The 115343-nt window shown below is 70.0% G+C and carries 99 protein-coding genes and 15 pseudogenes; 55 read left to right on the plus strand and 59 right to left on the minus strand.

The genetic code is table 11. From position 1 onward, the window contains the following. The coding region (locus ASD48_RS17175; RefSeq protein WP_057602534.1) for a hypothetical protein at positions 1-555 on the plus strand (555 nt) is incomplete at its 5' end. 454 nt (positions 556-1009) lie between these two features. Here ASD48_RS17175 and ASD48_RS17180 read toward each other — a convergent pair. The 4 genes and pseudogenes from ASD48_RS17180 to ASD48_RS17195 form a co-directional block, all read right to left on the minus strand. Continuing rightward, positions 1010-1474 (minus strand): hypothetical protein, encoded by a 465-nt coding sequence (locus ASD48_RS17180; protein WP_157880638.1) that lies wholly within the window; start codon positions 1472-1474, stop codon positions 1010-1012. A gap of 216 nt (positions 1475-1690) precedes the next feature. Further along, positions 1691-1993, minus strand: a pseudogene (locus ASD48_RS17185) (helix-turn-helix domain-containing protein); the annotation flags it as partial. Between the two features lie 297 nt (positions 1994-2290). Further along, positions 2291-3348, minus strand: a pseudogene (locus ASD48_RS41940) (transposase); the annotation flags it as partial. Positions 3349-3400: 52 nt separating this feature from the next. After that, on the minus strand, positions 3401-3835 hold the full coding sequence (locus tag ASD48_RS17195; protein ID WP_079073810.1) for a helix-turn-helix domain-containing protein: 435 nt from the start codon (positions 3833-3835) through the stop codon (positions 3401-3403). 92 nt (positions 3836-3927) lie between these two features. On the opposite strand from ASD48_RS17195, the gene ASD48_RS17200 reads away from it, so the two are divergent. Then, complete coding sequence (locus ASD48_RS17200) at positions 3928-4767, plus strand: NAD(P)H-binding protein (RefSeq protein ID WP_057602537.1); 840 nt, start codon at positions 3928-3930, stop codon at positions 4765-4767. A 121-nt stretch (positions 4768-4888) separates the two neighbouring features. Here ASD48_RS17200 and ASD48_RS17205 read toward each other — a convergent pair whose 3' ends face one another. The 6 genes from ASD48_RS17205 to ASD48_RS45205 form a co-directional block, all read right to left on the minus strand. Beyond that, positions 4889-5383: a hypothetical protein gene (locus ASD48_RS17205; RefSeq protein WP_057602538.1), complete on the minus strand. Its 495-nt coding sequence runs from the start codon at positions 5381-5383 to the stop codon at positions 4889-4891. Between the two features lie 454 nt (positions 5384-5837). Beyond that, entirely contained in the window at positions 5838-6515 is a 678-nt protein-coding gene (locus ASD48_RS44220; protein WP_057602539.1) for a hypothetical protein, read from the minus strand. 80 nt (positions 6516-6595) lie between these two features. Further along, positions 6596-7648 carry an alcohol dehydrogenase catalytic domain-containing protein gene (locus tag ASD48_RS17215; protein WP_057602540.1) on the minus strand — a complete coding sequence of 351 codons (1053 nt, stop codon included), beginning with the start codon at positions 7646-7648 and terminating at the stop codon, positions 6596-6598. Between the two features lie 25 nt (positions 7649-7673). Further along, on the minus strand, positions 7674-7820 hold the full coding sequence (locus tag ASD48_RS44225; RefSeq protein ID WP_157880639.1) for a hypothetical protein: 147 nt from the start codon (positions 7818-7820) through the stop codon (positions 7674-7676). A gap of 342 nt (positions 7821-8162) precedes the next feature. Then, positions 8163-9023 (minus strand): transposase, encoded by an 861-nt coding sequence (locus tag ASD48_RS17220; protein WP_348983218.1) that lies wholly within the window; start codon positions 9021-9023, stop codon positions 8163-8165. Positions 9024-9044: 21 nt separating this feature from the next. Next, entirely contained in the window at positions 9045-9242 is a 198-nt protein-coding gene (locus ASD48_RS45205; RefSeq protein ID WP_242432626.1) for a hypothetical protein, read from the minus strand. 503 nt (positions 9243-9745) lie between these two features. On the opposite strand from ASD48_RS45205, the pseudogene ASD48_RS17225 reads away from it, so the two are divergent. Beyond that, positions 9746-10940, plus strand: a pseudogene (locus ASD48_RS17225) (IS110 family transposase). A 12-nt stretch (positions 10941-10952) separates the two neighbouring features. On the opposite strand, the gene ASD48_RS17230 reads toward ASD48_RS17225, so the two are convergent. Further along, complete coding sequence (locus ASD48_RS17230; RefSeq protein WP_063887462.1) at positions 10953-11282, minus strand: ankyrin repeat domain-containing protein; 330 nt, start codon at positions 11280-11282, stop codon at positions 10953-10955. A 369-nt stretch (positions 11283-11651) separates the two neighbouring features. Between ASD48_RS17230 and ASD48_RS17235 the strand changes: the two genes are divergently transcribed. The 6 genes and pseudogenes from ASD48_RS17235 to ASD48_RS45210 form a co-directional block, all read left to right on the plus strand. Then, on the plus strand, positions 11652-12038 hold the full coding sequence (locus ASD48_RS17235) for a hypothetical protein (protein WP_057602542.1): 387 nt from the start codon (positions 11652-11654) through the stop codon (positions 12036-12038). A gap of 794 nt (positions 12039-12832) precedes the next feature. Further along, positions 12833-14074 (plus strand): Ig-like domain-containing protein, encoded by a 1242-nt coding sequence (locus tag ASD48_RS17240; protein ID WP_057602543.1) that lies wholly within the window; start codon positions 12833-12835, stop codon positions 14072-14074. A 619-nt stretch (positions 14075-14693) separates the two neighbouring features. Beyond that, entirely contained in the window at positions 14694-15599 is a 906-nt protein-coding gene (locus ASD48_RS17245) for an NADP-dependent oxidoreductase (protein WP_057602544.1), read from the plus strand. Positions 15600-15690: 91 nt separating this feature from the next. Then, the gene (locus tag ASD48_RS17250; protein WP_057602545.1) at positions 15691-16752 is read left to right on the plus strand and encodes an alkene reductase; all 1062 of its coding nucleotides are present in this window, start codon (positions 15691-15693) and stop codon (positions 16750-16752) included. 11 nt (positions 16753-16763) lie between these two features. Next, positions 16764-17243 (plus strand): MarR family winged helix-turn-helix transcriptional regulator, encoded by a 480-nt coding sequence (locus tag ASD48_RS17255; protein WP_057602546.1) that lies wholly within the window; start codon positions 16764-16766, stop codon positions 17241-17243. A gap of 600 nt (positions 17244-17843) precedes the next feature. Continuing rightward, positions 17844-18300 (plus strand): annotated as a pseudogene (locus ASD48_RS45210) (protein kinase); the annotation flags it as partial. A gap of 293 nt (positions 18301-18593) precedes the next feature. Here the strand turns inward: ASD48_RS45210 and ASD48_RS17265 are convergent. Further along, positions 18594-19160 carry a TetR family transcriptional regulator gene (locus ASD48_RS17265; protein WP_057602547.1) on the minus strand — a complete coding sequence of 189 codons (567 nt, stop codon included), beginning with the start codon at positions 19158-19160 and terminating at the stop codon, positions 18594-18596. A 102-nt stretch (positions 19161-19262) separates the two neighbouring features. Between ASD48_RS17265 and ASD48_RS17270 the strand changes: the two genes are divergently transcribed. Continuing rightward, positions 19263-20480, plus strand: coding sequence for an MFS transporter (locus ASD48_RS17270; protein WP_057602548.1), 1218 nt, complete (start codon positions 19263-19265; stop codon positions 20478-20480). Between the two features lie 467 nt (positions 20481-20947). On the opposite strand, the gene ASD48_RS17275 is transcribed toward ASD48_RS17270, so the two are convergent. Both ASD48_RS17275 and ASD48_RS17280 read right to left on the minus strand, forming a co-directional pair. Beyond that, entirely contained in the window at positions 20948-21784 is an 837-nt protein-coding gene (locus ASD48_RS17275; RefSeq protein WP_057602549.1) for a maleylpyruvate isomerase family mycothiol-dependent enzyme, read from the minus strand. 463 nt (positions 21785-22247) lie between these two features. After that, entirely contained in the window at positions 22248-23654 is a 1407-nt protein-coding gene (locus ASD48_RS17280) for a condensation domain-containing protein (protein ID WP_242432627.1), read from the minus strand. A gap of 643 nt (positions 23655-24297) precedes the next feature. Here ASD48_RS17280 and ASD48_RS41955 point away from each other — a divergent pair. Then, positions 24298-24834, plus strand: coding sequence for a hypothetical protein (locus tag ASD48_RS41955; RefSeq protein ID WP_242432635.1), 537 nt, complete (start codon positions 24298-24300; stop codon positions 24832-24834). Between the two features lie 334 nt (positions 24835-25168). Here ASD48_RS41955 and ASD48_RS17295 read toward each other — a convergent pair whose 3' ends face one another. Then, positions 25169-26620: a 3-hydroxybutyrate oligomer hydrolase family protein gene (locus ASD48_RS17295; protein ID WP_057602553.1), complete on the minus strand. Its 1452-nt coding sequence runs from the start codon at positions 26618-26620 to the stop codon at positions 25169-25171. Between the two features lie 508 nt (positions 26621-27128). Between ASD48_RS17295 and ASD48_RS17300 the strand changes: the two genes are divergently transcribed. Continuing rightward, positions 27129-28607, plus strand: coding sequence for a PHB depolymerase family esterase (locus ASD48_RS17300; protein WP_199875841.1), 1479 nt, complete (start codon positions 27129-27131; stop codon positions 28605-28607). A gap of 257 nt (positions 28608-28864) precedes the next feature. Here the strand turns inward: ASD48_RS17300 and ASD48_RS17305 are convergent, their stop codons facing one another. Beyond that, entirely contained in the window at positions 28865-29770 is a 906-nt protein-coding gene (locus ASD48_RS17305) for an NADP-dependent oxidoreductase (RefSeq protein WP_057602555.1), read from the minus strand. A gap of 335 nt (positions 29771-30105) precedes the next feature. Between ASD48_RS17305 and ASD48_RS17310 the strand changes: the two genes are divergently transcribed. From ASD48_RS17310 to ASD48_RS17320, 3 genes are all read left to right on the plus strand, one after another. Further along, the gene (locus tag ASD48_RS17310; protein ID WP_057602556.1) at positions 30106-30855 is read left to right on the plus strand and encodes a glucose 1-dehydrogenase; all 750 of its coding nucleotides are present in this window, start codon (positions 30106-30108) and stop codon (positions 30853-30855) included. Between the two features lie 167 nt (positions 30856-31022). Then, the gene (locus ASD48_RS17315) at positions 31023-31883 is read left to right on the plus strand and encodes a TIGR03620 family F420-dependent LLM class oxidoreductase (RefSeq protein WP_057602557.1); all 861 of its coding nucleotides are present in this window, start codon (positions 31023-31025) and stop codon (positions 31881-31883) included. A gap of 228 nt (positions 31884-32111) precedes the next feature. Further along, complete coding sequence (locus ASD48_RS17320) at positions 32112-32510, plus strand: MarR family transcriptional regulator (protein ID WP_020131480.1); 399 nt, start codon at positions 32112-32114, stop codon at positions 32508-32510. A 272-nt stretch (positions 32511-32782) separates the two neighbouring features. Here ASD48_RS17320 and ASD48_RS17325 read toward each other — a convergent pair whose 3' ends face one another. After that, positions 32783-33181, minus strand: a complete 399-nt coding sequence (locus tag ASD48_RS17325) for a metalloregulator ArsR/SmtB family transcription factor (RefSeq protein WP_057602558.1) — start codon at positions 33179-33181, stop codon at positions 32783-32785. 94 nt (positions 33182-33275) lie between these two features. Between ASD48_RS17325 and ASD48_RS44235 the strand changes: the two genes are divergently transcribed. Then, complete coding sequence (locus tag ASD48_RS44235; RefSeq protein WP_157880640.1) at positions 33276-33428, plus strand: hypothetical protein; 153 nt, start codon at positions 33276-33278, stop codon at positions 33426-33428. A 58-nt stretch (positions 33429-33486) separates the two neighbouring features. Here the strand turns inward: ASD48_RS44235 and ASD48_RS45215 are convergent. From ASD48_RS45215 to ASD48_RS17340, 4 genes and pseudogenes are all read right to left on the minus strand, one after another. Next, positions 33487-33625 (minus strand): annotated as a pseudogene (locus ASD48_RS45215) (IS5/IS1182 family transposase); the annotation flags it as partial. Between the two features lie 184 nt (positions 33626-33809). Further along, positions 33810-34694: a hypothetical protein gene (locus tag ASD48_RS17330; RefSeq protein WP_242432628.1), complete on the minus strand. Its 885-nt coding sequence runs from the start codon at positions 34692-34694 to the stop codon at positions 33810-33812. Positions 34695-34842: 148 nt separating this feature from the next. Further along, positions 34843-35586, minus strand: coding sequence for a 2OG-Fe(II) oxygenase (locus ASD48_RS17335; RefSeq protein ID WP_242432629.1), 744 nt, complete (start codon positions 35584-35586; stop codon positions 34843-34845). Between the two features lie 2 nt (positions 35587-35588). Continuing rightward, complete coding sequence (locus ASD48_RS17340) at positions 35589-35786, minus strand: hypothetical protein (RefSeq protein ID WP_057602561.1); 198 nt, start codon at positions 35784-35786, stop codon at positions 35589-35591. 631 nt (positions 35787-36417) lie between these two features. Here ASD48_RS17340 and ASD48_RS44240 point away from each other — a divergent pair. Continuing rightward, positions 36418-36594, plus strand: coding sequence for a hypothetical protein (locus tag ASD48_RS44240; protein ID WP_157880641.1), 177 nt, complete (start codon positions 36418-36420; stop codon positions 36592-36594). Positions 36595-36892: 298 nt separating this feature from the next. Here ASD48_RS44240 and ASD48_RS41310 read toward each other — a convergent pair. Continuing rightward, positions 36893-37568, minus strand: a pseudogene (locus tag ASD48_RS41310) (hypothetical protein); the annotation flags it as partial. Between the two features lie 5 nt (positions 37569-37573). Between ASD48_RS41310 and ASD48_RS45220 the strand changes: the two are divergent. From ASD48_RS45220 to ASD48_RS17355, 3 genes and pseudogenes are all read left to right on the plus strand, one after another. After that, a pseudogene (locus tag ASD48_RS45220) lies at positions 37574-37740 on the plus strand (IS5/IS1182 family transposase); the annotation flags it as partial. A 95-nt stretch (positions 37741-37835) separates the two neighbouring features. Further along, entirely contained in the window at positions 37836-38357 is a 522-nt protein-coding gene (locus ASD48_RS17350) for a hypothetical protein (RefSeq protein WP_057602562.1), read from the plus strand. A gap of 393 nt (positions 38358-38750) precedes the next feature. Continuing rightward, positions 38751-39488, plus strand: a pseudogene (locus tag ASD48_RS17355) (endonuclease/exonuclease/phosphatase family protein); the annotation flags it as partial. An 82-nt stretch (positions 39489-39570) separates the two neighbouring features. On the opposite strand, the gene ASD48_RS17360 reads toward ASD48_RS17355, so the two are convergent. Continuing rightward, a complete protein-coding gene (locus tag ASD48_RS17360) occupies positions 39571-39927 on the minus strand; it encodes a hypothetical protein (protein WP_057602563.1) in 357 nt (118 codons plus the stop codon). Positions 39928-40193: 266 nt separating this feature from the next. Beyond that, positions 40194-41397, minus strand: a pseudogene (locus ASD48_RS41965) (IS110 family transposase). Between the two features lie 208 nt (positions 41398-41605). Between ASD48_RS41965 and ASD48_RS43350 the strand changes: the two are divergent. Next, positions 41606-41710 (plus strand): annotated as a pseudogene (locus ASD48_RS43350) (IS5/IS1182 family transposase); the annotation flags it as partial. 10 nt (positions 41711-41720) lie between these two features. Here ASD48_RS43350 and ASD48_RS17370 read toward each other — a convergent pair. Beyond that, positions 41721-42209: a hypothetical protein gene (locus ASD48_RS17370; RefSeq protein WP_199875845.1), complete on the minus strand. Its 489-nt coding sequence runs from the start codon at positions 42207-42209 to the stop codon at positions 41721-41723. A 106-nt stretch (positions 42210-42315) separates the two neighbouring features. Between ASD48_RS17370 and ASD48_RS17375 the strand changes: the two genes are divergently transcribed. Next, positions 42316-42723: a hypothetical protein gene (locus ASD48_RS17375; protein ID WP_057602565.1), complete on the plus strand. Its 408-nt coding sequence runs from the start codon at positions 42316-42318 to the stop codon at positions 42721-42723. Positions 42724-42821: 98 nt separating this feature from the next. Next, positions 42822-42908, plus strand: a pseudogene (locus ASD48_RS45225) (IS5/IS1182 family transposase); the annotation flags it as partial. 55 nt (positions 42909-42963) lie between these two features. On the opposite strand, the gene ASD48_RS17380 reads toward ASD48_RS45225, so the two are convergent. Beyond that, entirely contained in the window at positions 42964-43359 is a 396-nt protein-coding gene (locus ASD48_RS17380; RefSeq protein ID WP_057602566.1) for a hypothetical protein, read from the minus strand. Positions 43360-43645: 286 nt separating this feature from the next. On the opposite strand from ASD48_RS17380, the gene ASD48_RS17385 reads away from it, so the two are divergent. After that, a complete protein-coding gene (locus ASD48_RS17385; RefSeq protein ID WP_057602567.1) occupies positions 43646-44062 on the plus strand; it encodes a hypothetical protein in 417 nt (138 codons plus the stop codon). A 26-nt stretch (positions 44063-44088) separates the two neighbouring features. Here the strand turns inward: ASD48_RS17385 and ASD48_RS17390 are convergent, their stop codons facing one another. Beyond that, positions 44089-44673, minus strand: a complete 585-nt coding sequence (locus ASD48_RS17390; RefSeq protein WP_057602568.1) for a DinB family protein — start codon at positions 44671-44673, stop codon at positions 44089-44091. A gap of 518 nt (positions 44674-45191) precedes the next feature. Between ASD48_RS17390 and ASD48_RS17395 the strand changes: the two genes are divergently transcribed. From ASD48_RS17395 to ASD48_RS17410, 6 genes and pseudogenes are all read left to right on the plus strand, one after another. Further along, positions 45192-47633, plus strand: a complete 2442-nt coding sequence (locus ASD48_RS17395) for a hypothetical protein (RefSeq protein ID WP_157880642.1) — start codon at positions 45192-45194, stop codon at positions 47631-47633. Between the two features lie 544 nt (positions 47634-48177). Further along, positions 48178-49404: molecular chaperone DnaK (gene dnaK, locus ASD48_RS17400; protein ID WP_282438195.1), on the plus strand; the 1227-nt coding region annotated here is incomplete at its 3' end. 1 nt (position 49405) lies between these two features. Next, positions 49406-49696, plus strand: a pseudogene (locus ASD48_RS45230) (Hsp70 family protein); the annotation flags it as partial. 1 nt (position 49697) lies between these two features. Then, positions 49698-50276, plus strand: a pseudogene (locus tag ASD48_RS41980) (Hsp70 family protein); the annotation flags it as partial. A 226-nt stretch (positions 50277-50502) separates the two neighbouring features. Then, positions 50503-51291 carry an MEDS domain-containing protein gene (locus ASD48_RS17405; protein ID WP_242432630.1) on the plus strand — a complete coding sequence of 263 codons (789 nt, stop codon included), beginning with the start codon at positions 50503-50505 and terminating at the stop codon, positions 51289-51291. Then, on the plus strand, positions 51288-52256 hold the full coding sequence (locus tag ASD48_RS17410; protein WP_057602571.1) for a sensor histidine kinase: 969 nt from the start codon (positions 51288-51290) through the stop codon (positions 52254-52256). Before ASD48_RS17405 ends, ASD48_RS17410 begins: the two co-directional genes overlap by 4 nt. A 14-nt stretch (positions 52257-52270) precedes the next feature. Here the strand turns inward: ASD48_RS17410 and ASD48_RS17415 are convergent, their stop codons facing one another. Then, positions 52271-52729, minus strand: coding sequence for a MarR family transcriptional regulator (locus ASD48_RS17415; RefSeq protein WP_057602572.1), 459 nt, complete (start codon positions 52727-52729; stop codon positions 52271-52273). A gap of 63 nt (positions 52730-52792) precedes the next feature. Between ASD48_RS17415 and ASD48_RS17420 the strand changes: the two genes are divergently transcribed. Together ASD48_RS17420 and ASD48_RS17425 are read left to right on the plus strand one after the other, a co-directional pair. Beyond that, positions 52793-53161: a VOC family protein gene (locus tag ASD48_RS17420; protein ID WP_057602573.1), complete on the plus strand. Its 369-nt coding sequence runs from the start codon at positions 52793-52795 to the stop codon at positions 53159-53161. Between the two features lie 86 nt (positions 53162-53247). Next, entirely contained in the window at positions 53248-53898 is a 651-nt protein-coding gene (locus ASD48_RS17425) for a hypothetical protein (protein WP_157880643.1), read from the plus strand. Positions 53899-54034: 136 nt separating this feature from the next. Here ASD48_RS17425 and ASD48_RS17430 read toward each other — a convergent pair whose 3' ends face one another. Beyond that, entirely contained in the window at positions 54035-54523 is a 489-nt protein-coding gene (locus ASD48_RS17430; protein WP_057602575.1) for an ATP-binding protein, read from the minus strand. A gap of 159 nt (positions 54524-54682) precedes the next feature. On the opposite strand from ASD48_RS17430, the gene ASD48_RS17435 reads away from it, so the two are divergent. Further along, positions 54683-55051 carry an STAS domain-containing protein gene (locus tag ASD48_RS17435; RefSeq protein WP_057602576.1) on the plus strand — a complete coding sequence of 123 codons (369 nt, stop codon included), beginning with the start codon at positions 54683-54685 and terminating at the stop codon, positions 55049-55051. Between the two features lie 110 nt (positions 55052-55161). Here ASD48_RS17435 and ASD48_RS17440 read toward each other — a convergent pair whose 3' ends face one another. After that, positions 55162-56649 carry a dienelactone hydrolase family protein gene (locus tag ASD48_RS17440; protein ID WP_057602577.1) on the minus strand — a complete coding sequence of 496 codons (1488 nt, stop codon included), beginning with the start codon at positions 56647-56649 and terminating at the stop codon, positions 55162-55164. A gap of 360 nt (positions 56650-57009) precedes the next feature. On the opposite strand from ASD48_RS17440, the gene ASD48_RS17445 reads away from it, so the two are divergent. Both ASD48_RS17445 and ASD48_RS17450 read left to right on the plus strand, forming a co-directional pair. Then, complete coding sequence (locus tag ASD48_RS17445) at positions 57010-58299, plus strand: histidine kinase (protein WP_079073814.1); 1290 nt, start codon at positions 57010-57012, stop codon at positions 58297-58299. Continuing rightward, positions 58296-58958: a response regulator transcription factor gene (locus tag ASD48_RS17450; RefSeq protein ID WP_057602578.1), complete on the plus strand. Its 663-nt coding sequence runs from the start codon at positions 58296-58298 to the stop codon at positions 58956-58958. Before ASD48_RS17445 ends, ASD48_RS17450 begins: the two co-directional genes overlap by 4 nt. 77 nt (positions 58959-59035) lie before the next feature. Here the strand turns inward: ASD48_RS17450 and ASD48_RS17455 are convergent, their stop codons facing one another. The 3 genes from ASD48_RS17455 to ASD48_RS17465 all read right to left on the minus strand — a co-directional run bounded on the left by ASD48_RS17455 (position 59036) and on the right by ASD48_RS17465 (position 64631). Continuing rightward, a complete protein-coding gene (locus ASD48_RS17455; protein ID WP_242432631.1) occupies positions 59036-61123 on the minus strand; it encodes a SpoIIE family protein phosphatase in 2088 nt (695 codons plus the stop codon). Between the two features lie 177 nt (positions 61124-61300). Further along, positions 61301-62731 carry an MFS transporter gene (locus ASD48_RS17460; protein ID WP_057602626.1) on the minus strand — a complete coding sequence of 477 codons (1431 nt, stop codon included), beginning with the start codon at positions 62729-62731 and terminating at the stop codon, positions 61301-61303. Next, complete coding sequence (locus tag ASD48_RS17465; RefSeq protein ID WP_079073816.1) at positions 62718-64631, minus strand: glycoside hydrolase family 15 protein; 1914 nt, start codon at positions 64629-64631, stop codon at positions 62718-62720. Before ASD48_RS17465 ends, ASD48_RS17460 begins: the two co-directional genes overlap by 14 nt. A 339-nt stretch (positions 64632-64970) precedes the next feature. On the opposite strand from ASD48_RS17465, the gene ASD48_RS17470 reads away from it, so the two are divergent. The 3 genes from ASD48_RS17470 to ASD48_RS17480 all read left to right on the plus strand — a co-directional run bounded on the left by ASD48_RS17470 (position 64971) and on the right by ASD48_RS17480 (position 68343). Continuing rightward, positions 64971-65276 (plus strand): hypothetical protein, encoded by a 306-nt coding sequence (locus ASD48_RS17470; protein WP_157880644.1) that lies wholly within the window; start codon positions 64971-64973, stop codon positions 65274-65276. Between the two features lie 298 nt (positions 65277-65574). Beyond that, complete coding sequence (gene sulP, locus ASD48_RS17475; RefSeq protein ID WP_057602581.1) at positions 65575-67401, plus strand: sulfate permease; 1827 nt, start codon at positions 65575-65577, stop codon at positions 67399-67401. A 129-nt stretch (positions 67402-67530) separates the two neighbouring features. Then, a complete protein-coding gene (locus ASD48_RS17480) occupies positions 67531-68343 on the plus strand; it encodes a class I SAM-dependent methyltransferase (protein WP_057602582.1) in 813 nt (270 codons plus the stop codon). Between the two features lie 213 nt (positions 68344-68556). Here ASD48_RS17480 and ASD48_RS17485 read toward each other — a convergent pair whose 3' ends face one another. The 5 genes from ASD48_RS17485 to ASD48_RS17505 form a co-directional block, all read right to left on the minus strand. Further along, a complete protein-coding gene (locus ASD48_RS17485) occupies positions 68557-69216 on the minus strand; it encodes a fasciclin domain-containing protein (RefSeq protein WP_057602583.1) in 660 nt (219 codons plus the stop codon). A gap of 99 nt (positions 69217-69315) precedes the next feature. Then, a complete protein-coding gene (locus ASD48_RS17490; protein ID WP_057602584.1) occupies positions 69316-70962 on the minus strand; it encodes a molybdopterin-dependent oxidoreductase in 1647 nt (548 codons plus the stop codon). Between the two features lie 336 nt (positions 70963-71298). After that, entirely contained in the window at positions 71299-72051 is a 753-nt protein-coding gene (locus ASD48_RS17495) for an anti-sigma factor (protein WP_057602585.1), read from the minus strand. After that, positions 72048-72632 carry an ECF RNA polymerase sigma factor SigK gene (gene sigK / locus ASD48_RS17500; RefSeq protein WP_057602586.1) on the minus strand — a complete coding sequence of 195 codons (585 nt, stop codon included), beginning with the start codon at positions 72630-72632 and terminating at the stop codon, positions 72048-72050. The genes ASD48_RS17495 and sigK overlap by 4 nt, the downstream gene beginning before the upstream one ends. A gap of 219 nt (positions 72633-72851) precedes the next feature. After that, entirely contained in the window at positions 72852-73790 is a 939-nt protein-coding gene (locus ASD48_RS17505) for a LysR family transcriptional regulator (protein WP_057602587.1), read from the minus strand. Between the two features lie 108 nt (positions 73791-73898). Here ASD48_RS17505 and ASD48_RS17510 point away from each other — a divergent pair, with 108 nt between their 5' ends. Further along, a complete protein-coding gene (locus ASD48_RS17510) occupies positions 73899-74942 on the plus strand; it encodes a zinc-dependent alcohol dehydrogenase family protein (protein ID WP_057602588.1) in 1044 nt (347 codons plus the stop codon). A gap of 266 nt (positions 74943-75208) precedes the next feature. Here the strand turns inward: ASD48_RS17510 and ASD48_RS17515 are convergent, their stop codons facing one another. Beyond that, on the minus strand, positions 75209-75778 hold the full coding sequence (locus tag ASD48_RS17515; protein ID WP_063887460.1) for a VOC family protein: 570 nt from the start codon (positions 75776-75778) through the stop codon (positions 75209-75211). A gap of 270 nt (positions 75779-76048) precedes the next feature. Between ASD48_RS17515 and ASD48_RS17520 the strand changes: the two genes are divergently transcribed. The 4 genes from ASD48_RS17520 (at position 76049) to ASD48_RS17535 (ending at position 79155) form a co-directional block, all read left to right on the plus strand. Continuing rightward, positions 76049-76534, plus strand: coding sequence for a DUF427 domain-containing protein (locus tag ASD48_RS17520; protein WP_057602589.1), 486 nt, complete (start codon positions 76049-76051; stop codon positions 76532-76534). Positions 76535-76795: 261 nt separating this feature from the next. Next, positions 76796-77095, plus strand: coding sequence for a DUF1778 domain-containing protein (locus tag ASD48_RS17525; RefSeq protein WP_242432632.1), 300 nt, complete (start codon positions 76796-76798; stop codon positions 77093-77095). Beyond that, positions 77092-77478, plus strand: coding sequence for a hypothetical protein (locus ASD48_RS17530; RefSeq protein ID WP_057602591.1), 387 nt, complete (start codon positions 77092-77094; stop codon positions 77476-77478). The genes ASD48_RS17525 and ASD48_RS17530 overlap by 4 nt, the downstream gene beginning before the upstream one ends. A gap of 810 nt (positions 77479-78288) precedes the next feature. Continuing rightward, positions 78289-79155, plus strand: a complete 867-nt coding sequence (locus ASD48_RS17535; RefSeq protein ID WP_057602592.1) for an alpha/beta hydrolase — start codon at positions 78289-78291, stop codon at positions 79153-79155. A 111-nt stretch (positions 79156-79266) separates the two neighbouring features. Here ASD48_RS17535 and ASD48_RS17540 read toward each other — a convergent pair whose 3' ends face one another. Together ASD48_RS17540 and ASD48_RS17545 are read right to left on the minus strand one after the other, a co-directional pair. Then, positions 79267-80130, minus strand: coding sequence for a hypothetical protein (locus ASD48_RS17540; RefSeq protein ID WP_057602593.1), 864 nt, complete (start codon positions 80128-80130; stop codon positions 79267-79269). A gap of 58 nt (positions 80131-80188) precedes the next feature. Then, a complete protein-coding gene (locus tag ASD48_RS17545; RefSeq protein WP_057602594.1) occupies positions 80189-80893 on the minus strand; it encodes a GntR family transcriptional regulator in 705 nt (234 codons plus the stop codon). A gap of 536 nt (positions 80894-81429) precedes the next feature. On the opposite strand from ASD48_RS17545, the gene ASD48_RS17550 reads away from it, so the two are divergent. The 5 genes from ASD48_RS17550 to ASD48_RS17570 all read left to right on the plus strand — a co-directional run bounded on the left by ASD48_RS17550 (position 81430) and on the right by ASD48_RS17570 (position 86066). Then, complete coding sequence (locus ASD48_RS17550; RefSeq protein ID WP_107104343.1) at positions 81430-81711, plus strand: TauD/TfdA family dioxygenase; 282 nt, start codon at positions 81430-81432, stop codon at positions 81709-81711. Positions 81712-82007: 296 nt separating this feature from the next. Next, on the plus strand, positions 82008-83033 hold the full coding sequence (locus ASD48_RS17555; RefSeq protein ID WP_057602596.1) for a transporter substrate-binding domain-containing protein: 1026 nt from the start codon (positions 82008-82010) through the stop codon (positions 83031-83033). A 280-nt stretch (positions 83034-83313) separates the two neighbouring features. Then, complete coding sequence (locus ASD48_RS17560) at positions 83314-84549, plus strand: MFS transporter (protein ID WP_057602597.1); 1236 nt, start codon at positions 83314-83316, stop codon at positions 84547-84549. Between the two features lie 86 nt (positions 84550-84635). Next, positions 84636-85472 (plus strand): LLM class flavin-dependent oxidoreductase, encoded by an 837-nt coding sequence (locus ASD48_RS17565; protein WP_057602598.1) that lies wholly within the window; start codon positions 84636-84638, stop codon positions 85470-85472. Positions 85473-85517: 45 nt separating this feature from the next. Beyond that, complete coding sequence (locus ASD48_RS17570) at positions 85518-86066, plus strand: nucleoside deaminase (protein ID WP_057602599.1); 549 nt, start codon at positions 85518-85520, stop codon at positions 86064-86066. A gap of 73 nt (positions 86067-86139) precedes the next feature. Here ASD48_RS17570 and ASD48_RS17575 read toward each other — a convergent pair whose 3' ends face one another. From ASD48_RS17575 to ASD48_RS17620, 10 genes and pseudogenes are all read right to left on the minus strand, one after another. Continuing rightward, the gene (locus ASD48_RS17575; protein ID WP_057602600.1) at positions 86140-86592 is read right to left on the minus strand and encodes a cupin domain-containing protein; all 453 of its coding nucleotides are present in this window, start codon (positions 86590-86592) and stop codon (positions 86140-86142) included. A gap of 61 nt (positions 86593-86653) precedes the next feature. After that, positions 86654-87919 (minus strand): MFS transporter, encoded by a 1266-nt coding sequence (locus tag ASD48_RS17580; RefSeq protein WP_079073817.1) that lies wholly within the window; start codon positions 87917-87919, stop codon positions 86654-86656. A gap of 8 nt (positions 87920-87927) precedes the next feature. Next, positions 87928-89184, minus strand: a complete 1257-nt coding sequence (locus ASD48_RS17585; protein WP_063887464.1) for an ATP-grasp domain-containing protein — start codon at positions 89182-89184, stop codon at positions 87928-87930. Positions 89185-89265: 81 nt separating this feature from the next. Beyond that, a complete protein-coding gene (locus ASD48_RS17590; RefSeq protein WP_057602603.1) occupies positions 89266-90540 on the minus strand; it encodes an ATP-grasp domain-containing protein in 1275 nt (424 codons plus the stop codon). Next, positions 90537-91547: a cysteine synthase family protein gene (locus ASD48_RS45235; RefSeq protein WP_057602627.1), complete on the minus strand. Its 1011-nt coding sequence runs from the start codon at positions 91545-91547 to the stop codon at positions 90537-90539. Before ASD48_RS45235 ends, ASD48_RS17590 begins: the two co-directional genes overlap by 4 nt. Beyond that, positions 91542-92795 (minus strand): annotated as a pseudogene (locus tag ASD48_RS45240) (ATP-grasp domain-containing protein); the annotation flags it as partial. The gene ASD48_RS45235 and the pseudogene ASD48_RS45240, both read right to left, overlap by 6 nt. A gap of 65 nt (positions 92796-92860) precedes the next feature. Beyond that, positions 92861-93469, minus strand: coding sequence for a serine O-acetyltransferase EpsC (gene epsC / locus ASD48_RS17605; protein WP_107104344.1), 609 nt, complete (start codon positions 93467-93469; stop codon positions 92861-92863). Positions 93470-93532: 63 nt separating this feature from the next. Further along, positions 93533-97594 carry an amino acid adenylation domain-containing protein gene (locus ASD48_RS17610; RefSeq protein ID WP_057602605.1) on the minus strand — a complete coding sequence of 1354 codons (4062 nt, stop codon included), beginning with the start codon at positions 97592-97594 and terminating at the stop codon, positions 93533-93535. 951 nt (positions 97595-98545) lie between these two features. Further along, complete coding sequence (locus tag ASD48_RS17615) at positions 98546-99169, minus strand: DUF4383 domain-containing protein (protein WP_057602606.1); 624 nt, start codon at positions 99167-99169, stop codon at positions 98546-98548. A 201-nt stretch (positions 99170-99370) separates the two neighbouring features. Next, complete coding sequence (locus ASD48_RS17620) at positions 99371-100297, minus strand: hypothetical protein (RefSeq protein ID WP_057602607.1); 927 nt, start codon at positions 100295-100297, stop codon at positions 99371-99373. Positions 100298-100785: 488 nt separating this feature from the next. On the opposite strand from ASD48_RS17620, the gene ASD48_RS17625 reads away from it, so the two are divergent. Continuing rightward, positions 100786-101859 (plus strand): MerR family transcriptional regulator, encoded by a 1074-nt coding sequence (locus tag ASD48_RS17625; RefSeq protein ID WP_057602608.1) that lies wholly within the window; start codon positions 100786-100788, stop codon positions 101857-101859. Positions 101860-102057: 198 nt separating this feature from the next. Here ASD48_RS17625 and ASD48_RS17630 read toward each other — a convergent pair whose 3' ends face one another. Continuing rightward, positions 102058-103263 carry an FAD-dependent monooxygenase gene (locus ASD48_RS17630; protein WP_057602609.1) on the minus strand — a complete coding sequence of 402 codons (1206 nt, stop codon included), beginning with the start codon at positions 103261-103263 and terminating at the stop codon, positions 102058-102060. An 81-nt stretch (positions 103264-103344) separates the two neighbouring features. Here ASD48_RS17630 and ASD48_RS17635 point away from each other — a divergent pair, with 81 nt between their 5' ends. Continuing rightward, positions 103345-103944 (plus strand): TetR/AcrR family transcriptional regulator, encoded by a 600-nt coding sequence (locus tag ASD48_RS17635; protein WP_057602610.1) that lies wholly within the window; start codon positions 103345-103347, stop codon positions 103942-103944. Positions 103945-104250: 306 nt separating this feature from the next. On the opposite strand, the gene ASD48_RS17640 is transcribed toward ASD48_RS17635, so the two are convergent. Then, on the minus strand, positions 104251-105138 hold the full coding sequence (locus ASD48_RS17640) for a hypothetical protein (protein ID WP_057602611.1): 888 nt from the start codon (positions 105136-105138) through the stop codon (positions 104251-104253). A 390-nt stretch (positions 105139-105528) separates the two neighbouring features. On the opposite strand from ASD48_RS17640, the gene ASD48_RS17645 reads away from it, so the two are divergent. The 3 genes from ASD48_RS17645 to ASD48_RS17655 all read left to right on the plus strand — a co-directional run bounded on the left by ASD48_RS17645 (position 105529) and on the right by ASD48_RS17655 (position 108628). Continuing rightward, positions 105529-106560 carry a beta-ketoacyl-ACP synthase 3 gene (locus ASD48_RS17645; RefSeq protein ID WP_057602612.1) on the plus strand — a complete coding sequence of 344 codons (1032 nt, stop codon included), beginning with the start codon at positions 105529-105531 and terminating at the stop codon, positions 106558-106560. Between the two features lie 245 nt (positions 106561-106805). Next, complete coding sequence (locus ASD48_RS17650) at positions 106806-107345, plus strand: winged helix-turn-helix domain-containing protein (RefSeq protein ID WP_057602613.1); 540 nt, start codon at positions 106806-106808, stop codon at positions 107343-107345. Further along, positions 107342-108628 carry an MFS transporter gene (locus tag ASD48_RS17655; RefSeq protein WP_057602614.1) on the plus strand — a complete coding sequence of 429 codons (1287 nt, stop codon included), beginning with the start codon at positions 107342-107344 and terminating at the stop codon, positions 108626-108628. The genes ASD48_RS17650 and ASD48_RS17655 overlap by 4 nt, the downstream gene beginning before the upstream one ends. Positions 108629-108707: 79 nt before the next feature. Here ASD48_RS17655 and ASD48_RS17660 read toward each other — a convergent pair whose 3' ends face one another. Further along, positions 108708-108923, minus strand: a complete 216-nt coding sequence (locus tag ASD48_RS17660) for a hypothetical protein (RefSeq protein ID WP_057602615.1) — start codon at positions 108921-108923, stop codon at positions 108708-108710. Positions 108924-109260: 337 nt separating this feature from the next. Next, entirely contained in the window at positions 109261-109992 is a 732-nt protein-coding gene (locus ASD48_RS17665) for an alpha/beta hydrolase family protein (protein ID WP_057602616.1), read from the minus strand. A 157-nt stretch (positions 109993-110149) separates the two neighbouring features. Here ASD48_RS17665 and ASD48_RS17670 point away from each other — a divergent pair, with 157 nt between their 5' ends. After that, the gene (locus ASD48_RS17670; protein ID WP_057602617.1) at positions 110150-110545 is read left to right on the plus strand and encodes a helix-turn-helix domain-containing protein; all 396 of its coding nucleotides are present in this window, start codon (positions 110150-110152) and stop codon (positions 110543-110545) included. Positions 110546-110670: 125 nt separating this feature from the next. Here the strand turns inward: ASD48_RS17670 and ASD48_RS17675 are convergent, their stop codons facing one another. Continuing rightward, complete coding sequence (locus tag ASD48_RS17675) at positions 110671-111483, minus strand: hypothetical protein (RefSeq protein ID WP_057602618.1); 813 nt, start codon at positions 111481-111483, stop codon at positions 110671-110673. Beyond that, positions 111480-113069, minus strand: a complete 1590-nt coding sequence (locus ASD48_RS17680) for a serine/threonine-protein kinase (protein WP_057602619.1) — start codon at positions 113067-113069, stop codon at positions 111480-111482. The genes ASD48_RS17675 and ASD48_RS17680 overlap by 4 nt, the downstream gene beginning before the upstream one ends. A gap of 546 nt (positions 113070-113615) precedes the next feature. Here ASD48_RS17680 and ASD48_RS17685 point away from each other — a divergent pair. Next, complete coding sequence (locus tag ASD48_RS17685; RefSeq protein ID WP_242432633.1) at positions 113616-114275, plus strand: ATP/GTP-binding protein; 660 nt, start codon at positions 113616-113618, stop codon at positions 114273-114275. Positions 114276-114652: 377 nt separating this feature from the next. On the opposite strand, the gene ASD48_RS46160 is transcribed toward ASD48_RS17685, so the two are convergent. Continuing rightward, the gene (locus ASD48_RS46160; RefSeq protein WP_348983217.1) at positions 114653-115123 is read right to left on the minus strand and encodes a hypothetical protein; all 471 of its coding nucleotides are present in this window, start codon (positions 115121-115123) and stop codon (positions 114653-114655) included. Beyond that, positions 115120-115218, minus strand: a pseudogene (locus ASD48_RS42005) (DUF397 domain-containing protein); the annotation flags it as partial. The gene ASD48_RS46160 and the pseudogene ASD48_RS42005, both read right to left, overlap by 4 nt. Positions 115219-115343 lie beyond the last annotated feature (125 nt).

Below are 115343 nucleotides of genomic sequence, written 5' to 3' on the forward strand. Positions count from 1 at the left end.
GCGGGGCCGGCGCTGTTCACTCCGCTCGCCCTGGGCGTGCCGACCCTGCTCGTCGCCTTCTGGATGGCGCTGGCCGGGGCGCGGGCGTCGACCGTGTTCGTGGTGGTGGGGGTGATCGCCGGGCTGGAGTACATGATCGGCTGGCCGGCGCTGGCCTTTTCCCGGGCCCGGGACATCCTGCGGGTGGAGTTCGCGCCGGCCGGGGTGCCCGCGTCCCTGCGGTTGGTCCGGGCCGCCGGGCCGGACGACTGGCTGCCCGTCAAGACCCTGCGCGAGGTGCGGCTGACGCACAAGGTGGTGGAGCCGTACCAGGGGGACTACAAGCCGGCCGTCTCCACGCTCGCGCTGGAACTCGTCCTGCGGGGCGTCCGGGAGCGGCTCGCGCTCCCGTTCGGCGGCGACCCGCAGCGGCTCGCCGACGCGCTGGAGGCCCTGCTCGGCCCGGCTGGGGTCGTGGTGGAGCTGCGCACCGAGCGCAGTACACGCGATCGGCCGCAGCCCAACTCCGGCTGGACTTCCGGCGGTTCGGCCTCGGCCGGCTCGGGTGGCGGCTGACCCCGGGCTGCCCGTGGCGCTCCCCGGTTGGGCGCGTTGAGCCGCCGGGTGGGCTCAGCCGCAGCCGGGTCCTCCGGCCACGGGTGGGGATCGTCTTGAGCTGCCACCTGACGTCGCGCGGGTCGATGCCGCCGTAGTCGTACACAAAGGCGGCATTGTCGCCGTGGTCGAAGAGGAACTGTTCAAGGACGTCGTCCGGCCACTGCAGCGAGGCCAGCGCCTGGTCCACGCGGAATCGGCCATAACCTAGCTGCACACCGCCAGATGTACCGCGGATTTCCGGCAGCGCCTGACACAGTGCGGCCGCGCCTGGGCCGGGGCAGTCTGAGGTTCCGGCTGCCGCACCCCAGAAGCACGGTCCCTCCCGTTCGCCGGCCGGGTTTCGCCACTCGGCCACCTGCCGCCCCAGGCAGACGCGTCCTGCGGGGCGACAGGGCTTCGGTGCGCCGGGAGGTCAGCCGAAGTTGTACACGGTGACGGTCACGGATCCGCCTTCGGCGCTGATGGTGTACTCGCCGGGGCCCGTGTACGGCACGCAGCCGTCGGCGAGGATGTCGTCGTCGTTGATGCCAGTGTCGTCCTCGCCCACGAAGGCGCACACCTCGGTGACGGGGTGGGGGACGTAGCGGTGCTCGGCACCGCCGAACAGCGGATAGCGGGGCAGGGTGGGGGTGTTGATGTCGCGGTCCGGGTGCTCCCACAAGGCGGTCTGCTGGCCCCACGGTGCCCTCACCACGACTTCACCGTAGGGCTCGGGCAGGTCGTTGTCGTCGCTCTCCCGCGGGTTGGAGAACGCGATCGAGTACGTGATGGGCCCGATATTCGCCTGGGCCTGGGCCGCCCCGACGCTAACCCCGCCGACCAGCATCAGGACTGTTGAGGCAAGGACCGTCAGCCGGCCCGCAGACTTGGAACGCATCCCAAACTCCCTTTCACTCAGTGTAGTTGAGCGACTACGACTAGTAGGTTATGGGGGTGCGGGGTCGCCCCGGACCGCTCCTCTGGGTAAACCCCCCGCAGGGATGGGACCGAAGCTCACGCGGTCATTGCGCGGGCGCACACACAGTTGACTGCCTTCCAACAGCTCCCCTGCGCGGTTGGCCGCCCTGCGCTCGCCACCGACTACGCAGGTGATGGCCGTCTGGATGACGAAGTCTTCGTCATCAGGACCGAGTTGGCGGGGACGGCCTCCCGCCCACCTAGTTGGGTTCAGGCAGGCCAGGCCGATCTCGTTGAACCGGTGGATCACGTCCCGGACAGGATCCTCGTCGGCCTGCACCAGCTGGGCGATCACGGGCACCCGGTTCCCGCCGGCCGAGGCCAGCAAAATCATCGCACGCCGATAGCGCACCGAGCCGGTGCTGCCCCGACACACGATCTGCTGCAGCTTCTGCCCCTGCTGGTCGGGCAGTCTGCGCACACGGACAGGCTCGGCCACCGCATCTCCAGCCGATGGATCGGACGTCACCACCCATCCAACCGCCACGATCACCAAACCGGCCAACCTATGCGGTCAGAGCACTAGAGGGGCCATCGCGGACCCTGTGGCCGAGATGAGAGTGGCCTGCGGGCCACGGGTGACTCGCTGCGCCGCTGGGGCGCCTTCGCGGGTGGGGTGAGGTCATGGCGGTGCCGTCTTCCGGCCGACCCCACGATCCGGCGCCTGTCGGGCGGCCGGGGCCGCACGGCGGGGCGCTGTGAGTGACGCGGCGCGTCTGGTGGAGTGCATCGATGATCTGGTAGAGGGTGAGGCCGCCGGACTGGGTGCTTTTGGGGCCAGGCGTTGTTCGGTGAGGAAGGCGTGGGCGGCGGTCACGAGGGTGACGTGGTGGTGCCAGCCGGGCCAGGATCGGCCTTCGAAGTGGTCCAGGCCCAGGCCGTGCTTGAGTTCGCGGTAGTCGTGCTCGATGCGCCAGCGGACCTTCGGCAGACGGACCAGGTCGGCGATCGCCATGTCAGCCGGCAAGTTGGACAGCCAGTAGTCGGTGGGAGTCTCGGCCCCCTCGGGCCACTCGACCAGCAGCCAGCAGTCCGGCAGGACCCCGTCCCACCAGCCCTGCTCGGCCGAAGCAGCGGTTCGGATCGGACGCTCGACGGCCTTGCCCGCAGGGCGGATGCGCACGGCGCCGAAGCGGGACCGCAACTCTCCTCGCGAGCCGTTCCGCCAGGCGACGGTGGTGAACGCGTCCTAGGCGGCCTCGACCACGACGGCCGGCCGCCTCATGCCTCAGCCGACCAGGGTGTCGAGCATGTCCAGAGCCAGCCCCGTCACTTCTCCCGGTGCGTGACCTCGGGCGGGACGCGGGTGACGGTCCTGCGGCCGGTGTCCGACGCCCACTCCTTCGGCAGGAACAGCCACCATTGCAGCGGACAGGAGGCAGTGTCGGTGGCGGCGTGGACGCTGACCGCGACCTGGCAGTTGGCGCGCTTTCCCAAGGCCCCGCAGTACTGCGGGGCCACCGCGACCGACATTCTTCCGTCCTTGGGTACCGACACGTCGTCGATCACCCAGGCCGTCGGTGCGATGAGCGGCAGCATCCGTTCGCAGATCCGCCGCTGCACCGGCATCGGATCCCAGGTGGACTGGTTCACGAACTGCTGAAGGTTCTGTTCGTCGCCGGCCGGCAGCCGCGAGGCCATGGCCTGGATCGACTTGCGGCAGCCGTCCAGCATCAGTCCCCGCATGTAGCAGCCGCCCTTGGCCCGCTGGTCCTTGCGCGGCACCGAGGCAAACACATCCGCCACGTACAACGCCAACGTAGCCCGGACACGGCTTACTTCATGTGCGTCCACCCATCCAACATGCCCAGGAACAGCCCAAACCGGAAGACCTAACGGAGTCCTACTAGCCGGGGCCTGCGCTCCCGTCATGTACAGCAGCACCTACCTCCGGCCGTTGACCGGCGAGGCCGACCGTCCTCGATCGTGGCAGCCGCTGTGTGATCCGGTCGAACAAGTCCGTCAGCGGCTCGCCGACGTCCTGACCAAACTCGGTCAGCCCGTAGGTGACTTGGGGCGGCGTCGTCGGCTCGACCTCCCGCCAGACCAGGCCGTCCTGGACCAGTGCGCGCAGTGTCTGAGCGAGCATCTTCTCGCTGATGCCCTGGATGCTGTCACGCAGCTCGTAAAACCGAAGGTCGTTGCTCCGCAAGGAGATCAGCACCCAGATACCCCACCTGCTGGTCACGTGGTCGACCACGTCGCGCGCGGGGCAGTCGGTGTGAAACACCTCATACCGATTGCCCGCCTCGGCCTGCGTCAGCTGCGCGCCTTCCCCCATGTCCGGAGCTTACCTCTGGGTACGTTCTTACGGAAAGTAAGCCCGACTCCTAGCGTCAATTGCCGCAGTGCACAACGGACTAGGAGCTGAACATGATCGTGGTGACCGGGGCTACCGGGAATGTGGGCCGGCCTTTGACGCAGACCTTGGCCGAGGCGGGCGAGCAGGTGACAGCGGTGTCGCGGCACGCGGCGGCGGTGCCGGACGGGGTCCGGCACGTGCCGGCTGACTTGACTCAGCCGCAGGGTCTCACTCCCGCGTTGCAGGGGGCGAAGGCGCTGTTCCTCCTGCTGTCCGGCGACCTGCACGCCCCCGAAGCCAGGCCGACCGACATTATCGACCTGGCCGCGGCCAGCGGGGTCCGCCGGGTCGTGCTGCTGTCTTCGCAGGGCGTGGCTACCAGGCCGCTCGGCCCGTCGCGGATCGCGATGCGCGCGGTGGAGGACGCGTTGAGAAGGTCCGGCCTGGACTGGGCCGTCCTGCGACCGGGCGGCTTCGCCTCCAACGCCTTGGCCTGGGCGGAGTCCGTCCGCACGCAAGGGATGGTCGCCGCCCCCTTCGGCGACGTCGGGGTTCCGATCGTCGACCCGGCGGACATCGCCGAGGTCGCGGCGGCCTGTCTGCTGGACGACCGGCACACCGGCGGAGTCTTCGAGCTGACCGGGCCCGAGGTGATCACGCCGCGTCAGCAGACGGAAGCCATCGCCGTCGCACTCGGCTCGCCGGTGCGGTTCCACGAACTCACCCGCGAGGAGGCCAAGGCCGCAATGACCCAGTTCGTGCCGCAGGAGCTCGCCGACGACACCCTGGACATCATCGCCGCCCCGAACCCCGCCGAGCTACGGATCAGTTCGGACGTGGAACGAGTCCTCGGCCGCGCCCCGAGCCCCTTCAACGACTGGGTCGCCCGTAGCATCGCCGCTTTTCGCTGAGGCACAACTAGCTGAAGCGACCGGGCAGCTTCATGCGACTACGGCCGCACGGAGCGACCCGTAGCGCCACCTCCCACCACCAGCCAGAAATCAAGAGCCGGAGCGGCCTGACGGAGTCCTACTAGCAGGTGTGGTCGAGATCCTTCGCGATCACGCTGTGCAGGGTCGCGCTGTCCGGTGCGGCGGGGTCCGGGACGACGAAGGCGTAGTCGACGCCCTGCGGGTACTCCCCGACGACGACGGTGAGTTGGTCGGTCAGCGTGGGGAACGTCCGCATCTCCCCCTCCACCCCGGCCGCACCGAGCAACTCCTCCAGCTCCCCGAACGTGACCTCCGACGCGAGGGTCACCGTCTCCCCCCACCGCCCGGTCGGCACGTCCACCGTCCCGGTCCAGGTGCTCAGCGCGACCCGGAAGATCTCGCGACACCCGCACACTTCCAGGCGCACGTCCCCGTACACGAAGGTCCGGGGCCAGGTCCCCTTCGGGTGGAGGAAGTAGTCGGCCTCGACCGGTGGTCCAAGTACCTCGGTGACGGCGTCCAGCGTGGCTCTCGGCCTGAGGACGCCGACGCCGCCGGTCGTCGCGTAGTCCGCCAGCACCTGCCTCATGTCCATACCGGAAATGATCTCAGGTTTCGGCAAGACCGCGGGCCCGTTTGAAACGGGTGAGGCCGTCGGGAGAGGTCCACGATCGGGTCGGAGTAGTTCGCCGGCCGCCAGCCGGTCAAGGCCGCGCAGCCGCCACGGTTCGTGCACGGACGAGCCCTGGATATCGGCGAGGCCAGGCGGAGCAGGGCTTCGGTGTCGCCGTGGCCGGGGGCCTCCCGGGCCAGGGCTTCCGCACCCTGCCGGTCCCCGGCCTCCTCCCGCAGCTCGGCGCGGCTGTACGAGGCTTCGATGTGGCACCCGCCCGAGCCGCGAGCTTCACGATATGTACACGCCAGGCACACTCGCCGCAGTCCCGGTGTCCACGGCGTCGTCATCCCCGCGGGCAGCGCCGTCCTGGCTGCTCAAGGCGCCGCCGTTTGCGGTGCAGCAGCTCTCGGAGAGGTTCGGGCTGCAGGCGGTCTCAGCCGATCTCCGGGTGGTGGCCGGTCGGCGCCCTCGGAGAGGTTCGGAGTGCACCGCGTGGCCGTACCGGCGCCATGTCCCGCGCCGGGACCTCGCCCAGTCGCGCCGCAGTTCGCGGGCGTGGGAGATCCACAGCCGGTAACGGCGGTCGCAGTGGCGGGTTCAGCGGGGCGCCCGTCCGTGTGCTCCACAGCTCCTTGATGAGGTTGTGGCGGCCGACGTCGCCCGACCACTGGGCCACCGGCTTGGGGCAGGTCAGGGGCTGCTCGGTGATGAAGGCGGCGAGGGGCTTCGGCGCGGACTTGCGGCCGATTAGGTCCTTCAGCCACGACTGCCGGGCCTTCTCGGCGGCGCGGTAGGCCTTGTTGCCCGCCTTGACGTACTCGCGCGACGGCTCCGACGACTTGGCCTCTTCCACCGCTTCGGTCGGCTGTACGTCTGCCTCGTCGTCCGTCTCCGGGACGTCTTCCTGGGGCGGCCGGTGACCGAAGCGGTCCGGGTCGGTGCAGAAGTAGTTCACCTCGCCGGGCTCCTGGGGGTTCTCGGCCCAGGTCGCCACGTGGCCCGGGCACCCAGTGTGGGCCTCGGCGGTCAGCGGCTCGCCGTCCGGGCCGTCCAGCTCGGCGAGCTGCTCGGCGGTCGGTGGAAGGGTGTCGGAGTCCTCGGTCAGCCGCACCCCGGCCGCGTGGAGCTGCGGACGGACCTTGGCGCGGGCCTGCTGCGGTTTTCGGAAGAGGCGGGCCCTGCGCAGGAGGGTCAGCGGGTGGGTTCGAGGAGGATCTTGCGGACGCCGTCGGAGCGGCCTGCGAACAGTTCGTACGCCGCCGGGCCTTCGGAGAGGGCGAAGCGGTGGGAGACCACGACCTCGGGCTTGATCCGGCCAGCACGGGTGAGGGCGATCAGGGGAGGGAGTTCGTAGTGCACCGAGCACAGCCCGATGGCGAACTCCAGTTCCTTGATCTGCGCCAGCCCCATGTGGAAGGGGAACGCCTTGCTCTGGCTGATCCCGACGACGCTGACCCGGCCGGCCTGCCGGACGGCCTTGAGGGCAAGCTCGATGGTGGCGTCCGAGCCCACGGCCTCCACCACGGCGTCCGGCCCGCGTCCGCCGGTCATGTCCCGTATGGCCGTCCGCGCGTCCTCGCCCTCGACCGGCTCGACACCCAGGGTGGCGGCGAAGACGCGGCGCTCCGCGACCAGGTCTACGCCCAGCACCCGCGCGGCGCCCATCGCGAAGGCGGACTGGGCTGCCATGAGGCCGACCGGGCCGAGGCCGATGACCAGGACCGTCTCACCGGGCTGGATGCGGGCTCGGCGGCAGCCATACCAGGCCGTGGGGGCGTTGTCCGTCAGGACGACGGCGGCCTCGTCGGAGATGTCCTCGGGCAGGTGCACCAGATTGACGTCGGCGTACGGCACCGCCACGGCCTGGGCCTGGCTGCCCGGGAGCTGCGGGCTCACTCCGTAGCAGAGGTCCGTGCTGGACGTAGCGCGCTCGCACCGGGCGGTGAATCCGGCCGCGCACGACCGGCACTGGGCACAGCCGACGGAGGCGGGCACCAGAACCCGGTCGCCGGGCCTGAAGCGGGCGACCTGGCCGCCGGTGTCGACGACCACGCCGACGCACTCGTGTCCCGGTGTGTAGCCCAGTTCCGGGCTGAACGGGTTGCCGCTGTAGATGTGCAGGTCGCTCCCGCAGATGCCGGCCGCGGTCACCTGCACCACCGCGTCGGTGGGGCTGGTGACGGCCGGGTCGGGGACATCCCCGTAGCGGATGTCGTGACGGCCGTGGTAGGTCAGCGCCTTCACCTGTTTCTCCCTCTTCTCAGCCCGGTCAGTCCGCGATCTTCAGCACCGGCTTGCCGTGGTCGTCACCACGGAACAGCCACCTGGCCGGCTCCTCGACGTGCTCCCAGTCGGTGGGCCACGGCTCGCCTACGGGGCGTGCGGCCAGGCGCACCTGGCGGTTCGTTCTGCTCATCTCCGGCGGCTCCTTCGACGGTCGCGTGGGATCGGCGGCCGACACCGGCCGCCAGGCCGGCGTCGTCGCGTACCGAGTGCGTCCATACCGGCTAGTCGGTATGGACGGTGAGCGTACGGGGGCCGTGCCGTCGGAGACAAGAGGGAATCCGGTGCGACGTACGGCTCACGCGGGCGGCCGGCACAGGGAAAGCGTGGTGAAGCAGCTCTGCCGGCACCAAGTCGGCACGGCCACCGATCCGGTGCCGACTTCGGCCTGAATCATGGAAACCTGCGGACACGGCTGCGTCACGTCACGGCGCAGCGGGGGGCAGGCCGTCGAGGCCCCCCCCCCCCGAGGCTGCTATATCGCGTCAAGCGGTTCAGAGGAGATCGTCGGGGTTCGATCCGAGCGTTCGAGGATCTTGAACAGCTGGCGACAGACTGCTCGTTTCAAACAGCGCTGTGCGTCGCGGGAGGTCTTGCCTTCGCCGATCCTGCGGGCGACGTATGTCTTCGTGGCGGGGTCCAACCGCATACGGATGAGCGTGATGGTGTGCAGAGCGCGGTTCAGCTGCCGGTCACCGCTGCGGTTGATCCGGTAGCGGTTCGTGAGCCCGGAAGAGGCCGGGATCGGCGAGACGCCGGCGAAGGAGGCGAAGGCGGCCTCGGAGCGGAAGCGGCCGGGGTGCGACCAGCTGACCAGCACCCGGGCCGCGGTGATGGGCCCGACTCCTTGCAGTTCCAGAAGCTCTGGAGCCGTCTGACGCACGAGGCCAAGGATCTCGCCCTCGAGGTCTTTGGCCTCGGTTTGCAGTGCTTGAACGCGCTGGGCAGTGGACCTCAGGGCCCGGACCGTCATGCGGTGCTCGATGCTTTGTGCCGGGCGGTCCCTCAACTGAGCACAGCGGCTGATCTGCGCCGGTCGCTTGAGTTTCCTCAATTCGGCACGGAGGTCGTCGGGTGCCGAGACGATCAGGCCCTTGAACTGGTTGATCGCGGCTGTGGAGGCGAGGACGGCGCCGTGGCGGGTGACGAGGAGGACTCGCAGAGCCTCCCGCTCTCCTCGGGCTCGCGGCTGGATGAGGTGCTCGCTGGCGAGGGCTTCCTTGGCTGCCCGGATGGCGTCGATCATGTCGGTCTTGCGTCCACCGCGGACGGCTGGCCGTTTGGGACGCGGTACTTCGACGACCTGTTCGCCAGCCTGGTCGAGGAAGGCGGCCAGCCCGGCGCCGTAGCTGCCAACTCATTCGAGTGCCCAGCATCGCCGGCCTGGGATGTGCTGGCGGGCGAAGTCCAGCAGGCGGCGGTATCCGCGGGCGTTCGCGGGAGCGTCCGTCGTGGCGAGGACGGCACCGATCGGGCTGACGGCTGCCGCGGCGAGGGTGTCCCGGTGGGTGTCGACGCCGATGACGCCGTCGACCTGTTCTGCGAGCATGGTCACGCGGTTGTTCTCCTTCAAGAGCTGGGCAACCGTGGTCGGCGCCGGCCTGGGTGGAGTCACCGCGTGGCAGAACTGTGATGAGTCACGTCGAGATGGCGGACAAGCTGCTGATCAAGCCAACGGGGTGGGCCAGGCCGACGCCGACGTCCGGTAGACATCTCGGGGGCACGGCAGGCTCTGACGAGCCGCCAATTACCTTGCGGGTCATACCGGAACGTCAACGCCAGCCTGGCAGCAACCCCACCCGGGCCGCAGTTCGACTATCACAGTTACCTTTTTCGTGGCTCCGCAATGGGGCCTCCGGCCTTCGGGTCCGGCATGACTCCCCCCTTGTTGTTGATGACCCGGGGGGTGGTGTCACCGGTCCCGGAGGCATCGGCGGACCGCTGATGAGGGGCTTGAGCAACCGGCTTCACCCGAGCCGGAAGAGCTCTCCGTAACGTGGATGTGGCAGCTCGGTGCCGAGGCAAGGCCGGACGAAAGCGTGATGGAGGGGCCTGCACGTGATCGACACCGGCGACATCGACGTCTTCCTCGGCCTGGACGTCGGCAAGGGCGAACACCACGCCACCGCCATCACACCGGCCGGAAAGAAGGCCTTCGACAAGCGGCTGCCCAACACCGAACCCAAGCTCCGCGAGCTGTTCGCGAAACTCCAGGCCAAGCACGGAACGGTACTGGTCGTGGTCGGCCAACCGGCCTCGATCGGCGCCCTGCCACTGGCCGTTGCCAGGGACATGGGCTGCCCCGTGGCCTACCTTCCAGGTCTCACGATGCGGCGGATCGCCGACCTTTACCCGGGCGAGGCCAAGACCGACGCGAAGGACGCATTCATCATCGCCGACGCGGCCCGCGCGATGCCCCACACGCTGCGGGCGAATCGACCCCGAGGATGAGACCATCGCCGAGCTGGAGATGATCGTCGGGTTCGACGACGACCTCGCCGGCGAAGCCACCCGCGTCGCCAACCGGTTGCACGGCCTGCTGACCCAGATCCATCCCTCACTGGGACGGGTCCTGCGTCCGCGGTTGCATCACCCGGCCGTCCTCGCATTGCTGGAACGGTTCGGTTCCCCGGCCCAGATCCGCAAGGCCGGCCGGCGCCGCTTGGTCACCCTGTTATGGCCGAAGGCACCGCGGATGGCCGGCGGCTGGTCGAGGACATCTTCACCGCCCTGGACGAGCAGACCGTCACCGTTCCGGGCACCGAGGCAGCCGCGCTGATCGTCCCAAGCCTCGCCAACTCACTGACGGCCGTCCTGGAGCAGCGGAAACTGCTGGCCGGACGAATCGAGGAACTGCTGGAGGCCCACCCTCTTTCGAAGGTCCTGACGTCCATGCCGGGCATCGGCGTCAGGACCGGAGCCAGGATCTTGATCGAGGTCGGCGACGGCAGTACCTTCCCAACCGCTGGCCACTTCGCCGCCTACGCCGGTCTCGCCCCGGCCACCCGGAGCTCGGGCTACTCGATCCGAGGCGAACAACCCTCCCGGAGAGGAAACAAGCAGCTCAAACAGGCCTTCTTCCTCTCCGCGTCCGCAGCCCTGGGCGACCCTGCCTCCCGGGCCTACCACGACAAGAAGATCGCCCAGGGCAAGCACCACACCCAAGCCCTGCTCTGCCTCGCCCGACGCCGACGTCCTCTTCGCCATGCTCCGCGACGGAACCTTCTACGAACCCCAGCCAGCCGAGACCTGACCTGCAGACATTTCACTGCACGGAAGGAGGCTCCCCAAGATGCACCGCGACATCTGAACCGATACGCCAGTCGGCGAGACGCCGCGGGCTCACACCATGAAGGTTGGCCCTGTCCGCATCGGCACCTGCCTTGACCAGCAGCGACAGCACCGTGCCATCGTCTCGATACGCGAACACGGCCTGCCACAAAGGCGTATTGCCCTGCCCATCGGGTGCATCCACCTCTGCACCCGCCGCCAGGAGAGAGCCGACAGCCGCGGCATCCTGCTCATCCACCGCGAAGTGCAGCTGCGTCCACCCCTGGCGGCTCTCACGACCCAAGCCCCGGTCCTCATCCGTCATGCCCGCCATCATCACGATTGCTTGACGAAGGGGATAGGGGCACCCCCCCGCGGGGATGGTCCCGGGGCGGTGGGGTACTGGGTGACGTCGCAGTTGTGCTCCCCGTACGGGGCCCTCGGCCTCTTGGCCGAAAAGCGGGATCGACTACGCGAAGCGCTGGCATGGACGGTGCGGGCAGTGACTCTCTTCGACGAATTCCCTCACCCAGATTCCGAACCGGCGCCGACACATCTCAAAACGGCTGGTCGGCTTGCTGGGGACGGGCCCCCTGGAGGAGACCTGGCTCTTCGTCACAGGCGCCTCGCTGCCTCCCACGGTGCGTCGCCACATGCAGAACCCTGCATCACCATCGTCCGAAGAGGAGTCATCATGAATGTTCCGACGATCCAGGGCGCACGGTCCGCCGCGAGGCGCCTGCGGGACCGCTACCCCGGCCTGACCATTGAGGTGGAGGAAGCGCTGCAGAGCGGCGGCGCCAGGCGCCCGGACCAGTACGCCGACGTCGTCTCGCTCGCCGCCCCTGTCGTGAGCGCTGCGGCTCTGACCTGGCAGGTTTACAACGACCTCAAGACCCGCGGCCCCGCACCCGAGCCTGACGCCGCGCAGCGCGATGTGACCAGCCGACTGGACACCGCAGTTACGGCAGCGGTGGGTCGTGACGAGCTCGAACGAGTCATCCGCATTGTCGTCACCGAAACCCTGAATACCGCTCGACCCGCCCACCCGGAGGAGGACGACGAGCCCGCGCAACCGTAGTGTCGGGAGGTTCTCGGGGAAATGCCCGCCGCGCGGCGTGAGAGGAAGAGATGCTCGACGTCCTTCGCGGCGCAGAGCCGCAGAGCCGCACAACGACCGTCAGCTGTCAGGCCGCGTCAATGTGTGTCCGAGGGACGCCGAACTCTTGCCGCCACCGGTCGACGATCACCTCGAGCCCGGGGCAGGACAGCAGCGCATTCGGTGAGCGATAGCTCGTCTCCACCATCGTCGGGGCGGTCGAGGAGTGGTTCGCGCGCGATGGAGACATCACGCCACGGGCGTTCCCCGCAGAAGCCCCGCATCCTGTCGAGATCGGGCGCCTCGGCTCGCGCCGGCTTGCGCCTGAACGTGGCGAAGCCGCTGTAGGACCAGCCGACGTCGGGGCTGCTGGTGCCCCGTCTCCCGGGAACGGAGTGGGGCGCGGCGCGCACTAGGTCGGTGACCTTCACGTGCCGGCCTGCGCGGTGGGTGCTGATGCGGCCGAAGATTCCCTTCGCCTTCAAGGAGCCCTTCGACGACGCACACGACTCCGGCCTGGGCCCGCTCCGCATGGCCGACCAGGACGCCGGCCCTCCGCATCCTGCGGTCCCTGCTGCTCCGGGTACCACCTGCTCGCACCCGGCCCGGGGGCCGGGGCCCGGGCCATCGTCTCGGTGAAGCATGCGGGCGAATAATGGCCTTCATCACAATTTACTCATTTCGGGGCAGGGATCTGCCTATAAGTAGGTTTACAGATAGTTGCGCCCCTTCGGCGATCAACAACCGATGCACAGACCAGCGACAGGGAGAAGTGCTTGATCACGCTCTACAGACGACGCACCGGGCAGCTGGCTACGGCTGGAGTGCTCGGGGGCGTGCTCGCAGTCACGGCCCTGGGCGGCACGAGTATCGCTGCCACCGGCGGCAACGATGCCGGGAACCGACCGGCATCGCAGGCGCCGGCAAAGGGGGCGGGCACCCAGGAAGCCTCCGACGCCCGGATAGAGATCACGCCCGGACAAGGGGCTTACAACGTCGGGATCAACGGCCCGGTCGATGTAGCCGCCAGTAACGGCAAGCTCACCAAGGTGACGATGACCGCTGTCGCGACCGGCGCCGAGATCCGGGGCACCCTGTCCGCGGACGGCACCAGCTGGAAGCCGGACGGCCGACTGGAGCGTGCCACCAAGTACCAGATCGCCGCAGAGGCCGAGGACGCCAAGGGCCGCTCCACCACCGGTAACGCCACGATCACCACGGTCTCCCCGGCGAACGACTTCATCGGGCACGTCTCCCCCATGAACGGCTCCACCGTCGGCGTGGGAATGCCGGTGTCGGTCAACTTCAACACGGCGATCAGTGACAAGGCCTCCGTGGAGTCGGAGATCCAGGTCAGCTCCAGCAGCGGCCAGCAGGTCGTCGGCCACTGGCTCAACGACCACCGCCTCGACTTCCGCCCCGAGAAGTACTGGAAGTCCGGCTCCACCGTCACCGTCTCGCTCAACCGCCACGGGCTCCAGAAGACGGTGACGTTCAAGATCGGCCGAAGCCAGATCAGCACCGTGGACGCGAAGACGAAACAGATGACCGTCGTCCGGGACGGCAAGACGATCAAGACCATCCCGATCTCGTCAGGCAGTCTCGAGCACCCGACGTACAACGGCCGGATGGTGATCTCCGAGAAGTTCAAGCACATCCACATGAACGGTGCGAGCGTCGGCCTCACGGAGAAGGACGGCAAGCCCTCGTACGACATCAAGGCCGTCCCGCACGCCATGCGCCTGACCGACTCGGGCACGTTCATCCACGGCAACTACTGGGGTACCGACTCCGTCTTCGGCAAGGTCAACACCAGCCACGGCTGCGTGGGCCTGAAGGACGTCAGGGGCGGCGGCGACGGCAGCCGGCCCGCCGCGTGGTTCTTCGACCACTCGATGATCGGTGACGTCGTGCTCGTCAAGAACTCCACGGACAAGACAGCGTTGGCCCCGGACAACGGCCTCAGCGACTGGAACATGCCGTGGAGCGAGTGGATCGCGGGCGGCCCGACCACCTGACCTCAGGCCACTCCACCAGCCAGCCACATCCCGCGGAGCGGTTCGCGTACGCAGGGCTCCGACGCCGTCGGATCGGCACGAGAGGGCTCCGCCGCTGACACCGGCCCTGCGTATTCGCGCCCGCCGTGAATCCCACAGCCGGCAGCCGAGCCGCTCCCCCATCACCAAGGGCAGGCAGGCGCCAGAACCATTGATCCGAATGCGGCCTGCGGGTTGCGGGTTGCGGAAACAGTGGCGCCGCCTGGGGACTCGACCGACTTGCCCGCGGTTCCTTCACAGCGCCACCCGAAGATCCGCCGCCCCCGTCACCGGCCCTGTCCCGCGTCGGCGCACCCTGGCGCGGCAAGGCCGAGAGGCCATCCGTTCGCACGCGCAGAGGTGCCCCCGTCCCGAGAACGGAACACCCGTTCCGGACGTCGGCGCGCGGCGGCACCCTCTCACCGTCCGGGTGTGCGCCAGGTCCCGCCCGGCCCGCCCCTCCTGCTCGCGTACGGCCAGGACGTCGGGCGACGCTCTCTCGCACAGTCCCGGCAGGAAATAGTTGGCTAGCCACATGTTTGCTGCTACGGTAAATATGTGTCCAGCCACCTAAACGAGTGGCGGCACGAGAGGAGTCGTCATGAAAGCCATCCTGTTCGACCGTTTCGGAGGCACGGAAGTGCTGCGGCAGGCGGACATCGAGGTTCCACGGCCCGGCCCCGGGCAGATCCGCGTCCGCGTCAAGGCGGCCGGGCTGAACGCGCTGGACGGCAAGATCCGCTCCGGGGCACTGGAGTCCGTGTTCCCCACGCCGCTCCCCTCCGTCCCCGGTCTCGAACTCGCCGGCGTGGTGGACGCCCTGGGTGAGGGCGTGCGGGACGTGCAGGTGGGCGATGAGGTGCTGGGCTGGTCGGACACCGGCTCGTACGCCGAGTACGCGCTGGCCACCACCGTGGCCCCCAAGCCCGCCGGCCTCGACTGGCGGCACGCGGTCGCGCTGCCGGTGGCGGGCGAGACGGCCGAGCGGGTCCTGAACCTGCTGGGTGTCTCCGCCGGGGAGACGGTGCTGATGCACGGCGCGTCCGGAGCGGTCGGAACCCTGGCGGTCCAGCTCGCCACGGCCCGCGGAGCACGCGTGATCGCCACCGCCGGCCCCGCCAACCAGGAATATCTCGCCTCGCTCGGCGCCACGGCGACCGTGTACGGCGAGGGCCTGGTCGAGCGGGTGCGGGCGCTCGCCCCCGACGGCGTGGACGCGGTGTTCGACCTGGCCGGGAAGGGAGCCCTGGAGGACTCGATCACCTTGCGGGGTGGCACCGATCGCATCGTCACCATCGCCGACTTCGGTGCACGGCAGCTGGGCATCACCTTCTCCCAGGGCTCCCAGGAACGCTCGGCCGACCGCCTGGCCGCTCTGGCGGAGAACGCCGCGGACGGCAGGCTCGTCACCACCGTCACCGCCTACCCGCTCGACCAGGCGGCCACGGCCCAGCAGGTCAGCGACGCCGGGCACGTGCGGGGCAAGCTCGTCCTCACCCTCGACTGATCACGCCCGCCGCTTCTTCTGCCCCTCCTTCCGCCACGCGTTCCCCGCCTTCCCGATCACCACTGTTCATCGCCGCACAGAAGGACCATTCATGCTGAACGCACTGTGGGCACCGACCACCGTCGGCGCCATTCCCCTCCCGCACCGTCTGGTCATGGCCCCCATGACGCGTGACCGCTCCACACCCGAAGGCGTCCCCACCGAGCTGAACGCCGAGTACTACGCCCAGCGGGCCTCGCACGCGCTCATCATCACCGAGGGAACCCAGCCCTCCGCCGACGGCCAGGGCTACCTCCTCACCCCCGGCCTCCACAACGACGAGCAGGTCGCCGGGTGGCGCAAGGTCACGGACGCCGTGCACGCGGCCGACGGCCGGATCGTCATCCAGCTGATGCACACCGGACGCATCTCCCACCCCGACAACACCCCCCACGGGCGCCGGCCGGTCGCTCCTTCGGCGATCCGGCCGCAGGGCGCGATGTTCACCGCGTCCGGGCCGCAGGAGATGCCGACACCGCGCGCGCTGTCGACGCAGGAGGTCGAGGCGACCGTCCAGGACTTCCGCCGCGCCGCAGCGGCCGCCGTCGCGGCAGGCGCCGACGGCGTGGAGATCCATGGCGCCAACGGCTACCTGGTGCACCAGTTCCTGTCCGACAACACCAACCAGCGCACCGACCGCTACGGCGGTTCCCTCGACAACCGCATCCGCTTCGCCGTCGAGATCGCCACGGCCGTGGCCGACGAGATCGGCGCCGACCGCACCGGCCTGCGCATCTCCCCCGGCAACCCCTACAACGACATCGCCGAGTCCGACACCGCCGAGCTGTATCAGGCGCTCGTGCGCGCCCTCAGCCCGCTCGGCCTCGCCTACCTCCACGTCCTGCACGCGGGCGACGAGAAGCTGCTGGGCACCCTGCGCGCGCTGTGGCCGACCACGCTGATCCTCAACCGGGCCGGCACCGACCTGCCCACCCGCGCCAAGGACATCGACCACGGCACGGCCGACCTCGTCTCCGTCGGCGCCCTCGCGCTCGCCAACCCGGACCTCGTCGAGCGGCTACGCTCTGACGCGCCGCTGAACACCCCCGACCCGGCGACCTTCTACGGCGGCGGAGTGGCCGGCTACACCGACTACCCCACCTACACCGTCTGAGGAACCGAACCATGCCCAGCTCCACACCCCGCACCCCCAGCACGGCGAGCGAGGGGCCGATGAGCTACGCGATCTTCCAGCTCGCCCGCGCTCACCGCGCCCGCGCCGCCGCGATGCTCCGCGACATGAACCTGCATCCCGGACAGGAACTGCTGCTGATGCAACTCCTCGACCGGGACGGCCAGACCCAGTCCGAGCTGCTCGACAGCGTCGGCCTGGACCACTCCACCGTCTCCAAGTCCCTGCGCCGCATGCAGGACGCCGGCCTGCTCATCCGCGAGCCGGCCGAACACGACCGGCGCGTCATGGTCGTCCACCTCACTGACAAGGGCCGTGCCCTGCGCGAGCCCATCTCCGCCATGTGGCGCGCCCTGGAGGAAACCTCCGCGCGGGACCTGTCGGCACAGCAGACAGAGTCCTTCGTCCGTATCGCCTACGCCATCGCCGACGCGATCAACAGCCGCACGCCTCCGCACGAGGAGTCCGAATAGCTCCCCCTGCTCACACTCCGGTTCCGGCCTGGAATGCCCGGCCGTCCCGCCGTCCGGACCAGCAACCGATTCCGAGTCTCTTAGTCTTAGTGCCTGTTCCTGAGGCCGACGTGACATGACGGTGGTCGTGACGCTTGGACAAGCAGCTCGTTGGATCTTCAAGGTTGTAAGGGCGATCGGGTGCGACAAGGAACCGACCTGTTGCACACACGAGCACCCGCACACCGACCTGATCCAATGAGCTGCCGAGCCCGTCACCCACCCTCCGCAGTCGGTGGCAGAAGGGCCGCCGCGTGAGGGTGTGTGACAAGCCGTCTGCCTCACGGCGGAGGGACCCGCAACGCACGAGGCTCCTGTGCCGTTGGAGGAGATGTTCGAAGTCTCAACCCATCGGCACAGGAGCCTCGTCGGTTCCCGATCCTGCCGCGCTCGACTTGCCGCACGCGGGAGTTGAGTGAGTCTCAATGATGGAGAACGTGAGTCAGCAGCGGAGGGCCGGAAGGACAGCGGGCTCTCCAGCGCAACGCCATCGACACTCTCAGCACCGCCCTTTCTGGCCCCGCCAACGACGAGTCAACCCGCGACGACGGCGACGACCCGCACTTCGCCGTGAAGCTCGGCTATCCGATCGAAGCCACGGCCGCGTGGCCCGCCCAGTCCTGGACCGCGCTTGCGCCCGCACGCGAGGGCGCTGTCCTGCATCGCCTCGGGCTCGACACCGTTGCGTACGGCGAATGGGAGCGCGGCACCTGGAACTTCCAGCCGTGGCACGAAGGGCCAGATCTCTACAGGCTGTGGGAGCCGTGCCGTAGGCAGGCATCATCCGTCAAGCCTCACACCAGCGTGGCCCTGGGATGTGTCGAAACCCTGGCCGATCTCCACGTACGGGGCTGGGCACACGGCGACGTGCATCCCGCCCACTTCACCATCGGGCCGGAGTGAACGCACCGCATCGACCTCGCCCTTGCCCGGGGCGGCCAGGTACCCCAGGGGGTACGACTTCCCGTTCCGCCGCTGCCTCGTCCACTACGAGGCACCGGAGATCGCCCGCAGCGTGCCCCGTGTCCGCACAACCGTCCCCCGTTCCGGCCAGGCGCCGGCTGACCTGGCCGTAGCTCCTGGTCGTCGTCTACCTCGCGATCCTCCAGGGGCTCGGTGCGGCCATGGGCGTAGACCGCAGCGGCGGCGAGAGCCGGTTCCCGACCACCGTGGCGGTCATCGGCTCGGCGCCCCGCGATCATCACCGACGAGGCCGGCCGGGTCCTGCTGGTGCACCCCACCTACCGCGGGGGCGATTCGTGGCTGCTGCCCGGAGGCTTCGCCGAACCCGGCGAGGGTGGGCCCGCCGCTTCACGGGAGTTGCCCCAAACCGGTGCTGACCGCCTCGACGACGGCGGCCACGTCCTCCCGTGTCATCGGGTGGTCGTCCATGGAGTTGTGGATCGACAGGCCTTCCACGAGCGCGTCCAGGGCGCGGGCCGTCCTGGGATCGAAGTGCTTGCTCAGCGAGGTCCGGCTCGCCCTCATCCAGGATCGGGTGACGCTCAGGACGGCCGGATTACGCGAGGCGAAGGCGTACAACTCGTAGCAGAGGATGAGTTCCCGGGGGCTCCCCCGGTCCGTCCCACAGATGATCTCCACGACTGCCTCGCGTGCCTGTTCCGTCGTCTCGGCCGCTTCCAGGTGGGCGCGGTAGCGGACCGACATCGTCTCGGCGAGGCGGGAGAAGGCCTCGATGAGCAGTTGCTGCATGCCGTCGAAGTAGTACGTCATCGAGCCGAGCGGGACGGACGCCGCCTCGGCGATACGCCGGTGCGTCGCGCCCGCGACCCCCTGCTCGGCGATCACGTCGAGCGCGGCGTCGATGATGCGGTCCCGGCGACCGGGGTCGTTCGGGCCGCGAGAGCTCCCCGTCACAGTGATCCTCTTCCTTGGCCCCGACACGGGCGTGTACGTTTGTACATATTCAGTCCGGGGCACCGTCGCCCCACCCCGTCCGCCCGAGAGATCACATCGTTCATGGACCTGGCCATCCGCCGCCGCAGGGCGGCACTGTTTCTCTTCTTCCTCATACCAGGTCTGTCGATCTCCTCATGGGTGACTCGGACACCAGATATCAGAGACCGGCTGGGCGCGTCGACCGCGCAGATGGGTCTCGTCCTGTTCGGACTGTCCGTCGGCTCCATGATCGGGATTCTCGGCTCCGGAAAGTTGGTCAACCGGTTCGGCACGCGCCCGGTCGCAGGCGGCGGAACCGTGCTGATCATCCTGAGCATGGCGGTCATCGGCGCCGGCTCGACTCTGTCGTCCGCACCCGTCGTCACCTTCGGCCTGTTCCTGTTCGGTGCCGGGACGGGAGCGGGCGAGGTAGCCATCAACGTCGACGGCGCCGACGTCGAGCGGATCACAGGGAAGGCCGTACTGCCGACGCTGCACGGCTTCTTCAGCCTGGGTACCGTCGTCGGCGCCTCGCTCGGCATTCTGTGCACGGCCGTCTCGTTCCCCGTGCACTGGCATCTGGCCGCCGTCGTCCTCGTGACCGCCGGCATGTTCGGCTATGCCTACCGCTTCATCCCCAGCGGCGTGGGCAAGGGCAGCGGCCAGGCACCCCAGTCCGACGGAACCGGTACCGCACCGGCAGGGGCGAAGGTGTGGAAGGACCGGCGCCTCCTGCTGATGGGCGGTGTCATCCTGGCCATGGCCCTCGCCGAAGGCTCCGCGAACGACTGGCTTCCACTGCTCATGGTCGACGGGCACGGCATGAACCCCGCCCTGGGTTCCGCTGTCTACGCGGTCTTCGCCGCCGCGATGACGATCGGCCGGTTCGGCGGCAGCCTCCTCATCGACCGCCTCGGCCGTGCGGCCGTGGTCAGGGCCAGCGCCGTGTCCGCCACCCTCGGGATCGCCGTGGTCGTCTTCTTCGACTCGGCGCCGCTTGCCGGCGCGGCGGTCCTTCTGTGGGGCATGGGGGCAGCGCTCGGATTCCCCGTCGCGCTCTCCGCCGCCGGCGACTCCGGCCCCGACTCGGCCGCCCGGGTCAGTCTGGTGGCGATGATCGGCTACGTCGCGTTCCTGGTCGGTCCCCCGGGCCTGGGCTTCCTCGGCGACCACTACAGCCTGCGCACCGCGATGATCGTCGTCCTCGCCTTCACCGCGGTGGCGGTCTTCCTCGCCCCCGCGTTCGGCGCACACAGGAAGACGACCGCTCCCGAGTCCGAGTCGGCGATCCTGTCCTGACCCTCCGACAACGGAAGTGCCGTAAGCCGCAACCGCGCCTTCACGCCCACCGCCCTCGGCACGGGTCGCGAGCCCTCACGGCACACGCCCCCGGTGCCCCGATGCTCACGCAGCCACGCTTCCAGCACGTCGGCGGCCGCGGTCGGGCAGCACGTCGATCCGTTCATGGGGTTGCGGCACCGATCACGCCGACGGCACAGCGGTGGCGTTGGCACAGAGCAAGTCGTCTACACCGATCACGCGAGGCGTCCGCCCGGCGGGCAACGGACGTTCCAACGGGCTCCAGCTCGCCGAGATCGGACGATACGCAACAGGGCGCGCAGGGCCGTGTGACGCGAAAACCCCACCGCGAGCATCGCCTGGCAGGCGTGCTCTTGTCTTGTCCGGAGCGCTGCCTGGGCAGGCTGTCCTCGATGCTGGGCATGCGGCGGGACATATGAGCGTGCCGCACGCAAGGGACCCCGGGATCAGGGCGCGGTGAACAGGGTCGGGAAGCGGGGTGCGAGCCAGGGCCTGCGTCCCCAGGCGAGGACCTGACCCTGCCCGATGGCCAGCCACGGATTGCGACGGCCCAGCCCTATGAGGAGGAAGGCCACGGGCTCGATCAGGATGGTGCAGTCGGGACGTTCGGGCGGCATCGGGGAGACGTGCACGGCGCCGTCGTGCACGCTGACGCCGAACGCGACGCCGCCCCGCAGGCGGACGGCGTAGCGGGCGGTCAGATCAGCGACGGCGTCCGGGTCGACGACGCGCGGCATGACCGAGAGCATGAACGGCATGCACAGCCCGACCCGGGCGTGGTCGATCATGTGCGGGCGTTTCAGTGCGCGGGCGAGGTCGTAGCCATGGCCCAGCATGTGGGTCAGCAGGTAAGAGGCGAGAACGGGGCGGTCCATGGGGCCCAGCGGGGTGACGGGCACCGTGTCGCCGACGCTGTCGTCCCTCGCGGCCAGGTCCACGGCGTCGAGGAACAGGCCGGCCTGCTCTGTGATCATGGACGCCAGCGGCTGCGCATCACGTTGCCCGAACGTGGCAAGGGTCTCGGCGTTGGCGACGGCCAGGCTCTGCGGTGTGCCATCCCCGTAGGGGCGTCGGCGCCCGGCCGCGAGGTCGGCCATCAACTCGTTGGCCAGTGCCAGATGGGCGGCCGCCTCGCCGACCGTCCACTGCGAGTCCGGCACGGGCATGGTCGTGCCGGGGGCGCTGTTCAACAGCGTGGCGATGTCACCGGCGGTCTGACGTATCGCTCCTGCGAGTCCTTCGGGCAACGGCCCGCGGATGCCCTGCTGCGCCATAGGCTGCATGCCGTTTCGCCCCTCCCGCCTGCCGCGTCCGTCGCGTGTCCGGCGCGCCGAACCCAATCAGACGCGGGGTCGCGCGACAAGCCCTGGCGCTGCACGGTGTACCTCGTTGAACACGTCGTCGCCCGCGAACTGAAGCCAGTCACCGAAGACGATGGTGTACGACGGCTGCGGATCCGAGTCCACCTTCACGTCACCCGATCGCGATTCCGGCAGAACCGAAAACGATGCCGCCCGCGGCGAGCGCGGTCAGCAGGGAACGCATGGGAAACACCTTTCACCAGAAGGGCAAAGCGTGTCCCCAAGCTAGGACCGGCGGCCACCCTTCATCCGCCGCACCCGCCGGTACCGTCCCGAGCTTCAGCCGCTTGGTGCGCACCCGTCCGGTAGCGGTGCGCCGCCCTGGATCCGGCCGCCACCGAAGGGTCGTCATGCCCTGCCTCGGGGTCGGGTGCGACGGGACGGATCAGGGGCGTGGGGCCGATGTCAGTTCGGCGAGGAACGCGCCGTACCGTTCGGCGACCCTGGCGATCCGCGTGCCGTCGTGGTGGCGTCGCTCGTACCAGAGGTCCCCGACGAGGGCGCCGTCGGCGAGGTCCAGCGCGGCAAACAGCGTGGCGGCGCAGGCGCGTGCCTGGTCCGGCCCGTTGAAGGACGGCGGGGCGAAGGGCGCCTCGACGAGGAGCGGGGTCGCGTTCAGCTCCCCGGGGAAGGCCGAGGAGCGCTGCTGGTCGACGGGGATCCAGCCGGTCACGCCGGTCAATCTCAGTTCGAGGTGTGCGAGCGCGCTGCGGCAGTAGGCGCCCCCGTCGGCGGGGCGGGGCAGGACGCGTTCGGCGAGGGCGGTGAACGGCAGGTCGACGTCCCGCGCGGCGCGCTGCACCCGGTCGTGGACCGCACGCAGGAAGTCGGGCAGCGGGGCGGGACGCACGTCCAGCGGGGCCGATACCACGTTGCTGAACAGGCCGAGGGTCTCCTGCGCGGCCGGTGTGGTGCGGCCATGGGTGTAGACCGATCCGACCAGTCGGTCGCGGCCGAACTCCTCGGCGACGGCGCGGGCGAGGGCGGCGAGCAGGACGGTGTGCAAGGTGACCCGCTCGGCCCGGGACCCGCGCAGCAGCAGACGGGTCCGGTCGGCCGGCACGCCGAGCGGCACGGAGGCGAACACGGTGTCGGCGTCGACGGCGTCGGTGTCGCCCGGCAGCGGGTCACCGGAGCCGTGGGCGCGCAGGGTCCGGGCCAGGGCGTCCGCCCGCTCGGCCGTCTCCCGGCGAGCGTCCTGCGTCCATTCGCGGGCGATCAGCGCGGTATAGCTCTCCGGTGTGCCGCGACGGGCGTGCGCCGCGCGGCCGTCGTTGCTCGCGGGCCCGGACTCACGCCGCACGCGCCGGGCGTAGCCCTCGGCGATGAGGGCGCGGATGAGCGGGTGGCAGGCGCCGTCGACGACGAGATGGTGGAACTGCATCACCAGAACGTGTTCCTGCGGGCCGAGGCGGAGCAGGGTCGCGCGCGTCATCCGGTCGGTGAGCTCGAGGGGCCGGGCGAGGACGCGGACCGCTTCGGCCTCCGGCTCCCCGTCCACCGGGACGACGGTCAGCGGGCCGGGGTCCGGACGCAGGGTCTGCCCGGGCCACGCGGCCGACGGATCGGGTCCCGGCGGGCCGAGCAATCGCAGCCGCAGGGCCTCGTGCCCGATCTCGATGTCGGCGAGGGTGTCGCGCAGCGCGCCGATGTCGAGGGGGCCGCGCAGCAGCAATGTCTCCGACGCCTCGATGGGCACGGAGTCGACGGTATAGCTGCGCATCCACTGCCAGCACCAGTCCTGGCGGGAGGACGGGGGTAATGGTTCGGGTCCGGACGAGGTGGTCGTCATGTTCGGTCGCTCCCTTCCGGCGTGCGGACCGTCTCGACGTACCGGCGGGCCTCGCCCGAGGGGCAGAGCAGTACGGTGAGGGCGCGGACCGCGGCGAGCAGGTGTTGGTCGGTGCAGCGGGCGGGGTCGTGCGTGCGCCGCTCCGAGCGGTCGGTCCGTTCGTGGGTCGGGTGTACGCCGGGCGCGGCATCCGCGAGCAGCATCTGCGGATCATCACCGCTCTCGCCAAGGTGTGCACCAACGGCATCGAGAACGCCAACGCTTGATGGCCCGCAGCACCGAACGTCGCCGTCAACGGATTCGCAGGGCAGCAGCACAAGGCCATCATGGACCATGACGACTTCATCAACATCATGAACGACCGGTTCACGCGCCAGGCCTCGAGAGAACCGACACCGAGGTCCGACAGGGCTGGTGGTGTGCGTGGGCGGTGTCCAGGTCCGTACTCCTGGCTCGGCAGGGGGCAGTTGGGTGGGCGTCGGCAGCGCGACGGCCTCGGATTTCGCTCGGACGGCCATGAACGGCGCTGGAGGAGTGGGGTATTGAAGAAGTGCGGCACCGAACACTGTTCCGGCGCTTGGACACTGGTCGCGCGGTGCAATTGAACCGGCTTCTCGCAGGTGCCGAATCCAGCATTCCCGCAGTGGCCGCGACGCGTTGTTCAGGCCTGCAAGTTCAAGGCGGACCAGACTTCCCGTTCTACGGCCGTCAGCGGTATGCGAAGCCTCGCGGGAGCGTTCTACGGGCTGGATGCAATCCCCGCTCGCTGGACCCAGCCGCTCCAGTCCCCTCCCAAACTCCCGACCGCCTGCCTCGGTCCGAACGTGGCCGAGAAGCCCTGGAAGCCGCCCTCGTCGCCGACCTGCGTACCGCACAGGGCACCTTCCCGGACGACCCCCGCCTCCGCGGACTCATCCAGGAATGCACCACCCGCAGCCCCCGCTTCGCGCAACTCTGGTCGCAGGGCGTCGCGGGCGCACTCGGCCATGACCGCAAGACCGTCAGCCATCCCTCCGTCGGGGACATCACCCTCGACTGCGACATCCTCACCGTGCCCGGATCAGACCTCAGGATCGTCGCCTACACCGCGGCCGCCGGAACGCCCTCCGCGGAACAACTCGCCTTTCTCAGAGTCACCGCCACACGTGCCCCGCTGGTCTCCCACGTCGGGAATTCCTGAACGGTTTCGGCGCGGGACAACAGCGCGACGGGGGCCACGTTCGTCAGGCGGCGGCGTCACCATCGGCCGCCGGGGGTACGGCGGCAGGACGCTGGGACAGCCCGGATCCCGGGGGAGACGGGTGACGTCGTCCTCGTCCCGCCGGTCCTCCCCCGCCGCGGCATGCTCGTACCGCACGACGGCTGTCGTGCCGTCGCCGGAGCCGGTCGCCGAACCCTGTTCCTGGAGATCGGCGGGGACGGCTACCCGGCGGCGAGCGTGACGACGGCTCTGCGCGGCGACTGCCAGGGGCCGCAGCCGTCGTCGGCTCGACTGCCTTTCGGCGAAAGGCTGTTCAGTGCGTGGTCGAAGAAGTGGTCTCGGGGCGGGTATCCAGGGAGCAGGCGTTCGGCAGGGTCGCGGGGTTCGTGTCCGCGGGCAGCGGGACGGTGTGGGAGGCGGGCGGGCGGTGTCCCGTGGTGAGCCAGTTCTCCAGGGCGGTGAAGGCCGTGCGGTGGCAGGGCGCGAGCGGGCGCAGGCGGTCGGGGTAGAGGTCGAAGAGTGCGTCGGTGTGGGTGCCGCCCTGTATGCGGTAGTAGCGGTGCAGTGAGCCACCGCCGGCCTGGCGCACCATGCGGGCGTAGACATCGGAGTCTCGTGCGATCGGCAGGAGGACGTCCAGCGTGCCGTGGAGTGTGATCAGCGGTTTTCCGATACGGCCGGTCAGAGCGATCTTCCGCACGGCTCTCGGGACCTCGCGGGGCCGGGCGGCGTAGTCGTAGTCGGCGTCGCAGGCCGCAGTGCCGGGCGCGCAGAAGGGAGTGCCCGCCTCGGTCGGGCCGTCGAATCCGGGGTCCAGCTCCTCGCGGTAGATCCGCTGGGTCAGGTCCCAGTAGACCTGGTAGTGGTACGGCCAGAGGAACTCGGATCCGGCCGGGAAGCCCGCGGTGTGCAGGGCCTCGCGCGCCGCGTCGGCTTCCTCTCCCCCGGCGGCGTACGCCGGATAGGCGCGGAGCGCCGCGGGCAGGAAGTCGAGCAGGGTGGGTCCGTCGGAGCGCCACAGGGTGCCCTCCCAGTCCACTCCCCCGTCGAAGAGTTCCGGGTGGTTCTCCAGCTGCCAGCGCACGAGGTAGCCGCCGTTGGACATGCCGGTCACGAGCGTGCGTGACGGCGGCCGGTGGTAGTGACGGACGATCGCGGCCCGGGTGGCGCGGGTGAGCTGGGTGAGCCGGTCGTTCCATTCGGCGATGGCGTGGCCCGGGTGCTTCCCGTCCCGGTAGAAGCCGAGGCCGGTGTTGCCCTTGTCGGTGGCGGCGTAGGCATAGCCGCGGGACAGGACCCAGTCGGCGATCGCCCGGTCGTTGGCGTACTGCTCCCGGTTGCCCGGGGTGCCGGCGACCACCAGGCCGCCGTTCCACCGATCGGGCAGGCGGATCACGAACTGGGAGTCATGGTTCCAGCCGTGGTTGGTGTTGGTGGTGGAGGTGTCGGGGAAGTACCCGTCGACCTGGACGCCGGGTACCCCGCTGGGGACGGAGAGGTCCTTGGAGGTCAGACCCGCCCAGTCGACCGGATCGGTGTGGCCGGAGGCCGCCGTCCCGGCCGTGGTCAGGTCGTCCAGGCAGGCGGCCTCCTGGTGTTCGGCCCCGGGCACACGCACCGACGAGAGCTGCGAGCAGGGGCCGCCACCCGAGCTCGCCGGTGTCGCCGCGGCGGGCACGGGAGTGAGCGCGAGGGCGGCCAGGGCGAGGGCCGCCGGGCCGCATCGTCGCCATGGGCGGGGCAGCGGACGGGGGGAGAGACGCATGGGTGAGCCTCCGTTATGGCGTACGGGATGCCCGGGAGGCTATGGCGCGTTCTCACCATGAGATATAGGGCTGTCACCCACCGTCCGGAGCGTCGGCATGGCTGCGAACACCATCCGGCCAATGGTGGATCGGCTTCATTCCCGGGATGTTCCTAACCGGAGGCGCCCGATTCCCTGAACGCTCCGGCTCGGAGGCTCCCGATCCCGTATGTTCCGGCTCGGAGGCTCCCGACTCCCGGGGTGTTCCGGCCCGGAGGCTCCCGACTCCCGGGGTGTTCCGGCCCGGAGGCTCCCGACTCCCGGGATATTGCGGCCAGGAGGCTCCCGCCCCTACCCGACCTGCCCTGAGCGGGCCATGTCGCGCCGTCACACGGGTTCGCGCCGCTCATGGCTGTCCCACCCATGCCGACGTCAGCGCGCGAGCACCGATGATGCGTGCCACGCCGTTTCACCGGGCCTGTCGTGCCGTTGAGGCGATGCGTCCCCCACACGTCAGGAGGCAGTCGCCATGAGACAGTCGCACCCTGCTTTCCGCTTCTCCCGGAGCCTCGTCAGAGGCTTGCGCCGCTGGGTCACCGCCGCCACGGGGGCCGTGGCACTGACCGGCGCTCTGCTCACCGTGAGCCCTCCCGCGTCCGCCGCGGGACTGACCCAGGTCACCGGCTTCGGCACCAACCCCGGCAACCTGACGATGTTCACCTACGCGCCTGCGGCACTGCCGACCGGCGCCCCACTGGTCGTCGCCCTGCACGGCTGCACGCAGAGCGCGAACGACTACTACGCCCACTCCGGCTGGCCCGAGTTCGCCGACGACTACGGCTTCGCGCTGGTCTTCCCTCAGACGAGCAGCGCCAACAACGCCAACTCCTGCTTCAACTGGTTCGAGCCGGGTGACACCGGACGCGGTCAGGGTGAGGCGTTGTCGATCAAGCAGATGGTGGACAAAGCCGTCTCGCTGTACGGCGGAGACGCCCGTCGGGTCTACATCACCGGTCTGTCCGCCGGCGGTGCCATGACGGCGAACATGCTGGCCGCCTACCCCGACGTCTTCGCGGGCGGGGCCGTCGCCTCCGGACTGCCCGCCCGCTGTGCGAGCACGGTGTCCACCGCTTACACCTGCATGTACAGCCCGCCGGACAAGAGCCCTGCCCAGTGGGGGGACCTGGTGCGTGCCGCCGCTCCGGCCGGCACGGCCTCCTGGCCGCGCGTGGCGATCTGGCAGGGCACAGCCGACACGACGGTGCAGCCCGCCAACGCCACGGAGTTGCGTGATCAGTGGACGAACGTATGGGGTATCGGTCAGACGCCCTCCCGTACGCAGAGCCTCGGCGGGGGCACCATGCTCAGCGTGTACGACGACGCCCTCGGCCGTCCCGCAGTCGAGGTCTACTCCGTCACGGGAATGGCCCACGGTCTGGCTGTCGACCCGGGCAGCGGCGCCGAACAGTGCGGCAGCACCGGCGCCTACTACCTCGACACCATCTGCTCCAGCTATCACACCGCCCGCTTCTTCGGGCTCGACGGTGACGAGGACACCGGCACGCTGCCCGCGCCCACCGCGCTGACGGTCGCGGGGACCACCGACACCACCGTCTCCCTCCGCTGGGAGGCGGTCGACGGAGCGACCTCGTACACGGTTCTCCGCGGCGGCACGAAGGTGGGCAGCACCACGGCGACCTCCTACACCGACCCCGGACTGGCCACGGGCACGACGTACAGCTACACAGTCGCGGCTGTGGACGGGACCGGCGTGGCGGGCAGTGCCTCCCCGGCAGTGAAGGCGACGACAACCGGGTTCACACCCACCTGCCACACGGCCGACAACTACAGCCACACGGTCGCCGGACGCGCCTATCAGAGCAACGGCTACACCTACGCCAAGGGTTCCGGTCAGGCGATGGGGCTGTGGAACACGTTCACGATCCACACTCTCCAGCAGACGGCGCCCGGTCACTACGTCATCGACGACGCGGGCTGTTCGGCCTGAGGCGGCTCACACGCCGACGGCGTCCTCGAGTACGACGCGTACTCGCCGGACGCCGGTGGCGCGGAGCAGCGCTACCCGCGGAGTCCTCGGTCCCTCGTCGTGCGCACTCATCTCTCGACGGACGGCGCCGGCCGGGACGCTCCTCAGGTGGCGCCCTGCCTTCGCCTGGCCGGGACGGCTTCCAGGCCGACGCCGCGAGGGTCGAGGCCCGGAGAGGCGAGGGCCGGGCGTCCGACGGGGCCATCGGCCTGCTCCATTCATCGGTCCAGGGTGAGGACGATGCGATCGCGCACCTCTCCGCTCTCCAGCAGGCGGTGCGCCTCGGCAGCGTCCCGCATGGACATGATCCTGCGGGACTTGAGGCGCAGCCGTCCCTCGGCCAGCAGTGACAAACCTTCGTCCAAGGCGCCGGGAGCGCGATCCGCGGTGGGCACCGAGAGCGCGACACCGTGATCCGCCGCCGTCGGGTCGGACAGGGTGACGACGCGCTCGGGTCCTCCGACGAGGGCGACCGCGTCGGCGAGTCCCCCCTTTCCGGCCGCGTCGAAGACGGCGTCCACCGGGCCCAGCGCGCGAACCGCCCCGACGAGCCCGTCGCCGTACCGCACCGGATGCGCCCCGAGTTCCGCGGCCACGCCCTCGTCCCGCCGCCCGACGGCACTGATCACGTGGACACCCTGGGCCACCGCGAGCTGGGTGGCGATCAGGCCGACCGAGCCGCCACCGCCGAGGAGCAACAGCGTCTCTCCCGACCGGACTCGCAATTGGCGAAGCACCCCGGCCGCGGCCTCCATGGAACTGGTGAGGGCCGCCGCGGCCGTCCAGGAGACCGCGCTCGGCTTGTGCGCCCAGATCGACGCCACGGCGTACTCGGCGTAGCCGCCGCGGTCGAACAGCAGGACCGCCACCTCGTCGCCGAGCTCGATCCCCGACACGCCCGGCCCCAGAGCGTCCACCACGCCGGCGGCCTCGTACCCGAGAACAGGTGTGTCCGGCAGGGGGAACGACAGATGTCCGGCACGGATGGCCAGGTCCGTCGGGCCCACGCCCGCGGCCCTGACCCTGATGCGAATCTGGGCGTCCCCGGGCTCGGGCATCGTCACCGCCCTCCACTTCAGCACGTCCGGCGGACCGTATCCGGTCATCACCACGGCGTTCGGCATGGTTCCGACACCTCTCTCACGCACAGCCTTTTTGGTTGACACATCATATAACTTTCAGGCTCCACGCGGAGACGCCTCCACGCTGGCGCCAACGCCCGCACCCGCGGACCGGTGCGCATCACCCGGCGCCATGGACCCGCACCCACGTGGGCCCTCGATCCGGGCGACCTTGTAGCCGCCGCCGCATGCGCCGACTCAGCACCTGTCGCCGCCCGAGCGAGACCGCACGGGAGTGACGCCACGGCTTTTAGTTGACGCGTCATCTTTGTGGAGTTAGGTTGATTGAACATTGAACGGAGCGGTGGTCCACGGGCCACCCGATCAAGGAGCACACCATGGGACAGCTGGACGGCAAGACGGTCGTGGTCACCGGCGGCACCAGCGGCATCGGCCTGGCCTCGGCCCGCCGCTTCCGCGAGGAAGGCGCCCGCGTCTACATCACCGGCCGCCGCAAGGAGACCCTCGACAAGGCCATCGCGGAGATCGGCGGGGACGTCATCGGCGTCCAGGCCGACAGCGCCAGCCTCGCCGACCTCGACCGCCTCTACACGACCGTCGCCGACCACGGAGACCGCATCGACGTCCTCTTCGCCAACGCCGGCGGCGGCGAATTCGCCACCCTCGAGCAGGTCACCGAGGAGCACTTCGACGCCACCTTCGACACCAACGTCAAGGGCGTCCTCTTCACGGTCCAGAAGGCGCTGCCCCTCCTCAACGACGGCGGCTCCGTCCTCCTCACCGGCTCCACCGCCGGCGGGGTGGGCAACGAGGCCTTCGGCGTCTACGGCGCGTCGAAGGCCGCCATCCGCTCGTTCGCCCGCACCTGGGCCAATGAGCTGCGCACCCGCAACGTGCGCGTCAACGCCATCGCGCCCGGCCCCATCACCACCCCCGGCCTCAACGGACTCGCCCCCGACGAGGAGCAGGCCGCGCAGCTGCGCGACTCCCTCGCCGCCGGTGTTCCCCTCGGACGTATGGGCCGGCCCGAGGAAGTCGCCTCCCTCGCCCTCTTCCTCGCCACCGACCAGTCCAGCTTCATCACCGGCACCGAGATGTTCGTCGACGGCGGCGCCAACCAGGTCTGACGCCACCCGCACCCGCACCCGCACCCGACGGGATACCCAGCCGCCGCACGCACCACGGCCCCCACCACCCGCCCACCCATCCACCCACACCACCGGCTCTGGCCGCGCACGAGCACTCAGCAGCGCAGCCCGTGCCGGCGTGGGTCACTCACGGAAGGAACCTGGTCATGAACATCGGCAAAACCGGCGTCTGGAGTCCGGAACTGCGTCTGCACCGCGACCCCGCGGAGATCGCCGACGCCGCGGCCGAACTCGACTCCCAGGGCTGGGGGGCTTTGTGGATACCCGGGCTGGGCGGCGGCGACATCCTGGGGGACGCCGAGCGCCTGCTGAGCGCGACCGGGCACACCGTCGTGGCCACCGGCGTACTGAGCATCTGGCGACACCCGGCCGAGGAGATGGCGGTCGGCCACGCGCGGCTCCGCAAGGACCACGGCCACCGCCTCCTCCTCGGCCTCGGCGTCAGCGACGCGACCGCCGCCCAGCGCGCCGGCGGGACGTACCGTCCGCTGGCCGCGCTCGACGGCTACCTCGACCGCCTGGACTCGGCTCCGGATCCCGTCCCCGCCGACGAGCGGCTCGTCGGCGCCATGGCTCCCAAGCTCACCGAACTCGCCGCCCGCCGCAGCGCCGGCACCCATCCGTTCCTCGTCACTCCCGACTTCACCGCCACCGCGCGAGCGGCCCTGGGCGACGCCCCCCTCCTCGCGCCCTACCAGGCCGTCGTCGTCGACGACGATCCGCGGCGCGCCAGGGCGACGGCGCGACGCTTCCTCGCCCCCTTCATCGAGATGAGGCACTACGCCAAGAGCCTGCTGCGCCAAGGCTTCTCGCAGGACGACATCGCCGACGGCGGCAGCGACCGCCTCATCGACTCCGTCGTCGCCTGGGGCACGATCGAGGCCATCGACGCCCGGGTCCGGGCCCACCTCGACGCGGGCGCCACCCACGTCGCCCTGCACGCCATCAGTCCCCGCGACGGCCTTCCGCGCACCGAGTGGCGGGAACTGGCTCCGCTGGTCCGCTGACCGGTCCGGAACCCGGGAACGGCCGGGCGGCGTGCGGCCCCGGGCGTGCTCCGCCAGGCATGGTTCCTCACGCGCGCCGTCCCGTCGCCCGGCACTCCCCCGCATGCCCAGGGGCGACATCGGCAGAAGGTGGCTGAATCGTCAACCTTTCCCTAGGGTGGGCCCATGACCGAAGCAACCCGCTGGCTCACTCCTGTCGAGGAGCGAGCGTGGCGTGGCGTCCTGCGGATGCACGATCTCCTGGTGAATCAGGCCGGCCGATCCCTGCAGAGCGAGTTCGGACTGTCAGCCACCGACTACACCGTCCTCGCCGAGCTCAGCCGCGCCCCGGACGACCGCCTGCGCATGAGGGAACTCGCGAAGGTACTGGGGTGGGAGAAGAGCAGGGTCTCGCACCATCTGTCACGCATGGCGAAGCGCGGTCTCGTCGAGCGTGAGGATTGCGCCGACGACGGACGGGGGGCGTATGTCATCATCACCGCCCCCGGCCGTGCGGCCATCGAGGCGGCCGCCCCACACCATGTCGAAGACGTCCGGCGGCTGTTCCTGGACCACCTCACACCCGGCCAGACCGCCCTGCTGGCGGAGATCACCGACACGGTCATCGAGCGCATCGGGACGCCGTAGCGCCGCAGCGCCGTAGGGCCGTAGGCGGGCCGTTCCGGTACTCGGTGGTCCGGTCCGTCGGACGTCACCGCACATCCAGCCGCCGCAGCCGCCGGCCAGGTGGCGACTGTGACCGTCGCCCCGTGGCTGTCCTGGCCAGGATAAGCGGACGGACATCGGGCGAACCGAGCAGGCTGCTCACTGACCTTGACGTGCCCGGGCCGGACGAGGACGGGCCGGACGAGGACGGCGACAGCTGACAGGGCTGACGCGACGGTCCGTCGGGGTTCGGCTCAGCGTCCGGCGTCGGTCGGGACGGTCGCATTGGCTGGGGTGCCGTGCAGCCCCAGGCGCAGGTGCTCGACGTGGTAGAGGGCTTGGTCGAGAAGTTCGGCGACGTGGTTGTCGTAGAGCGAGTAGACGATGGAGCGGCCCTGCCGCTCGCCGGTGACCAGGCCGAGGTTGCGCAGGAGGCGGAGCTGGTGGGAGCAGGCGGAGGCTTCCATGCCGACGGCTTCGGCGAGCTCTCCGACCGAGCAGGGGCCTTCCTGGAGGTGGGCCAGGATGTAGAGCCGGGAGGGTGTGGCGAGGGCCTGGAGGGTGGCGGCCACGTCGGCGGTGCCGACCGCGTCGAGGCGTTCGCGGGTGCTGGCGCTGGCGCCGCTGGTGGTGGTGTCGCGTCCGTGGCCCATGGCCTCATCCTACTGTTGACACCTGAAGACCTGTTCAGATGTTCCTGTGCGGTGGAGGTGTCGCCCCCTCCCGCCCGTGAAGGGTTGTTCTGTCGTGTCTTCCGTCCTGGACCAGCAGCGGTCCGCGCCGCCTGCCAGGGCCGCGCGTCCGGTACTCCCCCGGCGCCCTACGCGCCTGCTCGCCCTGCCGGTCCACCTGCTGGACGGCCCGGTGTGGCTGTGGGGCGCCCTGTTCGCCGCCACTTAGAGGTCATCTCATTTGGCGGGTCTGCGGCAGCAGATGAGGGTGCGGGGGCCTGGCTCGTGAAGGCGAGGAAGCGTTCGGCCTTGCGTTCGTCGCGGCGGTGGAGTCGGCGGTAGCCGGCGAACCAGTCATGGTCGTTCTATGGTCCAGCGCTGGCGTCCGAGCCGCTGCGCGGACTCGATTCCCCTGCGGGCGATGCGGTGGCGGATGCCACGCTGGCGCAACCTCGCGGGCGCACCTTCTGGTGCTGCCGTACATCGTCGCCCGGGACGCGACCGGAAGTCAGGCCGGAGGCGGACCGGGCCGCGGCCGGTACTCGGCACCTCGGTGCAGGGTGACTGCCGACGGCCCGCCACGGTGGCCATGGACGGAGCGCGGGCCCGGTCAGAACACGTCGGTGGTCCACAGGAGGTGCATATCCCATGCGATGTCCAGGGATTCCTTCGCTCCCTGGTACCACGCACGTTGCGCGGTGTCGTCCGGCACGGTGTGAAGGGCCGCGAGCACATCGGCCGGCATCCATGCTCCACCCCAGTGGCCCAGCCAGGTCCCAGGCGTCTCGGCGGGTTCCGGGGTCCGCGGTATGGCGTAGCCCTCGCTCCGGAGAATCTCCAGAGCGGTATCCCGTTGATTCCTCATCAGATGCTGCGGGGAGAAGATCCCGTAGGCATCCAGACTGATTCTGCTCCCGTTCAGGTAGGCTTCCCATGCCGCCTCCGCCGTGGGCTGATCGCGCCAATCGACCACGGGGATCTCCACGGAGGGCCGCGCCGCCCACGGGCCGCCGGTACTCGCGCGCACCGCCTGCGGTGCGGATCCCACCACGACGAATGCGAGCTCGTGGCACGGGACAGGGAGCTCGATGCTCTGTCCCGTCCCGCTGTCCCAGCTGGTCGTCATTCCCGCCGCGATCCGGACGATGTACTCGCCATCGTCAAGCCCTTCTTGCGCGTCGAACAGAGCGCCCTCGCGTATCTCGGCCGGCACGCCGTCCCAGTTGAAGAACCTCCGGATCGGAGGGCCCCCCGTCGCAGAAACGATCTCGAAGTCGTAGTCGCGCGGGCTGCCCAGGTCGCGGCCGAGTGCGTAGGACGAAACCCGACAGGCAATACCGTCTTCCACCACGTACGTCTTCCGGGCCAGACCGCAGGTGATGAACTTGCGACCCTCAGACGTAGGAACTCTCACCTCCAAGCGCGTCTGCATCAGGTGCAGGCCGTCCTGAGACAGCGTCTCCACCCAGTCGGTGTGGATCCTCCCGTTGGTCATGCTGCTCTCCCTGCCGTTCGGTGCGAGTGGATTCGATGCCCGGCCGCGGGCAGGGCCCGATGCCGCCCGGCCCGGAGGTGGGCGATCACGGCGTGCCGGACGTCGGTCTCCGGGGTGAGGGACAACGCGACGGTGGCCTTGCCGCTGCTCAAGGCACATCTACGGGCTCGTAGAGCACGTCAGTTCTGAGTATTGTTTTCGTACCCTCAAGAAGCGGGGCCGAGTCGTGAAGCGTCCGATGCCAGAAGAGGAGCGCATCGCCCGGTTCGGGGTGGTGGGCACTCAATATTTCCTCAGGCTTCGCGAGCCGCGGCCAGTCAGAGAAGTCACGTTGCGCAAAGGGAAGATCGTTCTGTTTATCGGCGATGAACCGCGTTTCTCCGCCCACGGCCTCATAAGACAGGTAGACGACGACCGTCAGGAGCGTGCGCCTTCCGTCGGGGGCGAAATAGGGCGAATCGTAGTGCGGGACAATGAATCCGCCGCGTTCGTACGTGATGAAGCGCATACGCGGATTGACGGCCGCCGGCCTCCAGGGCCTTCCGTCCGAATCCGTCGGATCGTCCGATCCCACTTCAAGCGATAGAAGCGTCCGCAGCCTGCGGTAAAATTCTGCCGCCAGGGATGTGGATTCGGCCGTGGCGCGGAGATGAGCGACCGGATCTCCCTCTGCATAGTTGGCGGCAATGCCGTCTCGGCCCACCGGGGCAAAGCACTGGGCGGCCAGTTCGGCCGCGAATGTCTCCACTTCGGCCGGAGTGAGGAAATGGCGAATCACCTTGGCGTTGGCCTTTGGGATCTCCGATTCGATCGGGGTCCATGAGTCATCGGCAGATATTCGGCTCAACGCTTCTTCGGAGAGCTCAAAGGGATTTACCGGCATTTCGAACATGATCACTTCTCCGTGCTGAGGCCGTCGTCGATCCCAACGTGACCGTGGACCCCACAGCCCGGAACGGCCGCGGGCAGCGCATTGAGGTGGACGGCGGGACCGCGGGCCACGTACTCGTGCGCTTCGAGTCCGTGGAGCGACTCGAAGCCCCTGGAGTCAATGCCTGCAGGGAGCGGGGACCACTGGGCGATTATCGTCACGATGACGATATTAGGTCGGGGTGAGCCCGCAAAGCAAGCAGGACGTACCCAACGCGGCGGAGAGGGCCGGGAGACGGGGCGGGGACCGGCTCAGGGGACTACCGAGGCGAGGTAGTCCCACGCGGCGCTGGGCTGCTCCGTACCGCAGCGGCTGACGCCATCGAGGGCGTCGACCTTGCCGGGCACCGACCGGGTGCGAGTTCCCTCCGCGGGCGCCCATCGCGCGCTAGGGTCGTAATGCCCGCAGGGCCACGGGAGTTGAAAGAGGCGTCATGCTGGACGAGTTGGCATCGGCGGCAGCGGCGGCGGGCGGATCTGCAGTGGTCCAGGCAGCGGGGACTGACCTGTGGAACGGTTTTCGGGGCCGGGTCGCCGAGTGGTTCGGGCGTGGGGACGCGGTGCGGGAGAGCCGTGAGCTGGAGCGGCTGGACCGCAGCGCGTCCGAACTGTCGAGGCCCCGAACGCCTCGCCGCCAAGCTCCGCGCCTACGCACGGCTCCACTAGTACAGCCCCGTGCCGGTCGGCCGGCGCCGCGCCGTGGAGGCGACCCCAGAGGAATGGCGACGGCACTACCCGCTCTTCCCACGGCTGCTGTTCATCCTGGACGGCACCCCCCGGCATCGACAACCGTGTGCGTGCACTGCACGCGGCCGACGTCGACCTCGCGGTCTCCCTGTTCCTGCGGGAGGTGACGGTGTTGGCCGCACCGATGACCGACCTCCTCCAGCACGGACCCGGCGCAGCCGTGTGGCGCCCGGTACGGGACCCCGACCGCCGGGTTGGCTGGATGGAACAGCTAGTGCCGTAGACGGAGCGAAGCAGACGATTGCGCAGCGCTTGGTGGTCTGCGCAATGCCCCCGACCACCGCAGGTCACCGCGTTGCGCAGCCATTGCGCAGACGCCCGAACACACATGCCCCGCCACCGCCTCGCCGACTGAGCAGGAGAGCCGACTGAGCACGGTCGGCGCACCACGCCGGTCCTGCGCAATCGGCGACAGAACCGATTACGCAACCGCCCAGCCGGTAGAGGAGGAGCACGTACGGAGGGTGAAGCCAAGTCCGTTGGTTGGGGTGCTCTGCCAGTGCTTGGCCGCGGATGCTGGGTCAGCGTTTGACGCGATTGCGGACGGCGAGGACGGCCAGGCCCAGGAGGACAGGTTCGGTCAGGCGGGACGCCATTTCGATGTAGGTGCCAGTGGTGGTCAGGTCCTGGCCGGAGGAGCGGAACACCACGGAGTTGAGAGTGACGTTCAAGGCTTTCTCGAAACGCTCGCCGCTGAACCGATTGCCCGTGGGGTTCTGAGGGTCGGCCTTGTCGATCTCGAAGGTTGACCTTGCCTCCGCCAGGCGGAACGACGCCGGTCGCTTCCTGCTTCGGGGCGCCGTTGGGGAGTCCGAGGCCCATCAGCAGCACGATGGTGACGAGCATGGCGGCGCCGAGCCAGCCCAACGCCCGGGAGGCGCGCAGGCCGTAGCCGGAGAGCATCCAGTAGCCGTGCAGCAGCCCGCGTTCGGCCAGGGTGGTGTCGGCGCTTTCGTGGCGGCGCACCTCCATCTCGCCGTAGTAGAAGTCCGCCGCCCCCGGTTCGTTCTTACCGTCCTCGAACGCCTTACGCAGCGCCCGGTACACCGGTGCCAGCTGCGCCGGCCCGACCTGCCCGGCGCCGAACACCGCCACGTTCCAGCCCCGCACGGCTGTCGGCTGCCTCGCACGCCAGTGATGCTCTTCGGCAAGGATGCAACGGTGGGTGAACCAAGTGGGGAGTCTGCGCCGCCAATGCGTGCCAACGCCCGCACCGGCCCCTGCTGCCGGGCGAGGAAGCCGACAATGCCGCCCACCGCAAGGTGCGTGCACGGGTGGAGCATGTGATCGGCCGGATGAAGAAGGCGACGGCCTTCATCACGCGGTCCAGGCCGTCGCCCACATGCACAACCTCGCGCTCGCATCATGACCAGAAGTCCGCGATCACGGGCCCTGACCTGCCCGAACACGGCCTTGTGCAACACCCTTTAGGGCGTGTGTCGGAAGTGCTCTAGGTTGGCTGACGTGAGTGCGCGGGGGCGGGGCTACAGATATGTCGGACCGATCGAGCTGAAGACTGCGGTCCGGCCTGGCGACGGCGGGTGCCGGATCACCTCGGCTGCTGACTTCGGTAGCTGGATTGCCGTGCGATCGGCGGCGGAGCTGGCCGAGCCGTTCACCTTCGTGGTCGATATGGACGGCGCGCTTCGAATGGCGCCGCGACGAAGCGAGCACGTGGCCTGCGCCAGCGGAGACATGGTTCTGAGTGCTGGCGAGATCAGCTTCATGCGCCAGGCAGACCGATGGGCCGTGAGCGAGGTCAGCAACCAGTCCACCGGGTACTGCCCGGACATCAGTTCCTGGTCGGAGGTGGCCCGTGCCCTGGACGACTTGGAGCTCGGGCGACCCTCCGGCTTCACCCACGAGGTCGTCTTCCGTCGCTGCCCCGACTGCCAGGAACACAACATCGTGCGCGAAGACGACTTCGTCTGCGTCTTCTGCGGCAGCGATCTGCCCGCAGCGTGGAACGTGGACCCCACCGCGTGACAGCCCGAGAGTCACAGCCACTCGTTGATGGCAGCGACGAGGACGGTCGCCTCGTAACGGACCGCCACTTCGGCGAAATCCCCCATTACCCGCCTCTGCTCTCGCGGCCGCGCGAAAGACGACGACGCAGTCGGTGAAGAACTGGGAGAACGGCCGCAGCGAACCGCGTCCGCCGCGACTCCAGGCCTACCCGGCTGTTGAGGGATGGGCGGCGAAGCATCCTCCCGTCACCCTGAAGAAGGTGACGGGCCAGAACTACCGCCCGCGGTGCCGGACGATGGCGGCGAGCGCAGGCAGCTGAGCCCGGATCTGTTCCTGCCGTCCCGCCGCGCGGCGGCCGAGGGAGTTCGGGGAGGCTGTGCGCGCTCTGGGTCCGCTTCGCGTGCACGCCCGCTGATGGCGCTGTTGCTGCCGGTGGCGGCCTGGACGCACCTCTTCGGCGGGCTGCTCCTGCCCGGGCCGGAGCCTGGCCCGCACGACCTGGTCGTCGTGCAGCACAACGTCAGCGACGAGAACACCGACCCGGCGGGCACGGCCCGCGCCCTGGCTGACGCCGAGCCCGACCTCATCGCGTTGGAGGAACTCGTGCCCCCGGCGCTGGCGGTGTACGAGAAGACCTTCGCTCCAAACTACCCGTACCACGCCGTCCGGGGCACCGTCGGACTCTGGTCGAAGCACCCGCTGACCGGTACCCGGGTGATGGACATCAAACCGCAAGGAATCGCAGCGACCTGGAGTCGCGGGCTGCGGACTGTGGTCCACACGCCGCACGGCGATATCGCGGCGTACGTCGCGCACCTGCCCTCGGTCCGCATCCGGGCGAGCGGCCTTGCCTCCTCCCGGCGCGACGAGAGCGCCCGCCTGCTGGGCAAGGCCATCGCCGCCGAGAAGCTGCAAACGGCCCTCCTGCTCGGCGATCTCAACGGCACCGTCAACGACCGTGGGCTGGCCCCGCTGACCTCACGGATGAACACAGCGGAGCAGGGCTTCGCGTTCAGCTTCCCCGCCGCCTTCCCCATGGCCCGCATCGACCAGGTCATGGCCCGCTCAGCGACCGTCGACCACATCCGCACCCTGCCCGCTACCCGCAGCGACCACCTGCCGGTCATGGCTCGGATCACCCTGGGCTGAACCAGTGAGCCATTTCAGCGTGACCACCGATCAGGTGACGGCTTCGGCGCCCTTGGCGATAAGCACTCGTCCGAGGAGACAGTCAGTTGAAAGCATCAGTCATGCAGTCCACCCAACAGTCGGCGGCATCAAAGCGCTGGCGGAGGGCAGCAGCTGCCTCTTCGTGCTCCACGAAGTGCCCGTAGTGCTGGCACGCCAACGTGGTCACGTCCCCGACCGTGACGATGGCCGGTTCGCCGCGTGCCGCCCGGCGGCGTGCATCGGTGATCGCCATGTCCGCAGAACGCAGCAGGCTTCTGGAACGGTCCTGGATCACGGCCGCCTGGGCCCGTTTCACCGAGAGGGGGCGCAGGACACGTCCCCTCCAGACGTAGCCGGCGGCGACAAGGATGAGACCGAGCGCTACGAACAGGAGTCCGCCGAGGGCGTGAGGTCGCATCTATCCAGTCTTCACCACTCGCGTGGTGATCGTCATGCCCGCGCCGACATGACGCTGCCGATTTTCGGAGCGCCTTGGTGTCAGTGATCCTTTCAGCACGGTCACCGATCGGGAGGCACCGCCGGGATGCACCACGCACGAGGCTCCCGTGCCGTTGGGGGAGGTGTTCGAAGTCTCAACCCACAGGCACAGGAGCCTTGTTGGTTCCCTGTTCTGCCGCACTCGACCTGCCCCACGCCCTGGTCGAGTGAGTCTCGATGATGCAGTCAAGCCGATTGGGTGGCTGGTGGGGTGAGCGTGAAGTGCCGCTTGTCACGGAGCATGGCCCATTAGACGTCGACTCGACGGCGTGCGAGGGCGAGCAGGGCCTGGGTGTGGATCAGTCCTTCGGCGCGTTTCTTGAGGTAGTAGTCCCGAGAGGGGCCTGGGCGCATCATGGCGGTTTGGGCGGCCATGTAGAAGACGTGTCGCAGGCGGCGGTGGTAGCGCTTGGGGGCGGTGGTGGTTGCCGGTCCGGCGGCCGGAGTCGCGTGACACGGGGGCCAGTCCCGCGTGGGCGGCCAGGCGGCCGGCGTCTGCGTAGCTGGACAGGTCTCCGACGATGGCGAGGAACTCGGCCCCGAGGATGGGGCCCATGCCAGGGAGAGATTCGATGAATTCGGCGCGCTCGTCAAGGCGGAAGGCTTCGCGGATCTCCCGGTCGGTGTCTTTGATCCATTCGTCGAGCATGAGGAGCTGGTGGGCGAGGTCGCACACGAGTTTGGCGGGTCGCATTTCGCCCGGCAGAGCGGTCACCTGGGTTCGGGCTGCTTCGAGCCCGCGGGCGGCGACGTCGGCTGCACTGCGGACCGCACGTCGTGCCAGCCAGTCCGCGAGCTGTTTGGCACCGGCTCGCTGAAGGGCCGCCGGGGTCTGGTACTCGGTCAGCATGACGACCGGCCCCTTGGCCGCTGAGTAGTCGAAGGCCCGCTCCAGAGCGGGGCAGATGCCTACCAGGGCATCGCGTAGGCGGTTGATCAGTCGCACCCGGTCGGCGATCAGATCGGCTCGATGCGCGGTGAGTAACTGGAGATCAGCCACGGTCTCGTTCGGCAGGCTCAGGGGTGTGAAGTCCCGGCGCATGCGCGCGGTGTCGGCGATGACCAGGGCGTCCTTGGCTTCGGTCTTCCCTTCGCCGCGGTAGGCGCCGGATATTCGGTTGACCGTGCGTCCAGGCACGTACACCACGCTTTGGCCGTTGGCGATCAACAATGCAAGCAGCAAGGTTGAGGCCCGGCCGCAGATGTCGACCGCCCATCGCACCTCGTTGGTCATCTCGCACGCTGTGACGATCAGGTCCAGGATCTCGTCTTCGCCGTTGACAACCTTCCTCGAAAGCACCTTCTCTCCCGTGGCGTTGACTCCGACAGCCCAGTGATGGGCCTTGCCGGCGTCGATGCCGACCCATACTTGCTCATGACGTTCCGTCACCGTCGTTGCGCCGTTCCCAAGGAAGCAGCACTTTCAGGGTCCGGGGACACTCCGCCGCCAAGCCCTTAAACAGCGATATCCGCAGTTCTCAATCAGCAGCCGGAGCGTCCCGGAGGACCGGGCAGCCACTCACGCGGAGCCATCAACGGCAGGTCACCATCAGCTACACCCAGTCCTCCCGGACCACCACCATTCTTAAGGGGTCACGATGCTCATCGTCACCCGTGAGGGTGACCGCCGCTGCAAGCTCCCACCGCGCCAGCGGGCGCTGGTCGCCTTGGTGTATCTGCGCAAGCACGACACCCTCGCGCAGAGGCCGGTGCTCATTCGATCCCGAGGGGTTCGATGCCCAGATCCTCACGCATGCGGCGGCGCATCTCGGCCATGGCCGTGCGGCGCTGTCGGATGAAGGCCGTGTCCTCGGCGGAGCCGACGGCCACCCCGCGGGCGTAGGCGTCGCGCATCCGCCGCAGGCTGTGAAACGCCTCGTTGCCGGCCGCAACGACGAGCGGCGGACCCACGAGCCAGAGCCGTTCGCTCGCCGTGTGCAATCCGGTCCCGCGGAAGGCTTCCCGCACCGCCGCGTCACGCGACGAGTCGGACATGTGATCGCCCAGAGCGACAGCCCGTATCTCCTCCCCCGCGTCTTTCAGGGCGGAGGCGTACTCGGTGTACGCGGTGCGTCGCACTTCCAGGGCGTGTCGTGCTTCCTCGCGCCGCCACCTGTTGCGATCGGCGATCAGGGTGGCGGCGATACCGATAGCGGCACCTGCCAGCGTGGAGAGCAGAGGCATCCAGTCCATGTGCCGCATGCTGTCTCAACCGCCGCTGCGACACCAGCGGCTCTCAGTTCCCGGCCTGGCCGTCATTGGTCGCCCGCGATCCGACGATGTCAGTGGCGGCTGCGATGCTGGCGGCATGATCCCTTGGAACCTGATGGCCATCGACAAAGCGCTGCGAGCCAGTTGGGCCGCCGACACCTGTTCCCCGGACGACGTCGCTCGCGCCGCGTGGCAGTCCGGCAACCCGGCGTGGGGTCACTGTGACATCACGGCTTTGATCGTCCACGACATCTTCGGCGGCGACCTCACCGTCGGGGAGGTCCACTGCAGCGGGGAGCAGCACGGATTCCACTGGTGGAATCGACTGCCCAGTGGTGTGGAGCTCGATCTGACCCGCGAGCAGTTCCGAGAGGGCCAGACCATCACCGCAGTCCGTGTCGTCAAACGCCCGCCTGGGCGTCTGCCCCGGCGCTGGGAGGAGTACCTCCTCCTGCGTGAGCGCGTCATCAAGCACCTCGGTCATCTGCCAGAGCCTGCCGTCTGACCGGCGGGATCGTCCTTCAGCAGCGGTTTTCCGATCGCCGTGCTCCGCGGCGCAGGGAGACGACTCACCCGGCCGGCCCCAGCAGCCGGCTGGACGTGGTACGGGAGCGGGGCGGCGACGGGCGGCGAATCGGCCGTCCATGGTGCCTGCCGCTCGCCGAGCGGGTGCTGTTGGCCGCTGTCCACTCCTGCACGCTCGTTTGACGGACCGCGCGTGAAACGCGATCGCCGCGACGCGTGGTCAGGCAGAGGTGAACGTTTCCTCGGGGGCGTCGTCGAGGACGAATCCGTTGTCGAGGCGGACGCGGACCGTGACGCGGAACATCCGTCGCTGGTAGGCGACCCACTGCTCTTCCAAGGCCCCGACCTGCTCCTCCAGTTGCCTTCTGCTCTCCGGCGGCATCTGGTGGCCGAAGTCGTCGAGGAGCGACTTGAGGCGCAGATACTCACGGACCTCGTGGCTCTGCTGCCGGTGGTGCTCGTCCACACGCTCGACAGTGCCCTCGATGCCTGCTGCCAGGGCCAAGGAGGCGGCGAAGGCACCCGCCTCCTCCGAGGGCTCCTCGGCCGGGGTCACCGACCCCGCCAACCGGAGATCCGTCGCCAGCCGCACCCGTTGGCCCACGTTCAGCGTCATCGATCCTTCGTCTTCCTCGTCGGTGCGATCCGATAGACGTGGCGTCACCAGGCGTACCGGAGAGGACAGGATTATCCCACCCTGGTCTGCGGTCCCGACACGATCGAAGCCCTCGTCGACCGGCACGCTGCCGACCGACGGAATCGCTAAAACGCATGCTCGCCCAGCTCTGTCACTGCCTGCAGCAACACGACCTGTTCGATGGACAATCGGCGTTTCCTCCCACTGCCGCTGAAGCTCCACCGGCGGCGTAACCAGCCGACAGGGTTTGCATAGGCTTCCGCGCATGGCCAGCCAACCCTTTCCCTACGACCGGTTCCTCGGTGAGTTCCAGGAACTGGCGCATGGTCGCCCCGACGGCCCTGCACTCCGCGACTCGGTCCGCGACCACGCTGCGCCGGACGAGGAGATGCTGGTGCGCTACCTCCGATCAGGAGCGGTCCTTACCGTCACCGGATCATCGGTCCATGACGCCCTGAGCAGCGAGTTCATCGGTGTGTTGGAGCTGCTCACCGACGGCGAGTGGTTCTGGTACTCGGACCTGGCTCACTACGTCGAGCGCTACCACGTCCCGCTGGACGAGAGCTTCGTCGACCACGCACGCGCACACCACTGGACTCCACCCGCGCTTTCCACGGGAGACCTCATCCGGATCGGCGACACGTTGGAGGCACTCGATGCCGAAGACCCTGAAGGTGCATAGGGCCTCGGCTGGCCGCCCCCCAACCTCTAGGCCTTGACCGGTGCGGCCGACCTGGCGGCCTGCTCGATCTTCGCGCAGTAGGCCGCGCGGGCTTCCTCGTCGATCTCCTCCTCGTGTTCGGCGCGTACCCCGGTCCGGCCGTCGAGGCCCTCGCGCAGGATGTCGGCGTGCCCGGCATGGCGGATGGACTCGCCGAGGACATGGACCATGACGGCGAACAGGTTCGTGTTGGGACAAGGCTCCGGCCACCACGGCACGTGGCCGGGGGCGTCGAGGGAAAGCTCGTTGATCGTCGCGTCCGAGTGTTCCCACGTGCGCCGGTAGAACCCGATGATCTGGTCGCGGGTCTCGTCCTCGGTCGCCCACAGGTCGTTGCCGTTGTAGTCCTGCCACCGGGGCAGCGGTTCCGGGGAAGGGCGGTCGAAGACCTCGCCGAAGTACCTGGCCTCGACGGTGGCCACGTGTTTGACCAGGCCGAGGAGGTTGGTCCCGGTCGCTGTCAAAGGCCGGCGGGCGTCGTATTCGGACAAGCCGTCGAGTTTCCAGAGCAGCGCCTGGCGGTCCCGCCGCAGTCTCCCGTGCAGGTTGCCTTTCGCGAATTCATCGATCATGCGGCATGAGCCTGCCATGGGCTGCTCGTGGCCTCAAGATCCTTACGTGGTCCGCAACGACCGGCATGGCCCGAAGCCTTGCCATCGCCGCTGCCCTGACCTGTTACAAGAAGCGGGAGGGCACACGCACCCGCGTGTGCCCTCGGCGAGGAGGAGGATCAGATTGTCGCCCCGCGGCTCCGCTTCAACCAGCGGGCCGTCTCCATCACGGTCACAGCGAGGTTGCACAAACCGCATATCAGCGGCGCAAGTTGCAGGAGGTTCTGCATGGCCGTTCCTATTCTGTCGGCTGTCGGCTGTCGGCTGTCGGCTGTCGGCCCGGATCGGACCGCGTCAGCGAGACTGGATGAAGGCAACGGTGTCCGGCAGCAAGAGCGGACAGGCCCGGACGACTCTCCGGCCTTCTGACGAGCGTTGTGCAGTCGGACGGGGTACGTATCCGGCATTCTCTACTCGCCGTCTGATGTCCGGTGGTCTCCGGCGGAGCGGGGCGGACAGTCCTCAAGGAGGCGTCGATCTTGGCTGAACGAGCAGACGGGGCTGTGCCAGATCCAGCACGCCTGCACACTGTCGTCGAGTGGGCAGCGGCAATGAACCGGCTGCGGTGTGGTCGCTCGTTCGGCGAATTGGACAAGGCTGCGCGTCGCCTTCCTCTCTCGCTCGGTGGTCCGCGGCGGCTTCCTTCCAGCACACTCAGCGACCTGTTGAAAGGCCGGACCTCACGGCAGACCTTGGAGATCTACCTGGCGGTGTGTGGGGTGCCTCGGGTCGAGACGTCCGCGTGGCTGTCCGCGTGGGGCCGAATCCATACGGATGTCCCACCTCGGCGCAACGCGATGCGGGTGCGGGATACTCAACCGCGCCATCTCGGGGTGCACGCTGCGATCGAGGTCGACGGCGCCGCAGGGGCTGTGTGCGAGTACGTTCTGCGCGACGCGGATCTCTCGACGCACGGCGTACGCGCGAAGCTCACCGCGGCGTCGCAGTCAGGCGGATTCATCCTGTTGGTGGGGGCTTCTTCGGTCGGCAAGACCCGTTCGGCCTTCGAGGCCCTCCAGGCTGTGCTGGCGGACTGGTGGCTGGTGCATCCTGTGAGTACGGCGGAAATCGACGCACTGGCCGAAGATCCTCCGCAGCAGACCGTGATCTGGCTCGATGAACTGCAGCGCTATCTTGATGGATTGTCATTGGTGACCGTCCGTTCGCTGCTCCAGAGAGCGTCACACCCCGTCGTGTTGATAGCGACGCTCTGGCCGGACCGCTACAGCGCCTATATGCGATCCCCCGTACACGATCATCCCGACCTGACGAGCGTGCAGCGCGAGATTCTGCAGCTCGCGGAAGTCGTTCATATCAGCGAGACCTTCACCGCCTCGGAAACGGCCAGGGCCGAGCAGTTGGCCCGCAACGACCCCCGCATCCACGCAGCCCTTCTGGCTTCGTCGGAATATGGTCTCCCCCAGACCATTGCGGCCGTTCCGATGCTCGTGCGGCGCTGGGAGAACGCGGATCCCTACGCTCGCGCCCTACTCTGTGCTGCTGTCGACGCCACCCGGCTGGGGTTCCGCAGTGTGCTGACGGCTCCACTCCTGTCTGCTGCGGCACCTGGATACTGCCAGGCCAAAGACAGGGCCGCGGCTCCGCCGAACTGGTTCGAACGTTCCCTGGCCTACGCCACTCAGTTGCTCCACGGAGCGACGGCTGCACTCGTGCCCGTAGCCGTCGACGGCTTGAGCATGGGCCGCGTGGACGGTTACGTCCTGGCCGACTTTCTCCTGCAGCACCTCACCGTGCGGAGACGTACGGTCAGACCGCCCGCCTCGTTGTGGGACGCGGTCTTGGACCATGTCAGGGATCCTGCGGACGTGCGCCGACTTGCGGACAGTGCCGAGAACCGGCTGCTCTACCAGTACGCGGAGCGCTTGCTGAAGCGCGCAGTCGAGGTGAAAGCCCCGGATCCTGCCTCGGGCCGTCACAACGCCGCCTGGCGCCTGGCCGCACTGCACTTCGAACAGGGACGCTTCGAGGAGCTGCGAGAGCGGGCGGAAAACTCGGACCATGATGCTGCCGCCTGGGCGGCAAGGGGTCTGGCTCAGCGCGGAGAGATCTCAGAGGCCGTGGCCGTTCTGCGCAGCCATGCGGACAGCGCCGACGTGCACACACTGTGGCTCACAGCGGAAGATCTCATCTCTCAAGGAGAGCATCAGGACGCGATGTCCGTCCTGCGCGTCTATACCGGGGAGGACGACCTCTACCCGGTATGGCGCCTGGCGGAGCTACTCGCCGACGAGGACGAGGAACTCGAACTGCGAACCCTGGCCGGCACCCATGCTTCAGCCAAATGGCACCTGGCGCGCCTGCTCTCTCGTCGGCAAGACCGCAGCCGGCTAACCGCCCTCGCAGAGCGAGACGACGCCTCCGCACGCTGGTGGCTCACGGAACTGGATTCTGATGGACAGCCCACCCCCACTCTGCGCGCTCTCCTCGGCACAGCCCCGCGACAGGCCATTCGACGCTACGCCCAGCTGCTCGCCGAGACGGGACGTATCGACGAACTGCAGCGACGTGCGGACGCGGGTGAGGCCACGATGAGCGAAGTGCTGTCCGGTGTTCTTGCGCGTCAGGGCGACGTGGAGGCACTGCGCCGTCGGGCCGAGGGCGACCTCGACATGCTGGCCCGTTTGGCCGATCTCTACCGAGACAGAGGCGAGGTGGAGCAGCTACGGGAACTGGCCGACGGGACCGACGGCCTCAAAACATCCATTGCCGGCAGCAGACTCGCCGAACTGCTTGTGGACCTGGGCCTTGAACAGGAGCTGCGCGCCCGGGTCGATGCCGGCGATTTCCACGCAGCCCGCGAACTGGCTCATCTCCTTGAACTGCAAGGCCGGTCCGAGGAAGCCGCCGGACTGCGGCGATACGGCCTGCACGCAGACGGCGCACCCGTATCCGCGCCCTGAACGCTCCCGTCCGGGCCGGGACGCTGCCCGCCCACCACCTGGACTTGACAAGAGGGCACTCAAGTTTTATCCCTGCTTATAGGCAGGTTGGTCCGAAATCGCAGCTCACAGCGGTCGAGGAGGTGGCCTGGATGGAGGTGCCGGACCTGTATGCGGTGCCGGGGACGGAGCCCTCGGCCACCGTCGGGGTGATCGTCTCCGCCTACCGGCGTGAGGTGCGGGAGCTGCGTCCCGACACCCGGGTGGGTGCCGTCACGGCGGAACGGACCGTTCAGCTGCGCTCGGCGGACGAGACGCTGCGCGATCCCGCGCGGCGCGGCCCACGACCAGACGGCGTGCGACTGGAAGCACCTCAGCCCGGTCGAGTCTCCCCTGGTTCCGGCACTTCCGCCGGCTCCGGCACTTCCGCGGCCGCCCCGCAGGTTCGTCGTCGGGCTCGGCACCACGGCCCCCGAACCGCCATTGCGCGCGGTCCGGTCCGAGGAGACCCCCGCAGGTGAACGAGGCCCTGGCAGGCAGGGCAGGGACGAGGAGGGAGATTCAGATGGCGCGTCCGGTCGGTATCGACCTCGGTACGACGAACTCGGTGGTCTCGGTCCTGGAGGGCGGCGAGCCCACCGTCATCACCAACACGGAGGGAGCACGGACCACGCCGTCCGTCGTGGCCTTCGCCAAGAACGCAGAGGTTCTCGTGGGCGAGGTCGCCAAGCGGCAGGCGGTCACCAACGTGGAACGCACCGCGCGCTCGGTCAAGCGGCACGCGGGCGACCGCGCGTGGAGGTTCCCGGATCACGGTGACATCGACGGCAAGCGGTACACCGCCCAGGAGATCTCCGCGCGGGTGCTGCAGAAGCTGAAGCGGGACGCCGAGGCGTACCTCGGGGAGGACGTCACCGACGCCGTCGTCACCGTACCGGCCTACTTCGACGACGCGCAGCGTCAGGCGACGAAGGAGGCCGGTGAGATCGCCGGCCTGAACGTCCTGCGGATCATCAACGAGCCGACGGCTGCGGCACTGGCCTACGGGCTGGACAAGGAGAACGACCAGACAGTCCTCGTCTTCGACCTGGGCGGCGGCACCTTCGACGTGTCGTTGCTGGAGATGGGAGAGGGCGTCATCGAGGTGAAGGCCACCAACGGTGACACGCACCTCGGAGGGGACGACTGGGACCAGCGGATCGTGGACCACCTGGTCACCCAGCTCAAGAACGGCTACGGGGTCGACCTGTCCAAGGACAAGATGGCCGTTCAGCGGCTGCGCGAGGCGGCGGAGAAGGCGAAGATCGAGCTTTCCAGCTCCTCGGAGACCAACATCAACCTGCCCTATATCACCGCCTCCGCCGAGGGCCCGCTGCACCTGGACGAGAAGCTCACGCGCGCCCAGTTCCAGCAGCTGACGGCCGACCTGCTGGAGCGCTGCAAGGGGCCGTTCCACAGCGCGATCAAGGATGCCGGGATCAAGGTGTCCGACATCGACCACGTGATCCTCGTGGGTGGTTCGACGCGGATGCCGGCGGTGACCGACCTGGTCAGGGAGCTGACCGGCAAGGACCCGCACAGGGGCGTGAACCCGGACGAGGTCGTCGCCGTCGGCGCCAGCCTGCAGGCCGGTGTGCTCAAGGGTGAGGTCAAGGACGTCCTGCTCCTCGACGTGACCCCGCTGTCCCTGGGCATCGAGACCAAGGGCGGCATCATGACCAAGCTGATCGAGCGCAACACGACGATCCCGACGAAGCGTTCGGAGATCTTCACGACGGCCGAGGACAACCAGNATCGAGACCAAGGGCGGCATCATGACCAAGCTGATCGAGCGCAACACGACGATCCCGACGAAGCGTTCGGAGATCTTCACGACGGCCGAGGACAACCAGCCGTCGGTGCAGATCCAGGTCTACCAGGGCGAGCGCGAGATCGCGGCCTACAACAAGAAGCTCGGCATGTTCGAGCTGACCGGTCTGCCGCCGGCGCCGCGTGGCGTCCCGCAGATCGAGGTCGCCTTCGACATCGACGCCAACGGCATCATGCACGTCTCGGCGAAGGACCTGGGGGAGCTGTCCCGGCTGNCTCGGCATGTTCGAGCTGACCGGTCTGCCGCCGGCGCCGCGTGGCGTCCCGCAGATCGAGGTCGCCTTCGACATCGACGCCAACGGCATCATGCACGTCTCGGCGAAGGACCTGGGCACCGGCAAGGAGCAGAGGATGACCGTCACCGGCGGCTCGGCGCTCCCGAAGAACGACATCGACCGCATGGTGCGGGAGGCGGAGCAGCACGCGGCGGAGGACCGCACGCGCCGGGAGGCAGCGGAGACCCGCAACCAGGCCGAGCAGCTCGTCTACTCGACGGAAAAGCTCATCAAGGACAACCCCGAGAAGATCCCGGCCGACGCCAAGACCGAGACCGAGACGGCGCTGGCCGACCTCAAGGAGAAGCTCAAGGGCGAGGACACCGCGGCGGTCCGCCAGGCCATGGACCGGGCGGTACAGGCGGCACAGAAGATCGGCACGGCACTGTACGAGCAGTCGCGCACAGAGCAGCCCACGGGCGCGCCGGCCCCGGGCGCGCAGGCCCCGGGCGCCCCGGGATCGGACGACGAGGTGGTGGACGCCGAGATCGTCGACGACGAGAAGGGGGAGACGGGCTGACCATGGACAACGGCCGGCCGCAGAACACGGACCGTACCGAGCCGCAGCTCTGCTGCGGAAGCGTATGGAGGCGGAAGAGGCGGAGCACGTGAGTCGGTGGTGTACGCCGGGATGATCTCCAATCGGCCTCACGACCCATGGTCGGCCCAGTAGGCTCTGTAGCCGAGGATGTCGGACAGTCGATTCGGAAAGTCGATAGGGAGACCAGGTGAGAACGGCTCGGGCGTTGGCCACGTTCGATGACGTCGAGCTGGGTGACCATGTGTGCTGGCACACGGATTCAGCCGCCGCGACCCCTGCGGATGTGCTCGCCTATGTGGCTGACGGCGCTCTGTACGGCGACAAGATCGTCGTTGTCGGTTCCGCCGGCACGGCCTCCGGGCTTCCGCGTGAGGCGGTGCCCTCCGCCTCGGTGATCCTCGATTTTCCGCGTGTCGCGAACCCTGACGCCGTCCTGGCCGCGGTACGCCGGGAAGCGCGTACCGCCGTCCGGGAGGGCTACCGTTCGGTGCGCGTACTGACCGAGCCGGTGCCTGCGGCAGCGCCCAGCGGGGCCGAGGAGCTGGTGGCTCACGAGCTCAGGCTCGACGAGTTCGCCTCGGAGAGCAACGCCATCGTGGTGTGCGCCTTCAAGCCGTCCCAGTGGGACGGGCCTACGCTGGAACACGTGGCATGTGTGCACCCGCACGAGATGGGCATACGCGCTGAACGTCCGGCCTTCCGGATGTTCAGCACGGGTGCCGACAGCTGGAGCGTTGACGGAGTGATCGACTCGGAGTGCGCGGACGCGTTCAACGCGGCGGTACGGGCGGCCCTACGAGGCTCCCCCAGCGTGAAACTGCGTTTCGACACCCTGGACATGATCGACGCCGCCGGAATGCACGCGCTCGTCGACGCCGCCCGTCATCTGCCGGAGCGCCGGATCGTCGTGGAAGGCGCCAACGAGACCGTGCGACTGTGCTGGGAACTCGCCGGCTATGCGAGCGCCGGTATGCCGGTGGTGATGGCCGCATGACCGTGATCCTGCCCTCCGAGCCGTCCGACCAGGCCGAGCCTGCGTTCCGCCATGAGCTCTACCCCTATCGGGGTGAGGAGCAGTTCCTGTCCGGAACCCTGAGTTACATCCACGAGGCCATCGAAGGCGGCGAGTCCGTGGTCGTCGCCGTCCCTCTGGACAAGGTGTCGCTGCTGCGCGGTGAACTCGCCGACGAGCCCGCCGTCACGTTCGTCGACACCACGACTCTGGGACCCAACCCCGGCCGTCTCATCGGCGCCTGGGTGGCCTGGATGCAGGAGCGCGGTCAGGGCGACAGGCCGGTACGGGGCATCGGAGAGACTGCCTGGCGCGAGGCCCGCAGCGCCGCACACCTCTCCGAGCTGCAGTATCACGAGTGGCTCTTGAACCGGGCCTTCGCTCGCAGCTCCGCCTGGTCGATGCTGTGTCCCTATGACGACTCCGACGAGGACCAGGGCGCCCTGCGGTCCTTGTCCCGCTGCCACCCCCTGATCCGCCAGGACGGCCACTACGCGCGCAACGAGGCCTACGTCACCGCGGCGGACTATCCCTTCGAGGCCCTGAACGACCCATGCGGCCCCTATCAAGAGCTGAGCTACACGCACGGTGACCTGAACGCCGTCCGCTCGAAGGTCACCCAGTGCTCGTCGGACGCCGGCGTGCCAGAGGATCAGCAAGGGAAGCTGGCCGTCGCCGTCACGGAAATCGCGACCAACAGCATCCGGCACGGCGGAGGCCGCGGCACCCTGCGCACCTGGACCCAGGACGCGACGTTCGTGTGCGAGTTCCGCGACGCCGGCTACATCTCCGACGTGATGGCCGGCCGGACCCGCCCCACCACCGACCAGGTCGGCGGCCGCGGCCTCTGGCTCGCCCACCAGCTCTGCGACCTGGTCGAAATCCGCTCCACCCGAGAGCAGGGCACCACCATCCGCCTCCACACCGACATCCCCCCACACCGCTGACCGACGAGGCCGAGCTATGCGCCATCACCGCCGTCGCGCAGGGAATGAATCATGCTCTGCAGGATCCGGAACGCGCCTGACTGCTCGGTCTCGGTCATGCCGGACAGCATTCTGACCTCGACGGACCGGACCGCAACGGTCGCCTTCTCCAGGCTCTGTCGGCCGCGAGGCGTGAGCCGCGCGGGAAGAGCCTTCCCGACGGGCGCCTCCGCAGGCCTGGTCACGTAACCGTCTCGCTCCAGGGTCTGGAGCAGCACGTTCATCGACTGCCGCGTCACGAACGCGCCACGCGCGAGCTCGGAGTTCGACAGGCCCGGCCGTTGAGCCAGCAGCTCGAGGCAGGAGTAGTGCGTCACGCTCATCCCGAGTGGCCGCAGCACCTCCTCCATCGCCGCGCGCAGGGCGCTCGAAGCCTCCTTCAGCAGGTAGCCCAGTGATTTGTCCAGGTCGACGCCGACACCCTTTTGACTCATGTCAGGATTCTGACATACGTTGAGCCGTGTCAGGAATCTGACACGAAGAGAAGGAGCATCATCATGCCCGCCACCGGCCCCGACTTCATCTCGCTCCAGGCGCGCGACCTCGACGCTTCGCAGGCGTTCTACGAGCAGTACCTCGGTCTCGTCCGCTCACAGGCCGGACCTCCGCACGCCGTCGTCTTCGAGACGAAGCCGATCGCGTTCGCACTGCGCGACGTCGTTCCCGGCACCGATCTCACATCCGTCGCGCAGCCCGGCATCGGCGCCGCGATCTGGCTCCACGCCACCGACGTCCAGGCCATCCACGATGCTCTCGTCGCCGACGGTCACACCATCGTCTCCGCACCGATCGACGGCCCCTTCGGCCGGACGTTCACCTTCGCCGACCCCGACGGCTACCACGTCACTCTCCACGACCGCACCTGACAGGCCGAAGCCACCGCCGATCAACGGCCCCCCGAAGAAAGCCAGTTGCGCCCGGGCGAGACAGTCCGGTCACAGTCGGGCGGGGGATGCGGGCCGCGCTGCGCTTGCCGATCGGTCGGCGCGGCAGCCTGACCGCGCAACCCGGCGACTCGCGCGGTCACAACACGATCCCGGGTGGTCATGTCTACGCTGACGGCGTGACATTGGTGTGGGTGACGGGCAATTCAGGGACTGGCAAGTCCACGGTCTGCGGGGTGTTGCGAGCGCGTGGCCACGTTGCACTCGACGCCGACGAGGACGGCTTCTGCCACTGGATCGACCGAGCCAGTGGCGAGGTTGTGGTGGATCCCCCGGATCCGGTTCCCGGGGGCTGGCTCAACCGCTACGGATGGGCGATCGTCCGAGAGCGCGTGGAGACCCTCGTCGAGGAGTCCCGCGCCCGCATCACGTTCTTGTGCGGGTCGGCGGAGAACGAGGCGGACGTCCGTGATCTTTTCGACCTCATCGTGTGCCTGGTGATCGACGAGGACACCCTCCGCCACCGGCTCGCGACCCGCACCACGAACACCTTCGGCCGGCATCCCGAAGAGCTCGCAGCAGCCCTGAAGTGGAATCCCCGGATGCGAGCGCTCTACGCAAGCCTTGGCGCGACGATCATCGACGCATCCGAGCCGCTGACCGAGGTGGTGGACAGCGTGATCGACGCCGTTCAGGGGCCGACAGGGGCCACCCGATAACCGTCGAGCACCACCGTGCACCTGGGTGAGCCGGCGCCCGGACCGTCGACCAACACAGTGCAACCCGTGTCGGCCGCGATCGGCCGGTAGGGCTCCGACACGCATCGCACGGTGCCGGAAGGAGACCGGCCGCCCTTCAGGAGACGGGCGGTGACGTCACTGTCGGGGTGTCGAGCAGGGGGATGCGGGCCGTGATGCGTTTGCCGACCGACCTCTGCTCGATGACGAGGGTCTCGGCGACGGCCTTCACGATCTCCAGGCCGTGCTGGCCGATCCGGTCGGGATCGGCGGCCCGGGCCGCGGGCACCGTGGGGGCGCTGTCCCACACGACGACGTCCACGGCGCGGGTGCTGATGCGCAGCTCCACCAGGACCGGGCCGGGGGCGTATTTGCAGGCGTTGGTGACCAGTTCGCTGACCACCAGCTGGGTCAGGTCCCTCGTGCGGGCGGGCACCGACAGGCGATGGTCGGCTTCGGCCTGGTCGAGGAAGGCGAGGGCGTGCCGGCGGGCGTCGGCGATGCAGCCGGCGTCACCACCGAGGGCGTAACCGGCGCGGCTCAGGTGTTCATCCGGCTCGGGACGGCCGTCATCGTCGTCGTGGGGTGCCTCGGGCGTCGCCCTCATTCAGTGTTCACGAGCGCGCCACTACCCCCGATCCCGTCTTCCATGCCAGAGGCATTTTATTGGACATGGTCGTCTGGGGGGCATGGGGTCCTGGTGGTGGGGCAGAATCGTCGGTGCACGCCCTGCACCGGGGCAGGCCCCAACGCAGTCGAGGAGACGGTGAGCGACATCGAGCAAGCGGACCGGCCCGATCGGTTCTCCGTCGCACACCGCACCGTCGACGGCGTGCGCGTGGTCACCGTGCAGGGCGAGATCGACCACGACGTCAAAAGCGTCTTCAGCGACGCCCTGCTCCGAGAGGACGGTGGGGCGCGGCCGTCGCGGATCGTGGTGGACCTCGGCGGCGTGACCTTCATGGACTCCAGTGGCATCAACGTCTTCGTCGCCGCCCACCAGGCCGTCAGCGCCGCCGACGGATGGCTGCGCGTCGCCGCCGCCCAGAACCCCGTCCTGCACGTTCTGCAGCTGGTCGGCATCGACGCTCTCATCACCTGCCACCCCACCCTCGAGCAGGCCCTCAACCCCTGAGCGCCCTACTGGGGTCGGCATTCGAGCCTGCTAGGGATCCCTCCATGACCGCGAAGCCGGTCTCGTCACGGCCCGAGGCGTGGCGTCGGCTGACGCGGCTCGGCCGGCCATCAGCCGTTGTCCGGGTGGTGGACGCTGAGGTCGCCGTAGGCCGACAGAACGTCGGCCAGGTCACCGGGTTCGTGCCGCAGGGTGGTGTCCAGGAAGGCGAGAGTGGTCGCGGCGACGACGTGCGGGCCCTCTGTGCGGCCCAGGGAGCCGACTATCGAGGGCACGGGCGGCAGGTACAGGGGGCCGTCCATGAACGTGAGGTGTGCGGCGCCGGGGATGGTGAGCCGGTAGCTCGTCGCGGTGCTGAGCTCGAGAGCCTTGGTGAGGCGCGGTAGGTAGTGCGGGTCGGTTCCCGAGGTGATGGCCTGGGTGAGCGCGAGCGTCGGCTGGTGGAGGGAGGCAGAGGTGGGGCCGTGAGGGTAGCCGTCCATATCCATGACGGCATCGAACCGGTGGTCCTGCCGGGCTGCCTGCAGGGCGGCAGCACCACCCATGGAGTGGCCGGTGACCGCGACTCTGCCGGTGTCCAGGCGTCCGGTCAGCGGGCCGGCGATCTCACCCCGGCCCAGACGGTCCAGCTGGGTGAGGACGAAGCTGAGGTCGGCGGCCCGAACAGCCGTCCAGCCGGCCGCGAGCTTGTCGTCCTCGTCCCGGTCGCCGGTGGAGGCGGTCCTGGTGTGAAGGGTTCGACCGTCGGTGAGGACGACGGCCGCGGAGTCGTACGGGTGGTCGAGGGCGGCGACGAGATAGCCGTGGCTGGCCAGTTCCTCCGCCCAGGCGGTGTTCTGGGTGCGCACTCCGCCCGATCCGGGAGAGAACAGCACGACCGGGAACCGTCCGCCCCCGTCGGCCACCGGGGCGTTGAAAACGGAATGGGTGCGGGCACGTGGGACGCCGTCGACCAGGAAGCCAGGCAGGCCGACCCCGTGGGCGAGGGCGCCGGAGACGGTGCGCGCCTCGTGCTCCGTCCGTCCGAGGTACTGGGCCCGCTGCGTGCCTGCGGGGCTCTTCCGCGCGGGATACCAGAGCTGGACCACGACCGTGCGCCGGTCGTCCGGATCGGCCGTGAAGGTCTCGGGGCGGCGTGGGTCGGTCCACTGCACCACACGCGTGCCGACCGCGAAACGGCCCGACGGCTCGGGGAACACGGGTACGGGAAAGGCCCAGGCGGCCACCGGGCCCGTGGCGATCAGGCCGACGCAGGCCACCGACCCCGGCAACGCCAGCCACCATCGGGCCCGCCACGCCGGCCGTCCGGTACGGCGTCTCAGCAGGGGGAAGAGAGCGAACGGCGACGCGACGGCGGCTCCTGCCAGTACCGGCAGCATCTGCCAGCGGATCCCGACGAAACTCAGCACGATCGCGGACAGCACGGACACCGCCCCCGCCGCGATCGTGACGCCTGGACGGGCAGCGGGAGGAAGCCAGCGTGCCACCACCAACGCGACGGCACCTGGCACGGCAAGAAGCTCCGGAGGGGACATGTACAGCCCCGCGATGATCTCGGTCACCCGGCCATCCTCAGGGCGGGACACGCGACGCCACATCGGTCCCGGGTGGCCATCGCATGCAACCGGAGTCGCAGTTCGAGGCATGTCCCCTCTGCGACCGGAGTCGCATCCAGGCGCCTCGGCTGTGCGACCGGAGTCGCAATCGAGCACGCCTGGTGAACGGCCGCATTGCGACCGCGGAAGGTAATGGGACTCCTCCTGCGGTCGTACATCGGCGTCGTGCCGTCAGACGGTGGACTCATGTGCTGGGTGATCCCGCGGCATACCGTGACAGGGCCGACGTTCACGCCGGGGAGCGCGGGGTGTGCGCTCCCCGTACTCGACTCGGCTCCGGCTGTACCCGGTGGTGGTGGCCCCGGCCGGGGCATCATGACGCTGAATCGACAGGGACGTGTGATGACCGAGGCGGCCGCAGAGCCCGGCAAGGCCCACCTGGTGCGCCACCGGGACCGCGTGCGACGGACGCGGACGGCCGTACGGCCGACGGGGTACGCCGACCTGGCCGCCGTGCGAGGGGCGCGACTGGTGAGAGCCGCACGACGCTGGGGCCTCCGGCTGCCGCCCATGGTGCGGGACTCGCTGCTGCCTGCGCTTCTCCTGCTCAACATCATGACCACGCGCCCGCCGCACGAACTGCCGGTGGCCGGGACCCTCACCGCCGCCCTTGCGCTGCCCCTGGTGTGGCGGCGCCGGGCCCCGCTCACGGTGTTCGGCGCCGTGGCGGCCGCGGCCTTCGTCCAGTGGCTGATGGACATGCCACTGCCGGCGGACATCGCCTTGCTGATGGCTCTCTACACGGCGGCCGCGAACTCGGGCCGGCGCGGTGCGCTTGTCGCCGGTGCCGTCGTGGAGGGCGGGGCCCTGTTGGCCTGTCTGCGCTGGGCGACGGAAGGCGCGTTCCTGGCCCCCTTCGTCGCGCTGACCGCGACGGTCGTCGCCGCCGCCGTCCTGGGGGTGAATGTGCGGACCACGCGCGCCTACCTCGCGGCCTTGGAGGAACGCGCCGCACGCCTGGAGCAGCAACAGGACCAGCAGGCGCGTCTGGCCGTCGCCGAGGAGAGGACACGCATCACCCGGGAGATGCACGACATCGTCACCCACAACCTGTCCGTCATGGTCGCGCTCACCGATGCCGCCGTCTACGCGCAGCACCGGTCGCCCGACAAGGCGACCACGCACATGCTCCAGGTCTCCGAGACGGGCCGGCAGGCCCTGACCGACATGCGGCGCTCGCTGGGCGTCCTGCGGACCGACGAACCGGACGCGGAGCGCCACCCGATGCCCGGCATCGCCCAGCTGGGCGCCCTCGCCGACCAGATGTGCGCCGCCGGGCTGCCGACCCACGTCGAGGTCCAGGGCGGCCACACCCGCATACCCGCCACCGCACAACTGACCGTCTACCGCCTGGTACAGGAAGCCTTGACCAACACCCTCAAGCACACGCCCACCGGCACACACGCGAAGGTCCACATACAGTGCTCGACCGAGACCGTCACCGTGGACGTCGCCGACAACGGCCCCCACCTGCCGCTTACCGGCTCCACACCGTCCGGCCACGGCATCCCCGGCATGCGCGAGCGCTCGGCCGCCTACGGGGGGAAGTTGCGGGCCGGACCGCTTCCGGGCGGCGGATGGGGAGTCCATACCCGCCTCTTCCTCGGCAGCGGCGGAGCGGCGTCCGCATGACGGTCCGCATCCTGATCGCCGACGACGAAGCGCTCCTGCGCATGGCCTTCAGCACGGTGCTGGAGGCCCAGCCCGACATGGCACCGATCGGCGAAGCCGCGGACGGCGTCCAGGCCGTACGCCTCGCCCGGGAGCTGCGCCCCGATGTAGTCCTCATGGATGTCCGGATGCCCGGGACCGACGGGATCGAGGCGACCCGGCAGGTCATCCGGGTCTCCCCGCGGACCAGAGTGCTGATCCTCACCACCTTCGACCTGGATGAATACGCCTTCGCCGGGCTCAGCGCCGGAGCCTCGGGCTTCCTGCCGAAGAACACCGGGCCGGAGGAGTTGCTCGCCGCGATACGCAGCGTGGCCGCGGGCGACGCGGTGGTTTCCCCGCGGATCACCCGCCGCCTGCTGGAGAACCTCCGCCCGCACATCCCCGACGGCGGGAGCGCCGACCTTGACGAGCGGCTGAGCCGGCTCAGCGCCCGTGAGCGCGAGGTGCTCCTCCAGGTGGGCTGCGGCCTGTCCAACACCGAGATCGCGGCCACCCTGTACCTCGCGGAGGCGACCGTGAAGTCCCATCTGGGGCGAATCCTGCAAAAGCTCGAACTCCGCGACCGGATACAGGCCGTGATCTTCGCCTACGAGAGCCGCCTCATCCACCCGGCATGACGGCGGAGGGCTCCCGAGGTGCGTGCCGACCCGCGGCGCGGATCGCCGTGACCTTCTCGTCGGCGAACACGCCGCCGTCAAAGAGGGAGGGGCTTGGCCTGCTCGGTCCAGACCGCCTTGCCCCACGTCGTGTACCGCGTCCCCCACGCCTGGGCCAGCTGCGCGGTGATGAAGAGGCCCCGGCCACCCTCGTCCACGGTGTCGGCGTGCCGCAGATGGGGGGCGGCCGATCCGGCGTCCCGCACCTCGCAGGTCAGGGTGCGGTCGTGGATCAACCGCAGTTCGAGCGGCGGGCTGCCGTACCGTACGGCGTTGGTGACCAGCTCGCTCACGATCAGCGAGGTGTTGAAGGCCGTCTCTTCGTCGACGTTCCACTCGGCCAGCTGCCGCCGAGTACGGCGCCGGGCCTCGGCCACGGCCTCCGGGGCCGGATCGAGCGGCCACGCCACGAACCGGTCGGCGGGAAAGGCCCGGGTACGGGCGACGATCACCGCCGCGTCGCCGGCCCCGAGCCCCTGCGGAAGTCCGTACACGAGGGCGTCGCAGAGCTCCTGGATCGGACGGTCGGAGAAGTCCGGCGCCGCGGACAGCGGCCCCGAGGACTCGGCGAGATACCCGGCGAGGAGCGGGTCACTGGTGAACACCAGGACGCTGCCGTCCGGGACCTCGACGTCGGTGGCCGCGAAGGGCGCGCCCTCCGGCGTGCCGAGCCGGGGGCCCGAGGGCACGTCGACGAGGGCCACGCTGCGGTCGGGGCGTACCAGCAGCGGCGCCAGCGGCCCCGCCGCAGCAAGCGTGCACGTGCCGGTCAGCGGGTCGTGGACGGCGTAGACACACTCAGCGGCGAGCGGCTCCCGGCGCGGCGGGTCGCCGAGCGGCAGCCGCGCACGTTCGGCGGCGAGCTGGCCCGCCGTGTCGTACAGGCGGGCCAGCAGCTCGTCGGGAGCGAGGTCGAAGGCCGCCAGGGAACGTACGACGGTGCGCAGCTGGCCCATCGTCGCGGCGGCGTGCAGACCGCGTCCCGAGACGTTGCCCACGACGAGGGCGGTGCGGGCGCCGGACAGCGCGATCGTGTCGTACCACGCACCCGGATCGGCGCCGGTGACCGTGAGGTAGGCGCTCTCCAGGGAGGTGTGGGTCTCCGGCCGGCGGGGCAGGAGTTGCCGCTGGACCGTGGCCGCGATGGTGTGCTCGCGCATGTAGCGGCGCGCGTTGTCCACGCACAGCGCGGTATGCGCGGCCAGTTCTGCCGCCAGGTCCCGGTCGGCCTCGTCGAAAGGCAGTGCGTCACCCGTGCGGTACAGGCTGACCACGCCGAGCGGGGCGTCACGCACGACGAGCGGCACGGCGAGCAGGGAGTGGGCACCGGACGCGCGGATCGCCTCCGCCACCGGCGGATCGTGAGCGAGCCACGGATCTGTCGGGCGCAGCTCCACCACACGCGGACGCAGATCGGCCAGGGCCTGTGTGAAGGGCGTCGGCGCGGGCAGCCGTCGGATGTCTCCCACCCGGTGGGCCTGCGGCGGGTGGGCCCGCGCACTGCGGAACGCGGTCCGCATCACCGGGGTGCCGGTGGGCAACGGGGCGGTCGGCGGGTCGTCACCGCGCAGCACCGCGTCCACCACCTCGACGATCGCGATGTCGGCGAAGCCCGGCACCACGGCCGAGACGAGTTCCTCGCCGGTCACGACCGGGTCGAGGGTACGTCCGACGTGTCCGCGCACGGCGTCGCGGATTGTGCTGCGGGCGCGGCTCCGCTCGCGTTCGGTGACGTCGACCGAGGTGACCGCGACTCCGAGGGCCGACTCGCCGTGGCCCGCCAGACGCAGCGCGCTCAATTCGAATTGCCGACGCTGGGGCGGGTTGCCGTGGACCAGGGCCGGCACGATGTGCTGAAGGAGGGGCACCCCGGTGTCCAGCACCTCGCGCAGGAGCGGCTCCAGGTCGTCGTCGACCATGTCGTATGCCTCGCGGAGGGGCCGTCCTCTCAGCTCGGACAGGGACACGTCCCGCATGAAGGGGGTGGCCGTGTTGACCCGCACCACCCTGAGGTCCGCGTCCAGCAGGTGGAGTCCGATCGGCGACCGCGTGAACAGCGCCTCCAGCATGGAAGCCGCCTGTTCGTCCACCTGCCGGCCGGAATCGCCGTGCGTCACAGAGATCACCTCCGTTCTCCGTACGCGGCACAGGAGACGTACCAGACCATTTGATCCCATTCCCCGCGACCGGGCGCGCGGGACCTCACCCGCGACACGCGACGCCGGGGTGACCGGCCGGTCAGGACAGGAGCGGACGGCCGGAATCCCGGACCCTGCGGGAACGGTTTGGCGCGGTGGCGGTGGCTAGGCACTGGTCCCGGGGGCCGTCTTCCGTGGGAGGCGGCTGGTGTCGGTTCCCGTTTCCCGAGGGAGGAGCGCCGCCGCGGCCAGACCGGCGAGGCCGATGACGGCCAGGGTGATCATCGCGGCGGCGTAGGCGCCCTTGCTGAGGCCGGCGACGAGGATGGTGCCTGCGATGGCGGTACCGAAGGACGAGCCGAGGTTCGACACGCTTCGGGACAGCCCCGAGATCTCTCCCTGCTGTTCCTCGGGGAAGCTGGACTGGACGACGTTCACGGACGGGGTCAGCATGACGCCCAGGCCGAGACCGATGAGCAGGAGGCCGGGGACGAAGGCCCACGCGGTGGCGAAGCTCCCGGCCAGGACGATCAGGACGGCCACTCCGCCGATGGAGAGGATGAAGCCGGTCATGATGAGCGTCCGCTGAGGGTGCCGGCGGGCCAGGCGCTCGGCCGCCAGGGAGGTGGCCAGCAGGCCCAGGGTGGCCGCCGTGAAGACGACCCCGGTCCGGACGGCGTCGTAGCCGCGTACGACCTGCAGGTACGCCGCCACCGTGAACGACGTGCCCATGAGCAGCAGCCATTGGATGTTCTGGGTGACGAGTCCGAGGTTGGAGACGCGGTTGTCGAACAGGCGCAGCGACAGCAGAGGTTCCCGGCCGGATGCTTCCTTGGCGCGGACGGAGCGGAAGAACCACCACAGGACGAGTGCGCCGAGGACGAGCAGCACGATCATGAGCCAGACGTTGTCGTCGGCCGCCAGGATGCCCATGACGACGAGGACGAGGCCGACGGCGGAGAGGACCGCGCCGACGGTGTCGAAGGAGCGGGTCGGATCGGGCGGCAGCGGGTCGTCGATCCGTCGGCTGAGGAGGACGATCACCGCGATCACCAGGGCCTGGAATACGAAGGCCGCACGCCAGCTGATGGCGGTGGTGATGAGTCCGCCGATCAGTGGCCCCGCGGCGGCACCGATGCCGCCCAGTGCCATGACGACTCCGAAGGCCCGGGCGCGGGAGGTGACGTCCGGGTAGAGGAGGGTGGTGAGGATGTAGACGGGTGGGATGAGCAGGGCGGTGCCGATGCCTTCGAGGATCGAGTTGCCGAGGATCAGCACCCCGAGGCCGGGGGCGGCCGCGCTGAGCAGGGCGCCGATGGCGTAGACGACGAGACCGGTCAGGAAGCAGCGCTTGCGGCCGTAGCGGTCGGTCAGCTTGCCGCCGGGGATCATCAGCGCCGCCATGACGAGCAGGAAGACCGTGATCGCCACCTGGACGCCCTGGACGGTGGTGTCCAGGTCCTCGCTGATGTCGTTGATCATCACGTTCATGTTGGAGCCGGCGAAGCTGCAGATGAACTGGGCGAGGGCGAGGGCCGCGAGCGCGCGTCCGTGTCCCGTGGGGCGCGCGGGCCTCGCCGTCTCATTCACCTGCATCGCCACCGCCCGTGTCCTCTTCGGGCACCGTGAGGCCGTGAGTCGCCGGATGCCCGTGGTCCTCGTGGCGCGGGCCGGTCTGTGCCTTCTCCAGCTCCTCGTCGAGTGCCATCGCCGCGGTGACGAGGGCGAGATGGGTGAACGCCTGGGGGAAGTTGCCGAGTTGCTCGCCGGAGGGACCGATCTCCTCGGCGAAGAGGCCGACGTGGTTGGCGTAGGTGAGCATCTTGTCGAAGGCGTGGCGGGCCTGGTTGAGCCTGCCGCTGCGGGCGAGTGCCTCGACGTAGAAGAAGCTGCACAGGTTGAAGGTGCCTTCGGAGCCGCGCAGTCCGTCGGGGGACGCGTTCGGGTTGTAGCGGTAGACGAGGCTGTCGCTGACCAGTTCCTCGTCCATCGCGTCGAGGGTGCTGAGCCAGTCCGGATCGTGCGGCGAGACGAAGCCGACCCTCGGCATGAGCAGGAGCGAGGCGTCCAGGACATCGGTGTCGTAGTGCTGCACGAACGCCTGCCGCTTGTCGTGCCAGCCGTGTTCGACGATCTGCCGGAAGACCGCGTCGCGTGCGCCGGTCCAGCGGGCGAGGTCGGCGGGACGGGAGAACTGGGTGGCCGCCCGGACTCCTCGGTCGAACGCCACCCATGTCATCAGGCGGCTGTAGGTGAAGTTCTGACGGCCGCCCCTGGTCTCCCAGATGCCTTCGTCGGGCTGGTCCCAGTGGTCGGCGAGCCAGTCCAGGACGCCGCTCAGCGCTCGCCAGCCGCGGATCGCGCCGATGTCACCGCCGACGATCAGGGCGTCCGACGCCTCGCCGTAGATGTCGAGTTGGAGCTGGTCGGCCGCCGCGTTGCCCGCCCGCACCGGGCGGGATCCGAGGTAGCCCTCCAGGTGGTCGAGGGTCTCCTCCGTCAGGTGGGGATCGCCGTCGACGCGGTACATGATCTGCAGGGGGTCCGCCGAGGCGGAGCGGCCCGCCTCGATGCGCTCGCGCAGCCAGCGGCGGAAGGCGTGCGCCTCCTCCTGGAAGCCCAGATCTATCAGCGCTCTGACGGACAGCGACGCGTCACGGACCCACGTGTAGCGGTAGTCCCAGTTGCGCTCACCGCCGATCTGCTCGGGCAGCCCCATGGTGGCCGCGGCGATGGGTGCCCCGGTGGGGGCGTACGTGAGCAGCTTGAGCGTGATCGCGGAGCGGTTGACGATGTCCTGCCAGCGGCCCCGGTAGGTGCAGGAACGCAGCCATGACAGCCAGAACGTGCGGCACGTCTCGAGTGCGTCGGCGACTCCGGCCAGGGAGGGGTGGGGCGGGACGGGGTCGCCGCTCGCCGTGCTGGTCAGCACCACGGCGGCCGCCTGGCCGGCGGACAGGGTGAAGCGGGCGGTGATGTCGTTGCCGTCGGCGAGGAGCGTGACACCGGCGGTGGACTGCAGATGCAGGTCCGTTCCGGGTCCGCGGAAGAGCGCGGAGTGATCATCGGTCCGCGAGAGCGTGTGCGGGGCGCGGCCGTAGTCGAAGCGCGGCTGGCAGGTGAGGGCGAAGGGCACACTGCCCCGGACGACCCGGGCGACCCTCACCAGGCGGTGCGTGTCCGTCGGGTCCGTGGAGTCGATGGGCACCATGAAATCGGCGACCTCGCCGACCCCGTCAGGTGCCATGAAACGGGTGATCAGGACGGCCGTGTCGGACAGGTACAGCTGCCGTACGGTCATGCCGTTGCCGTCCGGGTACTCCGCGGCGAGACGGCAGTGCCCGCCGCGTTCGCTGTCCAGGAGCGAGGCGAAGACGCTGGGCGAGTCGAAGCGCGGCGTGCACCACCAGTCGAGGGTGCCGCCGGACGAGACCAAGGCGGCGGTCTGGAGATCGCCGACCATGCCGTGTTCCGCGATGGGCGGGTACCGGTTCACTGGATCCCCCTGCTCGGTCCGACGCGCTGCGGCAGCTCGGGCAGCCACAATTCAGCGCCCTGTCCACGCCAAGCGTGCGACGGTGCAGCAGCCGTCGGATCACCCACGGCGGGTGAAAGCGGAACCGGTCCCGGGAAGCGATCTTGCCCCGGCGCGAGGACAATGAGCGCGATGGATCCCGTCGCTGGTGGCGGGATGCGTGTCTGCGGTCCGGAGGTCGTGGGACATGGAATCAGCGCGGCCATGACGATCGACGGGCACGCTCCTCACGTCGTATGTCTTCCCGACGAAGACGAGGGCTTGCATCGGCGCCCCAGGCCCGTGGAGGACGCCGGGCCCGTGGAGGACGCCGAGCCGGCAGCCCCGCCGGACCTCCCGTCACTCGGCTCACCGGACGAACTCGCGACCATCCGGAACCTGGTGGCGCGGCTGAGCGCCGCCCATCCCTCGCTCGACGCGGGCCTCGTCGAGGTGACGGTCATGGGCGCGTATGACGCATTCCGGCAAGCCAGGGTCAGGGCATACGTCCCGATCCTGGTCGAACGCCGGTCCCGCAGGGAGCTCCGCGCCGCCGCTGGTCGGGCCGTCGACGGCAGGGCGGCCCCCGGGACGCTCCGCGCGCACCCCGGACGGGCGAAGGACTGATCGTGATGTCGGACGAGAGAGCCGAACGCATCGCGGAATTCATCGGGCCGATCCGTACGCCGACCAGCACCGGCATCCGTCGGCCCGTGGGAAGCGTGGCTGAGACCCGTCGAACCAGCCCGCGACCGGCCCGGGCGCAGCCGCGGTCACGGATCGGAGCACGGATCGGAGGCAGACCGGATGACAGCCGTCGAAGTCAGTTCGGCCGGGCTCTGCCGACGGCCCTCGCGCTCCTGCTCCTGCTCCTGCTCCTGTGGGAACCGGGCAGGCTCCTGGCCCGCAGGTCGAGAGGCGTCTGATGCGTCTCGGCCGGTTGCGGGCCGTGCCCGGGATCCGTGCGGTGTCGACCTACCGGCGCGAGTGGCTCGTCAAGGACCTGGTCGCGGGAGTGGTCCTGACCACACTGCTGGTTCCGCAGGGCATGGCGTACGCCGAGTTGGCGGGACTGCCGGCCATCACGGGCCTGTACACGTCGATCCTCTGCCTGCTCGGCTATGCGGTGTGCGGGCCGTCCCGGGTCCTGGTGCTGGGCCCTGACTCCTCGCTGGGGCCGATGATCGCGGCCACCGTGCTGCCCCTGGTGGTGGCGGACGGGGATCCCGACCGGGCGGTCGCGCTGGCGTCGGTGCTCGCCCTCATGGTCGCGGCCGTCATGATCCTGGCGTCGGTGGCGAAGCTCGGTTTCATCGCCGATCTGATCTCCAAGCCGACGATGATCGGCTATATGAACGGCCTGGCCCTGACCATTCTGATCGGTCAGCTGCCCAAGCTTCTCGGCTTCAAGGTCGAGGCGGACAACCTGATCGGCGAGTGCGCCGGCCTGGTGCGGAAACTCGCCGACGGGGCGGCGGTGCCGGCCGCCGCGACCGTGGGCGGCTGCGGGATCGTCCTGATCCTGGTCCTGCAGCGCCTCCTTCCGAAGATCCCGGCCGTGCTCGTGATGGTGGTCCTGGCGATCGCCGCGACCGCCGTCTTCGACCTCGGGGCGCACGGCGTCGACCTGGTCGGTGAGCTGCCCGAGGGCTTCCCGCCGTTCACGGTCCCCGACGTCCGACTCGCCGACCTCGCGCCGCTGTTCGGCGGTGCGCTGGGGATCGCCCTGGTGTCCCTGGCCGACACGATCTCCAACGCGTCGGCCTTCGCGGCCCGCTCGGGGCAGGAGGTCCGCGGGAACCAGGAGATGGCCGGCGTCGGGGCCGCGAACCTGGCGGCGGGTCTCTTCCAGGGTTTCCCGGTCAGCGCGAGCGGATCCCGTACGGCGGTGGCGGAGCGCGCGGGGGCCAGGAGCCAGCTCACCGGGGTCGTCGGCGCGGCGCTCATCGTCCTCATGCTCGTGCTGGTTCCGGGCCTGTTCCGCGACCTCCCCCAGCCCGCCCTCGCCGCCGTGGTCATCACCGCGTCGCTGTCCCTGGCCGACATTCCGGGGGCGGTACGGCTGTGGCGGCAGCGCCGGGCGGAGTTCCTGCTGTGCCTCGCGGCCTTCGTCGGCGTGGCTCTGCTCGGCGTGCTGCCCGGCATCGCCGTCGCCGTGGCCCTGTCCGTCCTCAACGTCTTCCGGCGCGCCTGGTGGCCGTACAACACGGTGCTGGGGCGGGTGCAGGACCTGGAGGGCTATCACGACGTGCGCTCCTATCCGCAGGCCCGGCAGTTGCCGGGACTGGTGATCCACCGCTTCGACGCCCCGCTCATCTTCGCCAACGCCAAGGCCTTCCGCGACGAGATCCGGCGCCTTGCCGACGTGGACCCGCGGCCGACGTGGATCGTGATCGCGGCGGAGCCCATAACGGACGTGGACACCACGGCCGCCGACGTCCTGCAAGAACTCGACGAGAACCTCAACGCCCAGGGTGTGCACCTGGTGTTCGCCGAGCTCAAGGACCCCGTACGGCGCAAGATCGAACGGTACGAGCTCACCCGTACCATCGACCCCCGCCACTTCTTCCCCACCGTGGAGGCCGCCGTCGACGCCTTCCGCCTGCGCACCGGGGCGGAGTGGGCACCCCGCAGGCCCCCGCCCGACATCGCTCCTCCCCCGGCCGACACCGCTCCGCCCCCGCTCGACATCGCTTCTCCACCGCCCGCCGACGACGGCCACCACGACGGCGCCGAGGACCGGACCACCTGACCGGTGTCAGTTCTCGTCGATGACCAGCCGACCGCGCGTGAAGCCGGCTCCCCCCGTCAGGCCCCTTGGAAATCGTTCTTCTAGGCTGGCGCGGTGACTGATGAGCGGGAGCGGGTGCGGCCGTCGGGAGTGTGGGCCACGGCTGTGGGGGTGGCCAGGGTGCGGGCGCTGGAGACCGAGCGGGAGAACGCGCTGTTCCGCGACCCGCTGGCGCAGGCCTTCGCCGCCGCCGGCGGACTGTGGCCCTCCTCGCCGCCGCCCGGTGACGAGGCCGCGCAACGCCGCCGGTCGGCCGTGTCGTTCTCGATCGTCATCAGGACGAAGTTCCTCGACGACCTGTTGGAGCAGGCCTCCGCCGCGGGGGTCCGGCAGGTCGTGCTGCTCGGTGCCGGCATGGACAGCCGGGCCTTCCGGATGGATTGGCCCGAGGGCACCCGGGTGTTCGAGGTCGACACCGCCGCGCCACTGGAATTCAAGGCTTCGGTGCTGTGCCGGGAGCGGGCCGTCGCACGCTGCGAGCGGATCACCGTCGCGGTGGATCTGCGTGCGGACTGGCCCGGCGCGCTGGCCGCCGCAGGGCACGACCCGGCCGTGCCGACGGTGTGGATCGCCGAAGGACTGCTGATCTATCTGCCCGAGGACGCGGTGGAACTGCTGCTGGCCCGGATCAGCGCACGGTCGGCGGCAGGCAGCCGGATGGGGCTGACGCTGGGCTCGCGCGGCGTGATCGAGCGCTTCGGCGCGGACGCCGTGCCGGGATCGGCGGCGTCCATGTGGGTGTCGGAGATGCCCGACGACCCGGTGGGCTGGCTGGCCGGGCACGGCTGGGAGGCCGACAGCCACACCCTGCGCGAGCGCGCTGCCGCCTACGGCCGTCCGATCAGCAGCCCGCCGCAGCGCGAGGAGCGGCCCGGCGGACTGATCTCGGCGGTCCGCCGGTAGAGCGCCTGCCGAGGTGGTGGCGATCCCGCTGCCGACCACCGCTGTCCCGGCGAGACCGGCGGTCGCGGTCCTGCGCCCCCGGCATTTCGGCGCACAGACGGTGCTCGGCAGCACGTGTGGCCGGGACGGATCGTCCCGGCCACACGACCTCTGCCCGTCACCAGGGTTCGGCGGCCGGGCACCAGCGTGCGGTGCCCGGCCGCCGACATGCCGTCAGCCGGCGGGCATCAGGACGGTGTCGATGATGTAGACGTTGGCGTTGGCGGTCTTGACGTTGCCGCAGACCACCTTCGCGGAGTCGTTGACGGTGTAGGACTCGCCCGAGCCCGAGGTGGTCAGCTTGGACTTCTCCAGCGTGTCGAAGGAGCCGTTCTCCAGGTCCTTCGGGGCGAGCTTCCGGCCCACCACGTGGTAGGTCAGGATCTTGGTCAACTGGGCCTTGTCTGCCAGGACCTTGTCCAGGGTGGCCTTGGGGATCTTGGCGAAGGCGTCGTTGGTCGGGGCGAACACGGTGATGTTCTGGGCGTTGTTGAGGGTGTCGACCAGGCCGGCCTTCTTCACCGCGGTCACCAGCGTGGACAGGGCCGGGTTGTTGGACGCCGCGGTGGCCACCGGGTCCTGGGCCATCCCGTCGAACGAGCCGGCCCCGCTCGCGGGCACCGAAGAGCAGGCCGGGCCGAACGGCTGGTCGGCCATGGCGGTGCTGCCTGCGCCGGCCATGGCCTCGTCGGAGGCGGTCGCCGTCGCCGATGTCCTGCCGGAGGAGTCCGCGCTGCTCGAGTCGCCGCCGTTGTCCGAGCAGGCGCTCAGCGCGAGCGGAAGAACGGCGGCAGCGGCCACGGTCATGGCGACACGGCGGATACGGGTGTTCATGGTGATTCTCCTGTTGGTTGCCGCAGCGAGCGCTGCGTTCATATGGGGGGTGGGAGGGTGGTTTGGGGCCAGTGGTTCGGGAGGGTGGTTTGGGGACGGTCAGTCGACGGTGACCACGACGGAGTGCCGGCCGCTGGCGCCGTCGGGCACCGTTCGGGCGCGTTTCTCGGTCTGCACCGTGCCGGTACGGTCGGTGGCACGCACGGTGAGGGTGTGGCCGCCCTTGGTGGCCTGCCACGGGTAGGACCACTGGCGCCAGGTGTCGCGGGAGTCCTCGGCCGCCAGGCGGGCCTGTTCCCAGGGGCCGTCGTCGACACGGATCTCGACCCGGTCGATACCGCGGTGCTGGGCCCAGGCGACCCCGGCGACCATGACGGCACCGGCCCGGGGGCGGGCGAAGGGCTTGGGGGTGTCGATGCGGGACTGCGTCTTGACGGGCGCCCCGCGGGCCCACTTGCGCTTGACCCAGTAGGGGTCGTACGCGTCGAACGTGGTGAGCTCGATGTCCTCGATCCACTTGCAGGCGGAGACGTAGCCGTAGAGGCCGGGCACCACCATGCGGACCGGGAAACCGTGCGCGAAGGGAAGCGGTTCGCCGTTCATCCCGACGGCGAGAAGCGCGTCGCGGCCGTCCATGACGTCCTCGACCGGGCTGCCGATCGTCATCCCGTCCACCGACCGGGCCACCAGCTGATCGGCGGGCCCGCCCGCGGAGGGAGGCTCGACCCCGCACTCGGCCAGCAGATCGGCCAGCCGTACGCCGATCCAGCGCGCGTTGCCCACGTACGGGCCGCCGACCTCGTTCGACACACAGGTGAGCGTGATGTCGCGCTCGATCAGCTCTCGTCGCAGCAGGTCGTCGAAGGACAGCGTCGCCGGTCGGGCGACTCCTCGGCCGTGGATGCGCAGCCGCCAGGCGTTCGCGTCCACCTTGGGCACCACCAGTGCGGTGTCCACCCGGTAGAACTCCCGGTTCGGCGTCGTGAAGGAGCTGACCCCGGGGATCCGCAGCTGCGCGCCCCGGGGCACCGAGGGGGCGGGCGAGGCCGGGGCGGGCAGGACGAGGTCCGTGCGGGAGGCGACCGCGCCACGGCCGCTCGCCCCGTTCAGCACCCGGCCGAGCGCGCCGGCCCCGGCGGACGCGACCGCGGCCCCGCTGGCCGCGAGCACGAACCCACGCCGGTCCCACCCCGCCCGCCGCGACGTGTCGCCCTCCGCGGCCCCGCGCCCGCTCGGCGTCGGCCTCCTGCCGCTGGTCGGTGGCTCCCCGAGTCCTCGGATCTCGAGGCGGCCGACCAGAAGGAACAGAAGACCGGCCCCGACGACCGCACCCACCACGGAGGGCAGCGCGTCGGTGGGTCCCGTGGAATCCGGGCGGCTGATCGCCGCCGCCGCGCCCACCACACCGAAGAGGAGCACTCCCGCGGATCCGCTCCGCGGACAGTGCAGTGCGAGCACACCCAGAATGAGGGCGAACAAAGCGAGGACGAAAAGAATCCCGAGCTGGAGAACGAGTTTGTCGTCGGTGCCGAAATTCCGGATCGCCCAGACTTTCACGGCCGCAGGCGTTCGGTCGATCGCCGCGCCACCGACCGCGATGACCGGACCTGCCTCCGGACGCACCCACCCCGACGACAGTTCCGCGAAAGCGAGCGCGGCGAAGCCCGCGACAGCGCCGCAGAGGGCACCTAGCGCCGGCCGCAGCCAACTGCGGGGATTTCGCTGTTCTTTCTCGTCGTCCGTCACGTGGGGAATCCGGTCCTGAACGCAGGGCGGATTGGTCGATCACCCGATCGCAGGAAGTTTTTTCACAGACCAATCCGCACTCGCCGGCGCAACGAATTACCTATTCGGGATGCCTATCCGGGTTCGCGCGAACAGGGCCTACAAGCGGAGCCCGGCGGCCGGGCCACATGCCCGAGGGCCCGCCCACCGTGACGCGCTGCGCCGCTCCTCATGTCGGCCAGGAGCCGACCGCGGTCCACGCCCGCCGTGTCCGCGGCCGTCCGACTCCACCTGCGCGAACGGCCCGTAAAGCCTCGCCCTGCAACGCCACGTACGAGCCGTGGGAACCCACTTCGCTCAGGCGGGAAGCTTCATCCGGGCCAGCGGTGCGGAGGTGGGCTGCTCGGAGCCGCCCGCGGGCTCGAGGGTGATGCCCATGCCGGACGCGGTGTCGACGGCGCCCCGCAGCAGGAGGGCCTGGTCGCTGCGGCCGGGATCCATCAGGCCGGCGGACCGCATGATGCCGTCGTCGTCGAACCACAGCTGGTAAGCCTTGCCGCGGGGTGGCCGGGCCATCGCGGAGGCGACGAGGACGGCCTTGTTCCGGCTCGCGGAGACGACGATGGTTGCGGTGGCACCGTCGGCAAGCTCGGCGGCCCTGCTCCTGGCGTCCGGCGCGGTCAGCACGGCGGCGATCCGGGCCCCGTCCTGCCGGGCATGCTGCGCCTCCTCCAGGGCGTCCTCAGCGCGTTCGTGCTGCCAGAGCGCGGTGCCGCCGAGCGTGACGGTCGCGGCAAGACAGGCGGCCAGCGCCCAGCGCGACAGCAAGCGCGCCCGTGGGACCGGACGACCCGAGGGAGGCAGGAGCTCTTCACCCGGTGCTACCTGCCGGACGGTGGTGATCCGGCGCAGTACGTGTTCGCGCATCACCGGGCGAGGTGTCCCGGAGGTGGCCAAGGCCAGGCGCGCGGCGGTGGCCGACAGTTCCGCGGATTCCTGCGCGCACGCCTCGCAGCCCGCGAGGTGCTCCTCGAATGTTCGGCGTTCCGCTTCGGACAGTGCGTGCAGGGCGTACGCACCGGTCAGCAGGTGCAGATCCGCAGTGGTCACGCGGTCACCCCCAGGCAGTCGCGCAGCCGGATGAGTCCGTCCCGCAGACGGGTCTTGACGGTGCCCAGGGGAATCTTCAGGACCTCGGCAGCCTGACGGTAGGTCAGTCCGCGGTAGTAGGCGAGGGTGACGGCCTGGCGCTGGATCTCGGTCAGGGTGCGCAGGCAGCGCCGCACCTGCTCCCGTTCCAGCCGGGCCTCGACCTGCTCGGTCACATGGTCGTAGTCGGGCGTCCGATCCAGCAGGGCCGCCCTGTGGTCCCGTGCCGCCGCGGCCTCCGCCGAGCGCACACGGTCGACCGCGCGACGGTGCGCGAGGGTCAGGATCCAGTTGATCGCCGTCCCCCGCTCGGACCGGTACCGCGGCGCGCTGCGCCAGACCTCCACCAGCACCTCCTGCGCGACCTCCTCCGACTGCGCCTCATCGCGAAGCACGGCGCGCACGACGCCCAGCACCGGGCTCACCACGACGTCGTACACCGCCGCGAACGCCCGCTCGTCTCCCAGGGCTACACGGCCCATCAGTTCCTGCAGGTCCGGTTCCGTCAAAGGATTTCTGCCGATGTACACGGCTTCTCGCACGGGGGCCTCCGTCGTCGGGACATCTCCGGAGGTAATCCGCTCCCGCTGGGACCGCGGATTGGTCACAGGATCAATGAAATCCCAGGTGAGGCCCACCCCGGCAGCCCTGGGGTCGCGAGGTGGACGGCGCAGCGGCCGCGGCCGACCACACCGCAGCACGGACGGTCACCCGAGCGCAGACGCAGCCCTCGGAGGCTTCCGGTACGGAGGCTCTGGCTCTCATCCGTCCTGCGGATCCGAAGGAGGTCGGGTCCGTTCGTCCGTGGCAGTGCGAAGTTCGTTGAGGCAGGCGGCGATCGCGGGTTCGTGCGCTGTGCCGTGACGGACAGCGATCTCGATCGTGCGGGTGAGCGTGTGGTCCGTCACCGGTCGCGCCGTCAGGGTGGGCGGGAGGTGGGCTGCGGCCATGTGGGGGATGAGGACCGTGTGGCCGCCGCCGGCGGCGAGGGCGATCATGGCGGAGAAGTCGGTGCAGGTGTGCCGTACCTCAGGTGTGAAGCCCGCCGATCGGCAGGCCTGGAGGACGGCGTCCCCGCAGGCTGTTCGAGGCGGGGCGGTGATCCACGAGGTGTCTGCGAGTTCCCGTAGGTCGATCGGGGATCGCCCGGGGTCAGCCGCCGGGTGGTCGGTCCGCAGGATCGCGACCAGTGGATCGGCCCTCAGGGTATGGGCCTCGACGCCAGGGTGCGGGGGTGTGGCGAGGTTGGTGTAGCGGTAGACCAGCGCGAGGTCGACGCGTCGCTCGAGCAGCAGCCTGACGGCGGCTTCGGGTTCGGCCTCGGTGATGTGCAGCCGCAGGTCCCTGTGCGCGCTCTCCAGGGCTTCGCCGAGGGGGGCGGCCACCGGTGCGAGCGCGCTGGGGAAGCAGGCGATGTGGAGGGCTCCGGTCGGCTCCCCGGTGCCGGTGCGCAGCCGGTTCTGGGCTTGTTCGAGTGCCGCGAGCACGTTTTCGGTGTCTTCGGCCAGTCGGCGGCCGGCGGCAGTGAGGTGGATGGAGCGGCCGGTGCGTTCCAGCAGGCGGGTGCGGGTCTCGTCCTCCAGCAGCCGCAGCTGTTGCGAGACGGCGGAGGGCGTGACCCTGTGGAGCTCGGCCACGGCCGTCACCGTGCCGTGGGCGGCCAGGTCGCGCAGGAGGACGAGTCGTCGAACATCAAGCATTAGCTCATCTTAAAGAGAGGGTGAAGGATATGTAGCTGGACACCAGAGCCTGTGCACGGCGACCCTGGCGGCATCAGCCCGTGCCGCGATCAGTGTCCAGGAGTCTTCATGCGTGCCACCGTGATCCACGGTCCCCACGACATCCGGATCGAGGAGGCGCCCGACCCGGTGGTCCGCAAGCCGTACGACGCCGTGGTGCGGGTGGTGAGCGCCTGCATATGCGGCAGCGACCTGTGGGCGTACCGCGGTGTGGCCTCCCGCACGGCGGGTCAGCGGATCGGGCACGAGTTCCTCGGCATGGTCGAGGCGGTCGGCTCCGAGGTGAGGGACTTGCGCCCGGGCGACTTCGTGGTCGCCCCGTTCGTCTGGTCCGACGGCACCTGCGACTACTGCCGCGAGGGCTTGCACACCTCCTGCCCGCAGGGCGGCTTCTGGGGCGAGGTCGGCTCCGACGGCGGCCAGGGCGAGGCCGTCCGCGTCCCGTTCGCCGACGGCACCCTGGTCAAGCTGCCCAAGGAGACGGCCGGCGAGGAGAAGCTGCTGCCCAGCCTGCTCGCCCTCTCCGACGTGATGAGCACCGGCCACCACGCCGCGGTCGCCGCCCGGGTCCGGCCCGGCGCCACGGTCGCCGTGGTCGGCGACGGCGCGGTCGGGCTGTGCGGTGTGCTGGCCGCGCAGCGCCTCGGCGCCGGCCGGATCATCGCATTGGGCCGGCACGAGCAGCGCACCGCGATCGCCCGTGGCTTCGGCGCCACCGACGTGGTCGCCGAGCGCGGAGAGGCCGCGATCGAGGCGGTCAAGGAGCTGACCTCCGGTCAGGGCGCACACGCCGTACTGGAGGCCGTCGGCACCGAGGAGTCGATGCGCACCGCGATCTCCATCGCCCGCGACGGCGGCGCGGTCGGCTACGTCGGCGTGCCGCACGGCGGCAGCGCCGGCGTCGACATCTCCCAGATGTTCGACCGGAACGTCACGCTGGCCGGCGGCGTCGCCCCCGCCCGCGCGTACATTCCCGAGCTGCTGCCGGACGTGCTGTCCGGCGCGATCGAGCCCGGCCTGGTCTTCGACCGCACGGTGGACCTCGACGGTGTGCCGGACGGCTACCGCGCCATGGACGACCGCACGGCCCTCAAGATCCGCATCGCCTTCTGAAGGCGCGACCTGCCACGGCCTTCAGGTCGATGCACGAGAGCCGCCGGCCGATGTGCGGGCGTCCATCGCAGCCTGACGCGCAGCTCGGCGTACTTCCTTCGCACTCGCCGGTCATCGACACGTCCGTGAGGGGCGCCCCGGATCCGTAGGGGGCGCCCCGGACAACACGCCCGACGTCACCGCCGGTCCTGGCGGCGGAGGCTCCCGGCCGTGCGGCCCCGCAACGGCAAGCCGGACCACTCCGGCGACAGCATCGTCCGAGGACCCTACGCACGCCGACCCCGGGCCCGCACGCGATGCGCGGCCCCGGGTCGCGGCAGGCGAGCCTCTGTCACACCCGCCCCGAGCCGCGACGTACCGGGGGGGGCGGTCACTCGATCAGCCGCCCGACGTACCGGGGGCGGCCCACTCGCTCGGCCGCCCCCCGGCTTGTACGTCCCCGCGCTCCATTCATGACCTTCCGGATCGAGGACACGGGCGCGCACGGCACCCCAGGGCGTCGTCTCCGGCGGGATCACCCCGCGGGCGCCTGCCACCACTGCCCGGCGATACCAGTCCTCAACGAGAGCAGCGTCGCCGAGCAGCAGGTACAGCCCGCTGCCCGTGCTGTCGTCCCGCAGCGCTGGTGGCGTGTACGGCCGATCGTCCGTGGCCAGCATGACCACGACGCCTCCGCGTCGCACTTCCGCGTGCACGACGGTTCCGTCCGGCTCTTCCTGCCGGGCCACGACGTCGAATCCGACCGCCGCCAGCCAGTCGATCGCGGCAGGAACGTCGCGGTACCCGAGATAGGCGTACAGATGGGCCGCAGAGTGGGCATCGGGGCCGATGGTCATCGCACAGCCTCCTCCCCCGCGGAACGCCGGTGCTCCACGGGTCGTCTCATCCGTGCTTTCCGCATCCGCGGACTCCTCGGATGCGGCGCTCGCCACCCTCGCCCGGGTCGCCATCAGGAGCAAACGGCACACCACTCGACCTCGTCCGACCGAGTACCCGCGAAGGCGACGAGCCGCGGACCCGAGCCCGACGCAGACGACCTCATCCGCGGCCGGTGCATGTGCGGAAGAAGGGGTGACCGATCGTTCCGTTCCAGAGGAGAGGCCTCCATGCCGTCACACGAGACCACCCCTGCCGAGTCGGTGTGGGACTACCCCCGTCCGCCCGCCCTGTGCCGCGAGCCACGGCGGATCGTCGTCGAGTGCGCCGGCGAGATCCTCGCCGACACCACCGGCGCTCTGAAGATCATGGAGACCAGCCACCCACCGGTGTTCTACGTTCCCCCGGGGGACGTTCGTACGGACCTCCTGCGGCCTGCCTCCCATCACACCTGGTGCGAGTGGAAGGGCAGGGCCGACTTCTGGGACATCCTGGTGGGATCCGACATCCGCGCCCTCGCCGCTTGGAGCTATGCCGATCCGCGGCCGCCTTACGAGGACCTCGCCGACCACTTCGCCTTCTACGCCGGCAGAGTCGACCGCTGCATCGTCGACGGCTACACGGTGCGGCCACAGGAGGGCGACTTCTACGGAGGGTGGATCACCCCCGAGGTCCGGGGGCCGTTCAAGGGAGGCGCCCACACCCACGGCTGGTGACCTGAACCGGGAACGTCGGCGGTCATGGTGGCAGGGGTCCCCCGTTTCCCGCTCGAGGGAGCCGAGGTGTCCGGGCGCCAGCAGCGGGAGGCTGGGGGCAGGGGCCGGGGGGCGCCGGGCCGCGGGCCAGTGCGTCGAGCCGACGTCGAGCCGACGCCGAGGCTTCGCGGATGTCGCGCGGATCTCCCCAGAGCGCCCTTCCGTGCCGCCCCTCCGTTTGACTCTGGCTCGATCCGTGGTACCGGAGGTACCATCGGTACCATGTCGCCTACCAAAGCCATGAACCTACGCTTTCCCGATCCGGAACAGCGTGCCGCGATCGAGGCCGCGGCAAAGCAGGAGGGTGTCAGCCTGCAGGAGTACATCCTGTCCGCCGCCTACGCTCGCGCCACCGCCGTGCAAGATCGCTTCCTCGACGCGTTCAGGGAATCGATGTCCCGCAGTGGCAACGCGTTCGCGACGGAGGCCGGCACGGTCGATCCCAGCACGGAGCAGCGCGCTGCGGAGCTGGAGGCGCGGCGGGGTCTTGAGGGGCAGCAGGAGCGGGGCCACGCCGCGTGACGCAGAGCGAACCGCTCCAGCCGCTTGAGGTGCCTTTCCTGCTGCACGCCGCGCAGTTGTTGCCCGGTGATCCGCAGGTTGACGACTACGGCCCGCTCTACGCGGCCGTCGCCCGGGTCAACGCCCGGGCCTTGGATCGTGACATCTACGGCTCCGTGCATCTCCGAGCTGCCGCACTGCTCCAGACGCTGGTGAAGCTGCCGTGTCTGGAGCACTCCAACGAGGCTTTCGCCTGGCATTCCGCGGAGGCGTACCTGGCTCTGAACGGATGTCAGCTCGACTACGCGCCGAAGGAGGCCGTCTCCTTGGTGCGGGACGCTGCGTCCGGCGTGATGGGCGTTGCCCTCATCGGCCGTCAGTTGCGTGCATGGACCCGTTCCTGACCGTCGGGCGTGTCGAGCGCACTGGAGCGCGCCTCACGGCTTTGTGCGACACGCTGCACGGACCGCCCCGAAGGCGGAGGACCTGCGTGTGCCAACGACTGGCGGGCCGTAGGCGACATTCACCTGGCCGGGAGACAAGCCCTCCGCTGCGAACCGCAGGTCGATCGTCCCCGCGAGCACCTCGTCCCTACCTACCCGGACACCGAAGGCGCGGAGTGGGCCGACCCTGTCCCACTGTTCCCGACCCTGTCCCACTGCTCCCGGCAGTGGGGGCTGTTCCCGGCATTGGCGGATACAGGTTTCGACGCCCTCGCGTGTGCCGGGGCCGCCGCTGAGCCGGCGACCCCGCCGCTCGTCCTCCCCCGCGGGACGCGCCGCCCCATCGTCCAAGCGCGGTGGCGACAGCACGATGATCCCGTCGGACAGCCGCACTTCAGGCATCCGGTGATGCTCGACGCCTGAGCCGTGGCGCGCCATCGAATTCGGCGGGACATCACGCAGAGCGTCCACCAAAAGATGCGATCTCGCGATGGCCGGTGCGACCACGCCGGAGCCTTCCCGATGACCCGTTCACCGGGCTGAGCCCGCGTGTCGAGGTCGGACCAAGGCCAGGCTCAGCCGGTGCGTTCGTAGTGGCGGCGCGCCTTTTCGCGGTTGCCGCAGACCCCAGTGGCCTGCTGTTCAGCAGGTCCAGCAGGGTGTCCATCGGTTACCGCTCCCCATCTAACCGGTTCGAGCTGTTTGACAGGTTAGCCCATCCATGCTTGCCTGACGAGACCTAACCGGTTCGAATACTCAGAGGGGTTAGAAATGAGCTCGGTGCACCACCGGACCGCAACCGTCGATGGCCACAAGATCTTCTATCGCGAAGCCGGCCCCGCCGACGCCCCCGCGATCGTCCTGCTGCACGGCTACCCCACCAGCTCGTTCATGTTCCGCGAGCTCATCCCGCTGCTGGCCGACGACTACCACGTCATTGCGCCGGACCACCTCGGCTTCGGCCACTCCGACGCCCCCCTCGCAGGGGAGTTCACCTACACCTTCGACGCCCTCGCCGAACTCACCTCCGGACTGCTCGACCAACTGGGCCTGGACCGCTACGCGCTCTACGTCCAGGACTACGGCGCCCCCATCGGGTGGCGCCTCGCGCTCAAGCACCCCGAGCGGATCTCCGCCCTCGTGACCCAGAACGGCAACGGCTACGAGGACGGTTTCGTCGAGTCGTTCTGGACCGATGTCTGGGCCTACGGGGCGAACCCCGGTCCCGACACCGAACCCGCCGTCCGCGCCGCGCTGAGCGTCGACGCCATCCGCTGGCAGTACGTGCACGGCGTGCCCGACCCGAGCCTGGTCAGCCCGGACACCTGGGAGCACGACTTCGCCCTCGTCTCCCGCCAGGGCAACGACGAGGTCCAGCTGGCGCTGTTCCGCGACTACCGGAACAACCGCCCGCTCTACCCGCTGCTGCACGAATTCCTGCGCACCAGCGAGGTCCCGGTGCTCGCCGTCTGGGGCCGCAATGACGAAATCTTCGGCCCGGCCGGCGCCCTGGCCTTCGCCCGCGACGCAAAGGACACCGAGGTGCACCTGATCGACGGCGGCCACTTCCTGCTGGAGAGCCACCTGGACGTCGTCGCGGGCTACCTGCGCGGCTTCCTCGGGCGCGTGCTGCGCTGAGCGGGCGTCTCGTGACCGATCTTTGACTGATCTTCCCCCTCCGCCTCCCCCGAGGGCGCCGGCCCTCCTGGCCCCGACCCCGACCCCAGTCCCAGCCCCCGACCCCGACCCTCAGCCCTTGCCGAAGAGCGTCGCGGGGAAGGCGCCCGCCGCTCTGACGGTGCTGGAGAAACCACCGGCCAGTTCGGTGAGGCGTGCGGTGGCGGCCGGGCCGAGGTGGTCGTACGGGGCGGCGTCGAGGCGGTCGGTGAGCACCTCGGCCTCGCCGCGCAGGGTCGCGCCCGCCTGCGTGAGGTCCCCTGCTTCGTCCAGCAGGCCGCGCTCGCGCAACTGCTCGCGCGCGGCGCCCCACTGCCGCGCGGACCACCCGCGGGTCCGCATGAACAATGCCGAAGTCGGAGCCGTGCCGGTGGCGTTGTGCAGGACCAGCGCCTCGATGCCGGACAGGCCGGCGAGGGCCAGGGCGGCCAGGTGACCGTCACCCCGGTGCTCGCGCAGCAGCGTCGCGGCGTGCCACAGGGCCAGGTGGGGTTCCTCGGGCACCGGGAGGCCGGCGTGCGCGGCGTACAGCGGGCGCGCCTCGCGGTGGCACGCCTCGGTGGCGCGCAGCGCCAGCCCGGCCGCCTCGGCCATCTCCTTCGACGCGAGGACCTCCGCTCCGAGCAGTCGCCGCAGCATCCCGTCCACACCGCGCAGCACCGCCGCGAGCACGGCCTCCGGTGTGGCGACCCTCCAGGCGGCGGGGATGTAGCGCTGCACATGCTCGTGGTTGAAGTTGTAGAACGTCGCGGTGACCGTGCCCGCGCCGACGGCACCGAGCGGGGCGGCGCGTCCCGCGTAGTAGGACATGGCACCTCTCTCCAGCCCGAGCGCCGCGAGTTCGTCCTGCCGCTCCGGTGCGAAGTACACGGCTGAGTGCAGGGGGCTGACGGCGTTGTGGCAGAGGCGGCCTGTGCTCGCCTGGAAGGACGTCATGCTGTGGCTCCGGTGTCGGTGATCAGGTGTGGTCGTGCGGCCGGGCGGGCGAGGCGCATCAGGCTTCGTTCGTGGGTTCGTGGTGGGTGCAGTCGGACAGTCCGGCCGCGGTCTGGGTGAGGTGCCGGGTCAGGAGCTCGGCCGCCGTGTCGGCGTCGCGGGCGAGTGCGGCCTCTTCCAGCCGGCGATGTTCCAGGACACCGTCCCTGCCGGGGTTGCGGTGCGCCGACCAGCGGCGCGCCAGCTCGCTCGCGGTCCACATCCGGTCGAAGGTCTCCAGCAGGACGAGGTTGCCGCACCCCTCCAGCAGGGTGCGGTGGAAGACCCGATGGGCTTCGGCCCATGCGCTGCTGTAGTGCTCGCCCTCCTCCGGTACGTACGCCGGGGTACGGCTCAAGCGGTGATGGGCGGCTCGTACACGGGCTTCCCAGTCGACGTCGCCGCGTTCGACGGACATGCGCAGCATGGCCGGTTCGACGGTCCGGCGCGCTTCCGCGATCTCCTGCCAGCGGCGGTCGGAGAAGGCCGGGACGGCGAAGCCCCGGTTGGGCAGCCTGTCGGCGAGGCCGTCGCCGACCACCCGCACGAGCGCCTCGCGGACGACGGCAAGGCTCACGCCCTGCTCTTTGGCGAGGTCCTGGGGCTTGAGGGCGTCACCGGGGGCGTGATCTCCGCGCATGATCGCGTCCCGCAGGTGTGTGTAGACCTGCTCGGAGAGCATCTGCTTCCCCGACGAGGCGGAGGTGTGGGTCGTCTGGCTCATACCTACAGAATAGACGATCGGATGGATAATCGATTATTGCGCCTATCGTCGATCCCAGTCGATCTCAGTGGTGAGCACCGTGCGACGACGGAGATTCCTGGCCCTGCCAGGGCGGAACCTCCGTCGGCCGCGTCACCACGGCCCCACAGCACGGACGGAAAGGAACGACGCCATGAGCGCCAACGACTCCTTCGCCCGCCTCCTGACAGCCACCGCGGAAACGCCCGCCTGAGGAACAGCCATGAGGCCGCAACCGTCAACTCCTGGCGCTGCGCGGCGAGCCCCCGCGCGCGCAGCGCCGTCGGTGCCCGGTCGACCTGCCCGGAAGCTTCATGCACCTGCAATGATCCGTTCCGGTCAGGGCTGGTAGACATGGTGGCGTGAGCATTCCAGTGCTGCTGCACCGCAGGTTGTACGTGGATCTGGCGCGCGTCGACGCGTCGATGTGTCGCCGCGTCTGACGTCGCCTTCGCCTGACCGGCGGGAGGCGACCCCGGCATGACATCCCCGTAACGGCAGCACCCGGAGGGAGAGCCATGAGCAGTGTCGCGAGCCATGAGATCCGGCGGGCGGGACCGCGGGTCCGGTGCCGAGGTGTCCGGCATCGCACGCCGTCGGAGGGGAACGTGATCCTCGACCATCCGCTGCGGCACGCGTCGTCGCCCGACAACACGATCCGGTTCGGCTGGGACCCGGGCGACTTCGTGCTCCGGGACAACCGGGCGCCCTGGCACTACGCCGCGGACGACCACGGCGACGGCGCCCTCGCCTACCGCAACGTCATCGGAGTGGGGCCGGCCCGGCAACCCGCCGTCTGACCAGGGGCGGTGAAGTCCTCGCCGTCACCGAGGACTTCGCGCCCATCCGTACCGGCCCGGGTGCCGCCGCCCACGAGATCGTCTTCGCCCGCGCGATCGCCTGCCCCGTCGCCTTCATCGAGGCGGCTGGATCGTCGGTCTCGCGCGCCCTCCATGCCCTCGACAGACCCGAGCACAAGCGGACCGAGGACCTCCTGAGCCAGGTCGTCCGACCCTCCGCAGTCCACCGCGACCCCACGGCGCATCCACGATCTCCCCCCACTCCACCACCTTCTCCCGAGCGACAAGGAACGGCCATGTCCATCCACTTCACCCGACGTAGCCTGGTACGAGGCATCACCGTGGCGACCGCCGTCGCCACCCTTGCCACCGGGCTTGCCGCCTGCGGTGGTGACAGTGACGCCGCCACCAAGACGGCCGACGCCGCCTCCGGAAGCGTGACCATCGGTCAGTTCTCGAACGGCGCCGCCACCGAGACCACTCTCAAGGTGTCCGAGGTCAAGTCGATCAGCGCCGAGCTGCCCGACGCCATAAGAAAGAGCGGCAAGCTCGTGATCGGCCACGGTGCTCTGCCATCCGGTTCCGCCCCGCTCGACTACGTGGGTGACGACCAGAAGACCCTCACGGGTTCCGAGACCGACATCGGCCGACTCGTCGCCGCCGTCCTCGGCCTCGAACCGGAGAGCAAGAACTTCACCTGGGAGAACCTCTTCATCGGCATCGACGGCGGCAAGGTGGACGTCGCCTTCTCGAACGTCACCGACACCGAGGAGCGCAAGGAGAAGTACGAGTTCGCCTCCTACCGGCAGGACAACCTCGCCTTCGAGGTGCTGAAGTCCGCCGACTGGAAGTTCGACGGCGACTACGAGAACCTCGCCGGCAAGACCGTCTCGGTCGGCTCGGGCACCAACCAGGAGCGCATCCTCATCGAGTGGCAGAAGAAGCTGCAGAGCGAGGGCAAGAAGCTCACCATCAAGCACTACCCGGACAACAACGGCGTCTACCTGGCGCTCGACAGCGGCAAGATCGATGCCCACTTCGGCCCCAACCCGAGCATCTCCTATCACATCACCCAGACCGCGAAGACGAACAAGCCCACCGCCAACGCGGGCACCTTCTCGGGCGCAGGCGAGACGCTCCAGGGCCTGATCGCGGCCACCTCCAAGAAGGACAGCGGTCTCGCCAAGCCGATCGCCGACGCGATCAACTACCTGATCAAGAACGGTCAGTACGCCAAGTGGCTGGCGGCCTGGAATCTCTCCAACGAGGCCGTCGCCAAGTCCGAGGTCAACCCGCCCGGGCTGCCGCTCGACAACTCCTGATCCGCCGCCCGCTCCGGGGCCCCGCCATCGTCACCGGCGGGGCCCCGGAGCGGGCCCGGCCGCACCCGGCAGCACTCGGCACGCACTCGGCCGGGTCCTCGTCGATAGCGGGTCGCAGCAGGCGCCGTCACGAGGAGCACATCGGCTCGTCGTCCCACCAGGCAGAGAAGGGCTCGGGCGCAGTGCTTTCCCTGACCGCTCCTCCGTTGGCAGTAGCGCCGTTCCGTGACCCGTACCAGGGCTCGACGCGCACCGGGCTCCCGGGCACCGCCGGGTCGCGATGATCACGCCCGCCGATTCATCCGCCTCCACCGCCCCCCGCTCGGCGCCCTCCGCCGGGCGGAGGCGGGCAGCGATCGCCGGCACCCTGGTCGCCGCGTTCGGTGGCTTCGCCGGCTTCAATCTGACGCTGTCCGCGATGCCCGCGTACGCCGTCCGGTCCGGCGCCGGGCCGTCGGGCGCCGGAATCCTCACCGCCGCCCTGATGGCGGCCACCCTGGTCGTCCAGCCCTTCACGCCGTGGCTCTTCGCCCGCCTCGGACGAAGGCACGCACTCGCCATGAGCGGCGCGCTGCTCGGGCTGCCGTGCCTGGTGCTGCCGGCCGTCTCCACGCTGCCCGCCCTGACCGGTCTCGCGGCGGTGCGAGGCCTGGGTTTCGGCGTGTTCGTCGTCGCCGGTGTCACCTTCATCGCCGAGCTGTTCCCGTCCGGCAGCCGGGGGCGGGCCCTCGGCTGGTACGGCGCGGTGGTCGGTGTCGCCGGCGTCCTGGGGGCTCCGCTGGGCATCGCGCTGGCCCGGCAGGAGGCGTACACGCTCGCGTTCGCGCTGACGGCGGGCGCGGCCGCTCTGGTCGTGGTCGGCTCGTTCGGCCTTCCTCGCGCCGCCGCGGCGCCCGTCCGGCCGGACGGACCTCGCTCCCGTCGCCCACGGACCGCGCGCGGAACATGGCGGTCACTGCGCCCCATGTCCGGCCCCCTCATGGTGGAGGCCGCGTCCACCACGGCCTACGGCGCCGTCTTCACCTTCTTGCCGCTGACCGCCTCGGCCGCGCCCGGGGCGCTGCTCGCCGCGCAGGCCTCCACCGTGCTCTCCCGGCTCGGCGCCGGGTGGCTCATCGACAGGTACGGAGGCCGTCAGGTGCTCCTGCCCGCAGTCGTGGCCACGACGATCGGCACCGCCTCGGGCGCGGCCTCTCACGACCCCGCCCTGTTGCTGGCCGGTACAGCCCTGTTCGGGGCGGGCTTCGGCGCGGTCCAGAGCGCCACGCTGGTCCTCGCGATGCAGGCGGCCGGTGACCGCCCCGGCGCCCTCGGCGTGGCCGGGGTCGCATGGAACATCGCCTTCGACGGCGGGACCGGGATCGGATCGCTCGCGGGCGGCCCGCTGCTCTCCCTCGGCGGCCCGTCCGCCCTCTTCCCGGCGACGGCGGCCCTACTGGCCTCATTCTTCCTCCTGGACCTACGCGGAGCGCGTCTTCCCGATGCGAAGAATTGCGGTTCATCTCGGGACAACTGACCGGTCGCTACTTGCCGGGTATTCGCGCCTTCGGGAGCCTGGCCGACAACTGCACGCCGTCGAAAGCCAGTTGCTAGTGTTGGGGCATGCGCATCGGTGTGAATGTCCCCAACTTCGGTCCGGGTGCGAACCCGGACAACCTGGCCCGCTGGGCCAAAACCGCGGAGGGTCTCGGATTCGACCTGTTGATGCTCTCCGACCATGTGGCGATCACATCGGATGTCGCCCGGCAATATCCCGCTCCATTTTACGAACCGTTCACAACTCTTTCCTGGCTGGCCGGTATCACCACGCGGATCGAGCTGGGCACGACGGTCCTCATCGCGCCCTACCGGCCTGCGCTGCTGGTCGCCCGCATGGCCGCCAACCTGCAACAACTCAGCGGTGGCCGGCTGATCCTCGGCGTCGGGGTCGGCTGGGCACGGGAGGAGTTCGAGGCGCTGGGCGTCCCGTTCGAACGGCGTGGTGCTCTGACCGACGAACTCCTTCGGGCCCTGCGCGCCGCGTGGGAGAACGAGGACGACTATCGCTGCGGACAGATTCCCCTCTGGGTCGGTGGCAACAGTGACGCCGGAATAAGGCGTGCCGTTCGATTCGGTTCTCCATGGCATCCGCTGCGGTTCACGATGCCCTGGTTCAGGGACGCCCTGGGTCGGCTGAAGGATATTGCGGCCGAGCTCGATCGGCCGGTACCGGAGTTGGCGCCGCGCATCTATCTCCGGCTCACGGACAAACCGATCGACGACCCGGATCGCCGGGCCGGAGAGGGAACCCTGGAGCAGGTTCTCGAGGACATCGAGGAATTGCGCCTCGCCGGTGCCGAAACCGTGCTGCTCGATCCGTACCACGGCGATCCGGACGAAACCCTGCGGCCCGAGGCGGCGTGGCAGGCGCTGGCGACCCTGGCCGCGCACCGGCCCTAGTCCTCCCCGGCGATCACCCCCTCAACACAACGAGACGGAGTATCAGTGGCCCTCAACGACCACGACCTTCCCGCGAGCGGCGCCGACCGCTCCACCACCGTCACCGAAGCCGAACTGCCCTATCTGCGCCGGTGCATCGAGCTGGCGGCCGAGGCGGTGGAGGCCGGCGACTGGCCGTTCGGATCCGTGCTCGTCGACGCGGACGGCAAGATCCTCGCCGAGGACCGCAACCGCGAGTCCACCACCGGCGACCCGACCCGGCACCCCGAGTTCGAACTCGTCCGCTGGGCCGCGGCCCACCTGAGCGCCGAGGAGCGGGCCACGGCGACCGTGTACACCTCGGGTGAGCACTGCCCGATGTGCGCGGCCGCGCACGGGTGGGCGGGACTGGGCCGCATCGTGTACGCGAGCTCGTCCCAGCAGGCTCGCGACTGGAAGGCGGAGTGGGGCGTGCCGATCACGTCGCCCCTGAGTCCGCTGTCCATCCAGGACGTCGTGCCCGGTGCCGAGGTGGCGGGTCCCGTCCCCGAACTCGCCGAGCAGGTACGTGAGTTGCAGTGGCGCTTCCGCACCCGGAGCAGCGCGGGCGAGTGACGGCGCGGCACGAACACCAGGGCCTGGCAGCGGGATTGCTGCCAGGCCCTGTTCGTTGCCGTGGGTGCGCGGGTCAGACCATGAACTGGTCGTACTTCGCCATGTGCTCCTGCAGTTCCTCCAGGCTGGGGTTGCGCCCGTTGGCCGTCAGGCGCCCCAGACCGCGGAAGTAGTCCTCACGGTTGTAGATCGGGTAGAACATGATCAGCAGGGTGGCGTCCTCGTTGCCCCTGTTCGTGAAGCCGTGCGGCTCGCCCTTGGGTATGTAGGCGAACGCACCGGGTTCACCCACCACCTTGCGGTCACCGATGGTGAACTCGATCTCGCCCTTCACCACATAGAACATCTCGGTGGAGTTCTTGTGGATGTGCGGGCTGGCACCGCTCGCCTCCGGAGCCATGTGGTGCTCGAAGAAGCCGAACTCGCCGTTGGAGTCCGGTGTGGTGAGCTTGAGGTACGTCCTCTTGGTGTCCCGGATGTTGACGAACTCGCCTTCGCCGGACGGAACATACAGCGGAACCGACATGTCTCTCCTTGAGTGGTGATCAACTGTGCCGACTCGACTACGGGAGCGGCATGCGTGGTGGTTACGTGGCCTCGGCCAGGCTCGGGTCCGGTCGGTGCCTGACGGCCGCCTGTGCCTGCGCCCATCGGCCGATGGCCGGCGCGGCGAGTCCGCAGACGGCGAACAGCGCGGCCAGGACGACCCATCCGGTGGAGCCGGCCGTGACGACCAGGCTGACCAGGACCGGTGCCGCGATCTGCTGGACGGCCACGCCGAGCCAGAAGACCGAGAGGTAGACGCCTTCCTGGCCGGGCACCGCGAGCAGATAGGACCCGCCCCAGCCGCCGGCGGACTGGAACAACTCGCCGCCGGTCAGCGCGACCATGGCCAGCAGCAGCACGCCGACGGCCAGGACGACCGGCAGCTTCGGCGCCGCGACGAGCAGCAGGCAGCAGACCGCGAGGGAGATGCCGGCCCACACCAGGGCCCGTGCGGCGCCGGGGATGGTGTCGGTCCCCCGGCTGGCCCGCACCTGCAGGGCGACCGCGAGCACGGTGTTGACCGCCACCAGGGGGGAGATCAGCGCCGAGGAGACGTCGGTGTGCCCGACGATCCACAGCGGGATACCGATGCTCAGCAGGGTCATGTGCATCGTGAGCACGGCGTTGATGCCGGTGAACGACAGGAACGATCCGTCCCGCAGCACGCTGACCGAGAAGCGCCGACGCAGGCTCTTCGCCGGCGCGCTGAGCACCGGCAGCCGGGCGGCCAGGCTCGCGAGCACGGCGAAGGAGGCTGCGTTGACCAGCAGGATCGCGGTGTACCCCGCCCGGGTGTCGATCAGCAGCCCGATGCCGCCCAGGAGGGCGCCGAGGGTGAATCCGACGTTGCGCAGCGATCGGAGGATCGCCACCACCCTGACCCGGTCGTCGGTCGCCGTGGCCTGCCCGACGAGGGCCTGTTCCATCGGTGCGGCCGCCTTGTCGACCAGGCCGAGCAGGCACACCACGGTCAGGAACTGCCACAGGTTCTGGACGAGCGGGTAGACCACGAAGCAGGCGCAGCGCCACAGGCTCACCCCGACCAGCACCTTCTTCGGGCCGATCCGGTCGGCCAGGACGCCGATCGGGATGGCCGTGGCCAGGGCGATGGCGGCCGACAAGGCCAGGCCGAAACCGAGGTTGCCCTCGGACAGGTGCACCGACCTGGTGACGAACGGCACGGACACGGCCAGGAAAGCACCGGTGCCCACCGCGTCGATCATCGCCATCACGGCCAGCCTCGTGCCGACCGACCCTCCGGGCATGGAACCGCGCCATCCGCGGACGCGTTGCCACAGAACAGACATGTGTTTCCTCAATGGGTAGCGATGCGGATGGCCGCGTCCGCGTCCAGGACGCGCTGACGGGTGGTGTCCGCGTCCGGGCCGGTCGCGATGACGTGCCCGGCGCGGTCCCAGGAGGATGCCCAGGGCCGGACCTCCTGGCCGGCCTCGACATCCACCTCCGCGACCTGGACGCCGGGCAACCCCCGCGCTGTGTCCACGCCGGCGACCTCCGTCACGGTGCCCGGCTCGGCGGCCAGGAACCGGATCGCCGAGGTCTGCCGCGCGGAACGGGGCAGCGTGACCGTACGGCCGGCCAGCAGGTCGATCAGGGTCAGCCTGATCCGTGTGCCGTATGCCAGGTCGACGAGGTCGATCAGGTAGTCACCGGGGCAGCGGCCGGCGCATTCGACCAGCGTCGGGCCCGCCTCGGTGAGGATCCACTCCGCGTGCAGGATGCCCGTCCGGAAGCCGATCGCGGCGACCAGCGTCCGCATGGCCGTCGCGAACGCGGCCTGCGTGTCCCGGTCGAGCGGGGCAGGCAGCAGATGGCCGAGTTCGACGGGATACGGCCCGGGGACGACGGTCTTGGCCGTGACGTTCTCGAAGATGATCTCGCCCTGCCGTACCAGCGCCTCCACGCTGAACTCGGGACCCCGCAGCCGTTCCTCGGCGAGGAAGCGCCACGCCAGCTCCCGGTCGGGCACCTGCTCGTACTCGGCGGCGGACGAGGTCCGCTGCCACGCCTGTGCCGCGGTGGCGGCGTCGACCGAGTCCAGCAGTTGCACGCCGACACTCGCCTGCCGGTTCGCCGGCTTGACCACGACCGGACCGTCGCCGGCGAACTCGAGGATGTCCGCGGGGCCGTGCACCTCGCGCCAGCGCGGATTGCGGACGCCGCCCGCACCGGAGACCTCGCGGAGCCGGACCTTGTCCCGCAGCGCCTGCGCGGCAGTTTCGGTCGCTCCCGGCAGCCCGAGCTTCTCGGCCAGTGCGGCCGTAGCCGGCACCGCGTACTCCAGCCCCGGGACGACGGCGGCCACCGGCCGCGCGGCCGTCAGCTCGGCCGCCAGGTCGAGGGCCTCGGCCGACTGCTGGTAGCCCGCCGGGACGATCCGGTCCAGGCAGTCGAAGCGTGTCGCCGCGTCCTGGAGCCGGCGCTTGCGGATGATGTCGGGTTCCTCGATCACCACGACCGACCCGCCGGGGACGCTCCCGTCGATCGCGCGCAGGTAGGCCGCGTTGTAGCCGACGAACACCACCTGTGCGTCGGTGGCGGGGGTGCTCATGGCGACCTCCTGGTGGGGGGTGTGGACCACTGCATCGTCATTGCCTCTCTTCGGGGTGGGGGGTCTCATGACCGGCGGTGCTCATACGGGCGTCCCGAGCACTCCGGCGCGACCGTCCGCTCGTACGGGTGTGCCGTCGATGACGACCTCGATGGCGGCGAGCACGTCCGCGCAGCGGGCGCGGGCCTCCTCGGGAGTGGCGCCGGAGACGATGACGTGCCCGTGCCGGCTCTTGGAGTCGACGACCGCCGGTACGGTGTCGCCCGGGCGCAGCCGGAGGCTCAGTTCGTCGACGTGTCCGAGCCGAGCGGCCGTCTCCAGGCCGTGGATCCCGTCGACGCGGCCGGGCGGGAAGGTGAAGAACCGCACGATCGCGATCGCCGTCGGCTCGGCGGGCTCGGCCGGTCTGTCCGCCAGGGCGGCGAAGATCGCCTGTTCGAGGTCGAGTCCGGTGGCCAGCTCGACGAGTCGCGGTATCCGGTCACCGCCGAGCCGGGCCTGCGACTCGACGATGCGCGGGCCGTTCCGTGTCCAGATCACCTCGGTGTGCGCGGGGCCGAACCGGTATCCGCACGTCGTGAGGAACCCGGTGGTGAGTTCCTCGACGGCGCGCCGGCGGTCCCGGGGCAGCGGCGCCGGATGGACGTGCCCCACCTCCACGAACAGCGGCGGGGGTCCCAGCAGCTTCTCGGTGATGCCGACGACCTGGTGCCGGCCGTCCCTGCTCAGCGTCTCCACGCTGTATTCGGGACCGCGCAGGTACTCCTCGACCAGGAACGGGCCGTCGTAGCCGTACTGGTCGACGAGTGCGGTCCAGGCCGTGCGGTCCCGCGCCTCCCGCCACAGGAACACACCTCGGCTGCCGGCCAGCGCGGCCGGCTTGACCACGGCAGGGCGGCCGACGCGCTCGACCGCGTCCGGCACCTCGGACCGTGTCGGTGCGGCCTCGTAGGACACCGGGGACAGCCCGCGCCGGGCGAGCAGGTCCCGCATCGCTCGCTTGTCGGCGAGCAGGCGGATGGCCGCGGCCGGGTTCAGCTCGGCGTGCAGGTCTTCGGCCACCTCGTAGGCGGTGACCATCGTTTCCTCCCTGCCGATGTGGTAGATCAGCGTGGCGCGGTGCTCCCGGGCCACCTGGTGGAGGGTGCGGCGCAGCATTTCCGCGTCCCGGAAGTCGGCCGACACGAACAGGTCCGCCAGGGCGCGCACGTCGTCGAGGTACTCCGGCGACTCCAGCCGGGGGTCCCAGACCGCACCGACCCAGAACCCTTCCGCCTGTGCTTTGCGCACGAACTGGCGGTAGGGCATCACCATGAGCAGGCGGGGCCGGTCATCGGTGGGGCCGGGCGCCGTCACCGGGCACCGCCACCGTGCGTGGCCGCGACGGGTACCGGCTCGGGCTCGCGACCGAGCAGGCTCAGGTACCGCTCGCCGGTGTCGGGCAGCAGGGTCACGATGCGCCGGCCCCGGTACTCCGGACGGGCGGCCAGGACACCGGACGCGTGGACGACGGCGCCGGCCGACACACCGACCATCAGTCCGGCGCGCAGCGCGAGGCGCCGGGTGGTGTCGAGGGCGTCCGCGTCGGAGACCGCGATGACCTCGTCGATGAGGTTCCGTTCCGTGGTGGGCGCGATGAAACCGCCGTTGAAGCCCGGGATGGTGTGCGTGCCGGGCTCGCCGCCGGACAGCAGCGGCGAGCCCGCCGGTTCCACCGCCACGATCCGGACCGCGGGATGGCTCTCGCGCAGGTACCGCCCGGCGCCGCTGAGCGTGCCGCCGGTGCCCACTCCGCAGACGAACACGTCGATCCGCCCGTCGGCGTCGCTCCAGATCTCGGGGCCGGTCGTCTCGTAGTGCGCGCGCGTGTTGTCCGGGTTGTCGTGCTGGCAGCAGAACCACGACCCGGGGGTCTGCCGGTGGAGTTCCTCGGCCTTGTCGACCGCCGCCTGGTAGCCGCCCGTGTGGGGGGTCCGTACCACCTGGGCGCCGAGCGAGCGGAGGATGGCCACCCGCTCCTGGGTGGCGTTGTCCGGCAGCACGATGACGCAGCGGTAGCCGCGGGCCGCCGCGAGCGCGGCCAGCGAGATGCCGGTGTTGCCCGAGGTCGCCTCGATCACGGTGCCGTCGCCCGGGGCGAGCAGCCCCCGCTCCTCGGCGCCGCGCAGCATCGACAGCGCGGCCCGGTCCTTGCTGCTGGACCAGGGGTTGAACAGCTCCAGCTTCGCCAGCACCTCGGCATCGGCCGGGACGCCGTCCAGGATGCGGTGAACCGGCAGCCGGAGCAGCGGGGTCCCGCCGATCAGGTCGACCAGGGAGTCCGCGACCGGGCGCCGGGCGACCGGCTCGGTCCGGATGCTGATCTCCTGCGCGGCCGCCTCCGCGGTGCGCGCCGCGAGCTCGGCGGTCTCGGCCACCACGAGCACATGTCCGGCGCGGTCGCCGTTGCGGCGCAACTCCCGCACCACGGAACCCGGCTTGGGCTTGACGACGACCTCCTCCACGCCGGGCAGCGCGGCGGCCCGCTGCTGCCCGCCGACCGACACGACACGGCCGGGCCGCGCGGTCAGGTAGCGGATGGCGGCGCCGCCGACCGGCCGCTCGGGAAGCACCCGGGCGGGCAGGGGCTGCCCGAGGTACTGCCGGGCCACCAGCTCCAGGGACCGGATACCGAGAGCGCGGTCCACGAGGTAGGTGATCTTGCCGCCCGCGGGCCGGGGGTTGATCTCGATGAGCTTGGGGCCGGACTCGGTCACCTTGATCTCGACATGGGCCATCCCCAGGTCGAACCCGACAGCGCGGAGGGCTTCCACGGCGAGGTCGCCGCAGCCGCGCACCACCGGTTCGGGCAGGCCGGAGGGGAAGGTGTGGGCCAGCTCGACGAAGTAGCCCTGGCCGGTGACCGACTTGTCGGTCACCCCGAACACCTCGTACCGGTCGCCGTCGGCCAGCACCTCCACACTGACCTCGGGGCCGGTCAGGTACTCCTCGACCATCAGCTCGTGATAGCGGGCCTGGCCGCGGGTGTTCTCCACCCGGGACCGGATCAGTGCGACATGCTCGGCCGCCTGGGCCGCGGTCTCCACCAGCCGGACGTCGGCACTGCTGGTCTCGTCGGCCGGTTTCACCACGCAGGGCAGGCCGATCTCCGCCGCGGCCGCCTCGGCCTCGGCGGGGTCGCGCACGGTGCGGAACGCCGGTATCGCGACGCCGAGTTCGGCGCAGCGGCGGCGCATCAGCGCCTTGTTGCGTGCCGTCGCGACGCCGTCGACGCTCACCGTGGGGAGTCCGAGGTGGACCGCCACCTCGGCGGCCACGACCACGTCGTACTCCGCAAGGGTCAGGAACGCGTCGAAGGGGTGCTCCGCCCCGGCCGCGTGCACGTGCGGCAGGAGCTCCTCGTAGATGTTCGTCTCGCAGTGCACGATCTCGTCGACGTAGTGGTCGAAGTAGGCCGGTCCGCCCGGCACTTCCAGGTACCGGTCCAGGTCGCGGGTGAAGAAGGTGACGCGGCAATCGAGTTCCTTGATGATCTGCAGGCCTTCGAAGCCGGATCCGGAGAGGTTGCTCTCCACAACACCGACGTGAATCATCTGTGCCTCCGATGGCATGCCGACACGTGGTCGGGTGGAACGACAACGACAAACGCTGGACGGGGAACGGAACCGGGAGGCCGTCACCAGCACCCTGAGGTGGCCAGCGCGCGCAGCAGCTGGCCGGCCTCCTCGCGATCCGCGGCCGACAGCCGCTGCACGACCTCGGCCTCGGGGGCCATCACCCGGGCGGCCGGTGGCACATCGCCCAGTACGAGCGAACCGGCGCCGATCAACGCGTCGTCGCCGACGGTGACGGGACCGAGCACGATCGCGTTGGTGCCGAGCACCACCCGGTCGCCGACGACCGGATGGCGGCGGGCACCGGGTTCGCGGCGCCCGTCCCGCCACCAGCCGACCGCGCCCAGCGTGACCTGGTGGAAGATCGTGACATCGTCGCCGACCTCGGCCGTCTCCCCGATGACCACCGCGGCCCCGTGATCGATGAACACGCGCCGACCCAGCGTCGCGCCCGGATGGATCTCGATGCCGCCGGTCACCGCGCGGGCCAGGTAGGCCAGGATCCGCGCGAGCTGACGGTGCCCGCGGAGGTACAGGGCATGTGCCAGCCGGTGGGTCCACAGCGCGGGCAGCGCGGGGTGGAGCAGTGCCTCCGCGCGGGTGCGGATCGACGGGTCCCGCGCGACGATCACGGAGAGGTCTTCCCTCGCCCTGCTGATCACCCTACGCATACGATCCTCCGTCATGGCATGTCCTGCATTTCCGGTGGCGCCGTCGGAATTCGATGGCCGGCCTCAGTAGTTCGGGGTTTTGACCAGATTGCCGGTTCCTTCGACGATCTCCGGTATGTACACCCGCTCGGTCCAGACGTCCTGGGCCACCGGTTCGAGGGCGATCGACACGGCGCCTTCGTCGACCGAGAAAGCGGTCCGGACCGCGCTGGTGATCGCGTCCACGAGGGCGGATATCTGGTCGGCTTCGAGGTTGTTCGGGAAATGCTTGATGCTGACGTGAGGCACTCCGATGGCCTTTCTGGGGAGTCGTGCGGCCTGAATGGCGGTGACGAGTTCGGCTATTCCGTTCGTGCGCAGCAGTTCGTAGTGATCGGCCCGGAGTCGGCTGACAGTGAGGGGTGTACTCGACAGCGTGTGGCCGGAGTCGATGAAGGAGTCCTGGTCGCCGTCGGCCCGGAATACCGTGATCGGCGCCGCGATGCCGCGTTCGGCCAGTTCGTGAGGGGCGTACTCGAAGAGAAAGGTCTGCCGCACCACGCCGACGATCCTGCGCACCAGTTCCCGGTCCAGGTGCTCGAACCGGCCGCAGACGAAGGCGATGAAGGAGTCCTCGTCGTGGGTCGCGGCCAGGCACGCGTCGACCGCCGACCGCTCGAGGTTTCCGGCGAACACCGAATAGAGAATCGCGACGAAGGTGCTGTCGGTGAAGCTGACCGCCTCTTCGGCGGGCGTCTCGGCGCGGGTTTCCACGGGCGGCTTGCCCGGTGCGATCAGGATCACCTCGTCGACCCGCTCGCCGGCGCGTTCCAGTTGCCGGGCCGTCTCGAACGCGACCCGGGCCCCGAAGGAGTAGCCCCACAGGGTGTACGGGCCGGCCGGCTGGGCCTCCCGGATGAGTTCGAGGTCCCTGGCGACCATCTCGTCGAACGTCGGGTACGCGATCTCGCCCGCGTTGACGCCGTAGGCCTGGATGCCGAGGAACGGCCGGTCCAGTTCCAGCCTGCCGGCCAGCAGCCGCAGGCTCATCGGGTAGCCACCCAGCCCGGGCCAGCAGAAGACCGGCCGTCCGCCGTCTCCTGCTCGCAGCCGCACGAGCCTGGGCAGGGCGGTCGCGGGCTCACGGTCGACGCGTCTGGCCAGCTCGGCGATGGTCGGCGCGTCGAACAGCACCTGGAGCGGCAGGGAGCTGCCGAGCTCCCGGTTGATCCGGCCGACCAGGTTGACCGCGGTCAGCGAGTGGCCCCCGGCGGTGAAGAAGTTGTCCCGGATCGAGACCCGGTCCTGTCTGAGCACCTTGCGCCACAGCGCGGCGATGGCCTCCTCGGTGGGCGTACGCGGGGGGACGACCGGCGTCTCGGTGTCCTCCACGGCGGCCTTGTCCAGCTCGCGCAGGGCCTGGTGGTCGATCTTGCCGTTCGGGGTGAGCGGGAAGGAGTCCAGCACGGTGACCCGGTTGGGCACCATGTACGGAGGCAGGGACTCGGCCAGGTTGTCCTTGACGATCTCGGCCGGCCCCCGCATGTGGACGGAGTCCTCCTTCATGCCCTCGCTGAGCCGCTGCTCGGCACTGATACGGCCGCCGACGGCGAAGTAGGACGCGGCGTCGGGGCCGAGGCCGACGAGGTTCGCGATGCGCCGGGCGGACGGCAGGGGGTTGCCGGTCTCCGAGCTGTAGCCGGAGGACATCAGCCCCAGGTCGAGGTCGTTCATCTGGAGGCGCTGCAGTTCCCGGCCGAGGTCGACGTAGCGCTGCCAGGTTTCGGACGCGCGGCCGATCAGGCTGATCCCGAAGCTCGCCCGGTCGTAGACCTCCTGGTTGATGGCGATGACGTCCTGCTTGCGGATCAGGTGGTCGGACACGCGCACCAGTTCGGCGCCGTCATACCGGTACTGACCGCGGTCCAGATCGGCGATCCGGTCGGGATGGGCCTGCACATACAGGTCGACCGGGCTGTCGACGGCCGGGGCGGCGGCCGTCTCCACCTCGTACGTGCCCAGGTAGTGGTCCTCGTCCGGGCAGCCCAGGAGCTCCTTGACCTCGGACGCCCCCGGGCGGGCGTTGATGCGCAGCCCGTACTCGGGCAGGACCTGGTCGAACAGGCCGACCATGTGACCTGCTTCGAAGTGGAGGACTTCCCGGATGTTGTTGCGGTAGACGGGCTCGATGGCCGACCGGCGCCCGATGAAGTGGACGCGCAGCCGCGGGGTGCCGACCGGAGCGGGGCTGATCAGCACGAGCCGGTGACTGATCGGGTGGTGGTAGTAGTAGCCCGGTTCGAGACCCGCGATACCGGACAGCTCCAGGTACAGCTGGGTCGCGTACAACGAGCCGGGTGAGGCGTACCCGTACTTGGGAAGCAGCCGTTCGCCGCTGGGGAACTGTCCGAAATAGCGCAGGAGGGTGCCGAGTTCGGACAGTGTCAGGGTGTCCGGGTCTCGTGGGGCGGCCGGTTGTCCCGTCGAGCGGGCGAGCAGGGCCATGATGTCGGCCCGTTCGACCGCGCCGCCTTCGTAGAAGCGGTATGTCTTGCGGGCGAACACCGTGCGCCGCTGGCGGGCCGTCGCCGAGCGTCCGGGCAGCTCGAGGACGGCCCGTCCGTCTTCCTGCCGCACACCCGGATTCGCCAGCTGCGCCTTGAGCTGCAGCCTGCTCCGCTTCGACTGGTGATGGGTACCGTGGTTGCCCTGGTCCATCAGCGCGGCCCGCTGGGGGTCGAGCTCTATGAAGGCGATGAGGTTGGCGCCGACTCTGGCGTCGTCGCGGACCAGGACGGCGGCGCGCTTGACCCAGTCGTGCTTTTCGATGGACACCTTGATCTCGTCCAACTCGACCCGGAAGCCGCGCAGTTTGACCTGGCTGTCGGTACGGCCGAGGAACTGCACGGTGCCGTCGTCGTTCCATCTGGCCAGGTCGCCGGTGCGGTACAGACGGGCGGACTCGGGATCGGCGGAGAACGGGTTGGTGATGAAACGTTCGGCGGTCAGCCCGGGATTGTTCAGGTACCCGCGGGCGAGTTGGCGTCCGGCGATGTGGAGTTCACCCGACTCGCCACGTGCCACGGGCCGACGGGCGGTGTCGAGGATGTGGAAGCTCATGCCCCGGACCGGTCGGCCGATGGAGATGTGGTCGGGACTCTGCCGGACGGTGCGGCGGTCCACGGTGTGGGCCGACGCGTTGATCGTGCACTCGCTCGGGCCGTACAGGTTGACCAGAGTCAGGTCAGGTAAGGCGTCGAGCAGTTCGATCGCCAGGTTCCTGGTGAGCGACTCGCCGCCGCTGAAGACATGGGTGAGCGAGGTGCAGTCGGACAGCCGTCCGGTGTCGACGAGCCCCTGCAGCAGCGTCGGCACCCCCTGAAGGGTGGTCACCCCGTGCGCCACGATCAGGTCGATGAGCCCGCCGGGGTCGGCGTAGAGGCCTGGTCCGCTCATCACCACGCTGCTGCCGCAGGCCGGTGCGAGGATCTCCCACTGGGCCGCGTCGAAGCTCAGGGGCGTCTTCTGCAGCACCGTCCTGCGTTCGTCCAGCCCCTGCTCGTCGGCCAGCCAGCGCATCTGGCTGACGATGCTGTGGTGCTCGATGCCGATGCCCTTCGGGTTGCCCGTGCTCCCCGAGGTGTAGATCACGTACGCGAGGCCGTGGCCCCGTGCGGGTAAGGGGGCGGACGGAGCGGCGGAACCGGTGTCCGGCTCGGCCTCCAGGGGGGCCTGGGTCTGCGCGACGGTGACGATCTTCGTTCCCGGTGGCGTGATCGCTGCCAGTCGGGACACCAGGGACTCGTCGGCCAGGATGACCTTGGTTCCCGAGTCCGCGATCATGTAGCGGACCCGTTCATCCGGGTATTCCGGCGACAGCGGCAGATAGGCGGCGCCTGCGTGCAGGACACCCCAGACACTCGCCATGAGGTCGACGGACGGCTCCATGAAGATGCCGACGGGCTCTTCCACCGCACCGAGCCGCCGAAGGTGGCCGGCCATGTTCCCGCTGCGCTCACTGAGTTGCCGAAAGGTCAGCCGCTCCGTGCCACAGGAGACGGCAGTCCGGTCGGGCTGGGCGACGGTGGCCGCGCCCAGCAGGTCGGACAGGGACAATTCCTCGGACCCCGTTAGTTTCGCCATCATCCTTCGAACCTAGAGTTCGTCAATGTTGAGTCGACGCGCGTAACACCCTCGCGAAATCAGGCATGCGAGAGGCGCGATCGCCGATGGGCTTCGCCTGGGATGGAAGCAGCCGAAATCACGTGACGTTTACATGATCGACGGCAGGAAAAACCTGCCGGGACCATACGACGCGAGGCCGGCGCTCAGCGCCTTTCCGTACATCGCCCAAAGGGGCGCTGCGTCAGCTCAAGGGGTCGTTCAGACATGCCTTTTGCGCCTCCCCCAACCGATATTCATGCCCGTCACGATCTTGCGCCTTCCCCCCGGAGGACGCTGCGCAGGCCAAAACAAGTCATTCATCACCGCGAGCAATCGGAAGGTACACGATGCACATGACCGACGCGAGATCGAGAAACGGACCCGCTCATCCCTTTTGGGGCGATTACCGCCGCTGCACTCTCGGCCAGGTCAGGATGGCCGAAGCGTTGCGGGGTGCAAACAGAAAGAGGTTGCTCCAGTTGTCCGCCGCGAGCGCGACGCGGAAGGGCCCTCATCCGGCCTCTGTCGCAGGGGCCTCTTCCACGACAGCCGATGCGAGTCGGCCGACCAACCACCCCTCTTGGGAGCATTTTCTGGCCGTCTGCTGGAGCGAATGCCTCACGCAGCCGGTTCCACGTCGCGGCCGGCCCATGACGTCAGGGCCTTAAAGAAGCGTTCACGGACTTGCAACGGAGGGCGCCACCGGAGCAGTTGGTACCGCTCCGGCGCTCAAGCCCTCCCGGCGACGAAGCGTCCGAGGTCTGCGAACCGGCCTGGCCGACGCCGATGTCCCGCAGGCTTCTCGGGGCAGCACCAGCTGGGCAAACTCCGCACTTCGCTGAGCGTCGCCGAGGTCGAAGCTCCTTGCGGGAGGCGGGTTCCGCCCGCTACCGCGAGCTCGCTCGTTCGCGGTGGCGGGCGAATGCCATCGCGTCAGTCGCGGACACCCGCCGCTTCGGACGCGTTCGACGCGCCGGGCACGGACCCGATTGCCCGTCGACCGCCGTCGCCGGGCACGGACCCGATTGCTCGTCGACCGCCGTCGCCGGGCGGGTTCACGGATCGCCGGCGGCGGGCCAGGGACTCCTTCGCGGCCTCCCGTGCGTGTCGCCTGCGCCAATAGGGGTTGTCGTGCGACAGCTTGCTGGAGACCCGGCCGTACATGCCGAAGGTGAGGACGACCAGTCCCATGACGAAGCTGAACATCACGTTGGTCATCCCGAAGTCGAGCACGTTGGCCGGCCGGTCCAGGACGAAGACATGGACGAAGCCGCTCAGCAGGAACAGGGTGCCCACCGTCATGTTGAGCGTCGACGCGAAGTTGCCTCCGACGATGCCCCCGCCGATGAGGATCAGCCCGACGACCACGGAGATCAGACTCAGGACGCCGTTGGTCGACATACCCGCGAGTTGCTGCCCCTCCGTGTCGAACGGACTCAGCCGGTCGGCGAATCCCAGGACGCCGAAGACCAGCAGGACCAGGCCGCAGAACGCGGCGCCGTAGCGGTAGACCGTGGCCAGCTGGTGGTCAACGGGCAATTCGTCGCTCAACTTCATGGCGGATCCTTTCCGGAACCGGGGACTCTTCATCCCCATGTCGGGTCATCCCCGTGTCGGGCTGCGCCCTTCCGCAGTCGCACTGTCCCGTTTTCTCCTGCGCGGACCTCGGTGGTTGCACTCCGGACGGGTGACTTCGCGAAGCTCGCCTCCGCCGATCGGAGCTGCGGCGGAGCGGGCGGGCAGCCCGACGTCGGACGATCAGGGTTGGAGCAGTCCGACTGTGCCGACCGCGGTGACGTGTCCGCGGGTGTGCACGGTGAACCGGCGGCCGAGGGGATCCGACGTCACCTCGACGGCGGCACCCGCGCACGGCACCGGACCGCACAGGTCGACACTCAGCCCGGTGACGGCGGCCGCCGTACCGCCGTAGGACAGCAGCGCAGCCTGCCGCCCCGCCTCCAGGACGGCCACGGCCGACAGCCGGGAAGACCGTCCGGGACGGAACACGGGATGATCCGGATCCCGAGGCGCGACAACGAGTCCCTGGAAGGAGCGCGCCACCATGACGTCAGGTTCCGCGGCAGCGCCTACGGCGGCCGCGGACGGGTACAGAAGGCTGTGGCATGCGCTGCTTGCCGCGGCGCCGACGGCGGCACCGCGTTCCCGCAGGAGCGTCCGGATCGTGCACGAGCCGAACCGCAGGCCCCCGTGCAGAAAGTCGGCGCAGACGCGGTAACCGACGAGACGGCCGTCGTCGAGCATCACATCGCTCACGGCGACCCGGACGAGTACGGCGGTGGCCACGCCCCGTTCCCTCGGCTGCGCCTCATGGATCAGGCCCAGACGAACCGAGTCGGGCTCCAGCGCCGCGGACGTCCTGGGAAGATGCCGTCGTTCCAGGGCCGCCGCGATCTGACGGACGGACTCGACCATGATCAGCGGATGATGGACGACGACCAGGTCGCGCTCGTTGAGCGGATGGGAACGGGGCCACTGGCACCAGGCCTCGAACCCACGCGACCCGAGTCGCCGCAGCGACAGCACGAGCATCGAGGCCATCGTCTCCAGACCGGCGCTGCGCCAGGTCAGCGGAGCGTCCGGGGCTTCGCGCTCCGGAATCGGCGCCGCCCCGAGGTGGCCGGGCCGGCCTTCCCCCACCCGCGCGTCACGTGTCACGGCTTGCATGTACGGCTCCCTAGACGACGGGGCTGTGAGGGCAAGGGCCCGATTCACCTCGGGCGGCCTCGTGGGCCGCGTCTTCGGTCACCCTCGACCGCCGCTGTCCTCCCACCTTGCGAAGCACACAACCGATGCGACAACTTGCATCGTCCTTGCATCGTTGTGCCGCCCGCTCCGACCGGCCAGAGCGGGCGGGCCGGCCGGCGCGCGGGCAGGCAGGCGGGCGGGCGAGCGAGCGGGAACATGTCGCACAGGGGTCGCCGTGCTGGGTGCGAATCGTCCCGCCGCAGAGCGACCGGAGCCCGCCGACCCTTCGGTGCCCGCTCCGCGCATCCGTCCGGCCGTGTTCGGCAGAACATCAGTCGATCGACGCGGGCCGCGGGTCCGCACCCAGCGAAAGAGGCGGAACCCATGGCGAACGAGCGCGTGTCGCGGTGCGGATACCCGCCCTGGCTCGCGTCCCGGGCCGCCCGTGTCGCAGAGGCAGAACGACCGTGACGGCTCGTCCCGAGGCGAAGCCGGCCGGCACCGGTGTCACGACAGGCTCCCTGGCCCGCATCCTGGGCGTATCCCCGACCACTCTGCGCTCCTGGGACCGCCGCTACGGTCTGGGTCCCGCCGTGCGTGCGGACGGCCGTCAGCGCCGATGGTCCCCGCAGGACGTGGCCATGGTGAAGGAGATGTGCCGCCTCACCGCCACCGGTGTGCCCCCGGCCGAGGCGGCGCGGACAGCGATGAAGCAAGCCCGGCGCGCACTCGACGAGGGGACGTCCGACGCAGGGGCGTCCGGTGAAGGAACCTCTCCGGCCGACGCCACCTCGCCCGGCCCTCGCACCTGCGAGCCCGCACCGGGGCCAGGCGGCAGGACGACCGGCGGAAGTCCGTCCCGGTCCCCGAGCGCGCTCCCCCTCGGGTCCGCCCGACAGGAGTGCCGCGGCCTGGCCCGCTCAGCCGTCCGCCTCGACGCATCGGCCGTCCACGAGCAGCTCACGGCCGCTGTGCGCTTCTACGGGCTCGTCACCGCGTGGGAGGAGGTCATGGCACCCACCCTGCGCGCCGTCGGCCGCAAGTGGGAGTCCTCCGGCGACCGCTACGTCGAAGTCGAGCACCTTCTGTCCTGGCACGTCTCCACGGTGCTGCGCCACGCCTACGCCGCCTCCGAGCACCTGCGGCACGGCCAGGACACCCCGCCCGTACTCCTGGCCTGCCTGCCCGGCGAGCAGCACACCTTGCCGCTGGAGGCCCTCAACGCGGCGCTGGCCGAACGAGGGGTGCCGACGCTGATGCTCAGCGGGGCCGTCCCCGGCGAGGCGCTGGACGGGGCCGTGCGACGGGTAGGTCCCGCCGCGGTCGCCCTGTGGGCCCAGTCGAGATCCACGGCCAGTGTTCCGCTGGCCCAGCACATCGCCTCGGCCCGATGGGGAATCCGCGGTGCCCGGCGGCACAGCCCGGTCCTGGTGTGCGGTCCCGGCTGGGAGCGCGGCTCGTCCCGGGAACTGCTGCGCCCGACAGGACTGCGCGACGCGGTCCGTATGCTCGAATCGCTCCACAGCTCGGCCCGGCCGTGACCGTGGTCGCCCGTCGCGCCCGCCCGGGCCGCCGTCGCCGTCCGGTTCCGCCCGGGAACGCGCGGAGCCGTCGCACGGCCCGGCGGGCCGACCACACCTCGGTCGGATGAGACACACGGGCCGCCGGAAGAGGACTGCGGGCGCGGAGCCTGGAGTAGTCCACGCGGCGCAAGAGGCGGCGGGATGTGACGGTGGAGTTCACCGCTGCTCCGTCGCGTTGACGGGGGCGGAGGCGGGAGCGGCGGGTGGTTGCCAGCCAAGGACCGTGTCCAGGGCCCTCAGCGACAGCGCCTGCGGGGTGGCACGTACGGCCAGGTTCCGGATGGACACGGCAAGCGGGTGGGAGAGCCGGGCGACTTCGCCGATACGTCGGGAGCGGCGGCTGATCCGGGTGGTCCGACGGTGTCTGGCCCTCGTATAGGCGGCGAGCGCGGTCGGCACGTCGGCGGCAGGCGCCAGGACATGCGCCGCGACCACGGCGTCCTCGACGGCCTGGCAACCGCCTTGGCCCATGTTGGGCGTCATCGCGTGGGCGGCGTCGCCGAGCAGAGCAACCCGGCCCACGTGCATCCGGGGCAGGGGCACGGCCAACTCCTGGAAATCGTGGTGCAGGATGCCGACCGGGTCCGGGTCCCGCTCGTTCAGCCGGTCCAGCAGTGCGGGTATCGGATCGTGCCAGGCGCCGAAGCGCCGGGTCAGCTCCGCGTGAGGGTCGGTTTCCGGCTTCGCGCCGGGGCCGGATACGGCGGTGGCGTAGACGTAGATACGGCCATCGGCGAGCGGGACGACGCCGAACCGCTCGCCTCGCCCCCACGTTTCGGCAGCCTGCTGGGCCGGCAGGCCGGCACCGGGCAGCACCGCTCGCCATCCGGCTTCACCGGCATGACGCAGCCCGCGGTGATCGGGGAAGAGGTGCCCGCGGAGCACGCTGCGAATGCCGTCCGCCGCCAGTACGACGTCGGCGCGCAGATCGCCTGCCGACGTACGCACGGTCACGGTGTCCCCCGTGTCGTCCAGGCCGGTCACTGATACGCCGAGGTGTACGACGCCGGTCGGCAGGGCGGCCGCGAGGGTCTCGATCAGGAAGCCGCGGTGCACGGCGATCGCGGAGAGCCCGTAGCGGGCGGACACCGCGCCGCTGTCGGATCGGCTGAGCCAAGCGCCGTCGGGCGTGCGCAGCCCGACCTGACCGGGCAGGGCGTCACCCGCCCAGAGGTCGGGACCCAGGCCGATGGAATGCAGCGCGCGCAGTGCGTTCGGTGCGAGCACGATGCCGGCGCCGATGCCCGTGAGTGCGGGAGCCCGTTCGCACACGGTGACGCGCCATCCACGGCGGCTCAGACCCACCGCCGCGGTCAAGCCCCCGATTCCGCCTCCGGCCACGACAGCATGACGCACATCCACAGTGACTCCTCCCTCCACCCGCCCTCGCCTCTACAGATGTAGAGGCGACTCGCTCACACTCTACAGATGTAGAGTGCGGGTATGTCGATCCCTGACCGCCGGGACCTGATTGCCGACGCAGCCATCAGCACCGTGGCCGACTGCGGGCTGCGCGGCCTGACCCACCGCGCGGTCGATGCCGCCGCGGGTCTGCCGGCCGGCAGCACGTCGTACTACTTCCGCACCCGCAGCGCGCTGATCAGCGCCTGCTACCTCCGCCTGGCCGCGCTCTCGGTCGCCGACGCGGATCAATGGGAAGCGGATCAACGGGAAGGGGATCAGGGACCCCCGGACCTGGACTCCGCCGCAAGCGCGCTGGCCGGACTGCTGCACCACTGGCTGACGGTGGCGCGCGACCGACAGCTCGCCCGCTTCGAACTCAGCCTGGAGGCAACCCGTCGGCCGGAGCTGCGCGCCGATCTGCAGACCGCCGGCCTCGCCGCACGGTCCAGGGCCACCGCCCTGCTGGCAGCGCTCGGCGCTCCCCGTCCGGCGTTGGCAGCGGAACTGCTCGTCGCCTGGACCGACGGCCTGCTGTACGACCGGCTCGCCGGCGCCCTGGCCACGACCCGACCGCTGCCCGATGTGACCGAGCTGACCCCGACGGTCCGCCGGATGCTCGAAGCCGCGCTTTCCACCTGACCGCAGCCAGCGACCTCGCTCGTGCCGTGAACCGGATCGTTCGCCGGGCCGGGACGAAGGGCCGTCGCACGGTGCGTGACTGCTGAAGGCCATCCCATCTGCCGCAGGGCGAGATCGTGCTGCCACACGCTTCGGCCTTCGTGTGGGCCCGGGAAGTTCATGCGGGCCCGGGAAGTTCATGCGGGCCCGGGAAGCGGTGTGTCACGGCGGCTCGGCCGGCGGGGTCGGCCGACGGGGCGGCCGCCCTTTCCGGACAGCGACGCGAGGGTCGACCGGCGTGCCGGCCTCACCCGCTTCTGTCGTGCGTCATGCGCTCTCTGCGCCGAGGCGGTCAACTGCCCACGGCAGAAGCTCCTTGGCAACCGCAAGGCTGAACGGCCGTACCAGCGAACGGAGTTCGGCGGCCGCAGCGGGACCGAGCGTGACGTACGGGAGGGCGGCCAGCCGGTCGGTGGTGTGCTCGATCTCCGCCCTGCGCCGGGCACCGTCCTCGGTCAGAGCCAGGTGGGGTCCGTCGTCGAGCCACCCCCGCTCACGCAGACTCCGCACGGCCTGCTCCCATTGCTCCGGCGTCCATGCCCGTGAGTCGCGCAGCACCTCGGCGCCGATCTCCCCCGTGGCGGCGTGCGTGACGAGAGCCTCGAGCCCGCTCAGTCCGGCGGCCAGCAGTGCCGCCACGTGACCGTCGCCGCGGAACTCCCGCAGGAGCGTCTGCGCGTGCCAGAGCACCAGATGCGGTGCGGTCGGCCACGGCAGTGCCGCGTGCGCCGCGAAGAGGGGGCGGCCCTGCGGGTGGCTCACAGTCACTTCAGCCGCGCTGCGGGCCAATTCCGCCGCGCGAGCCAGCGCCGGCGAGGCGATGTCCGCGCCGAGGATGCGGCGTAGCGTGGCATCGACCCCGGCGAGCCGGGCGGCGGCGAACCGCTCGGGTGTGGCGGCCTCCCAGGCCGCGGGTATGGCCCGGCGCACCAGTTGAGGATTGAAGTTGTAGAACGTGGCGACGACCAGATCCGCCGGAGCAGCGCCGAGCGCGGCGGAACGGGACGCGAAATACCCCGTCCGGGCGTCCACGCCCAACGCGGCGTACCGCTCTGCGGCTTCGGGCGAGAAGTAGACAGCCCCGTGGTAGGGCTCGAGAGTCCTCCACGTCGTGCGCGCGAGGGCCAGTCCGTCGTGGTTCACGTTCTGCTTCATGAGCGGCTCTCCGTCCAGTGGCGGATGCAACGTTGTGCTGATCGAGCACGCGACGGCACAGGGAGAAACACACTCAGACGTACCGTCTGGTCGGTACGCTATCGGAGAGCGGCTCCGGCGACTACCGCCCTGCAGCCAGTTCCCGGCACCCGTCCACGACGACCACGCGCCCACTCCCCCGCGAGAACACCCGGGTCGTGCCGGGACCAGCGGCCGCTAGCATCCGCGCCGACCCCAGGGCCTCGTCCCGGGTGGTCGCCCCAAGGTTAGGGGGCACGTCGGGCGAGTCAGGGGTTACCGTACGTCGCTCCGCGTTCCTAGGGTCGAAGCGACCCTAGGACCTGCGCCTTTCGGCGTCGGCCGCCACGGACCACCGACCAGGAGCAGACCGTGACAGCTCAACGGGGACCGTTCGCCACGGGCATTCGCGGGACGGGGTCCTTCCTGCCCGCCGGCACCGTGTCCAACGAGGTCGTTGCCGAGCGTGCCGGAGTGACGGCGGAATGGATCGTCTGCAAGACCGGTATCCGCGAACGCAGGTACGCCGGCGAGGGCGAAGCGACTTCGGACCTCGCGGTGGCCGCGGCCGAGGCAGCGCTCGTCGACGCCGGTGTCGAGGCGCGTCAGCTCGGCTGGATCGTGGTGGCGACCTCGACTCCCGACCATCCCCAGCCCGCGACCGCGAGCCTCGTGCAGCACCGACTCGGCGCCACCGGAGCCGCCGCGTTCGATCTCAACGCCGTGTGCAGCGGCTTCGTGTTCGCGCTGGTCACCGTGGCTCGCCTGGTCGCCGCCGATGCGGCGGAGGAGGGACGGTACGGGCTGGTCGTGGGCGCAGACGTGTACTCGCGCATCATCGATCCCAGCGACCGGCGCACGGCGGTGCTGTTCGGTGACGGCGCAGGGGCGGTGGTGCTCGGCCCGGTGCGCTCCGGATACGGAATCGTCGGCTCCGATCTGACCAGCTTCGGTCGTCACCACGACATGATCGAGGTCCCCGCGGGCGGCAGTCGCAAGCCCGCCTCGGAGAAGACCCTCGCTTCGGGCGAGCACTACTTCCAGATGCAGGGCCGAGCGGTCCGTGAGTTCGTCACGGCGGAACTCCCCGCCTCCATAAGCCGGTTGCTCGCCATCTGCGCCACGGAACCGCACGAGGTCGACCATCTCGTCCCCCACCAGGCCAACGGCGCGATGCTGCTGGACGTGCTGCCCGGACTCGGGTTGCCGCGCGCCCGCACCCATCTGACCGTCGCCGGACACGCCAACACCGGTGCGGCCTCCGTGCCGCTCGCCCTCGACACGGCCCGGCGTCAGCGGCACTTCAGCGACGGCGACACTCTCCTGCTGGCCGGCTTCGGCGGCGGGATGTCCGTGGGCACCGTCCTGCTGCGCTGGGACACGGCTGCCGCGCCCGCGCGGTGAGGTCTCCGGCCGCCCGGTCGGCGTGAGCCGGTCACGGTTCGCCGCCCTCGGGCTACTGCCGCAGCCGCCATAGGAACAGCGGCGAGCGCGGCGAAGAGCTGGCAGGCGAGCCGACCGCCGGGGTCGTGGTGTCCAGGTTCTCGGGCGGCGCGGTGAGGCCGATGCCATGTGCCGGACGGGCGATTTCCGAAGCCCGACCCGAAAACCCCTTGCCGAATGGTCAAGAAGTGTTGACCATTAGAGGCATGCCTACCGATGATCTTCCCGAGACGTTCCACGTCACCACCGACGATCAACTGCGCGCCGTTTCCAATCTCACGCGTCACCGGATCATGGCCGTGCTCCGCTTCGAGCCCGCGACGATCACGCAGATCGCCGAGCGAGTGGGCCTGGCGAAGGGGAGTTCCAGCTATCACGTGCGGCTGCTGGAGCGGGCCGGTCTGGTGAAGGTGGTGCGGACGCGGAAGGTCCGGGGGGTCACCGAGCGGTACTACGCCATGGCCGCGCGGTCGATCGTGCTGCCGGATCCGGGCGAGGGAGGGCCGGATGTGCTGATGCGGCATGCGGTGGCGGACCTGGAGGCGGCGCCGGCGGATGCCGAGCGGCATGTGCGGATGGCGCACCTGCGGCTCACCGAGGAGCAGTTCGCGGAGCTGGGGGCGCGGCTGCAGGCACTGGCGGACGAATACCGGGAGCTGTCCGATCCGTCGCTGCCCGATGCGTCACTCGTCTTCGCACTGTTCCACCCGACATCGCGCGAGCAGGCCGAAGGGAACGCCAAGTGACCTCAGAAGTACGGAAGTTGCCGACCGGGTTCGGACGGCTGTGGACCGCGCAGACGGTGTCCTCTCTCGGTGACGGGGTGACACATGCCGCGCTGCCGCTGCTCGCGTTGACGCTGACGCGGGATCCGATGGCGCTCGCCGTCGTCACGGCCGCCGGAACACTGCCGTGGCTGCTCTTCGGGGTGCTCGGCGGTGCGCTGGTGGACCGCTGGGACCGCCGGCGGACGATGTGGGTCACGGACGCGGCGCGTGCGGTGCTGCTCGCGATACCGGCGGCAGCGGCCGCGCTCGACGCGCTGAGCATTCCGCTGCTCGCGGCCGTCGCCTTCCTCCTCGGCCTCGGCGGACTCTTCTTCGACACGGCCGCCACGGCCTATCTGCCGGATCTGCTCGGCCGCGACCCCGCGCTCCTGGAGCGCGCCAACTCCCGCCTGCGCGGCACCCAGACCGCCGCGTCCGGCTTCGCGGGGCCGCCCGCGGGCAGTGCCCTGCTCGCGCTCGGGCGGGCTGTTCCGCTGCTCGCCGACGCGGTGTCGTTCGCGCTCTCCGCACTGCTCGTGCGGTCGCTGCCTGCCGCACCCCTGCCCGTGCCGCAGGCCCGTGAGTCGCTGCTGCGGCAGGCGCGGGCCGGCGCCTCGTACGTCTTCAGGAACCAGCTGCTGCTCGGGCTCGCGCTGCGTCCGGCGGTCGGGAACATCGCCTTCCTCGCCGTGGAGACCGTACTCGCCCTCTTCGCGCACGATCGTCTGGGCATCGACACCTTCGGCTTCGGCCTGCTCCTCACGGCGGAGGCCACCGGCGGCCTGCTCGGCGCGGGCATCGCCTCCTTCCTCGGCCGACGACTCGGCACCGGCGCCGCACTGACCTGCACGGCCGCGGTCGAGGGACTCGCCATGCTGGGCCTTGCCGCCGCCCCGAACCCGTACGTCGCCGGCCTCGCGCTCGCCGTCTGCGGAGCGGGCATGGGCGCCACGATGGTGCTCGGCCCCTCCCTCCGACAGGCGATCGTCCCCGCCCACCTGATGGGCCGGGTCGCCTCCACCTCCCGCATGCTCGCCATGTGTGCCGCCCCGTTCGGCGCCTTCCTCGGTGGCTGGCTGGCCACCACCTACGACGTGCGCACCCCGCTCTACACCGCCGCCGGCCTCCTGCTCACCATGACCGCCGTCACGTCGACCATGACCAGCAACCGCCGGGTCCAGGCAGCACTACGTGCCGCCGCGCCGACCGACGACCCGGAACTCCCGGCACCCTCGGATCCCGCTCGGGAGCCCGTCGTCTAGGGGCTCCGCGAGGCCGTTGCGCCGTCTCCGGGCGGCGGCGTCACTGACCGACTCTCTGGGCGACGGCGTCACTGACCGACTAGACCTCGACGAGGCCGGTGGCCGCGAGCACTCCGATGACGATGAGGAAAACCCCGATGCCGAGAGGTCCCCATCGAACGTCGGACTTCCCCGCCGCCGCGTTCGCTCTGCCGAACACGTTGTCCTGGCTTACGACTCGGCGCGCGAACGTCCTGCTGTAAAGAATGAGGCCCATGCCGGCGAGAGAAGCGGCGATCGATACGAAGACCCTCATTGCGCCGAAGCCTCTCTGTCGACCTTGTGGCCGCCCTCGTCCGCCAGACCGATCACAGCGCCGATCGCGAAGGTCAGGGGGAAGGGTGTTCCCTCTCCGGTCGTCATGGAGTTCAACGTGCCCCCGGGCTGGCGGTTGAAGCCCATGTCCACACCGGCCGTCGACTTGGCGGACAGGCCGAACAGGCCGAGCAGGCCGAGCAGGCCGAGCAGGCCGAGCAGGCCGAGCAGGCCGTTGTGGGAGAACGGGTCGCCGGCTTGATGCGTTCGCTCGGGTCGGTCGAGCCGTACCTGCCCGCGCCGCTGCCGCGGTCACGGTCACGGTCACGGGCCGGACGCTACAGACGGGTGGATTCAAGCAGCAGTTCGCTCAGGTCCGCCGGCATGGTGATCATGCAGTCGTGCCCGGTCGGCAGTTCCCGTATCCGTGCCGGGGAGCCGTTGGGCTGTGTCGCGGGGACGGGCCGCCGTACGATCCCTTCCGGCTCTGCGCCGACACAGTGGATGTGCGTGCGCGGAATGGAGTCCACGGCAGGATTGTCCAGTCGGACCGGCTGCCGCAGGCAGCGCACCGGCTGGTCGGAGAGCATCGCACGCAGCCATGCGACATCCGCCGGGTCGGTGACTCCGAACAGGCCGAGGGGCGGAGGCATCTCAGGCAGCGGCGGGATGCGCCAGCCGTTGTCGGACTTGGCGGCCAGGTCGATCAGGTGCTGGGTCATGGGCTGCACATCGATTCCGGTCTCGCCGTGCTCCGGGACCATCGCGTCGAGGTACACCAGGTGCGCGATTCGTTCCGGTACCTCGTTGGCCACGGACGACACGACCAGCCCCGCGTAGCTGTGACCCACGAGCACCACCTCGGTCAGGTTCTCCTCGCGGATCAGCTCGACGACGTCTGCGACGTGCGTGTCGAGCCCCACCTCGGGACCGAGCAGGTGCGCCTTGTCGCCGTAGCCGGTCAGCGAGGGCGCGAACACGCGGTGTCCGGCCGACTCCAGCAGCGGGACCACCCGCTCCCAGCACTGACCGCTGTGCCAGGCGCCGTGCACCAGCAGAAACGTAGACATGTATAGATTTTCTTCCTCTTCGGGGCATGGAGGTACGCGAACGTCACGGTTCCTGTTCGTGCCTCGGTACTCTTCGGGAACCGAGATCATCGTGCTGCACCTGCCGCACGTCGATCAATAAGGCACATTTCGGTGCCCCGGTTCTCTGGAGGTAACCATGAGCGGCACAGTGGGCGGCGAGTCGCGGCCGGGACGGCCGGAGGACCCGTGCCAGGCCCGTGAAGTGCTCGGCATCGTCGGCGACAAGTGGTCGCTGCTGATCGTGCGTAACCTCAGCCAGGGGCCGCGCCGCTTCACCGAACTCAAACGGGCCGTCGACGGGATCAGCCAGCGCATGCTCACCGTCACCCTGCGCGGCCTGGAACGCGACGGGATCCTCACACGAACCGTCCGCAACGTCATGCCGCCGCACGTCAGTTACGAACTCACTCCCATGGGCAGGACCCTCCGCGAAGCCACCGCACCCCTGTTGGAGTGGAGCATCACGCACCTGACGCACATCGACGCCGCTCGCGCCGTGTACGACTCCCGCCCCGACACCCCGCCCGCCTGACCTCCCGACCGCCTGACCGGCTGTACTCACCCCGGCCAGGTCGGGATCGTCGAGTTCCTTGGCCGCCACCCGTTCCTGCACGCGTCGCCCCAATAGCGCCTTGCGCCATGCACGGTGACGATCGGTCAGGAGCAGTCGTAGGTGAGGTGGCTGGTGGCGGTCGTCCGGTCGAGGGGGGAGAGGATGTGGAGTTCCGCCCGGGCCGGGTAGTGACCCTTGCCCTGGAAGGTCCACAACAGGTGCAGACGTGCCTGCCGCTGGCCCCGGACCACCACTTCCCGCAGGACGCCCGAGGCGGTCCCGTCGCTTCGGGTCCAGCGGTAGGAGAGCGTGCCCGGACGGCCGTTCGTGGTGACGAGGCCGACGATGTCCGCGGTGCCGTCGCACCCCAGGACCGTCGGCCGGGCCGTGACCTCCACCGAGCGCACCGCCACGGACGGCCCGAGCCGCTGCCAGGCGAGGAACGCGATGACCAGGACCAGCACCAGGGCCGGCAGGGCGTGTCGGCGCAGACGCCTGCGCGGCGGCACGGCAGGCGTCGGCACGGCGGGCAGCGTCCTGTGGGTGCGTTGCGCGACGGCGGCGGTCACGCCCGGGCCGAACCGCAGCACGGTGCCTTCGACACGATCCGGCGTCTGTGTCGGCGTCGGCGCCGGTGTCGGCAGGATCTCCGTGGCAGGCGGCCCTACGAGGGTGGCTTCCGGCTCGGGCCTCTGGATCCAGTGACTGGCCAGCACGGTGGCGCTGTACTCGGCGTCGGCGGTGCCGGGTTCGTCGACCGGGGCGGGCTCGTCCGTGGGAGCCAGCCTCACCGTGACGGCAGGCTCGTCGGCGGGAGCCAGCCTCACCGTGACGGCAGGCTCGTCGGACGGGGTGAGCACCTGTGTGGGCTCGCTGTTGTCGGCGGACGCGGGGGCGCGGTCGTTCGGAGCGGTCATCGGATTTCACACTGCCTGGTCAGAAGCTGCTGCGAGGCGCCGCCGTCGGCGGAGGCCGGAGTGGTCGTGACCCGCACCGCCCAGTAGCAGCCCTGGTTCTGGAATGCGTGGTCGACGGTGAGGGTGTACTGGGTGGCGCCGCTGCGGGCGAAGGTCTGGGACGCGCCGTCCGCGGTGCCGAGCCCCCTCCCGGTGTCGCTCGTGAACCACGAGACGGTGACGGAGAGCGGGCCGGTGCCGTCCGCGGTGATGCCGATGGTCGCCGTGGCGGTCGTCGAACCCGTCTGCCGAAAGCCCGTCACCGCAACGTCCTTGACCGCGGGAGCGGACGGCGCGGACGCGGTGGGGGACGCCGTCGTCGGCGTCGCCTCGGTGGTCGGCTCGCCGGGCGTCGTGGTCTCCCCCGCCGGAGCCGTGGTCGCGGAGGCGGAGGGCTCGCCGGTACCGGCGGTCGCCGAGGCCGACGCGGCAGGAGCGGTGGGTTCTCCGGAGTCCGCGGCGGGTGGGGCGCTGATGGTGGACAGGGCCTGCGCCGCCTGCTGTGGTGCCGCTCCAGGGCCGTGCTGGAGGCCGTAGGACAACAGGACGCCCAGGATCACGGCCGCAGCGGACACGAGCATCCCCGCCCGGCCCGGCAGCCACGGCTGCACCCGGCCGGGGCCCGGTTGCCGGCTCAGGACCGTGCGGGCGGTGTCCGTGGTGGTCCGTGGGGCGCTGCGGGCCGAGGGCAGCAGCAGCGGCAGCAGCGCCACCAGCGCGGCGAGCCGGCCGCGGCCGCGTTCCTCCCAGTCGGGCCCGTAGGCGGCGCCGGCGGCCGCCTCCAGCTCCGTGACGAATTCCTCGGCGTGTCCGGGACGTTCCACCGGGTCCTTGGCGAGGCCACGCCGCACCAGTTCCCGCACCGCCTCGGGGACCTCGTCGACGGGGATGGGCGCGTCGACATGCTGCAGGGCGAGTTCGGCGAGGTTGTCACCCGAGTAGGGCCGGTGGCTCGTCAGGCACTCGAAGAACGTGGCCGTGGCGGCGTACACGTCGGCGGCGGGGGATGCGGGTGCGCCGGTCCACTGCTCCGGGGCCATGTAGGAGGGGGTCCCCGCCGCGCCGGCGCTGGCTCCGACGTCCACCGCGATCCCGAAGTCGACGAGCCTGGACGAACCGTCCGGCTTGACCAGGACGTTCTCCGGCTTGTAGTCGCGGTGGACGACGCCGAGGCGGTGCGCGTCGGCCAGACCGAGCAGCGATCCCTTGAGGACCACGAGCGCCGCCTCGGCGTCGAACGGGGCCGCCCTGGTCAGCAGGGTTCGCAACGAGACACCGTCGACCAGCTCCATCACGATGGCGGCGCCGTCCGGGCTCTCCACATACTCGTACAGCCCGGCAACGTACGGGCTCTCCAGTCCGCCGAGGAGCCGCGCCTCCGCCCTGAACTCGTGCACGAAACCCGGCCTGGTGCGCAGCGACTCACTGAGGTACTTGACCGCGACCGGCACGCCGGTCTCCTCGTGCACGGCCAGCACGACGCGCCCGCTGGCCCCTGCGCCGAGCTCCAGCGACTCGGTGTATCCGGGCACTGCCCACGTATCCATTTGCAACCCCCCAAGGCGGCCGTACAGCCGGTCTCCCGCCCTCCGGGACATCGAGCCACGCGTTGGGAGACACATTTTCGGCCACTACGGTTGCGGCGCGGCGCCCTGTCCCTGGTTCCTCCTTGCTTAGAGCGCTTTCGCTCGGCTGGGTCGGCGCGCGGAACGTGAGGAAGAGGCACTGGTGTGCCGTGTTTGCGGGTGGTGGGGATGGAACGGATCGAGGCCAGGCTTCTTCGCCTCCGCCTCGAACCGATTGAACCGAGGTTCGCGTGAGGAGCAGCGGGCCGGCGCTTCGGCCCGTGGGCAAGGATCTACCGCAAGGCGCACGGCACCCAGCGGCAGTGCGTGCAGTTGGCGATCCTGTCCTGGGAGGCCCTCGATGAGCGGTCCTGGCCCGGTGTGACGGAGACGGAACCGGCCGATGTCGACCGCGTGCGGGAAGTTCTCCTGCCGGGTCGAAGCCGACAACCCCGGACAAGCCGGCGGCAGCGGTGCCAGTGACAGCAAGCCGCAGGGCAGCAGCGGAGCCGGTACCAGCAGCAATCCGTGGACGTGCACCTACAAGCTGCTCGCACCGCAGCCGCCGGCCGAACGCTGGACTGGGAAGGACGCACGCCCGGCGACGGTGCCGTCTACGAGCAGACCTGCCGCTACCTCGACAGCCCCAACAGCGTGGTCCGCCACCAGTGGCTCGCCGACCCGCCACCCGCAGCGGCCACCGTCGACCCGGCCGTCCTCGCCCAGCGGGCCGTCGACTCCATGAAACTCGCCGGACCCCACATCGCCAGTCCCCGCCCCACAGGCAAGGGCCTGGTCAGGATACCGATGTGGTTGTGGGTCCACCAGAGCCCGACCACGTACGGGCCGAATACGGCGAGCGCGTCGGCAGGAGGCGTGAGCGTCATGGCGACCGCGAAGGTCTCGAAGATCGTGTGGACGATGGGCGACGGCGCTGTCGTGACGTGTACCGGACCCGGCACGCCGTACACCGCTGCGGTCGGCAAGTCGGACTCCCCCACCTGCGGACACACCTACACCCGGACCTCCGCCCACCAGACCGGGGGCCGCTACCAGGTCACCGCAACGTCGACCTGGACCATCGACTGGCAAGTCAGCGCCGGTGGCGCAGGACAGGCCGGCCAGCTCACCGAAACCCGACAGACCCAGCTCCGGATCCCTCTCGCAGAGCTCCAGGTCCTCAACTGACAACCAGGGTCGGAGCGGTCCCTGACCAGACTGTCTCCGGGGCCAGCTGCAACGCTCGCGCAAGGCGTCCGTCGCCGGGCCTCGCGTCCCGGTCGGTGCCCCCGGGAAACTCGGGGGCACCGTCCCGCCCGCATCCAGTACGCAGCCGGGGAGGGCGTCGCCCTCCCCGGCATTCACTCGGTCCGGGAAGGGTGACGGACTCCCCGGACCGCTCGGACAGGGCCGGCCCCGAGCTGCTGCCCGACGTCCAAGCACGTCCCTCGGCAGGGTTCGGGGACGCAGGGCTCCGACCCCTTTTCGGGTCGGTACGACAGGGTTGCGCAGCTGACGGAGTCACCCCAACCTCGCTGTGCGCGTACCACGCCGCACCGTCCTCGCTAGCCGGTCAGGCGGCAGCTCTGCCAGCTGCGCCCGTCACGGACCAGCGCCCCGCGCTCCTCCAGGTTCGCCCGGTGATAGGCCACCGACGCCGGGCTGCGCAGCCCGAGCTCCCGCGCCAACTGCCCAACGGACAGTGCCACACCGCGGTCCTGGATGGAATGGCGGATCCCGCGGCGGATCCCGCGGAGGATCTCCTCTTCCCGCGCCGTCAGATGCTGCGGCCGCCGGTTCATCGCTGCCGCTCCAGCACACGGCCCCGACTCCGCAGCTCCACGCGCGCCGCCGGGACCGCCACCGCCCGCTGCGACCAGAACGGATGCCACCCTAACCGGACCGAGAGCACGTACAGCCGCCGGCGCAGCATGGTCACGTGCGCGGGACGGAGCGCAGCGAGAGCGTCGTAGACGCGGTACCAGTCCGCTTGCAGCCGTACCAGGCCATTCCCACCTGCGTAGGGTCGCTCTCATTGGCCCTTGGCATGCTGTACGAAGGCACGCCAGGCAACAGGTGTGAGGGAGAGGATCGCGCGGTTGCGATCTTTGGTGTCTCGGACCATGACCGCGTGCGGACCATTGTCCGTATCGTGGCCGCCGGGGACGCTCTCATCGCACCGAGTGTCACCCGCAGACTGATAAGGGAGTCATCCGCAGCAGCCCGTGCAGCCGTGGCTGCGTCGAGGTCGGCGCG

Source organism: Streptomyces sp. Root1310, from assembly GCF_001426425.1.
In the GTDB taxonomy this organism is placed as follows: Bacteria; Actinomycetota; Actinomycetes; order Streptomycetales; family Streptomycetaceae; genus Streptomyces.

Coding starts and splice junctions, on each gene's coding strand:
- ASD48_RS17505 (WP_057602587.1), bottom strand. CDS start 73,790: ATGCTTGATGTTCGACGACTCGTCCTCCTGCGCGACCTGGCCGCCCAC.
- ASD48_RS17670 (WP_057602617.1), top strand. CDS start 110,150: ATGAGCGGCACAGTGGGCGGCGAGTCGCGGCCGGGACGGCCGGAGGAC.
- ASD48_RS17640 (WP_057602611.1), bottom strand. CDS start 105,138: ATGAAGCAGAACGTGAACCACGACGGACTGGCCCTCGCGCGCACGACG.
- ASD48_RS17255 (WP_057602546.1), top strand. CDS start 16,764: ATGCCCAGCTCCACACCCCGCACCCCCAGCACGGCGAGCGAGGGGCCG.
- ASD48_RS17330 (WP_242432628.1), bottom strand. CDS start 34,694: ATGACCAACGGGAGGATCCACACCGACTGGGTGGAGACGCTGTCTCAG.
- ASD48_RS17375 (WP_057602565.1), top strand. CDS start 42,316: ATGATCCCTTGGAACCTGATGGCCATCGACAAAGCGCTGCGAGCCAGT.
- ASD48_RS17180 (WP_157880638.1), bottom strand. CDS start 1,474: ATGCGTTCCAAGTCTGCGGGCCGGCTGACGGTCCTTGCCTCAACAGTC.
- ASD48_RS17610 (WP_057602605.1), bottom strand. CDS start 97,594: ATGATGGCGAAACTAACGGGGTCCGAGGAATTGTCCCTGTCCGACCTG.
- ASD48_RS17615 (WP_057602606.1), bottom strand. CDS start 99,169: ATGAAGTTGAGCGACGAATTGCCCGTTGACCACCAGCTGGCCACGGTC.
- ASD48_RS17360 (WP_057602563.1), bottom strand. CDS start 39,927: ATGCGACCTCACGCCCTCGGCGGACTCCTGTTCGTAGCGCTCGGTCTC.
- ASD48_RS17575 (WP_057602600.1), bottom strand. CDS start 86,592: ATGTCGGTTCCGCTGTATGTTCCGTCCGGCGAAGGCGAGTTCGTCAAC.
- ASD48_RS17320 (WP_020131480.1), top strand. CDS start 32,112: ATGCACGATCTCCTGGTGAATCAGGCCGGCCGATCCCTGCAGAGCGAG.
- ASD48_RS17235 (WP_057602542.1), top strand. CDS start 11,652: ATGAATGTTCCGACGATCCAGGGCGCACGGTCCGCCGCGAGGCGCCTG.
- ASD48_RS17680 (WP_057602619.1), bottom strand. CDS start 113,069: ATGGATACGTGGGCAGTGCCCGGATACACCGAGTCGCTGGAGCTCGGC.
- epsC (WP_107104344.1), bottom strand. CDS start 93,469: ATGCGTAGGGTGATCAGCAGGGCGAGGGAAGACCTCTCCGTGATCGTC.
- ASD48_RS17315 (WP_057602557.1), top strand. CDS start 31,023: ATGAACATCGGCAAAACCGGCGTCTGGAGTCCGGAACTGCGTCTGCAC.
- ASD48_RS17415 (WP_057602572.1), bottom strand. CDS start 52,729: ATGAGTCAAAAGGGTGTCGGCGTCGACCTGGACAAATCACTGGGCTAC.
- ASD48_RS17525 (WP_242432632.1), top strand. CDS start 76,796: ATGTCGCCTACCAAAGCCATGAACCTACGCTTTCCCGATCCGGAACAG.
- ASD48_RS17295 (WP_057602553.1), bottom strand. CDS start 26,620: ATGCGTCTCTCCCCCCGTCCGCTGCCCCGCCCATGGCGACGATGCGGC.
- ASD48_RS17310 (WP_057602556.1), top strand. CDS start 30,106: ATGGGACAGCTGGACGGCAAGACGGTCGTGGTCACCGGCGGCACCAGC.
- ASD48_RS17550 (WP_107104343.1), top strand. CDS start 81,430: ATGAGCAGTGTCGCGAGCCATGAGATCCGGCGGGCGGGACCGCGGGTC.
- ASD48_RS17335 (WP_242432629.1), bottom strand. CDS start 35,586: ATGTTCGAAATGCCGGTAAATCCCTTTGAGCTCTCCGAAGAAGCGTTG.
- ASD48_RS17460 (WP_057602626.1), bottom strand. CDS start 62,731: ATGCAGGTGAATGAGACGGCGAGGCCCGCGCGCCCCACGGGACACGGA.
- ASD48_RS17200 (WP_057602537.1), top strand. CDS start 3,928: ATGATCGTGGTGACCGGGGCTACCGGGAATGTGGGCCGGCCTTTGACG.
- ASD48_RS17580 (WP_079073817.1), bottom strand. CDS start 87,919: ATGTCTGTTCTGTGGCAACGCGTCCGCGGATGGCGCGGTTCCATGCCC.
- ASD48_RS17445 (WP_079073814.1), top strand. CDS start 57,010: ATGACCGAGGCGGCCGCAGAGCCCGGCAAGGCCCACCTGGTGCGCCAC.
- ASD48_RS17545 (WP_057602594.1), bottom strand. CDS start 80,893: ATGAGCCAGACGACCCACACCTCCGCCTCGTCGGGGAAGCAGATGCTC.
- ASD48_RS17665 (WP_057602616.1), bottom strand. CDS start 109,992: ATGTCTACGTTTCTGCTGGTGCACGGCGCCTGGCACAGCGGTCAGTGC.
- ASD48_RS17560 (WP_057602597.1), top strand. CDS start 83,314: ATGATCACGCCCGCCGATTCATCCGCCTCCACCGCCCCCCGCTCGGCG.
- ASD48_RS17485 (WP_057602583.1), bottom strand. CDS start 69,216: ATGAACACCCGTATCCGCCGTGTCGCCATGACCGTGGCCGCTGCCGCC.
- ASD48_RS17620 (WP_057602607.1), bottom strand. CDS start 100,297: ATGCAAGCCGTGACACGTGACGCGCGGGTGGGGGAAGGCCGGCCCGGC.
- ASD48_RS17540 (WP_057602593.1), bottom strand. CDS start 80,130: ATGACGTCCTTCCAGGCGAGCACAGGCCGCCTCTGCCACAACGCCGTC.
- ASD48_RS17410 (WP_057602571.1), top strand. CDS start 51,288: ATGACCGTGATCCTGCCCTCCGAGCCGTCCGACCAGGCCGAGCCTGCG.
- ASD48_RS17325 (WP_057602558.1), bottom strand. CDS start 33,181: ATGGGCCACGGACGCGACACCACCACCAGCGGCGCCAGCGCCAGCACC.
- ASD48_RS17380 (WP_057602566.1), bottom strand. CDS start 43,359: ATGACGCTGAACGTGGGCCAACGGGTGCGGCTGGCGACGGATCTCCGG.
- ASD48_RS17275 (WP_057602549.1), bottom strand. CDS start 21,784: ATGCAGCCTATGGCGCAGCAGGGCATCCGCGGGCCGTTGCCCGAAGGA.
- ASD48_RS44225 (WP_157880639.1), bottom strand. CDS start 7,820: ATGAGCAGAACGAACCGCCAGGTGCGCCTGGCCGCACGCCCCGTAGGC.
- ASD48_RS17520 (WP_057602589.1), top strand. CDS start 76,049: ATGCCGTCACACGAGACCACCCCTGCCGAGTCGGTGTGGGACTACCCC.
- ASD48_RS17280 (WP_242432627.1), bottom strand. CDS start 23,654: ATGACGACCACCTCGTCCGGACCCGAACCATTACCCCCGTCCTCCCGC.
- ASD48_RS17510 (WP_057602588.1), top strand. CDS start 73,899: ATGCGTGCCACCGTGATCCACGGTCCCCACGACATCCGGATCGAGGAG.
- ASD48_RS17245 (WP_057602544.1), top strand. CDS start 14,694: ATGAAAGCCATCCTGTTCGACCGTTTCGGAGGCACGGAAGTGCTGCGG.
- ASD48_RS46160 (WP_348983217.1), bottom strand. CDS start 115,123: ATGAGAGCGACCCTACGCAGGTGGGAATGGCCTGGTACGGCTGCAAGC.
- ASD48_RS17565 (WP_057602598.1), top strand. CDS start 84,636: ATGCGCATCGGTGTGAATGTCCCCAACTTCGGTCCGGGTGCGAACCCG.
- ASD48_RS17195 (WP_079073810.1), bottom strand. CDS start 3,835: ATGGGGGAAGGCGCGCAGCTGACGCAGGCCGAGGCGGGCAATCGGTAT.
- ASD48_RS17250 (WP_057602545.1), top strand. CDS start 15,691: ATGCTGAACGCACTGTGGGCACCGACCACCGTCGGCGCCATTCCCCTC.
- ASD48_RS17555 (WP_057602596.1), top strand. CDS start 82,008: ATGTCCATCCACTTCACCCGACGTAGCCTGGTACGAGGCATCACCGTG.
- ASD48_RS17450 (WP_057602578.1), top strand. CDS start 58,296: ATGACGGTCCGCATCCTGATCGCCGACGACGAAGCGCTCCTGCGCATG.
- ASD48_RS17635 (WP_057602610.1), top strand. CDS start 103,345: ATGTCGATCCCTGACCGCCGGGACCTGATTGCCGACGCAGCCATCAGC.
- ASD48_RS17230 (WP_063887462.1), bottom strand. CDS start 11,282: ATGACGGATGAGGACCGGGGCTTGGGTCGTGAGAGCCGCCAGGGGTGG.
- ASD48_RS17535 (WP_057602592.1), top strand. CDS start 78,289: ATGAGCTCGGTGCACCACCGGACCGCAACCGTCGATGGCCACAAGATC.
- ASD48_RS17385 (WP_057602567.1), top strand. CDS start 43,646: ATGGCCAGCCAACCCTTTCCCTACGACCGGTTCCTCGGTGAGTTCCAG.
- ASD48_RS17425 (WP_157880643.1), top strand. CDS start 53,248: ATGCGGGCCGCGCTGCGCTTGCCGATCGGTCGGCGCGGCAGCCTGACC.
- ASD48_RS17660 (WP_057602615.1), bottom strand. CDS start 108,923: ATGAGGGTCTTCGTATCGATCGCCGCTTCTCTCGCCGGCATGGGCCTC.
- ASD48_RS17300 (WP_199875841.1), top strand. CDS start 27,129: ATGAGACAGTCGCACCCTGCTTTCCGCTTCTCCCGGAGCCTCGTCAGA.
- ASD48_RS17515 (WP_063887460.1), bottom strand. CDS start 75,778: ATGACCATCGGCCCCGATGCCCACTCTGCGGCCCATCTGTACGCCTAT.
- ASD48_RS17650 (WP_057602613.1), top strand. CDS start 106,806: ATGCCTACCGATGATCTTCCCGAGACGTTCCACGTCACCACCGACGAT.
- ASD48_RS17585 (WP_063887464.1), bottom strand. CDS start 89,184: ATGAGCACCCCCGCCACCGACGCACAGGTGGTGTTCGTCGGCTACAAC.
- ASD48_RS17420 (WP_057602573.1), top strand. CDS start 52,793: ATGCCCGCCACCGGCCCCGACTTCATCTCGCTCCAGGCGCGCGACCTC.
- ASD48_RS17675 (WP_057602618.1), bottom strand. CDS start 111,483: ATGACCGCTCCGAACGACCGCGCCCCCGCGTCCGCCGACAACAGCGAG.
- ASD48_RS17440 (WP_057602577.1), bottom strand. CDS start 56,649: ATGTGGCGTCGCGTGTCCCGCCCTGAGGATGGCCGGGTGACCGAGATC.
- ASD48_RS17370 (WP_199875845.1), bottom strand. CDS start 42,209: ATGCGGCACATGGACTGGATGCCTCTGCTCTCCACGCTGGCAGGTGCC.
- ASD48_RS17305 (WP_057602555.1), bottom strand. CDS start 29,770: ATGCCGAACGCCGTGGTGATGACCGGATACGGTCCGCCGGACGTGCTG.
- ASD48_RS17430 (WP_057602575.1), bottom strand. CDS start 54,523: ATGAGGGCGACGCCCGAGGCACCCCACGACGACGATGACGGCCGTCCC.
- sulP (WP_057602581.1), top strand. CDS start 65,575: ATGCGTCTCGGCCGGTTGCGGGCCGTGCCCGGGATCCGTGCGGTGTCG.
- ASD48_RS17270 (WP_057602548.1), top strand. CDS start 19,263: ATGGACCTGGCCATCCGCCGCCGCAGGGCGGCACTGTTTCTCTTCTTC.
- ASD48_RS17390 (WP_057602568.1), bottom strand. CDS start 44,673: ATGATCGATGAATTCGCGAAAGGCAACCTGCACGGGAGACTGCGGCGG.
- ASD48_RS17205 (WP_057602538.1), bottom strand. CDS start 5,383: ATGGACATGAGGCAGGTGCTGGCGGACTACGCGACGACCGGCGGCGTC.